97 protein-coding genes, 1 tRNA gene and 4 pseudogenes (1 of these 102 cut by a window edge) are annotated in these 108,526 nt (G+C 71.7%); 52 read left to right on the top strand and 50 right to left on the bottom strand.

Translation table 11 applies throughout. The features are described 5' to 3' along the window. Window positions 1–138: 138 nt before the first annotated feature. A complete protein-coding gene (locus FHU36_RS31615; protein WP_185087387.1) occupies window positions 139–1,110 on the bottom strand; it encodes a hypothetical protein in 972 nt (323 codons plus the stop codon). Between the two features lie 478 nt (window positions 1,111–1,588). On the opposite strand from FHU36_RS31615, the gene FHU36_RS31610 reads away from it, so the two are divergent. From FHU36_RS31610 to FHU36_RS47060, 3 genes and pseudogenes are all read left to right on the top strand, one after another. Beyond that, complete coding sequence (locus FHU36_RS31610) at window positions 1,589–1,795, top strand: cold-shock protein (protein WP_090769787.1); 207 nt, start codon at window positions 1,589–1,591, stop codon at window positions 1,793–1,795. A gap of 357 nt (window positions 1,796–2,152) precedes the next feature. Next, a complete protein-coding gene (locus FHU36_RS31605; protein WP_185087386.1) occupies window positions 2,153–3,586 on the top strand; it encodes a DEAD/DEAH box helicase in 1,434 nt (477 codons plus the stop codon). Between the two features lie 8 nt (window positions 3,587–3,594). After that, a pseudogene (locus FHU36_RS47060) lies at window positions 3,595–4,091 on the top strand (IS1634 family transposase); the annotation flags it as partial. Between the two features lie 352 nt (window positions 4,092–4,443). Here FHU36_RS47060 and FHU36_RS31595 read toward each other — a convergent pair. After that, window positions 4,444–4,722, bottom strand: a complete 279-nt coding sequence (locus tag FHU36_RS31595) for a hypothetical protein (protein ID WP_185087385.1) — start codon at window positions 4,720–4,722, stop codon at window positions 4,444–4,446. Window positions 4,723–4,958: 236 nt separating this feature from the next. On the opposite strand from FHU36_RS31595, the gene FHU36_RS31590 reads away from it, so the two are divergent. The 4 genes from FHU36_RS31590 to FHU36_RS31575 all read left to right on the top strand — a co-directional run bounded on the left by FHU36_RS31590 (window position 4,959) and on the right by FHU36_RS31575 (window position 8,137). After that, window positions 4,959–5,471 carry a TlpA family protein disulfide reductase gene (locus FHU36_RS31590; RefSeq protein ID WP_185087384.1) on the top strand — a complete coding sequence of 171 codons (513 nt, stop codon included), beginning with the start codon at window positions 4,959–4,961 and terminating at the stop codon, window positions 5,469–5,471. After that, a complete protein-coding gene (locus FHU36_RS31585) occupies window positions 5,468–5,899 on the top strand; it encodes a S26 family signal peptidase (protein ID WP_185087383.1) in 432 nt (143 codons plus the stop codon). Before FHU36_RS31590 ends, FHU36_RS31585 begins: the two co-directional genes overlap by 4 nt. Then, the gene (locus FHU36_RS31580; RefSeq protein WP_185087382.1) at window positions 5,889–7,793 is read left to right on the top strand and encodes an ABC transporter ATP-binding protein; all 1,905 of its coding nucleotides are present in this window, start codon (window positions 5,889–5,891) and stop codon (window positions 7,791–7,793) included. Before FHU36_RS31585 ends, FHU36_RS31580 begins: the two co-directional genes overlap by 11 nt. A 158-nt stretch (window positions 7,794–7,951) precedes the next feature. Further along, window positions 7,952–8,137 carry a hypothetical protein gene (locus FHU36_RS31575; RefSeq protein ID WP_185087381.1) on the top strand — a complete coding sequence of 62 codons (186 nt, stop codon included), beginning with the start codon at window positions 7,952–7,954 and terminating at the stop codon, window positions 8,135–8,137. A 245-nt stretch (window positions 8,138–8,382) separates the two neighbouring features. Here FHU36_RS31575 and FHU36_RS31570 read toward each other — a convergent pair whose 3' ends face one another. From FHU36_RS31570 to FHU36_RS31545, 6 genes are all read right to left on the bottom strand, one after another. Further along, complete coding sequence (locus FHU36_RS31570; RefSeq protein ID WP_185087380.1) at window positions 8,383–9,129, bottom strand: AfsR/SARP family transcriptional regulator; 747 nt, start codon at window positions 9,127–9,129, stop codon at window positions 8,383–8,385. A gap of 655 nt (window positions 9,130–9,784) precedes the next feature. After that, complete coding sequence (locus FHU36_RS31565) at window positions 9,785–10,015, bottom strand: hypothetical protein (protein WP_185087379.1); 231 nt, start codon at window positions 10,013–10,015, stop codon at window positions 9,785–9,787. Between the two features lie 49 nt (window positions 10,016–10,064). After that, window positions 10,065–10,499: a S26 family signal peptidase gene (locus tag FHU36_RS31560; RefSeq protein WP_312891950.1), complete on the bottom strand. Its 435-nt coding sequence runs from the start codon at window positions 10,497–10,499 to the stop codon at window positions 10,065–10,067. A 5-nt stretch (window positions 10,500–10,504) separates the two neighbouring features. Beyond that, window positions 10,505–12,316: an ABC transporter ATP-binding protein gene (locus FHU36_RS31555; protein ID WP_185087377.1), complete on the bottom strand. Its 1,812-nt coding sequence runs from the start codon at window positions 12,314–12,316 to the stop codon at window positions 10,505–10,507. After that, a complete protein-coding gene (locus FHU36_RS31550; RefSeq protein WP_185087376.1) occupies window positions 12,313–12,831 on the bottom strand; it encodes a TlpA family protein disulfide reductase in 519 nt (172 codons plus the stop codon). Before FHU36_RS31550 ends, FHU36_RS31555 begins: the two co-directional genes overlap by 4 nt. Beyond that, complete coding sequence (locus FHU36_RS31545) at window positions 12,831–13,349, bottom strand: MauE/DoxX family redox-associated membrane protein (protein WP_185087375.1); 519 nt, start codon at window positions 13,347–13,349, stop codon at window positions 12,831–12,833. The genes FHU36_RS31550 and FHU36_RS31545 overlap by 1 nt, the downstream gene beginning before the upstream one ends. Window positions 13,350–13,541: 192 nt before the next feature. On the opposite strand from FHU36_RS31545, the pseudogene FHU36_RS31540 reads away from it, so the two are divergent. Then, window positions 13,542–14,784, top strand: a pseudogene (locus FHU36_RS31540) (IS256 family transposase). Window positions 14,785–15,077: 293 nt separating this feature from the next. Here FHU36_RS31540 and FHU36_RS31535 read toward each other — a convergent pair. Together FHU36_RS31535 and FHU36_RS31530 are read right to left on the bottom strand one after the other, a co-directional pair. After that, window positions 15,078–15,416 carry a beta/gamma crystallin domain-containing protein gene (locus FHU36_RS31535; RefSeq protein ID WP_185087374.1) on the bottom strand — a complete coding sequence of 113 codons (339 nt, stop codon included), beginning with the start codon at window positions 15,414–15,416 and terminating at the stop codon, window positions 15,078–15,080. A 195-nt stretch (window positions 15,417–15,611) separates the two neighbouring features. Next, complete coding sequence (locus FHU36_RS31530) at window positions 15,612–16,229, bottom strand: transposase (RefSeq protein ID WP_185087373.1); 618 nt, start codon at window positions 16,227–16,229, stop codon at window positions 15,612–15,614. 197 nt (window positions 16,230–16,426) lie between these two features. Here FHU36_RS31530 and FHU36_RS43830 point away from each other — a divergent pair. Beyond that, window positions 16,427–16,648, top strand: a pseudogene (locus FHU36_RS43830) (ADP-ribosylglycohydrolase family protein); the annotation flags it as partial. 257 nt (window positions 16,649–16,905) lie between these two features. Here the strand turns inward: FHU36_RS43830 and FHU36_RS31525 are convergent. The 3 genes from FHU36_RS31525 to FHU36_RS31515 all read right to left on the bottom strand — a co-directional run bounded on the left by FHU36_RS31525 (window position 16,906) and on the right by FHU36_RS31515 (window position 20,009). Beyond that, window positions 16,906–17,793: a LysR family transcriptional regulator gene (locus FHU36_RS31525; protein WP_185087372.1), complete on the bottom strand. Its 888-nt coding sequence runs from the start codon at window positions 17,791–17,793 to the stop codon at window positions 16,906–16,908. A 195-nt stretch (window positions 17,794–17,988) separates the two neighbouring features. After that, on the bottom strand, window positions 17,989–19,275 hold the full coding sequence (locus FHU36_RS31520) for an MFS transporter (RefSeq protein ID WP_281394482.1): 1,287 nt from the start codon (window positions 19,273–19,275) through the stop codon (window positions 17,989–17,991). 272 nt (window positions 19,276–19,547) lie between these two features. Further along, on the bottom strand, window positions 19,548–20,009 hold the full coding sequence (locus FHU36_RS31515) for a type 2 periplasmic-binding domain-containing protein (RefSeq protein WP_185087371.1): 462 nt from the start codon (window positions 20,007–20,009) through the stop codon (window positions 19,548–19,550). Window positions 20,010–20,111: 102 nt separating this feature from the next. Between FHU36_RS31515 and FHU36_RS31510 the strand changes: the two genes are divergently transcribed. The 4 genes from FHU36_RS31510 to FHU36_RS31495 all read left to right on the top strand — a co-directional run bounded on the left by FHU36_RS31510 (window position 20,112) and on the right by FHU36_RS31495 (window position 24,111). Then, complete coding sequence (locus tag FHU36_RS31510) at window positions 20,112–20,486, top strand: VOC family protein (protein WP_185087370.1); 375 nt, start codon at window positions 20,112–20,114, stop codon at window positions 20,484–20,486. Window positions 20,487–20,600: 114 nt separating this feature from the next. Beyond that, window positions 20,601–22,046 carry an MFS transporter gene (locus tag FHU36_RS31505; protein WP_312891949.1) on the top strand — a complete coding sequence of 482 codons (1,446 nt, stop codon included), beginning with the start codon at window positions 20,601–20,603 and terminating at the stop codon, window positions 22,044–22,046. A gap of 428 nt (window positions 22,047–22,474) precedes the next feature. Continuing rightward, the gene (locus FHU36_RS31500; RefSeq protein ID WP_185087368.1) at window positions 22,475–22,879 is read left to right on the top strand and encodes a hypothetical protein; all 405 of its coding nucleotides are present in this window, start codon (window positions 22,475–22,477) and stop codon (window positions 22,877–22,879) included. Window positions 22,880–22,926: 47 nt separating this feature from the next. Continuing rightward, window positions 22,927–24,111, top strand: a complete 1,185-nt coding sequence (locus FHU36_RS31495) for a serine hydrolase domain-containing protein (protein ID WP_185087367.1) — start codon at window positions 22,927–22,929, stop codon at window positions 24,109–24,111. A gap of 200 nt (window positions 24,112–24,311) precedes the next feature. Here FHU36_RS31495 and FHU36_RS31490 read toward each other — a convergent pair whose 3' ends face one another. Further along, a complete protein-coding gene (locus tag FHU36_RS31490) occupies window positions 24,312–24,461 on the bottom strand; it encodes a recombinase family protein (RefSeq protein ID WP_185087366.1) in 150 nt (49 codons plus the stop codon). Between the two features lie 110 nt (window positions 24,462–24,571). Here FHU36_RS31490 and FHU36_RS46960 point away from each other — a divergent pair. Further along, a pseudogene (locus FHU36_RS46960) lies at window positions 24,572–24,733 on the top strand (Tn3 family transposase); the annotation flags it as partial. Between the two features lie 79 nt (window positions 24,734–24,812). Further along, complete coding sequence (locus FHU36_RS45065) at window positions 24,813–25,241, top strand: site-specific integrase (RefSeq protein WP_246503018.1); 429 nt, start codon at window positions 24,813–24,815, stop codon at window positions 25,239–25,241. Window positions 25,242–25,520: 279 nt separating this feature from the next. Here the strand turns inward: FHU36_RS45065 and FHU36_RS31480 are convergent. After that, window positions 25,521–25,594: transfer RNA gene (locus FHU36_RS31480), tRNA-Arg, on the bottom strand. Window positions 25,595–25,747: 153 nt separating this feature from the next. Between FHU36_RS31480 and FHU36_RS31475 the strand changes: the two genes are divergently transcribed. Both FHU36_RS31475 and FHU36_RS31470 read left to right on the top strand, forming a co-directional pair. After that, window positions 25,748–26,530, top strand: coding sequence for a phosphotransferase (locus FHU36_RS31475; protein WP_185087364.1), 783 nt, complete (start codon window positions 25,748–25,750; stop codon window positions 26,528–26,530). Further along, window positions 26,514–27,455, top strand: a complete 942-nt coding sequence (locus FHU36_RS31470; protein ID WP_376774166.1) for a cobalamin biosynthesis protein — start codon at window positions 26,514–26,516, stop codon at window positions 27,453–27,455. Before FHU36_RS31475 ends, FHU36_RS31470 begins: the two co-directional genes overlap by 17 nt. Before the next feature lie 78 nt (window positions 27,456–27,533). Here FHU36_RS31470 and FHU36_RS31465 read toward each other — a convergent pair whose 3' ends face one another. Continuing rightward, the gene (locus FHU36_RS31465; protein WP_221497037.1) at window positions 27,534–28,208 is read right to left on the bottom strand and encodes a hypothetical protein; all 675 of its coding nucleotides are present in this window, start codon (window positions 28,206–28,208) and stop codon (window positions 27,534–27,536) included. A gap of 21 nt (window positions 28,209–28,229) precedes the next feature. On the opposite strand from FHU36_RS31465, the gene FHU36_RS31460 reads away from it, so the two are divergent. After that, complete coding sequence (locus FHU36_RS31460; RefSeq protein ID WP_185087362.1) at window positions 28,230–28,397, top strand: hypothetical protein; 168 nt, start codon at window positions 28,230–28,232, stop codon at window positions 28,395–28,397. On the opposite strand, the gene FHU36_RS31455 is transcribed toward FHU36_RS31460, so the two are convergent. Continuing rightward, window positions 28,373–29,935, bottom strand: coding sequence for an ABC transporter substrate-binding protein (locus tag FHU36_RS31455; RefSeq protein WP_185087361.1), 1,563 nt, complete (start codon window positions 29,933–29,935; stop codon window positions 28,373–28,375). The two genes, FHU36_RS31460 and FHU36_RS31455, sit on opposite strands and share 25 nt — an antisense overlap. A gap of 163 nt (window positions 29,936–30,098) precedes the next feature. Between FHU36_RS31455 and FHU36_RS45940 the strand changes: the two genes are divergently transcribed. Beyond that, window positions 30,099–31,997 (top strand): sensor histidine kinase, encoded by a 1,899-nt coding sequence (locus tag FHU36_RS45940; RefSeq protein WP_281394363.1) that lies wholly within the window; start codon window positions 30,099–30,101, stop codon window positions 31,995–31,997. After that, complete coding sequence (locus FHU36_RS31445; RefSeq protein ID WP_101787211.1) at window positions 31,990–32,346, top strand: DUF742 domain-containing protein; 357 nt, start codon at window positions 31,990–31,992, stop codon at window positions 32,344–32,346. Before FHU36_RS45940 ends, FHU36_RS31445 begins: the two co-directional genes overlap by 8 nt. A 53-nt stretch (window positions 32,347–32,399) precedes the next feature. Here the strand turns inward: FHU36_RS31445 and FHU36_RS31440 are convergent, their stop codons facing one another. Genes FHU36_RS31440 through FHU36_RS31410 form a run of 7 tightly spaced genes read right to left on the bottom strand, consistent with a single transcriptional unit; the run spans window position 32,400 to window position 40,138 of the window. Then, window positions 32,400–33,272, bottom strand: a complete 873-nt coding sequence (locus tag FHU36_RS31440) for an ABC transporter ATP-binding protein (protein WP_185087360.1) — start codon at window positions 33,270–33,272, stop codon at window positions 32,400–32,402. Next, complete coding sequence (locus tag FHU36_RS31435) at window positions 33,269–34,018, bottom strand: ATP-binding cassette domain-containing protein (RefSeq protein WP_185087359.1); 750 nt, start codon at window positions 34,016–34,018, stop codon at window positions 33,269–33,271. Before FHU36_RS31435 ends, FHU36_RS31440 begins: the two co-directional genes overlap by 4 nt. Next, on the bottom strand, window positions 34,015–34,827 hold the full coding sequence (locus FHU36_RS31430) for an ABC transporter permease (protein WP_185087358.1): 813 nt from the start codon (window positions 34,825–34,827) through the stop codon (window positions 34,015–34,017). The genes FHU36_RS31435 and FHU36_RS31430 overlap by 4 nt, the downstream gene beginning before the upstream one ends. After that, a complete protein-coding gene (locus FHU36_RS31425) occupies window positions 34,824–35,852 on the bottom strand; it encodes an ABC transporter permease (protein ID WP_185087357.1) in 1,029 nt (342 codons plus the stop codon). Before FHU36_RS31425 ends, FHU36_RS31430 begins: the two co-directional genes overlap by 4 nt. A gap of 12 nt (window positions 35,853–35,864) precedes the next feature. After that, window positions 35,865–37,481, bottom strand: a complete 1,617-nt coding sequence (locus tag FHU36_RS31420; RefSeq protein WP_185087356.1) for an ABC transporter substrate-binding protein — start codon at window positions 37,479–37,481, stop codon at window positions 35,865–35,867. Window positions 37,482–37,526: 45 nt separating this feature from the next. Continuing rightward, entirely contained in the window at window positions 37,527–39,077 is a 1,551-nt protein-coding gene (locus FHU36_RS31415) for a hydantoinase/oxoprolinase N-terminal domain-containing protein (protein WP_185087355.1), read from the bottom strand. Continuing rightward, window positions 39,074–40,138, bottom strand: a complete 1,065-nt coding sequence (locus FHU36_RS31410; protein WP_185087354.1) for an S-methyl thiohydantoin desulfurase family protein — start codon at window positions 40,136–40,138, stop codon at window positions 39,074–39,076. Before FHU36_RS31410 ends, FHU36_RS31415 begins: the two co-directional genes overlap by 4 nt. Window positions 40,139–40,467: 329 nt before the next feature. Here FHU36_RS31410 and FHU36_RS31405 point away from each other — a divergent pair, with 329 nt between their 5' ends. After that, window positions 40,468–42,990, top strand: coding sequence for a Tex family protein (locus FHU36_RS31405; RefSeq protein WP_185087353.1), 2,523 nt, complete (start codon window positions 40,468–40,470; stop codon window positions 42,988–42,990). Between the two features lie 203 nt (window positions 42,991–43,193). Here the strand turns inward: FHU36_RS31405 and FHU36_RS31400 are convergent, their stop codons facing one another. Continuing rightward, entirely contained in the window at window positions 43,194–46,436 is a 3,243-nt protein-coding gene (locus FHU36_RS31400) for an ATP-binding protein (protein WP_185087352.1), read from the bottom strand. 133 nt (window positions 46,437–46,569) lie between these two features. Here FHU36_RS31400 and FHU36_RS31395 point away from each other — a divergent pair, with 133 nt between their 5' ends. Beyond that, on the top strand, window positions 46,570–47,877 hold the full coding sequence (locus FHU36_RS31395) for an FAD-binding oxidoreductase (RefSeq protein WP_185087351.1): 1,308 nt from the start codon (window positions 46,570–46,572) through the stop codon (window positions 47,875–47,877). Between the two features lie 168 nt (window positions 47,878–48,045). Next, on the top strand, window positions 48,046–48,885 hold the full coding sequence (locus FHU36_RS31390) for a PhzF family protein (RefSeq protein WP_185087350.1): 840 nt from the start codon (window positions 48,046–48,048) through the stop codon (window positions 48,883–48,885). A 214-nt stretch (window positions 48,886–49,099) separates the two neighbouring features. On the opposite strand, the gene FHU36_RS31385 is transcribed toward FHU36_RS31390, so the two are convergent. The 5 genes from FHU36_RS31385 to FHU36_RS31365 form a co-directional block, all read right to left on the bottom strand. Then, entirely contained in the window at window positions 49,100–50,386 is a 1,287-nt protein-coding gene (locus tag FHU36_RS31385) for a serine/threonine-protein kinase (RefSeq protein WP_312891946.1), read from the bottom strand. Between the two features lie 233 nt (window positions 50,387–50,619). Continuing rightward, window positions 50,620–51,921, bottom strand: a complete 1,302-nt coding sequence (locus tag FHU36_RS31380; protein WP_185087349.1) for a hypothetical protein — start codon at window positions 51,919–51,921, stop codon at window positions 50,620–50,622. After that, complete coding sequence (locus FHU36_RS31375) at window positions 51,918–52,601, bottom strand: hypothetical protein (RefSeq protein ID WP_185087348.1); 684 nt, start codon at window positions 52,599–52,601, stop codon at window positions 51,918–51,920. The genes FHU36_RS31380 and FHU36_RS31375 overlap by 4 nt, the downstream gene beginning before the upstream one ends. A 55-nt stretch (window positions 52,602–52,656) precedes the next feature. Continuing rightward, a complete protein-coding gene (locus FHU36_RS31370; RefSeq protein WP_185087347.1) occupies window positions 52,657–53,160 on the bottom strand; it encodes a hypothetical protein in 504 nt (167 codons plus the stop codon). A gap of 22 nt (window positions 53,161–53,182) precedes the next feature. Next, a complete protein-coding gene (locus FHU36_RS31365) occupies window positions 53,183–53,722 on the bottom strand; it encodes a MauE/DoxX family redox-associated membrane protein (protein WP_185087346.1) in 540 nt (179 codons plus the stop codon). 188 nt (window positions 53,723–53,910) lie between these two features. Between FHU36_RS31365 and FHU36_RS31360 the strand changes: the two genes are divergently transcribed. Next, window positions 53,911–55,404: a cobyric acid synthase gene (locus FHU36_RS31360; RefSeq protein ID WP_312891945.1), complete on the top strand. Its 1,494-nt coding sequence runs from the start codon at window positions 53,911–53,913 to the stop codon at window positions 55,402–55,404. On the opposite strand, the gene FHU36_RS31355 is transcribed toward FHU36_RS31360, so the two are convergent. The 7 genes from FHU36_RS31355 to FHU36_RS31325 all read right to left on the bottom strand — a co-directional run bounded on the left by FHU36_RS31355 (window position 55,343) and on the right by FHU36_RS31325 (window position 62,245). Further along, window positions 55,343–56,317: a DNA-3-methyladenine glycosylase family protein gene (locus FHU36_RS31355; protein WP_221496638.1), complete on the bottom strand. Its 975-nt coding sequence runs from the start codon at window positions 56,315–56,317 to the stop codon at window positions 55,343–55,345. The genes FHU36_RS31360 and FHU36_RS31355 overlap by 62 nt on opposite strands. Then, entirely contained in the window at window positions 56,314–56,808 is a 495-nt protein-coding gene (locus FHU36_RS46595; protein WP_185087344.1) for an ArsR/SmtB family transcription factor, read from the bottom strand. The genes FHU36_RS31355 and FHU36_RS46595 overlap by 4 nt, the downstream gene beginning before the upstream one ends. A gap of 234 nt (window positions 56,809–57,042) precedes the next feature. Further along, window positions 57,043–57,504, bottom strand: coding sequence for a hypothetical protein (locus FHU36_RS31345; RefSeq protein WP_185087343.1), 462 nt, complete (start codon window positions 57,502–57,504; stop codon window positions 57,043–57,045). 397 nt (window positions 57,505–57,901) lie between these two features. Then, window positions 57,902–58,531 carry a LysE family translocator gene (locus FHU36_RS31340; protein ID WP_185087342.1) on the bottom strand — a complete coding sequence of 210 codons (630 nt, stop codon included), beginning with the start codon at window positions 58,529–58,531 and terminating at the stop codon, window positions 57,902–57,904. 85 nt (window positions 58,532–58,616) lie between these two features. Further along, entirely contained in the window at window positions 58,617–59,564 is a 948-nt protein-coding gene (locus FHU36_RS31335) for a quinone oxidoreductase family protein (RefSeq protein ID WP_185087341.1), read from the bottom strand. 78 nt (window positions 59,565–59,642) lie between these two features. Continuing rightward, window positions 59,643–60,545, bottom strand: coding sequence for a Vgb family protein (locus FHU36_RS31330; protein ID WP_185087340.1), 903 nt, complete (start codon window positions 60,543–60,545; stop codon window positions 59,643–59,645). 2 nt (window positions 60,546–60,547) lie between these two features. Next, entirely contained in the window at window positions 60,548–62,245 is a 1,698-nt protein-coding gene (locus FHU36_RS31325) for an ABC-F family ATP-binding cassette domain-containing protein (RefSeq protein ID WP_376774180.1), read from the bottom strand. A 64-nt stretch (window positions 62,246–62,309) separates the two neighbouring features. On the opposite strand from FHU36_RS31325, the gene FHU36_RS31320 reads away from it, so the two are divergent. After that, complete coding sequence (locus FHU36_RS31320; RefSeq protein WP_221496637.1) at window positions 62,310–62,903, top strand: TetR/AcrR family transcriptional regulator; 594 nt, start codon at window positions 62,310–62,312, stop codon at window positions 62,901–62,903. A 19-nt stretch (window positions 62,904–62,922) separates the two neighbouring features. On the opposite strand, the gene FHU36_RS31315 is transcribed toward FHU36_RS31320, so the two are convergent. Then, complete coding sequence (locus FHU36_RS31315) at window positions 62,923–64,548, bottom strand: serine/threonine-protein kinase (RefSeq protein WP_312891942.1); 1,626 nt, start codon at window positions 64,546–64,548, stop codon at window positions 62,923–62,925. Window positions 64,549–64,867: 319 nt separating this feature from the next. Between FHU36_RS31315 and FHU36_RS31310 the strand changes: the two genes are divergently transcribed. Beyond that, window positions 64,868–65,134: a DUF6504 family protein gene (locus FHU36_RS31310; protein ID WP_185087339.1), complete on the top strand. Its 267-nt coding sequence runs from the start codon at window positions 64,868–64,870 to the stop codon at window positions 65,132–65,134. Beyond that, window positions 65,134–69,006: a DNA polymerase III subunit alpha gene (locus FHU36_RS31305; protein WP_185087758.1), complete on the top strand. Its 3,873-nt coding sequence runs from the start codon at window positions 65,134–65,136 to the stop codon at window positions 69,004–69,006. Before FHU36_RS31310 ends, FHU36_RS31305 begins: the two co-directional genes overlap by 1 nt. Before the next feature lie 140 nt (window positions 69,007–69,146). Here FHU36_RS31305 and FHU36_RS31300 read toward each other — a convergent pair whose 3' ends face one another. Then, a complete protein-coding gene (locus tag FHU36_RS31300) occupies window positions 69,147–69,830 on the bottom strand; it encodes a DUF4328 domain-containing protein (protein WP_185087338.1) in 684 nt (227 codons plus the stop codon). A 67-nt stretch (window positions 69,831–69,897) separates the two neighbouring features. Next, a complete protein-coding gene (locus tag FHU36_RS31295) occupies window positions 69,898–70,545 on the bottom strand; it encodes a response regulator (protein WP_185087337.1) in 648 nt (215 codons plus the stop codon). Window positions 70,546–70,636: 91 nt separating this feature from the next. Between FHU36_RS31295 and FHU36_RS31290 the strand changes: the two genes are divergently transcribed. Next, on the top strand, window positions 70,637–71,314 hold the full coding sequence (locus FHU36_RS31290) for an ABC transporter ATP-binding protein (RefSeq protein ID WP_185087336.1): 678 nt from the start codon (window positions 70,637–70,639) through the stop codon (window positions 71,312–71,314). After that, complete coding sequence (locus tag FHU36_RS31285; protein WP_185087335.1) at window positions 71,311–73,275, top strand: FtsX-like permease family protein; 1,965 nt, start codon at window positions 71,311–71,313, stop codon at window positions 73,273–73,275. The genes FHU36_RS31290 and FHU36_RS31285 overlap by 4 nt, the downstream gene beginning before the upstream one ends. Before the next feature lie 6 nt (window positions 73,276–73,281). Here the strand turns inward: FHU36_RS31285 and FHU36_RS31280 are convergent, their stop codons facing one another. Continuing rightward, entirely contained in the window at window positions 73,282–74,283 is a 1,002-nt protein-coding gene (locus FHU36_RS31280; RefSeq protein ID WP_185087334.1) for an LLM class F420-dependent oxidoreductase, read from the bottom strand. Window positions 74,284–74,397: 114 nt separating this feature from the next. Between FHU36_RS31280 and FHU36_RS31275 the strand changes: the two genes are divergently transcribed. Next, window positions 74,398–75,807, top strand: coding sequence for a sulfatase family protein (locus FHU36_RS31275; protein WP_312891940.1), 1,410 nt, complete (start codon window positions 74,398–74,400; stop codon window positions 75,805–75,807). A 63-nt stretch (window positions 75,808–75,870) separates the two neighbouring features. Here the strand turns inward: FHU36_RS31275 and FHU36_RS31270 are convergent, their stop codons facing one another. Continuing rightward, window positions 75,871–76,575 carry a FadR/GntR family transcriptional regulator gene (locus tag FHU36_RS31270; RefSeq protein ID WP_185087332.1) on the bottom strand — a complete coding sequence of 235 codons (705 nt, stop codon included), beginning with the start codon at window positions 76,573–76,575 and terminating at the stop codon, window positions 75,871–75,873. 81 nt (window positions 76,576–76,656) lie between these two features. Here FHU36_RS31270 and FHU36_RS31265 point away from each other — a divergent pair, with 81 nt between their 5' ends. From FHU36_RS31265 to FHU36_RS31255, 3 genes are read left to right on the top strand one after another with little or no spacing between them, the layout of a single operon-like run. Beyond that, window positions 76,657–77,394 (top strand): (Fe-S)-binding protein, encoded by a 738-nt coding sequence (locus FHU36_RS31265; protein WP_185087331.1) that lies wholly within the window; start codon window positions 76,657–76,659, stop codon window positions 77,392–77,394. Next, the gene (locus tag FHU36_RS31260) at window positions 77,391–78,776 is read left to right on the top strand and encodes a lactate utilization protein B (RefSeq protein WP_185087330.1); all 1,386 of its coding nucleotides are present in this window, start codon (window positions 77,391–77,393) and stop codon (window positions 78,774–78,776) included. Before FHU36_RS31265 ends, FHU36_RS31260 begins: the two co-directional genes overlap by 4 nt. After that, a complete protein-coding gene (locus FHU36_RS31255) occupies window positions 78,773–79,357 on the top strand; it encodes a LutC/YkgG family protein (protein ID WP_185087329.1) in 585 nt (194 codons plus the stop codon). Before FHU36_RS31260 ends, FHU36_RS31255 begins: the two co-directional genes overlap by 4 nt. Here FHU36_RS31255 and FHU36_RS31250 read toward each other — a convergent pair. Together FHU36_RS31250 and FHU36_RS31245 are read right to left on the bottom strand one after the other, a co-directional pair. Then, window positions 79,347–80,363, bottom strand: coding sequence for a baeRF2 domain-containing protein (locus FHU36_RS31250; protein ID WP_185087328.1), 1,017 nt, complete (start codon window positions 80,361–80,363; stop codon window positions 79,347–79,349). The two genes, FHU36_RS31255 and FHU36_RS31250, sit on opposite strands and share 11 nt — an antisense overlap. 3 nt (window positions 80,364–80,366) lie before the next feature. Then, entirely contained in the window at window positions 80,367–80,777 is a 411-nt protein-coding gene (locus tag FHU36_RS31245; protein WP_185087327.1) for a DUF2795 domain-containing protein, read from the bottom strand. A 74-nt stretch (window positions 80,778–80,851) separates the two neighbouring features. Here FHU36_RS31245 and FHU36_RS31240 point away from each other — a divergent pair, with 74 nt between their 5' ends. The 5 genes from FHU36_RS31240 (at window position 80,852) to cobA (ending at window position 86,939) form a co-directional block, all read left to right on the top strand. Then, window positions 80,852–81,931 carry a GNAT family N-acetyltransferase gene (locus tag FHU36_RS31240; RefSeq protein ID WP_185087326.1) on the top strand — a complete coding sequence of 360 codons (1,080 nt, stop codon included), beginning with the start codon at window positions 80,852–80,854 and terminating at the stop codon, window positions 81,929–81,931. Between the two features lie 65 nt (window positions 81,932–81,996). Continuing rightward, a complete protein-coding gene (locus FHU36_RS31235) occupies window positions 81,997–83,172 on the top strand; it encodes a bifunctional cobalt-precorrin-7 (C(5))-methyltransferase/cobalt-precorrin-6B (C(15))-methyltransferase (RefSeq protein ID WP_185087325.1) in 1,176 nt (391 codons plus the stop codon). Between the two features lie 66 nt (window positions 83,173–83,238). Beyond that, entirely contained in the window at window positions 83,239–84,084 is an 846-nt protein-coding gene (locus FHU36_RS31230; protein ID WP_185087324.1) for a sirohydrochlorin chelatase, read from the top strand. Window positions 84,085–84,241: 157 nt separating this feature from the next. After that, window positions 84,242–85,336 carry a nicotinate-nucleotide--dimethylbenzimidazole phosphoribosyltransferase gene (gene cobT / locus FHU36_RS31225; protein WP_312891938.1) on the top strand — a complete coding sequence of 365 codons (1,095 nt, stop codon included), beginning with the start codon at window positions 84,242–84,244 and terminating at the stop codon, window positions 85,334–85,336. Window positions 85,337–85,706: 370 nt separating this feature from the next. Beyond that, the gene (cobA, locus tag FHU36_RS31220) at window positions 85,707–86,939 is read left to right on the top strand and encodes a uroporphyrinogen-III C-methyltransferase (RefSeq protein ID WP_185087323.1); all 1,233 of its coding nucleotides are present in this window, start codon (window positions 85,707–85,709) and stop codon (window positions 86,937–86,939) included. A gap of 131 nt (window positions 86,940–87,070) precedes the next feature. Here cobA and FHU36_RS45045 read toward each other — a convergent pair whose 3' ends face one another. Then, the gene (locus tag FHU36_RS45045) at window positions 87,071–87,550 is read right to left on the bottom strand and encodes a hypothetical protein (protein WP_246502616.1); all 480 of its coding nucleotides are present in this window, start codon (window positions 87,548–87,550) and stop codon (window positions 87,071–87,073) included. Here FHU36_RS45045 and FHU36_RS31215 point away from each other — a divergent pair. From FHU36_RS31215 to FHU36_RS46955, 4 genes are all read left to right on the top strand, one after another. After that, the gene (locus FHU36_RS31215; RefSeq protein WP_312891937.1) at window positions 87,542–89,803 is read left to right on the top strand and encodes a dynamin family protein; all 2,262 of its coding nucleotides are present in this window, start codon (window positions 87,542–87,544) and stop codon (window positions 89,801–89,803) included. The two genes, FHU36_RS45045 and FHU36_RS31215, sit on opposite strands and share 9 nt — an antisense overlap. After that, on the top strand, window positions 89,800–91,422 hold the full coding sequence (locus FHU36_RS31210; RefSeq protein WP_185087322.1) for a GTP-binding protein: 1,623 nt from the start codon (window positions 89,800–89,802) through the stop codon (window positions 91,420–91,422). Before FHU36_RS31215 ends, FHU36_RS31210 begins: the two co-directional genes overlap by 4 nt. Window positions 91,423–91,846: 424 nt before the next feature. Continuing rightward, on the top strand, window positions 91,847–92,884 hold the full coding sequence (locus FHU36_RS31205) for a single-stranded DNA-binding protein (RefSeq protein WP_281394362.1): 1,038 nt from the start codon (window positions 91,847–91,849) through the stop codon (window positions 92,882–92,884). 99 nt (window positions 92,885–92,983) lie between these two features. Continuing rightward, complete coding sequence (locus FHU36_RS46955) at window positions 92,984–93,268, top strand: GNAT family N-acetyltransferase (RefSeq protein WP_221496634.1); 285 nt, start codon at window positions 92,984–92,986, stop codon at window positions 93,266–93,268. A gap of 347 nt (window positions 93,269–93,615) precedes the next feature. Here the strand turns inward: FHU36_RS46955 and FHU36_RS31195 are convergent, their stop codons facing one another. Then, a complete protein-coding gene (locus FHU36_RS31195) occupies window positions 93,616–94,308 on the bottom strand; it encodes a DUF8817 family protein (protein ID WP_512699251.1) in 693 nt (230 codons plus the stop codon). Between the two features lie 485 nt (window positions 94,309–94,793). After that, window positions 94,794–95,453: a TetR/AcrR family transcriptional regulator gene (locus tag FHU36_RS31190; protein WP_185087319.1), complete on the bottom strand. Its 660-nt coding sequence runs from the start codon at window positions 95,451–95,453 to the stop codon at window positions 94,794–94,796. A 140-nt stretch (window positions 95,454–95,593) separates the two neighbouring features. On the opposite strand from FHU36_RS31190, the gene FHU36_RS45040 reads away from it, so the two are divergent. The 3 genes from FHU36_RS45040 to FHU36_RS31170 are packed head-to-tail and all read left to right on the top strand — an operon-like array spanning window position 95,594 to window position 98,680. Beyond that, on the top strand, window positions 95,594–97,180 hold the full coding sequence (locus FHU36_RS45040; protein ID WP_312891935.1) for an NAD(P)/FAD-dependent oxidoreductase: 1,587 nt from the start codon (window positions 95,594–95,596) through the stop codon (window positions 97,178–97,180). A 47-nt stretch (window positions 97,181–97,227) separates the two neighbouring features. Continuing rightward, window positions 97,228–98,439 (top strand): cytochrome P450, encoded by a 1,212-nt coding sequence (locus tag FHU36_RS31175; protein ID WP_185087318.1) that lies wholly within the window; start codon window positions 97,228–97,230, stop codon window positions 98,437–98,439. A gap of 40 nt (window positions 98,440–98,479) precedes the next feature. Continuing rightward, window positions 98,480–98,680: a ferredoxin gene (locus FHU36_RS31170; RefSeq protein ID WP_185087317.1), complete on the top strand. Its 201-nt coding sequence runs from the start codon at window positions 98,480–98,482 to the stop codon at window positions 98,678–98,680. Between the two features lie 215 nt (window positions 98,681–98,895). On the opposite strand, the gene FHU36_RS31165 is transcribed toward FHU36_RS31170, so the two are convergent. Then, a complete protein-coding gene (locus tag FHU36_RS31165) occupies window positions 98,896–99,363 on the bottom strand; it encodes a MarR family winged helix-turn-helix transcriptional regulator (RefSeq protein ID WP_185087316.1) in 468 nt (155 codons plus the stop codon). Window positions 99,364–99,556: 193 nt separating this feature from the next. Between FHU36_RS31165 and FHU36_RS31160 the strand changes: the two genes are divergently transcribed. The 4 genes from FHU36_RS31160 (at window position 99,557) to ettA (ending at window position 105,367) form a co-directional block, all read left to right on the top strand. Then, window positions 99,557–100,525, top strand: coding sequence for an alpha/beta hydrolase (locus FHU36_RS31160; RefSeq protein ID WP_185087315.1), 969 nt, complete (start codon window positions 99,557–99,559; stop codon window positions 100,523–100,525). Between the two features lie 150 nt (window positions 100,526–100,675). After that, window positions 100,676–101,530, top strand: a complete 855-nt coding sequence (locus tag FHU36_RS31155) for an alpha/beta fold hydrolase (protein ID WP_185087314.1) — start codon at window positions 100,676–100,678, stop codon at window positions 101,528–101,530. 657 nt (window positions 101,531–102,187) lie between these two features. Then, a complete protein-coding gene (locus FHU36_RS31150; RefSeq protein ID WP_246502615.1) occupies window positions 102,188–103,441 on the top strand; it encodes a GGDEF domain-containing protein in 1,254 nt (417 codons plus the stop codon). A gap of 261 nt (window positions 103,442–103,702) precedes the next feature. Next, window positions 103,703–105,367: an energy-dependent translational throttle protein EttA gene (ettA, locus tag FHU36_RS31145; protein WP_185087312.1), complete on the top strand. Its 1,665-nt coding sequence runs from the start codon at window positions 103,703–103,705 to the stop codon at window positions 105,365–105,367. Between the two features lie 162 nt (window positions 105,368–105,529). Here the strand turns inward: ettA and FHU36_RS31140 are convergent, their stop codons facing one another. Then, window positions 105,530–106,534, bottom strand: coding sequence for a zinc-dependent alcohol dehydrogenase family protein (locus tag FHU36_RS31140; protein WP_185087311.1), 1,005 nt, complete (start codon window positions 106,532–106,534; stop codon window positions 105,530–105,532). Window positions 106,535–106,599: 65 nt separating this feature from the next. Next, window positions 106,600–107,001, bottom strand: a complete 402-nt coding sequence (locus tag FHU36_RS31135) for a nuclear transport factor 2 family protein (protein ID WP_185087310.1) — start codon at window positions 106,999–107,001, stop codon at window positions 106,600–106,602. Between the two features lie 85 nt (window positions 107,002–107,086). On the opposite strand from FHU36_RS31135, the gene FHU36_RS31130 reads away from it, so the two are divergent. The 3 genes from FHU36_RS31130 to FHU36_RS31120 form a co-directional block, all read left to right on the top strand. Continuing rightward, window positions 107,087–107,671 carry a TetR/AcrR family transcriptional regulator gene (locus tag FHU36_RS31130; protein ID WP_185087309.1) on the top strand — a complete coding sequence of 195 codons (585 nt, stop codon included), beginning with the start codon at window positions 107,087–107,089 and terminating at the stop codon, window positions 107,669–107,671. A 266-nt stretch (window positions 107,672–107,937) separates the two neighbouring features. Next, the gene (locus tag FHU36_RS31125) at window positions 107,938–108,399 is read left to right on the top strand and encodes an acyl-CoA thioesterase (protein WP_185087308.1); all 462 of its coding nucleotides are present in this window, start codon (window positions 107,938–107,940) and stop codon (window positions 108,397–108,399) included. Window positions 108,400–108,409: 10 nt separating this feature from the next. Continuing rightward, a protein-coding gene (locus FHU36_RS31120; RefSeq protein ID WP_185087307.1) for an MFS transporter crosses the window boundary here: on the top strand, window positions 108,410–108,526 show its 5' end (the start). It continues 1,053 nt past the right edge of the window; only the first 117 of its 1,170 coding nucleotides appear in the window; the start codon lies at window positions 108,410–108,412; its stop codon lies beyond the right edge, outside the window.

The following is a 108,526-nucleotide window of genomic DNA, read 5'->3' as shown; positions in this document are numbered from 1 at the left end:
GGAGCAGGCCGAACGAGACCAGGCCGAGGGGCAGGGCGAGCAGGACGGCGAGCACGGCGTCGCCGCTCACCTGATGCCGGCCGAGAAACGTGTCCACCGCGGCGCCGGCCGGAGGCGGGGACTCTTCCACGTCCACCATTATGGTCGGCGTGCGTGGTACCGGCGGCGGGTGAGGTACGCCAGGGCGGCCACCGCCAGGGCCGCACCCCACAGCGGCCACAACATCTCCGGCAACCAGGCGCCCAGCTCGTCGGCGGCCCCGGCCGGGCCGACCTGCTCGCCGCTGAGCTTCTGGCGGACGTACATCAGTCCGGCGGACGTGATGGGAAGGGAGACGGCCAGCGCCGAGTAGGCAGGGAGGCGTGCCGGAATCGGTCGTCCGCGCAGGAACGGCACCCAGCGCGGCCAGATCTCACCCCACGGCCGGACCAGGCCGACGGTCAGGACCGCGCCGAGGAGACCGAGGGCGCCGAGACCGGCGCCGATCGGGGTGATCTCGGCGATGTAGGCCAGGAACTCGTCACTGATGCCGACGGGAATGCCCAGGAGCCAGCCGAAGCGGGTGACGGCGTAGACGACGGGGACGGCGACCGCGACGGCGGTCGCGTACCGCCCGACCCGGAACGCGCGGGCGGCGCTGCCGGGCCGCCCGGGCTCTCCGAGCAACGCGCGCGTCCCCAGGACCATCAGACTGACGCCGACCGCCATCAGGATCAGCAGGTTGACGCTCGGCCAGGTCAGCATGGACGCGATCATCGAGAACTCGGCCTGGCCGGCGAGCGCGGCGGCGAGCATCACCGGCAGGTACCCGGCGGTCATCATGATGCGTACGTCGGGCAGAAGCACCGCCAGGCCGACGCCGGCCACGACGGCCACGACGGCGGTGGCCCGGTTGAGCGGGCCCCTGGCGGCGAGCACGGCGACGACGCCGGCCACCAGCGCCGACACCGCCAGCACGCTCCCGCCGACCGCCGCCGGAAGAGGGTCGAGAAGGGTGTTGCCCGCGCCCGCACGGCCGGCGTCGAACGGATATCCGGGCGCTCCGAGAGCCCAGAGAAGGCCGAGCACCAGATAGCTCACCGACCAGACAGCGATGATCAGGACCGGCACGACCGTACGGTGATTTGTTGGACGAGAGGTGTTCACCCGGCTCAATCTGCCGCCGCGGCGGTGCCCCGCACATCGTCACCAGGTCTCGGCCGGGTCCTCCGGAGGTCGCGACGGCATGTGTGACGAGGCCGGCTTCACCCGCTACGTCTCCCTCGTCAGCTTCGCCTCGGTCTCGTAGGCGACGCACCCGACCGGCTCGCCCAGGTCGAGACCGGATCCAGGACCCCTCAATCGCGGCGAATTCCCGCCCCTGGACGTTCGGGCGCGACGGTGGCGGGGCACGCGCAGCACGACTGAAGGTGTGCTAGGTTAGATCCAGTTGCAGTTTTGGTACCCATAAAAACTTGTGTGCACCTGACGGTATGTAGCCTCAGGTGCATTTTTGTTTGCCGGTCTTCTCCGGGTGTGGACCTATCGCGGCGACGCGAAATTCGTCCGATGCGGATTTCGGCTTTGCACCTATCAAGAGGAGATCAACATGGCTTCTGGCACCGTGAAGTGGTTCAACGCGGAAAAGGGCTTCGGCTTCATCGAGCAGGACGGCGGCGGCGCCGACGTCTTCGCCCACTACTCCAACATCGTCTCTCAGGGCGGCTACCGCGAGCTGCACGAGGGCCAGAAGGTGGCCTTCGATGTCACCCAGGGCCAGAAGGGCCCGCAGGCCGAGAACATCGTTCCCGCCTGACACTGACGTAACACGCAGCTGGGGCCCGCGCCGTAGGGTGTGGGCCCCGCCGCTTTGCTTCTGTGGTACCCAATGTGCCGTGACGGCCTCACAACCCGCGAGGAAGAGCATGTCTGTTCTTCCGCCGCACACCGGATGGACCACTCATGGCTCCGGTTCGGGCATAAGTCCGCTCCAGCCCACTGGCCGGCATCGCGGCCGCCGTTCTCTCCGGCGGATGCCGACCATTTCGACGCCCGAGGCAAGGCTGTTTTCCGCCGGCTCGGCTCGTCTTTTCTTCGGCTCGTGCTCGCATTCTTTGTGCCGCTCATCGCGCCGAGAATCGCATGACACGTGCCGCATTGAGGAAGGTTCTGCATGAACCAGGCAACTCGTACGCACGACCGCTACTCTCCCGCCCGCTCGGGCGGCTCCGCCAACTCCGGCAGGGGTGACCGATTCGGCTCGCCGGCTCGGGGCCGTTCAGGAACCCCCAGCCGTTCCGGTGGTTACGGGCGGCGTCCCGCCGCGCCGCAGGGGGAGTTCGCACTGCCCGTCACCGTCACCCCGGCCCTGCCCGCAGCCGCGACATTCGCTGAACTGAACATGCCGCCCGCGCTGATGAAGACGCTCACCAGCCTGGGTATGAATGAACCGTTCCCGATCCAGGCGGCCACGCTGCCGAACTCCCTGGCCGGCCGGGATGTCCTTGGGCGGGGGCGCACCGGGTCGGGCAAGACGCTCGCCTTCGGTCTGGCCCTGCTCGTCCGCACCTCCGGACAGCGTGCCGAATCGCGGCAGCCGCTGGCCCTGATCCTCGTTCCCACTCGGGAGCTGGCCCAACAGGTCACCGACGCGCTCACCCCGTACGCCCGGTCACTGAAGCTGCGGCTGACCACCGTCGTCGGCGGTATGTCGATCGGCAAGCAGGCCAATGCGCTGCGCGCTGGTGCCGAGGTCGTCGTCGCGACCCCGGGACGGCTCCGGGATCTCATTGAGCGCGGCGACTGCCGCCTGGACCAGGTCGGCATCACCGTGCTGGACGAGGCCGACCAGATGGCCGACATGGGCTTCATGCCGCAGATCACCCACCTGCTCGACCAGGTGCGCCCCGGGGGCCAGCGGATGCTGTTCTCCGCCACTCTGGACCGCAACGTCGACCTGCTGGTCCGCCGCTACCTGACCGACCCGGTGGTCCATTCGGTCGACCCCTCGGCGGGCGCGGTCACCACGATGGAGCACCACGTGCTGCATATCCAGGGCGCCGACAAGCAGGCCACCACTGTGGAGATCGCTGCCCGCGACGGCCGGGTGATCATGTTCCTGGACACCAAGCACGCCGTGGATCGGCTCACCGAAAAGCTGCTCAACAGCGGCGTACGCGCCGCCGCGCTACACGGGGGCAAGTCCCAGCCCCAGCGCACCCGCACCCTTGCCCAGTTCAAGACCGGCCACGTCACGGTGCTGGTGGCGACCAACGTCGCGGCCCGCGGCATCCACGTCGACAACCTCGACCTCGTCGTCAACGTCGACCCGCCGAGCGACCACAAGGACTACCTGCACCGCGGCGGCCGCACCGCCCGCGCCGGCGAGTCCGGCAGCGTCGTCACCCTCGTCCTGCCCAACCAGCGCCGTGACATGAACCGCCTGATGGCCGACGCCGGTATCGTCCCGCAGACCAGCCAGGTCCGTTCGGGCGAGGCCGAACTACGACGTATCACGGGCGCCCAGGCTCCCTCGGGGATTCCCGTGACCATCACCACACCGGTTGCGAATCGTCGGACCGGACGGAACGGCCGACGATTCGGGTAGCGGCGGATGACCGCCCGGCGGAACAGGTCGCCCGCGACGAGCACGGCGACCGGCTTGCCGACGGCCACGACAGCGAGCCGACCGGGTTTCGGACCTACGGCAAGTCGAAGGACTCCCTGACGATCTACCGCAGATCGTGATCGGGATGGCCGTCACCAGGGACGGCATCCCGGTCCGCTGCTGGCGCCGGCCCGGCAACGCCTCCGACCAGCGCCTGATCCGCCGGGCAAGGACGCCATGCGGGACTGGGCCCTGGGCGAAATCGTGTGGGTGACCGGCCGCGGCCGCTCCTCGGCGGAAGACCGCCGTCACCCGGCCAAGACCACTCCTACGTCATCGGCGAGAACTCCGCTCCGGGTCGCCGGAGGTGATAGCCGCCCTGTCACGGCAGGGCCGCTACACCGAGATCTCGGGCAACATGCGGATCAAGGAAGTACGGATCAGCGGCACCGACCGGTTCGTCATCTGCCACCACCCCGAAGCGGCCGAGCGCGACGCGCACATGTAGACACGCCTGTACGCCCTGATCATGCTCGGACACGGTGGCCGCCGGGCGCACCTGCTCGGCGTCACCGCCAACCCCACGGGCCCGTGGACCGCCCAGGCCGCCGGCAACTCCTTCACCGACACGACGGACAGTTGTCCCCAGCGCGAGCCGAGACCGGACCGCCATCCCCTGTCGAGCCGGCGAACCACCGAGTCCACCGCAGAGCCATCCTCGGCGGCCTCATCAACGGGTACCAGATCGCCAGCCGGAACCACAGAGAACCGGCAGGTCAGACACCGAATTCCTGGTATTGAGCCCCGCAGGCCTGATCCGGCCGGGCTAGCGGCGCGCTAGGGCCGGGCTAGCGGGATCATGAAATATCCGGATCGTGGATCTCCTGCTTGTCGCGTGCCAGGTCCTGATCGGGACAGGGTTCGCCGTCGCCGCGTTCACCAGGCTGCGCAACAGCGCTGACCTGCGCCCGTTCGTGTCCATCCGGGTGATGGTGCCGGAAAGGCTGCGCCTTCCGGCCGCTGGCGTGGTCGCGAAGAGTGAGGCGGCTGACGGCTGCGCTCCCGGCGATCCCGGAACCAGGGCTGGTCCTCAGCCGGATCATGCTCGGCGCATTCAGTCTGATGATCGCTGTCACCGCCCGGCGGGGCAGGCGAGTGTCCCGCCGCTGCTTCGGCCCGTCCGTGGCCTCGCTCGGCTGGGTGCACCTGATGCCAGACGCCCTGCTGTTGCTCGTGGTGGCGCTGGGCGAGATGGCGCCGACCTTCACGAGGTGGCTGCCGGCGGCGATACCGGCTGGGCCGGCGGGGCGGCCGTGCTCATCGATGGTGACGACATCGCCGAGTTGTTCATGGACAGAACGGGGAGGGCGTGATGCAGTACCTGGTTGCCGCGGTCGTGCTGGTCGGCCTGCTGGGCATGGCGAACCTGCTGCTGACCGTCGGCGTGATCCGCCGCCTGCGCAGCCAGAGCTCGCCGCCGTCGATGCCGGTGGAAGGCCTCACGCCCAGTGCGAGGGTCCCGCAGTTCGCCGCCACGAGCACGAGCGGCGAGCCGATCTCCGACGAGCTCCTGAGCGGACCGGCGCTGGTCGGATTCTTCTCCCGGGGCTGCCAGCCCTGCAAGGACCTGCTCCCGCTCTTCGTGGAGCGGGCACGCGCCACGTCGGACGCCGTGCTCGCCGTGGTCGTCGCCGGCCCCGGCGAGGACTCCGCAGCCGACATCGAACGGCTCGCGGAGGTAGCACGTGTCGTCACGGAGGCGCCCCAGGGTCCCCTTCAGACGGCGTTCAAGGTCAACGCGTACCCGACGGTCATCACGATCGACGCCGGGGGCACGGTCGTCAGCAGCGGCCACACCCTGCCCGCCGAGGTCAAGGCGTCGTGAGGCGGACGTTCCTCGCCGCGGCGTGCGGGCTCGCGGGTCTGGCCCTGCTGGCCGTGCGGCTGCGCGCGACGTATCTGGTGATCCGCGTCAGCGGCAACAGCATGGCCCCGGCCCTGACCCATGGGGATCGGCTCCTGGCCCGGCGCACGGACCTGGCGGCGCTGCGCAAGGGGCAGATCGCCGTCGTCTCGAGCCCGCACCCGACCGGCAGCGAGTTCCTGATCAAACGTGTTGCCGCCCTGCCCGGCGATCCGGTCCCGGAGCGGGTGCGGAGGGTCGTCGCCGACGACGTCGTCCCGGCCGGCAGGTTCGTCCTGATCGGTGACAACACCGAGGTCAGCTTCGACTCCCGCGAGCACGGATTCTTCCACGCCGACGACCTCCGTGCCGTCACCGTCAGGAAGCTGGAGCCGCACCATGGCCGTTGACGGGGTGCGCCTGAGCGCTTCCGCGCGTGAGGCGGCGGCCACCGGCTGGAGCGGCGCTGCCGCTCCCATGATCGGGTACGCGCTCACCCTGCTGGGCACGGCCACGGCGCCGGTCGCGGTGGCCTGGCTGACCAAGCTGGTCATCGACGGCCTCACCGGGGCGGCCTCCCTGTCGGAGCTGCTGGGCCTCGCCGCGGGGCTGGCCGGTACCGGCGTCGCCGCCGCGATCCTGCCACACGCCTCGCGGTACCTCGGCAGCCAGATCGGCCGCGCCATGGCGGCCACCACGACGGATCGGCTCTTCGCGGCCACGGCACGATTTCCCGGGCTCCGGCCTTTCGAGGATCCGCGCTTCCTCGACCGGCTGCGCTTGGCCCAGGAGGGGACGTCCAGGGCAGATGGCATCGTCACCGAGGCGTTCGGCCTGGTCCGCTCCGCTGTCACCGTGATCGGCTTCGTCGGGTCCTTACTGGTGATCAGTCCTGCCATGACGCTGATCGTGCTGTGCGCCGCCGTGCCGGCACTGGTCGCGCAGCTGAAGCTGTCCCGCCGGCGCACGACCTTGATGTGGGAGATCGGCCCCGCGGAACGACGGCAGCTCTTCTACAGCACCCTGCTCAGCACGATCGAGGCGGCCAAGGAGATCAGGCTCTTCAACCTGGGCGGATTCCTGCGCGGCCGCCTCATGGCCGAGCTGTCAACGGCTCAGGCGGGCAAGCGGCGGATGGACCGCAAGGAGCTGTCGGCGGAGGGAGCCCTCGCCCTGCTGTCCGCCGTGGTGGCCGGAGGGGGGCTCGTCTGGGCCATAGCCGCGGCCCGGACCGGCACGCTCACCGTCGGGGACGTGTCGATGTTCACCGTCGCCGTCGTCGCCGTCCAGGGCGGGCTCGACACCCTGGTCAACGGCATCGCGATCACCGATCACAACCTGCGGCTCTTCGGCCACTACGTGGCAGTGCTCAGGGCCGAGCCCGACCTCGTCGTGCCGGCCGACCCCGCGCCGCTGCCGCCGCTGCCGCCGCTGCGCCGGGGGATCGAGCTGCGCGACGTCTGGTTCCGTTACAGCGACGACCATCCCTGGATCCTGCGCGGCGTCGACCTGTTCATCCCGTACGGCGCGGCCGTGGCACTGGTCGGGCTCAACGGCGCGGGCAAGAGCACGCTCGTCAAACTGCTCTGCCGGTTCTACGACCCGAGCCGGGGAGCGATCCTCTGGGACGGAGCCGACCTGCGCGATGTCCGGCCGGAGGCGCTGCGGGAGCGGATCAGCGGCGTCTTCCAGGACCACATGGCCTACGACTTCTCCGCCCGCGACAACATCGGCGTGGGAGACGTCGATGCCCGTGACGACCTGGACCGGATCCGCGCCGCCGCGCGAATGGCCGGCGTGGACGAGCTGCTGGCGGCCCTTCCCCGCGGCTACGACACGCTGCTCACCCGGATGTTCGCCAGCGAGGAGGACCGCGAGGACTCCTCGACCGGCGTCGTGCTCTCCGGCGGCCAGTGGCAGCGAACCGCCCTGGCCAGAGCCTTCCTCCGTGACGGACGGGACCTGATGATCCTCGACGAGCCGAGCTCGGGTCTCGATCCCGAAGCCGAGGCCGACGTGCACGCCCGGATGCGCCACCACCGCGCGGGCCAGACCAGCCTGCTCATCTCCCACCGGCTGAACACGGTGCGGGACGCCGACCTGATCGTCGTCCTGAAGGACGGGGCCGTCGCCGAGCGGGGAAGCCACGACGAACTCATGGCGGTGGACGGCACCTACGCCCGTCTCTTCCGTCTACAAGCCCGCGGATATCACGAGACGGCCCCCAGTGATACCGCGCCCAGTGAACCCGAGGCAAGAAAGGAGGTGAAAACAGAATGCTGGACAAGCTCATCGACCGGTTGATTCCCACGGTCAAGGCTGACGCGGCGTGCACCCCGAGGTGCGTGCAGATCAGCTACGACCCGAACACCGGGTGCTACAAGATGAAGTGCTATTACGCCAACTGCACTTATCGCACGATCACCATGTGCGAGTAGCCCGGCGGAGAGAAGGTGGGAAAGATGAAATCCATCACCGCCTTGGCGGACCGGATCGTCGCCTTGGTCGTACCGGCCGGCGATGCGCAGGCCGCCTGCACCGCACGCTGCATTCTCGACCACACGACCTGCGCCGGCAGCATTTGTTGTGCTTACTTCAAGTGCTGGAGGAGCGACTGCTCGGTCTACCGGAGAAAGCAGTGCGCCTAGGTAAGTGAAGGGCGCTCCCTGGCAGGCTCTGGCCAGGGAGCGCCCCCTTGGAACGCGAGATCGAGGACCATGAGAAACGCGATAGAAAAGCTCAGCGACCGGATTCTGGCGATGGTCGTCCCGCAGCACAGCGCTGCCGCCGTCGAATGCTACTACATCTACAAATGCATCGGCGGAACGAAACTTCGGGCGCACTGCTGTGACGGAAGCTGTGGAAAGTACGTGATTGTGTGCAACACCTGTTGCTAGAGCGGCGCACCTCGGAGTATCTCCTGGTGCTGCCGGCGCAGGGAGTCGGCCGGTTCGATGCCGAGTTCCGTACTGAGGATGTCTCGCATGCGCCGGTAGGCGGCGAGCGCTTCGGCGCGGCGGCCACGCCCGGCCAGAGCCCGCAGCAGCATCTCCCATAGGGATTCACGGAAAGGGTGGGCCTCGACGAGGCGCTCCAGTTCCGGGATGACCCCGGTGTGGAGGCCGAGCCGCAGCTCGGCCTCCACCCAGAGCTCGGACGCGGTCAGGTGCATCGCGTCCAGGCGGCGGCGCTCGCGGCGGACGGTTTCGACGTCGATCTCCGGCGCCAGCGGGCCGTGCCACATGTCCAGCGCCTCCCGCAGCAGCCCGGCCGCCGCCGCCGGACTGCCCGCGGTCAGAGCCTCAGATCCCCGGGTGAAGCGCTGCTCGAACGCCCTGATGTCCACCGCTCGATCCGGGACGACCAGGGTGTAGCCGTTCCCGAGGGTGGTCAGGTCGACACCGTGGGCGGCCAGCGGTGCCAGAGTGCGTCGCAGGCGGTAGACATACGTTTGCAGACTCGCTCTGGCCGTCGCCGGCGGCTCGTCCGGCCAGAGCTCCGTCATCAGCCGATCCACGCTGACCACTCCGCCCGGACGCAGCATGAGAACGGCGAGGATCGCCTGCTGTTTCGCGGCCCGGACGTTGATCGCGCGGCCCCCGCCGTCGACCACCGCCAAGCGTCCCAACAGTTGGAACATCGTGCACCTCCGATCGGCATTGTGCTGATGGCGGGTATGTTCCCGGTATGGCAGGCGCGTGCCGTACCGGGGCTCAGCGGTGGGCCACCATGGTGTGGAGCGCACGTGGCCGGAGCGACCGCGGACCCGACCGGAATTCCGTGGTCCGGTTCGTCAGTCATCCGAGGGTTCACGCGACTGCCGGTAGCGGGGCAGGCTGATGGTCGCTGCCGGGAGTGGCGCTCCTTCTGCTCGTGTCGCTCGATCCGGGCCATCAGGTCCTCGAGGTCGGCCGGGGCGAACTTCCATCCGAAGGGGCGGGTGGTCTCGTTGTGACGACGCTCGAAGGCGATCAGCCGGTCTTCGTCCTGGTCAAGACCGGCGAAGTCGTTGGGTGTGATGACCTTGCGCTGCACGATGGAGAAGAAGATCTCGACCTGGTCGAGCCAGGACACGTGCACGGGGGGCGTGGACCATCACCGCGTCGGGGAACTGGGAGGTGAGCCGGTCCCTCCAGCGGGTGAGGCTTGCCCGGGTGAGCAAGGTGTCAGGATGCTCGCCGCCGAGCGCCCGCTCCACCCTCGGCAGCAGGCCGTCTCGGGTCTGGACGCACCAGAGGGGGCCGGGCGTTGCCCCGTTACGGCAACTGCCCGGCCCCGGAGTGGTCGCTACGCGGCTAGCAACATCTGCGCTCGAGAGTGGTCCGCACCCCGAAGGTGCTGCCCGGCCCCCAGTTGCACGCGTACTTGTCCTTCATCGACTTGCTGCCGCAGGCGGGGTTGTAATAGCACCGCCCCCACCAGTAGCCGCCAATGGGTCGGTTGTAGCACTTGATGACGGCGCCGGCAGAGTCCTCGGGCAGGACCAGGGACAGGGCGCGGTCCGCGAGCCCGGTTATGATCTTCACGCTTTTCTTCCATTTCTTCGTTTACGGTCTCAGAACTCGGTCAGTTGATCTATGCCGTCTCCTTTACTGACAGCCCCGCATATCCAGGGGACAGCCTTCGGCGAGTGATGGCATGAATGTCGGCGAGCGGAAAGTAGCCGTGGTCCCGCGAGTCGTAGCTGCCCTCGCTGTTGTCGCCGAGCAGGACGACATTGCCGACGGGGACACGATCTTCGGCCACCACCGGTGCCACCGAGGGCGGAACAGGATCGCCCGGCAATCCGGCGATCCGCTTGACGAGGAAGGTCGAGCCGACGAATCGAGGTGCGCGGACCACCGCGATCTGACCGCGTCGGAGAGCCGACGCGGTCACGCGCCGGGCAAGCAGCCGATCTCCGTCGGTCAAGGTGGGGGCCATGCTGTCGCCATCGACCCGGATCACGGAATACGTCGCGCGCAGCCGTACGATCAACAAGGCCGACGCGCAGCTCACGAGTAGGAGCACCCACCTCACAGGGCCACCGCCTCTTCCGGCTCGCGGTACCCGGTCGCCTGGAGGTTGAAGAGCCGTGCGTAGGGGCCGCGGGCGGCCATGAGGGCGTCGTGCTTTCCGGCTTCCCGGATGGCGCCGTCCTCCAGAACGACGATGAGGTCGGCGTCGCGCACGGTGTTGAGCCGGTGAGAGATGAGCAGGCTGGTGGCGCCGTGGCGGCGGCGTCGGGTCCGAGCGTGCACGTCGGCCTCGGCCTCAGGGTCCAGCCCGGCGGAGGGCTCGTCGAGGATCACGAGGTCGCGGTGGCCGCGGAACATTGCGCGGGCCAGGGCCGTGCGCTGCCATTGCCCGCCGCTGAGCACGACACCCGTGTCGGGGTCGTCCTTGTCGTCCTCGCTGAAGAACGTCCGCGTGAGCAGGGTGTCGTACCCTCGGGGAAGGGAGGAGAGCGTGTCGTCGATCCCGGCCTCGTGAGCGGCCCCACGGATTCGGGTTTCGTCCTCACGGGCGGGGACGAAGCCGATGGAGACGTTGTCGGCTGCGGACATGTCGTAGGCCATATGGTCCTGGAACACTCCGCTGATACGGTGCCGCAGATCATCGGGGTGCACGTCACGGATGTCGACGCCATCCCAGGTGATGCTTCCGTGCTGCGGGTCGTAGAACCGGCACAGGAGCTTGACGAGGGTGGACTTGCCGGCCCCGTTCAGACCGACGATGGCGACCGACGCGGCGGCCGGGATGAACAGGTTCAGGCCGCGCAGGATCCAAGGGTGATCCTCGCTGTAGCGGAACCACACGTTGGTCAGCTGGATGCCGTGGCTCAGCCGGGGCAGCGGCGCGGGCTCGGCGGGAATGGGCAGGTCGGGTTCGGCCGAGGTCACGGCCACGTAATGGCCGAACATGAGCAGATCCTGGTGGAGAGCGGCGATACCGATGATCAGCCCGTTGAGGGCGGCCTGAACCGCGCCGATGGCGGCGATCAGCAGGGACACGTCGCCAATGCTCAACGCGCCGGAGCCGGCGGAGACGACGGCCCAGATCAGCCCGCCGCCCGCGACCACGGCGCCCGACAGCGTCAGCAGGCCCTCGACGGACAGTTCCCTGATGTCCATCCGGCGGCGTGCGGCGTTGGACGTGCGCAACTCGGTCATCATGCGGCCTCGCAGGAAACGGCCGCTGTTGAACAGCCGGATCTCCTTCGCCGCCGCGATCGTGGTGAGCAGGTCGCCGTAGAACATCTGGCGTCGTTCGGCCGGGCCGATGTCCCACATCATCGCGGCGCGACGATGCGACAGCCGCAACTGCGCCACCAGCGCGGGAACCCCGGTCGCCAGGACGATCCCCGTGAGGAGCGGACTGACCATCAGGAGGGAGCCGACCATTCCGGCCAGCGTGATCACCGCGCTCGCCACCGCCAGGCATCCGGTGACGACCTCCTGTCCCGTCGACAGGCTGTTCTTCGCCAACCGCAGCTGGTCGTGGAAGTCGGGGTCCTCGAACCGTCGCAACCCGGCGAACCGCAGCGTCGCCGAGAACAGCTGTGTGGTGGTCTGGGAGGTGAACAACCTGCCCATCTCGCTGTTCAGGTACTGCATGAGCTGGGGCAGCACCGTCATCAGGATGCCCGCGGCGGCCAGCCCCACCGCGAGGGTGCTCAGCTCGGCCGCCGATACCTGTCCTGCCAGGGAGTCGACCACCAGCTTGGTCAGCCACGCCACCGCGATCGGCGCGATCGCCTCAACGATCATTACCAGGACGTAGACCGCCATCAGTCCCGGGGCCGCGCGCAGGGCGACCCCCGCGGCGGCCTTCGCCGTTCCGATCATGCGCTGACGGTGGCGGGCAACACGGGATTGTTGTCGGTGACCCTGCCGTCCGCACCGATTTCGAAGACGGTCGGATAGCCGGCGACCTGGAAGGCGTTCTGAATGGCGGCATGAGGTGCCTCGACCACGACACGTGCCACCTCAGCGAGGCGTTCCACGTCGGCGACGGCCTCCTCGGCGCTGTCGGTGACGACGACGGCGAGCACGGCAGCCGGGGTTCGGCGGGCATGGTCGATGAAGCGCGGCATCAGTTCCCTGCAGGGCTGGCAGGACGGGGAGAAGAAGCCGATCAGGGAGGGCCCTTCGATCAGCTCATCGGAGATCGGCTCGCCATCGGTGGTGGTGGCGGCGAACTGCGGGATCTTCTCCCCGATGGCGAGCCCTTCCTCCATGTGCGGCAAGGATGCCGCTGACGCGGCCTGCTTGCGCATCCGGCGGATCACTCCGACCGTCAGCAGGAGATTCAGCAGGCACAGCACGCCGACCAGGGCGACGGCAACGATCAGATACGGCATCACGCACTCCCCGAGACTTCCATGAACAAATCGGCGATATCGTCGAAGACGATCAAGAGGATGGCGCCCGCCAACCCAACCGGCACTGCCAGGGCGAGGCCGACCACGGTTACCGGGCCGCCGGGAAACATCAGCGCCACCGAACCCAGCGCGACAACGAGCAGCAGAAGCCCGTTGCGGACCAGATGCACCGGGCCGAGCGGGGTCGCGGACGCGCCGAAGCACTGGCATGGCTCGCGCTGTCCCCAGCGAAGAGAAACAGCGATCCACGTGGAGAACGCGATCAACAGCATCCCGCCGGCGGCCAGCCCCGCGTGTGGAAGCACGATCAAGGTGGCCACAGCGACAAGTTCCATGGCCACCGTCGCCATGGCAGCCGGGAAGCGGGCCGGGCCGGGCAGCAATCGCAGGGTGGCGGCGAAAGACTGCAGTGCGGCACGGCTGCGCAGTTTCGAGTACGCGGAGACAACGAAGACCGTGGCGAGCAGGACCTGACTCGCCACCAGCACGTGAACCATGACCCCAGATGCTCTTCCGGCCCATTAGCCCGGCGCTAGCGCGCCGGTAGCGCGGTCGGCGGCATGGGCTGGCTGGGCTGCGTCCATGGGAGTGGTGTAAGAGTTTGGCCTGGTGACAGGCGCGGCGTCGTGAAATGAAGACGGCCATCGCGTGATCCTTCGAGTGTTTGACCTGGACCGAAGGAGTAAGCGATGGCCGTGGACAACAGTGTGACGCCTGAGCAGTGGCTGGCGCGGCAGATCGAGACAAGCAACCCCGACGTGTTGCGGTCCATGGTGAAGACCATGGCCGAGGCGTTGATGTCGGCCGAGGCCGACACCCTGTGCGGGGCCGACTACGGCCGGCGCAGCAGCGAGCGGACCAACAGCCGCAACGGCTACCGCGCCCGGGAGTGGGACACCCGCGCCGGCACGATCGAGCTGGCCATCCCCAAGCTGCGTCAGGGCTCCTACTTCCCGGACTGGCTGCTGGAACGCCGCCGCCGGGCCGAGCAAGCACTGATCAGCGTCGTGGCCACCTCCTATCTGCTCGGCGTCTCGACCCGGCGCGTCGACAAGCTCATCGAGCAACTCGGCATCAAGAACATCTCCAAAAGCCAGGTCTCACAGATGGCCAAGACCCTGGATGAGCAGGTCGAAGCCTTCCGCACCCGCACGCTCGATGCCGGCCCCTACACGTTCGTGTGGCTGGACGCCCTCACCCAGAAGGTGCGCGAGGCCGGGCGGATCACCAACGTCCACGTGCTGGTCGCCACCGCTGTCAACGCCGACGGCCGCCGCGAGATCCTCGGCCTGGACGTGACGAGCACCGAAGACGGCGCCGGATGGCTGGCCTTCCTGCGCGGCCTGACAGCGCGCGGCCTGTCCCGGCGTCCAACTGGTCATCTCCGATGCCCACACCGGCCTGGTGGCCGCCATCGGCGCCACCCTGCCCGGCGCGTCCTGGCAGCGCTGCCGCACCCACTACCTGCGCAACCTGCTCACCGTCGTCCCCAAAAGCGCGCAGCCGTTCGTCGCCACGCTGGTGCGCACCATCTTCGACCAGCCCGACGCCGCCTCCGTGCGCGCCCAGCACGCCTGGGTCGTCCAAACGCTCGAGGCCAAGCATCCCGCCGCAGCCGAACACCTGGACGCCGCCCGCGACGACCTGATCGCCTTCGCCGCCTTCCCGCGAGAGATCTGGACGCAGATCTGGTCCAACAACCCGCAGGAACGGCTGAACAAGGAGATCCGCCGCCGCACCGACGTGGTTGGCATCTTCCCCGACCGTCCCGCCATCATCCGCCTCGTCGGCGCGGTGCTGGCCGAGCAGACCGACGAGTGGGTCGAAGGACGCCGCTACATGGGCCTGGAAGCACTGGCCAAGGCACGCCTGCGTGTTCTTCCCGGCGACACACCCACGCAGAACCCACTCCCACAGACACTTACCGCTTAACCTGCAGAAACAGGATCACGCGAAGATCGACTCATACACCACGTCTGTGGACGTGACCCGGCGGAACCGCTATCACTATTAGGCACCCGCCTCATCGGCGGCCAGGCCCCGTTCCCCGCCCTCTCTCCCTGTCACGGCATGTGCGAACCGCGAACGCATCTCCCGTCTTGAGCGCTGGGAAGTCCAGCCGGCCGGGCGAAATACAGAGAAGCCCCAGCTGGAACTGGGGCCTAGGGCTTCTCTTCTTAACCTATTCAGCTAGTGGCGGCAGTGATCAGTGTGCCTTGCCCCTGTCATTTGATGATGACATCCTGGACAAAGATGCGTGGGTTGAACGTTTCCTCGCCCCACTTGTTGATCTGTATGCTCTTGAAATTATGGTTCTGGTTGGGGTATTCCCCGTAAATGATGGTGATGTTGTTGTTCCCGGCATTGATCTTGTAGACGTCTGCGATGTACACGTCTGCCGAGCCTGCGTTGGCGAAGCAGTGCCGCTTTTCGTTGTGGATCTCCGTGAACCCGGCCCCGTCTCTACAGACGACATTGTCGATGGCCAGTGCCGGTGTCGCCGTGAGGCCCGTGAATCCGAGGGCGAATGCTGCTGCCGCGAGAGTTGCTGATCGTTTACGCATGGAAAACTCCAGTCGTAGACCATTGGACGCATGTGCGATGGCTGAGAAGATATCAGCTGGCACTCGAACGATGCGTTGCCGACTCTCCAATATTGCATCACTCGCCCTGCTTTCTTATAGAAATAAAAGCGCCAGGCATCGCCACATTTGTGCCAATCTGCGTTCCACTGAAGGGTTACCTCCCCAACGCGTGCTTCAACGCTCCCGCCTCATCGGCGAACAGGTCCCGCTCCTCCACCGCTCACGTGATTGCCGCACGCCCGCACACGAAATATCCCACCCGCACACGAAATACCCCACCCGCGCATCCCAGCGCAGTGACCGCTCACCACATCGCAGCAGCGCCCGGCCCCGGGTCACGTCCATGGACGACGTGGTGTATGAGTCGATCTTCGCGTGGGGGACTGTACGGTCTTCGGCCCTGGGCACGAATGAGGTGGTGACAGTGCGTGCTTGGGAGAGCAGGATCCGTCGTCGCAGCAGGGCGAAGCTGGCGCCCCCGTACATCTGGCGTTTCAGCAGCTTGACCTTGGTGTTGGCACCTTCCATGGGGCCGTTGCTGTAGGGCAGGGTCAGCCCGGCGATGACGGCCTGTTTGTCCTTCTCCAGACCAGGGGCAAAGCTGCGCAGGGCGGGTAGGTCATCGGCGCGCACTGCGCTGATCCACTCGTCGAGGTCGTGACCGCGACGCCGGGTGAGGATGGCGGCGAACTCCCGCACCCGCGAGGCCAGGGCTGTCAGGTGCGGGCAGGCGGGAATCAGCTCCTCCAGGTGCCGACGGTGGTGAGCAGGCAGATCGTCGGGGCGGCTCATGAGCCAGGAGACCGGCCGGCGTGGTGAGGGCGGAGTCCGATCGGGGTCGGCTCGACTTTGGCTACATCGAAGGGTTCTCCAACCCGCGCCGCCGCCACTCCGCCAACGGCTACTTCAGCCCCGCCGAATACGAGCGCCGACACGCGCTCAGGAACGCCCAAGATCTCGACTGTGCTGCCGCGTAGTCGCAAGCCCTGATGTGTCTACTGAACCGGGGCAACTTCAGCCCAGCCACGAACCGGATGCTCCGACTGGTCCGGGAAGGAGGCGACTGGCGGACGCGTTCGGCCGAACTGTTCGATGGCAAGGGCTCCTGGGGCAACGGCGCCGCGATGCGCGTAGCTCCGCTCGGCGCCTGGTTCGCCGACGACCTAACACACGTCGTCCAGGAGGCGACCCTGTCGGCACAGGTGACCCACACCCACCCAGCCGAGGCGCGCCGGCCAGGCGATCAAGAAGCAGGTACGCAACGTCGGCGCCCCCTCTTCGAGTGCACCAGCCGAGCCGTACGGCTCACACCGGTTGGCGAACACCTTCGCCAGGACCTCCGGCCGGTCTACGAAGGGCTTCCCATCAGCATGGATCGGGCCCGATCAGCCGCTCAGGGGAAGACCGACGTGCTGCGCATCGGCATGGTCGGCAACATCACGACAGTTGACGAGGGCTGTGGACGGTCTCAGCCGGGCAGCGGTCCCAGGTCGCGGACGACGCGGGCGAAGGCGCGGATCATGTCGTTCTCCGCGGCGCTGAGCCACACCGGCCCGTACGGCAGCGCGTCCATGTCCTTGACGGGCAGGTAGGCGATGTCGGGGCGGGGGAAGTACCGGGTCATGTGGACCGGGAAGAGGGTGACGGTCTCTCCCAGGACCGTTTGTATGAAGATGTCCTCGAGGTTGCAAAAGGTGGCGGTGCGGTCGATCGACCGGCCCTTGGGGGTGAGCTCCGGGACGTAGTGGTCTGTCCAGTAGCCGGGCGCAGGATCGATGGCCACGTGCTGGAAGTCGCTGACCGCCTCCAGGGAGACCGAGGACCATCGGGTGAGCGCATGGTCGTCAGCCACGGCCAGCGCCCTCGGCTCGGCGAACAGCAGCGGACCCACGGTGAGGTCGGGCTCCTCGATGGGCAGCCAGGTGACCAGGATGTCGGCCTCTCCGTTTCGGAGCTGGGCGAACGGGTCCTGGAAGACCGACATCCGCAGGCGCAGCTCCCACTGCGGGTGCCGGGCGCGGAAGGTCTCCCAGTAGCGGCGCAGCTCCTGGACGTTGAGGGGGAACAGGCTCACCCGGAGCGTGCCGGTCTTGCCGCGTGCGGCCAGCCGAGCCCGTTCCAAGGTCTGCGTCAGGCCCTGGTGCAGCTGGCGCAGGTCATCGCGGAGCTGCTCACCCAGCCGCGTGAGCCGGACGCTGTGGCTGTTCCTCGCGAAAAGCTCGGCACCGATGGCGCGTTCCTGCTTCTTGATCGCCTGGCTGACCCGGGCCACAGAGACGTGCAGTCGCTCGGCGGCACGGCCGAAGTGCAGTTCCTCAGCCAAGGTCAGGAAGATCTCGATGTCCCGTAGCTCCACAATTCCCATTTCGCCTATCTGTGCCACATGTGGGTGGAAGTCTGGCATATCGGGCCAAGGGGGGCGCAGGCGAGTAAACGGACCTCTCTTGCGGTCGCCCCTCATCTGCGTAGAGTTCTCATCGCCCGTTGCAGGAATACCGAAACGCGGCTTGACCTGGCCGGACGATTGATCGGCACCCGCACGGTCGGCGGCTCATCGGTGGGCGCTCGAAGATCTCTGACCGGCGTGCGGCACGTGCGCCGCGGCGGTCTCTTTCGGTGCCGTCGGCAGGGCGTGCAGCCTGCTGACCGGGGAGACGATGAGTCCGATCACGACGCTGGCGGAGCCGATCGCGGCCGCGGTCAGTGCGCCCTTGGCTCCGAGTTGGCCGGCGAGGAGGCCTGCGGACAGGCCGCCGAGGGCGCCGCCGCCGAACAGCAGCGTGCGGAACACCGCGGTCATCCGCCCCATCATCGACTGCGGAGTGCTGGTCTGGCGCAGGCTGACGATGATGACCCCGGCGACGCCCAGGCCCAGGGAGGTCGTGAAGAAGGACAGGACGAACATGCCGATCATCACCGGCTGGGGTCCGGCGGCCGTGACGATCAGTGTCGGGCCCAGGAGCAGCGCCGACTGGGCCACCAGGTAGACGCGTCCGAGCGGGAACCGTTTGATGACCCGTCTGGAGATCACCGCGCCGATCAGGCCGCCCACGGAGGCCGTCGCGAAAATGCCGCCGAGGGTTGCCGAGGGGAGGTGGAGATCTTGCGTGCCGTACAGCAGGAACATGGTCCATACGGTGACCATGGAGAAGTTGCAGCAGAACCCGATCAGTGCCAGTGCCCGGAGAATTCTGTCCCGCAGCACCCAGCGAAGCCCGTCGCGCAGCTCCGTCAGGGCATGCCGCTTCGCGGCGGGTTGAGGGCGTGGCTCGGGCGTGCGGATTAGCAGCAACGAGGTCACGGACACCGCATAGGAGACGGCGTCTACGATAAGCGCCACCGGCGCGGTCAACGCCGCCACCATCACACCGGCGGCCCCCGGGCCGGCCACCTCCGCGGCGGAGGTGCTGATGCCCATCTTGGCGCTGGCTTCGACGTAGTGAGCTGGGCTCTTCACCACGGTGGGCACGTAGGACATCCAGCTCAGGTCGAACAGGACCGACGCAACGCCGACGACGCACGCGATGATCAGCAGCGTGACCAGATTCAGCGCGTCCCACCAGTACAGGGCCGGAATGAGAGCGAGCAGAGACATCCTGATGAGGTTGGCGGCGAGCATGACGGGTTTGCGCCGGACCCGGTCGGTCCATACTCCGATCAGCAGTGCGAGCCCGAGATAGGGAGCGAGCTGCAGGAACCGCAGCACCCCGACCTGCTCGTCGGTGGCGTTGAAGGCGTGGATGGCGGTCAGGGGCAGCGCCAGGTGGGTCACCTGGGCTCCGAGCAGTGACATGCTCTCGCCGAACCAGAACTTGAGGAAGTCGCCGTTACGCCACAGGCTCTTCTCCGGCAGTACGGTCGGCGTGTCCGATGGGGGTGTGCGGCTGGCCGCGACCTCGAGAAGCGGTTCTGGGCTGCTCTCGGAAGCGCTATTCTCATCTCTCACAAATCAGAGTAGCAGTGCTGAACTGCTTCTCGCCTTTCGTCGACTACCCGATAGCCCTCAGGGGCGACCGAAGAGGTCCGGTTACTCGCCTGTGTCCCTCTTGGCCCGATATGCCAGACCTCCCCCCACATGTGGCACAGATGGGCGAAATGGGAATTATGGAGCTACGGGACATCGAGATCTTCCTGACCTTGGCTGAGGAGCTGCAGTCCAGCCGTATCGCCGCCCGTGTCACCCAGGCGATCCAGAAGCAACCGTCCATGGCCCTCGTCAACTGTCGTGATGTTGCCGACCATGCCGATGCGCAGCACGTCGGTCTTCCCCTGAGCGGCTGATCGGGCCCGATCCATGCTGATGGGAAGCCCTTCGTAGACCGGCCGGAGGTCCTGGCGAAGGTGTTCGCCGACCGGTGTGAGCCGTACGGCTCGGCTGGTGCACTCGAAGAGGGGGCGCCGACGTTGCGTACCTGCTTCTTGATCGCCTGGCCGGCGCGCCACGGACACATGCAGCCGCTCCGCCGTACGGCCGACATGCAGCTCCTCGGCCGGCGTCAGGAAGATCTCGATGTCGCGGATCTCCCGCGTGTCCTGCCCGGCGTGAAGTCCGCGGTTAACGCGGCGTTGCACGATCCGGCATTGCCCCGGCTAGGCCATACCGGCAACCTTGATCTAGGACGAAACACCACATAGAAGGGAAATCATGGATAGCGGCCGCATACGAGCAGAAACATGAACATCGTCGCCTCAACAGTCGTCTTCACCGTCGATGATCTGGCAGGCTCCCGCCACTTCTTCACCACCCATCTGGGCTTCCGCGAGGTGCTCGACACCCCGGATTTCACCTGGCTGAGCCGCGACGATGCAGCCGCCGACATCCTGCTGCACCAGCGCGACCTCGAACTACCGCAAGAGCGGATCGCTCAGCCGGTGGTGACGTTCGCGGTCACCGATCTGGCCAAGGAATACACGCGCCTGGGCGCCGAGGACGCACCCATCACCAGGCGGCTGGAGCGCAACCCGTGGGGTGAGCGGCTGATGCGCATGACCGACCCCAACGGCATCGTCGTCGAGCTGACCGAATGGATCGCACCCAGCGGCGCCTGATCCACCCCCTTTGGGATGGCGCTAGGACGCCGCCGCCCACGGTCGATCACTCTCTGTATATGAATAGAGGCTAAAAGTATGCAACCGCATCCTCGTCGATGGCTGATCCTGATCGTGCTCTGTCTGAGCACCCTGGTGGTGGTCATCGACAACATGGCACTCACCGTCGCCGTACCCGCCCTGGCCGCCGATCTGGGCGCCAGCTCGCAGGACATCCAGTGGATCCTGGAGTCCTACATGCTGGTCTTCGCCGGCCTGCTGCTCACCGCCGGATCGCTGTCCGACCGGTACGGCCGGCGCAAGCTCATGGTCATCGGCCTGACGCTGTTCGGCGCCGCCTCCGCGGCCGCCACCCTCGCCACCGACCCCGGCCAGCTGATCGCCGCCCGCGTCGCGATGGGCGTCGGGGGCGCGATGATCATGCCCAACACCCTGTCGATCCTGATGGTCGTCTTCCCCGACGAGGCCGAACGGCGCAAGGCCATGGCCGCCGGGGCCGCCTTCGCCGTGCTCGGCCTGGTCGGCGGCCCCGTCGCCGGCGGCGCCCTGATCTCCTCCCTCGGCTGGGAAGCGGTCTTCTGGATCAACGTCCCGATCGCGCTCCTGGCCATCCTGGCCGCCTTGACCCTGATGCCCGAATCCAAGGGCTCGGCGACCAAGCCCGACCCCGTCGGCGCCGTCCTGTCCATGATCGGCATGTCCGCCCTTGTGTGGACGATCAACGAACTCGCGCACGGTATCGCCTGGACCCCGCTGGCCGTCGCCGTCATCGCCCTCGGCGCCTTCGTCGGCTGGGAGCTGCGCACCGAGCACCCGATGGTGCCGCTCCAGCTCTTCCGCGACCGCGACTTCGCCGGCGGCAGCCTGTCGCTCACCCTCGTCCAGATCGGCAGCGGCGGCATGCTGCTGGTGCTGACCCAGTACATGCAGTTCGTCCTCGGCTACACCCCCACCCAGGCCGGGCTCGCCTTCATCCCCATGTTCATCGCCTCGATCGTCTTCAACGGCATCGGCGCCGGCCTGGGCAGCAAGCTCGGCAACCGCGCCACCGCAGTCCTCGGCATGATCGTGATGGCCGCCGGCTTCGCCCTGCTCGGCTTCTCCTCCCCCGACAGCTTCACGATGCTGGCCATCGCCCAGGTCGTGGCGGGCGCTGGCAGCGGCCTGGCCGGGCCCACGGCGATCGCCGCGCTGATGAGCGCTGTTCCGACCGAGCAGGCCGGTGTCGGTTCGGCTTTGAACGACACCATCCAGCAGGCCGGCGCCGCCCTCGGCGTGGCCATCCTGGGCAGCCTGGCCACCAGCAGCTACACCTCGGCCATGCCGGCCACCGCACCGGATGAGGCCCGCCGCTCCGTAGCCGCCGCCGTGGCCGACCCGTCTCTGGCCGCAGCCGCACGCCAGGCCTACGACGCCGCCATGTCCACCGCCTTCCTCGGCGCTGCGGCCGGGGTGCTCGGCGCCGCCGTACTGGCTCTGCTCCTGTTGCGCGGCCGCAAGATCGGCGCCCACGCCGCCTCCTTGATCCAGCAGCAGACCCCGGTCAGTGTCACTCACTGAAGCCGCTCACTGGAGCAGATCGCCGGAGTAGACCTGGTGCCGATGCGCGGCCGAGCAGACCAGGTCGCCACAGACGTGGCTGAGGAGCTGGCTCATGTTCCAGCCGCAGCATCCACTCCTGCCGCTCATCCCGCCCGCCACTGAACCCTCACGGACGTCCTCGACCTAGCTGACCGGCCCTCGCGCCCGCGGTCGACCATGCGGTGTCGTGTCAGCGGCCGCGTCAGGACGGCAACCGCCCCATATCAGAGCGGTCGGCGATCGTGGATGCCATGAACGGTTCAGCGATTGCGGCCTCAAGGCTGGGTGAGATCCATTCGGGCGACCCGACCTGAGCAACCCAGATACCTCGGTCACCAAGAGGACCACAGTCCACCATCCGTCCGTTCAATTTGAATTTCGTAACAGATGTATAGGAGCTCACCATCATGTCCATCACCCTTACCGACCAGGACAAGCTCACCCTCCGCCTCGCCGCGTGGGGCGCCGTCTCGCTGATGTCCGCCGCCGGCATCGCCGAGTCGGCCCACAAGGTCGCCACCCACGGCTCCATCGCGTTGACCTCCGCCACCGGCCCGGTCGGGCATGTGCTCAGCAAGGCGCCCAAGGGCGTGAAGTACGGCAAGACCGTCGCCGAACTCGCCGACCAGGTGCTGCCCGCCCTGACCGCGAGCGTGAGCCTGCTCAAGCAGCAGGACCCGGCCGAGGCCGACAACTTCCGCGGCACCGTCACCGTCGCCATCGAAGCCGCCGCCCGCACCCACCAGGGCCAGCCCAGCCCCACCATGGCCGAGATGATCCGCAAGATCACCGAGGCCCTGGACGCCGCTTGACCGCAAACCCCTTTGCCCCCTGAGCGTGACACTAGAGAAGAGGAAGCATGACAACCCAACCCCCATCCGCGATCAAGGTCCTGCGGCGCGTGGCTGTGCCGACGCTGGCAGCCGCGCTGCTGACCGGAGCAGGCGCCCCCGCGGCATCGGCTGCCGGGCCGGATCGTCCGGAGTTGCAGAAGGCCATGCAGGCGTTCGTCGATGCCGGTTTCTCCGGGATGCAGCTGCGGGTGCACGATGAGCAGGGCGACTGGGCCGGCAGCGCCGGGGTGCGCAAGCTGGGCCAGAGCGCCAAGCCGCCGACGAACGGGCGGTTCTGGACGGGCAGCGTCATCAAGCCCTTCACCGCGACGCTGGTGTTGCAGCTGGTGGCCGAGGGCAAGATCGGGCTGGACGTTCCAGTGGCCGACTACCTGCCCGAGTTCGGGCTGGACCGGCGCATCACGGTGCGGATGCTGCTGCAGCACACCAGCGGGCTGTTCAACTACACCGGCGATTCCGACCCTGACGGGAAGTGGGTGCCGGGCATCACCGCCAACGGCGACGCCTGGCTGGCCGACCGCTTCCGCAGCTACCAACCCGAGGAACTGATCCGGCTGGCGCTGTCCAAGACGCCGCGGTTCGAGCCGGGCACGGACCAGAAGTACACCAACACCAACTACACACTGGCCCTGCTGCTGATCGAGAAGGTCAGCGGCCGCTCCTACGCCGAGGAGATGAAGCGGCGGATCCTGCGGCCGCTCGGGATGACGGCCACCGTGGTGCCGGGCGACCGGACGCAACTCCCCGGGCCGCACGCCCACGGCTACTACCGCATCAAGGACGCCGCCGGTAAGTGGAAGACGGTCGACATCTCCCGCCAGAACCTGTCCCTGCTGGCCGGCGCCGGAGACCTGATCTCCACCACGCAGGATCTCCACACGTTCATCTCCGCGCTGAACAGCGGCAAGCTCCTGCCGGCCCCGCTGCTGACCGAGATGCGCAAGCCGCACCCGAAGATGGGCTACGGCCTCGGACTGTTCGTGCAGGACCTGGGCCCGAACTGCGGCACCGTCTACCAGCACAACGGCAGCCCCCCGCACGGCTACGGCACGCTGATGTACAGCTCGCCCGACGGCAAGACGACCCTGACCGCCTCAGTGACCTGGGTCGACGAGGCGACCAGAGGCCCGGCCAAGGACTTCCAGAAGCTCACGGACACGCTCGTCAAGCAGGCGTTCTGCGACGGGTAGGCCGGTTCGGCTGACCAGGCCGAGCCGGCTCAGTAGACGGGTCCGGGCACCCCGGACCGTACGCCTTGAGGGTGGACTCCTTCCGGTTGTGCGTCAGGTAGCGCGCGAACCGGGCCACGCCGAGCTCGCTGAGCTCGGCGTGGCCGGTCCACAGGCGCGGACGCCGGGCCGAGAAGGTTGAGGAACGTCCCGATAGGCAATCAAGCGGAGACGGTGTAAGCCGCAGGACGGCGAGCAATCCGATCAAGTTCGGGGCGGACGGTGGCGCGGGTGGAGATCTTCTCGGTGAAGATGCGGGTGATGCCTGCGGCCTTGAGCGCGTCGGTCCGGGTGTCGAGTGACTGGCGCACGGTGGAGGCGCGGGCACCGGCGGCCGTAAGCAGGCCCGGTCGGTCGATCTCAAGCGCAACATCCTCACGGTGCTCAGCGCCAACGCCACGAATTTGGCGTTGTCCAGGATGTGGAGGCCTGCCGCATCCCGTATGACGTGCCGCGCTGGACGCAGGAGTGGTGCGTGCCGGAGGAGACGCTGCGCGAGGCCAACACCTGCATCGTCAACCACGACCACGGGCTGGATCTGTCGAAGGTGTTCGGCGGCGGCACCATGTCAAGCTCGGACGGGCAGCGTTTCCCGGAGTTGACCCGGTTTGGTGGACACCTGATCTCTGGGGAACCCTGGTTCCCGGAAGAAGGAGTCTGCTGTGCCGAACAACTATCCGCCGGAGTTTCGTCGGCAGATGGTGGAGCTGGTGCGCGCGGGACGGACGCCGGAGGAACCGGCCAAGGAGTTCCGGCCCTCCGCGCAGTCGATCCGTATGGTGTGGACGCCGGAGCAGACCCGGCTGTTTCTGGAGGAGGCCAGGAGGCATCGGCTGTTCGCCTTGTATCGGCTGATCACGCTTCGAGGGCTACGACGCGGGGAGGCGTGCGGGCTGCGTTGGAAGGACGTCGATCTCGACGAGGGATCCGCGCGTATCGCCTGGCAGTTGGTGCAGTTGGCGGGGCAGATTCACGAGGGCAGGCCCAAGACCGATGCCTCGATGCGCACCATCGCGCTGCCGACACCTACACGTCGGTTTTCCCGCAGGTGGCGATGGCGGCGGCGGAGAAGACCGCGGCGTTGTTGCTAGGCGATGGCGAGGAGGGCCGCGGCGTTCTGCGGCAGCTTCGCGTGTAGCGAGAGGGAGAGGCTCGGCCGGGGAGATGACGGCTTCGCTCCGCTGGAATCGCGGCGGAACGGGGCCGTTCGTCATGTGGCAGGGGTGATGAGCGCGGTGATGAACTGCATGGTGATCATGGTGTGTACAGGGTTGGTACGGACGAGCACGGTAGGAGCACGGATGGGCCAGAACAATGTTCTGCAAGAATGTCGTGGCATGCGTTTTCGCAGGTCAAGACCATGATCAAAGCGCGCCCTGCAGGATTCGAACCTGCGACCGTCGGATTAGAAGTCCGGTGCTCTATCCAGCTGAGCTAAGGGCGCTCCCGCCTTATTGTGCATGATCCGGCGACGTGTCACGCACACGTTTTCACCGGGACAGCGTGCCACGCGCGCGGAGCCGGTCGGTGTACGGGGGGTTACGGTCGGCGGAAACGCCAGGCGAGGGCCGTACATATGGGGCTAAGGTGTCTTGGCATGGTCGCGACGCTCCTCCATGAGATCCCTCTTCAGGGCGGGGACGTGACAGACGGGGTGGTGCGTGTCGGTGACACCGTGCGCAGGCCCGTCGGCCCGTTCACCCCTGCCGTGCACGCCCTGCTCCGCCATCTCGAAGCCGCTGGTTTCGAGGGGGCGCCGCGTGTGGTGGGTGTGGACGAGCTGGGGCGGGAGATTCTCACGTACCTGCCGGGGACGACGGGGTTGCGGGCGGCGGTCGTCACGGACGACGCGCTGGCGGGCGTGGCGGGGCTGCTGCGGGACTTCCACGGCGCGACCGCCGGGTTCCCGCTGGCGCGGGGCGGGTGGCAGGCCGGGTCGAACGACGACGCGCCGCCGGAGGTCGTCGGGCACTGCGACGTGACGCCGGACAACGTGGTGTTCCGGGACGGCCGGGCCGCCGCGCTGATCGACTTCGACCTGGCGCGGCCGACGACGCGGCTGTTCGACGTGGTCACCGCGCTGCGCCACTGGGCGCCCATCGCCGACCCGGTCGACCGTCATCCGCTGTTGCGCGGGCTGGACGTGGGCGCGCGGCTGCGGTTGTTCTGCGACGCGTACGGCGTGCCGCCCCGCGACCGGCGGCGGCTGCTGGAGCTGGCCCGGCTGCGCTTCCACCGTTCGTACGACGTGATGCGCACCCGGGCGGCGACCGGCGGCGGCTGGGCCAGGATGTGGGCGCAGGGCGCCGGGCAGCGCATCCGCCGGGCCGCCGCGTGGCTGGACACGCACGAGGAGGAGCTCCGTGTCCATCTGGTCTGAGCGGGCCCGCTCGCGGGCCGCGGGCGTCGCGGCCGGGGTGCTGCTCGACGCGCTCATCGCCGATCCCCGCGCCGGGCATCCCGTCGCGTTGTTCGGCCGGGCGGCCGCCGGGGTCGAGCGGCGCCTGTACGGTGACGCGCGCCCGAACGGCGTGCTCCACGTGCTCGTGTGCGTGGGCGGCGCCACCGGGATAGGCCTGGCGGCCGAGCGCGTACGGCATCCCGTGGCGCACGCCGCGCTGACCGCCGCGGCCACCTGGGCGGTGCTGGGCGGCACCACCCTCGCCCGGGAGGGCGCGTACCTGGCCGGAGCGCTGGAGGGCGGCGACCTGGCCCGGGCCCGGGCCAGGCTGCCTCACCTGTGCGGGCGTGACCCGTCGGCGCTGGAGGCGCCCGAGCTGGCCCGCGCCACCGTGGAGTCGCTGGCCGAGAACACCTCCGACGCCGTCGTGGCGCCGCTCTTCTGGGGGGCGCTGGCCGGTGTCCCGGGCCTGCTGGCCTACCGGGCGATCAACACGCTGGACGCGATGGTGGGGCACCGTTCGCCCCGGTACGAGAGATTCGGCTGGGCGGCGGCGCGGCTGGACGACGTGGCGAACTTCGTCCCGGCCCAGATCACGGGCCTGCTGACCGTGGCCGCCGCCCCCGACCGGCGCCGGGCGCTGGCCGTGCTCGCCAGGGACGGCCACCGGCACCCCAGCCCGAACGCGGGCCGGTGCGAGGCGGCGTTCGCCGGAGCGCTGGACGTCACGCTGGGCGGCGTGAACGTCTACGCGGGCCGCACCGAGCACCGTCCCGAGATGGGCGACGGCCGCAAGCCGGAGGTGCGGGACATCCGTCGGGCGGTGCGGCTCACCCGGGTGGTGAGCCTGGCCGCGGCCGGCCTCGCGGTGGCCGCCGCCTGGTCTCTCGGCAGGCGCCGGTAGGCGGGGTCGTCCGGGCGGCACGGGACGCAGGCCGCCGGGAAGGGTCAGGAAGCGGTGGGGGAGCGGGAGTGAACGACGTCATGCCGCCGGGCCGGAGCGCTCCACTCCCACGGTGATCTCGTTGCCGAGCTTGTGGCCGCCCAGCAGGTCGAGGGAGTCGCCGCTCCAGAACCTGCCCGGGTCGTACCAGTTGGGCCGGCGACCGGCGGGCAGCAGGCCCATCTCCTCGTAGGTGAGGGCGACGACCTCGGCGCAGTAGGCGCTCTCCAGGGCGCGCTCCTCCGCCTGGCGACGCGCCAGGGGAAGCCGCAGCGGAAGCCGCAGCGGGAGACGCACCTTGGGGACGCGGCCGCGCGCCCAGCGGGCGGCCAGGCGGGCCGTGCTGGGGAACGGGGTGCCGTCCAGCCGGGCGACCGTGCGCAGCGCGGCGTCCTCCATCTCGGGCGTGGCCTGGGGTTCGAGCTGGCGCAGCCAGCCGCGCTGGCCGTAGCGGTTGGCCCACACCGTCACCGCGTCGCGCAGGTCGTGCAGTTGCACGCCGCGCCGGTGGGTGCCCGACCACAGGTCGAGCAGCGACTTGCCGAGCTCTGCGTGCCACATCATCGGCGGCAGGTCCTCGACGACGATGGCCATGCCCACGTGGTTGACCGGGCTGTTGGTCATCGTCTGGATCGCGCGGTCGGGCACGGAGCGGCCCCGGAACACCCACAGGTCTCCGGTCCGGGTCAGCTCGACGGCCTCATCGAGAGTCAGCACGCTCGCTAGCCTAGGCACATGCGTTGGTGGAAGATACTCGGGCTGGCCGGGGTGGCGGGGGTCGCGGCGACGGGCGTGGCGATCGCGCGGGCGGAGCGGCGCCGTCGCGCCTACACCCCCGAGGAGATCAGGGTACGGCTGCGCGAGCGCCTGGAGGAGCGTCAGCCCGAGGGCCGCAACCCGTAGACGAAGACCACGTCCGGATAGGCCGGGTTGTCGTCGTAGCCCTGGACCCCGCCGAGGTAGGCCCGCTGGTAGTTGACCACCCAGGGCAGCGCCGCGGCGGCGTGCCGGTCGAGCACGCGGTCGGTGGCCTCGGCGAAGGCGCGCTCGGCGGCGGTCCGGTCGCTGACGGTGAGCTGGGGCAGCGTGTCGATGAGCGTGTCGGTGGCCGGGTCCTTGAGGTAGGTCAGGTTGAAGACGGTCGGGTTCTGGCTGCGGAAGACGTTGCCGAACCACGAGTAGCCGTCGGCGTAGTCGGGCCACCAGTACATGACGAAGACGTCCTGGCCGCGCTTCTTGCCGCGGTCCCACTGGGCGGTCCACGGCATGGCCTGGATCTCCAGTGTGACGTTGAGCGGCTTGAGCGCAATGGCCAGCCGGTTGACGAGCAGCCGCTGGTCGGTGTCGCCCTCGGCGTAGGTGACGCTCAGCCGCAGCGGCCTGCCGCCGGGGCCGTACCCCGCGCGCCGGAGCAGCCGCTCGGCGCCCGCGAGGTCCTGCCTCGGCACCCGGTCGGGGACGTGCCCGATCAGGCCCTCGGGCACGATGCCGCTGGCGGGTGAGACGGCGCCCCTGAGCATCTTGACGATGCCGCGGTAGTCGACGGCCTTCTGCACCGCGCGCCGTACCCGCACGTCGGCCATCGGCCCGCTCGCGGTGTTGAACAGCAGCATCGCGGTCTGGAACGACGGCCGCTGCGAGGTGCGCACGCCCGGCGTCCTCGTGGCCCGGGCGTACAGGCGGGGGTTGAGGCGTTCGACGAACCCGGCCTCGCCGCGCAGCAGCATCCGCCAGGCGCGGTCCGGGTCGGGCACGACGCGGTACTTGACCGTCCGGTAGTGCGGGCCGGCCCACCCGCCCCAGTAGCCGTCGTAGGCCCGCAGGGTGAGCTCGTCCTCCTTGCCCTTGCTCCAGGACGCCACGGTGTACGGCCCGGAGCCGGCGTCCCTGCCGCCCCGGAGCCAGCCGCGCAGGTCGCCGGCGGCCCGGGTGTCGTAGACGTAGGCGGCGTAGCCGGCGGAGGCGACCAGGTCGAGCGGTACGGCGTACTTCAGCGAGAAGGTGACGGTGACCGGGTCCTCGGCCCTGATGCCGGAGACGGCGTCCCAGATGTAGGCGGCGCCGCCGCCGAGCTTCATCGTGCGCTCGATCGACGCCTTGACGGCCGACGCGTCGAGGGGTCTGCCGGTGTGGAAGGTGACGCCGGGGCGGAGGGTGAACGTCCACGACCGGCCGTCGGCCGACGACCGCCAGGACGTGGCGAGCCGGGGGGCGGCCTTGCCGGTCACCGGGTTCCAGAAGGTGAGGGTCTCGTAGACGTTCTGGAAGGCGATGATCTCGTTGGAGTAGGAGGTGGCGGGGTCCCAGTCGGTGACGACGTCCAGGTTCTGCACGATGACGAACGCCGACTCGCCGCGGGGGGCCTGCTGTACCTGGGCGGGGGCCGAACACGCCGCGAGGGAGAGCAGCAAGGCGGCGGCCGCTGCGAGTCGACGGCGCAACGCTCTCTCCCTCTGTGATGGACGTACGCCGGAAACCTACTAGATGATCAACGCCACAAGCTCAAAAGTCCCGAAAAATTAGGACTTCCAGAGATCGAATTGCTATTCTCGTGCGTTGTCCCGTCCGGGGTTCACCAGCAGGGGACCGACCGGAAGAGGTGCCATGGGTCGCAGCCGCACGATCCGCCTGAAGATCATCGGCCTGCTGCTGGTTCCGCTCGCCTCGATGGTGGTGTTGTGGGGTGTCATCACCGCCGTCACGGCGAGCGAGAGCTTGGAGTTGCGGCAGTACAAGACGCTCTGGACGAACCTCCGTCACCCCGCCGACCAGCTCACCACCGAGCTCCAGCGCGAGCGACTGGTCTCGGTGAAACTGCTGCGCGACAAGAGCACCACCGTCGTGCAGAACCTCGCCGCCCAGCGCGCCCGCACCGACGCGGCCGACGAGCGGTTCAGGCAACTGTCCGCCCGTTCGATGCACACCTCGGAGGCGATCCGCACGCAGGTCGACGTGGTGCTGACGCAGGTGCACAGGCTGGATGCCATCAGGGGTGACATCGACACGGGCCTGTCCGGCCGGCTGCAGGTGATCGAGGCGTACAACGCGATCACCGACGCGCTGTTCGGCCTGCACAAGCGTGTCGCGTTCATCGACGACATCCCCCTGTACGAGCAGTCGCGTGTCGTCATCGACCTCGGGTACGCCCGGGAGCTGCTGAGCCGCGAGCAGGCCATCGCCGCCGGGCCGACCACGGCCCCCGAGCGCCGCCTGTTCACTCAGCTCGTCGGCAACCGGCGCTTCCTCGTCGACCAGGCGCTGGGCGAGCTGGACCCGGGACTGCGCGAGGCCCAGGTCTCGCTGATCACCTCGCCCGGTTACCAGCGGCTGCGGCTGATGGAGGACCAGATCATCGCCGGCGGCGCGCCACGGTCGTGGCTGCCGGCGAGCGAGGCGTTCAACACCTCGTTCCAGGAGGCGCAGGCGCAGGCCGGCGCGCTGCTCACCGAGCGGGCGGAGCCGGTGGCCGACGCGGTGCTGTGGCGGGCGTTCGTGCTGGCCGGCACCTGTTTCGTGCTGGTGATCGTGTCGATCGTGTTCTCGCTGCGGATGGGCACCCGGTTGTCGAAGGAACTGGGGGCGCTGCGCGAGGCCGCGCTGGAGGTGGCCACCAAGCGGCTGCCGCAGGTCGTGGAGAAGCTGCGCCGGGGGGAGACGGTCGAGGTGCCCGAGCTGTCGGTGGCCACCACCACCGCCGAGATCGGCGACGTGGGGCAGGCCTTCTCGACCGTCCAGCAGACGGCCGTGGAGGCGGCGGTCGGCCAGGCGCAGCTGCGCGAGGGCGTCGGCCACGTCTTCCGCAACCTGGCGCGGCGCAGCCAGACCCTGCTGCACCGCCAGCGCATCCAACTGGAGGACATGCAGCACCGGGCCACCGACCCGGAGGCCCTGGACGACCTGTTCCGGCTGGACCACCTGACCACCCGCATGCGGCGCCACGCGGAGGGCCTGATCATCCTGTCGGGCGCGACGCCGGGCCGCGGCTGGAGCAAGCCCGTGCCGATGCTCGACGTGGCCCGGGGCGCGTCGGCCGAGGTCGAGGACTACCAGCGGGTCATCGTCGAGCCGATGCCCGGCCAGCGCCTGGCCGGCCCGGTCGTCGGTGACGTGATACACCTGATAGCCGAGTTGATCGAGAACGCCACCGTCTACTCGCCGCCGCACACCCCGGTCCAGGTGCGCGGCGAGGAGACGGCCCGCGGCTTCGCCTTCGAGGTGGAGGACCGCGGTCTCGGGATAGGCGCCGAGGAACTGGCCGGCCTCAACGAGCGGCTGGCCAGCCCGCCGGAGTTCGACCTGGCCGACAGCGATCGGCTCGGCCTCTTCGTCGTCTCCCGCCTGGCCGCCAGGCATGACATCCGCGTGACACTGCGCGGTTCACCATATGGAGGGACCACTGCCATCGTGCTGATCCCGGCAGAACACGTGAGCGATCCGCCGGCCGAGCCGGAGGACCGTCCGAAGGAACCCGTCCGTCCGATGCGGGTGGTGCAGGGTGAGTGACGAGCGCTGGCTGGACGAGGACGCCGGTCCGATCGTCCCGGCCTATCTGCTGACCAAGGGCCGGACCGTGCCCGCGAGCGAGGCCATCGACCTCATCGCGGTGATCATCACGGCCGGCGGCCTCACCCCGCCCGTCGGGCTCGGCCCCGAACACCTGATCATCCTGCAGAAGTGCACCACGCCGACCCGGCTCGTCGATGTGGCGGCCGAGCTCAACCTGCCCATCGGCGTGGTCCGGGTGCTGGTCGGCGACCTGCACCAGCAGCAGCTCGTCCAGGTGGAGCTGCCGCCGCCCGCGCCGTCCGCCAGCGTGCTGCTGGAGGTGATCAGCGGCCTCAAGGCCCTGTGACCCCGGCTGTGACCCGGTGGCGGCCCGCCCGCCGCCGGGCCCCGGCCAGGCGGTCAGGCGGTCAGGTCCGCCGCGCGGTGGCAGGCCACCCGGCGCTCATCTCCCAGGTCGCGCAGCTCGGGCGCCCGCTCGCACTCCGGTACGGCCATCGGGCAGCGCGACCGGAACGGGCACCCGGTCCCCGCCGCCCGCGCCTCGGTGCGGCCGCGGGCCCGAGGCGGCTCCCCTCCCAGCTTCGGCACGGCGTCGCGCAGCGCGAGCGTGTACGGGTGGGCCGGCCGCGCGAGCAACTCGGCGGTGGGACCCGACTCCACGACACGTCCGGCGAACAGCACGTGCGCGGTGCGGCAGAGCCGGCCCACCACGGCCAGGTCGTGCGTGATGAGCAGCCGCTCGGTGCCGAGCCCGGCCAGCAGGTCGAGGATCCTGGCCTGCACGGTCACGTCGAGGGCGCTGGTGGGCTCGTCCAGGATCAGCAGCCGGGGTTCCACCGCCAGCGCGCGGGCGATCACCACGCGCTGGCGCTGCCCGCCGGAGAGCTCGTGCGGCCTCCTGCCGGCCAGGCCGGCCGCCAGCCCGACCCGTTCCAGCAGCTGCGGGACGCGGTCGCGGGCGCCTCTGGGCAGGCCCTCGGCGATCGACGCGCCGACGCGCATCCGCGGGTCGAGCGACTCGGCCTGGAAGACGGGCTGCACCTCCCTGCGGAAGCGCCTCATGTCAGCTTTTCTCAGGTTCTGGTCGCCGTACCAGATGTTTCCTGACACGGGGGTGAGGAGGCCGAGGAACGCCCGCGCCAGCGTGGTCTTGCCCGACCCGCTCTCGCCGATCAGGCCGACCCCGCCTCCGGTGATGTCGAGGGTGACGTCGCGGACGACGGGCGTGCGGCCGTACCCGAGCGTCACCTCCTCGGCCCTGAGCAGGGTCACGGCAGCGCCTCCAGCAGTTCGCGCGTGTACGGGTGGGACGGCCGCGCCAGCACCTCGGCGGCCGGGCCGGCCTCCACGACCTCGCCCTCCCTCATGACGAGCACCCGGTCGGCGATCGTGGAGACCAGGGCGAGGTCGTGCGAGACCAGCAGCAGCGCCAGCCCCCGCTCCTCGCGCAGCCGCCGCAGCACCCCGACCACCTCGGCCTGCACGGTCACGTCGAGGGCGCTGGTGGGCTCGTCGGCCAGGATCACCTGCGCGCCGAGTGCGATGGCCAGCGCGATCGCGAACCGCTGCGCCTGCCCGCCCGAGATCTCGTGCGGGTAGCGGCGCAGGATCGCCGGGTCCAGCATGACCGCCTCGGCGGCCCGCGCGCAGACCGCCGCCAGGGCCCGCTCGCCCGCCGCCACGCCGTGCAGCCTGAGCGCGCGCCGCATGAGCACGCCGAGGCGGGTGGTGGGGTTGAGTGCGGCCTGCGGCGACTGCATGACCAGCGCCACCCGCGCGCCCCGCAGCTCACGCAGCCGCCGCTCGGGGGCCCGCAGCACGTCCACGCCGCAGACGCGCACGCTGCCCGAGACGCGGGCGCCCTCGGTCAGGCCCAGCAGCGACAGCAGGGTGGTCGACTTGCCCGACCCGCTTTCCCCCACGATCGCCACGCATTCCCCCGCCCGCACGTCCAGCTCGGGGACGCGGGCGACGGTCCGCTCGCCGTAGCTCACCTGAAGGTCGCGCACCTCGATCACCTGACCACCACCCTGCGCGGATCGAGCGCGTCGCGCAGTCCCTCGCCGAGGAGGTTGAACGCGAACGCCGTCACCATGATCGCCAGCCCGGGGAAGGTGACGACCCACCAGTTCGTCGTGAACAAGGTCTGGCTCTGCTGCACCATCAGCCCCCACTCCGCGGTCGGCTCCTGCGCGCCCAGCCCCAGGTACGACAGCGCCGCCGCGGTCAGGATCACCCCGCCCGCGTCCATGGAGAGCTGGACCAGCACGGGGGTGAGGGAGTTCGGCAGGACGTGCCGCAGCACGATCAGCGGCGCCGGGACGCCCAGGCAGCGGGCGGCGTCCACGTAGGGACGGGTGGCGACCGAGGCGGCGACGGAGGCCGCCAGGCGCGCGTACCAGGGCCACCAGGTGACCGCGATGGCCACGATCACGGTGGTCACGCCCGGCTGCAGCACCACGGCCAGCGCCAGCGACAGCAGCAGCGCCGGGAACGCCAGGAACACGTCCGTCACCCGCATGATCACGTCCCTGACCCAGCCCCCGGCGTACCCGGCGACCACGCCGAGCAGGACGCCGGCGGTGGCCGCCACGCCGAGCACGGCAGCGGCGATGAACAGCGACGTCCGCCCGCCGTACAGGACCCGCGTGAGCACGTCGCGGCCCGCCGTGTCGGTGCCGAACCAGTGCGCGGGGCTGGGCGGCAGCAGCGCGTTGACCGGGTCCGGCTCGTCGGGCGGGTACGGCGCCAGCCAGGGCGCGAAGACGGCGGCCAGCACGACGACCACGATGAGCGCCGCGCCGAGCACGGCCAGCCGGTCTCTCACCGCGGCCTCGCCCTCGGGTCCGCCCGGGGGTCCACGACCCCCTGGAGCAGGTCCACCACCAGGTTGGCGAGCACGTACACGAGCGCCACCAGCAGCGTGACGCCCGCGATGGCCGGCGTGTCCAGGTGGCGGATCGACTCGACGGCGTACCTGCCGAGGCCCGGCCAGTTGAAGACCGCCTCCACCAGGAAGCCGTTCACGATCGCGTAGGCGAAGACCAGGGCGATGAGCGACAGCACGGGGTTGAGCGCCGGGCGCAGCGCGAACCTGGTCAGGATGGCCGTCTCGCCGAAGCCGAGCGCCCGCTCCATGCGCGCGTGGTCCTGTCCCGACTCCTCGATCAGCGCCGCCCGGGTCATCTGCGCGATCACTCCGGTCGGGTACGCGGCCACGACGAGGGCGGGCAGCACCAGGTGCTCCAGGGTGCTGGTGAAGATGGGCCAGTTGCCGGTGATGAGGGCGTCCACGACGGTGATGTTGGTCCAGAGCGTGAGCGGGCTCGTGGTGTCGAGCGCGGGGTCGTACTCACCGGCGACCGGCAGCAGGTCGAGGTGGCCGGCGAAGACCGTCTGCAAGGCCAGGGCCAGCCAGAACACCGGAACGGAGACGGCCAGCATGCTCGTCACCCGCACCCCAATATCTGGAAATTTCCCCTTGTAGCGGGCGGCCAGGACTCCGACCGGGATGCCCACCACCACGGCGCCGAGCAGCGCCGTGCCGACCAGCTCCAGCGAGGCCGGGAACGCCACGTACAGGTCGTCGAGCACGGCCTGCCGGGTGCGCAGGCTGGTGCCCCAGTCGCCGGTCACCAGGTCCCTGAGGTAGTTCCAGAGCTGGGCCGGCAGCGGGTCGTCCAGCCCGAACCGCTCCCGTGCCTGCGCGAGCTGCTCGGGCGTGGCCTTGGGCCCGGCGAACGCCACCGCCGGATCGCCCGGCACCATCCGCGTGACGACGAAGGTGAGGCCGACCACGCCGGCCACGACCAGGAGAGCCTGGCCGAGCCGGCGGGCCACGTGACGCGGCATGACCTGCCCGCCTCAGCCGGCGGGCTTGAGGTCGTGGAAGAAGACCACGTTGGGATAGGCGGGGTTGTCGGCGTACCCCTCGACGCCCGCCGACAGCGCGCGCTGGTAGGTCTGCACGTACGGCACCGCCACGGCCGCCTCATCCTGCAGGATCTTCTTCTGCAGGTCGGCGTAGGCCCGGTCGGCGGCGAGCACGTCGGTGGCCGTGAGCTGCGGCAGCGCGTCGATGGCCCGGTCGATGCCGGGGTTCTTCAGGTACGACAGGTTGAACTGCGGCTTGTCCGCGCTCCTGAAGACGTTGAGGAACCACGAGTAGGCGTCCGGATAGTCCGGATACCAGTACATGACGAAGATGTCCTGGCCCTGCTTCTTGCCGAGGTCCCACTGGGCGTTCCAGGCCATCGGCTTGGCCTGCAGCGTCACGTTGAGCTTCTTGAGCGTCGAGCTGAGCAGCGTGACCAGCAGCTTCTGGTCCTCGTCGCCCTGGGCGTAGGTGAGCGTGAGCTTGAGCTCCTCCAGGTCGGGACCGTAACCGGCGGCGTTCAGCAGTTCCTGCGCCCTGGCGAGGTCCTGCTTGGGCTCCATCCCCGAGACGTGGCCGAGCAGACCCTGGGGCACCAGACCGGAGGCTTTGCTCCCGGCGCCCTTCAGGGCCGCGACCAGGCCGTCGTAGTCGATGGCGAGCTGGAGCGCCTGCCGGATCTTGACGTCCTTCATGGGACCGGAGGCGGTGTTGGGCAGCAGCAGGAGGTTCTGGAAGGACGGCTTCTGCGAGATGCGCACGCCCTCGGTCGTGCCGGCCTGCTCGAACAGCTGCGGGTTGAGCCGGGGGACGAAGGTGACCTCGCCCTTCTGCAGGAGCTGCCAGGCGGTGGTGATCTCCGGCGTGACCCGGAAGCTCACCTTCCGGTACTGCTCGGGCTTCCAGCCGCCCCAGTAGTCGTCGAACGCCTTCAGCGTGAGCTCGGTCTCCTTGCCCTTCTGCCAGGTGTCGATCGTGTACGGGCCGGTGCCGGCGTCCTTCGTGCCGTCCTTGAGCTCGTCGGCGACGGACGTGTCGTAGATGTGGGCCGCGTACCCGGAGGAGGCGACGAGGTCGAGCGGGGCGGCGTACTTGAGGGTGAACTTCAGCGTCGCGGCGTCCACGGCCTCGATCGTCTGGACCGAGCCCCAGATGTAGGCGGCCCCGGCGTTGACCTTGATGGTGCGCTCGATGGCCTTCTTGGCGGCCTCGGCGTCCATCGGCGCCCCGGTGTGGAACTTCACGCCCTGGCGGAGCTTGAACGTCCACTCCTTGCCGCCGGCCGCCGAGGTCCACTCGGTGGCCAGGCGCGGCTCCGGCTTGCCGGCCTCGGCGTTGTAGCGCGTCAGCCCCTCGTAGATGTTGGCCATGGCGATGATCTCGTTGGAGTACGAGCTCGCCGGGTCCCAGTCGGTGACCACGTCCAGGTTGGGCGCGTAGACGAAGGTGGCGTCGTTGGCCTGGGCCGCCGCCGGTGACTGGCTGGTCGTGGTGCTCGGCGGGGGAGTCCCGCCGGCGCCGCGCACCTGGCCGCCCGCGCACGCGGACGCGGCCATGGCAACGGCGCCGACGGCTCCGGCGACGAGCAGTCGCTTGTGCCAGCGCATGGTTGAGGGTCCTTTCGATGTCGTCTCTATGTCGTCTCTATGTCGTCACCGGGCAAGAGGTCCGGCGGCCTTGACGTGTACCCGCACGGCGGGCTCGGCGAGGTAGCTCAGGGGCACCTCGGCCAGGTCGACGATCTCGACCTGCGCAGCGTCGGCACCCGCGGCGACGGCTCGCGCCGCGGCCTCTTCCTTGGCCCTTTCGATCGCCTTTGACCGGCTTTCGCCCGCAGGCAAGATCGTATCCACTCTGCCGCTCGCCAGTGCGATCGCGGCGCCCACGGCGTTGGCGACCTCGGCGTGGTCCGGGCGTACGACGCCGCTCACGCCGGGGATCTGCGGCGCGAGCAGGAACGCCCCGCCGCCGACCGCCACCAGCGGCCGGTCGCCGCGGCCCAGCGCCATCCGGTCCACCGCGTCGGCCACCATCGCATCGGCCCGCGACACGGCGGCGCGCATGAGGTCGCGCGTCAGGTCGTCCGCCGCGGGTGCGCCGTCCCAGCCCGCCGCCCCGGGAGGCGTGCGGCCGGCGGCCACCGCCGCGTCCGTCATGGTCACCGTGGCGCCGCCGAACACCAGCGCCTCCTCGGTGATCCGGTATCCCACCGAGTCGGGTCCGACGCCGTGCTCGCGGACCACGCTGCCGCCGCCCAGCGCGATGGCCAGGATGTCCGGCATGCGGAAGTTGGTGAGCACGCCGCCGATCTCCACGGCCGCCGCCGACTCCCTGGGGAATCCGCCGGCCAGCACGCCGAGGTCCGTGGACGTCCCGCCCACGTCGGCCACGATCGCGTCGGCCACGCCGGACAGGAACGCCGCGCCGCGCAGGGAGTTCGCCGGGCCGGAGCCGATGGTCGCCACCGGCAGCCGCGCCGCGTGCTCCACCGTCATGAGCGTGCCGTCGTTCTGGGCGAGGTACGGCCTGGCGGCCAGCCCGCGCTCGGCCAGCGCCGTGACCAGCGCCTCGGTCACGTGGGCCGCCACGCCGTACAGGGCGGCGTTGAGCACGGTCGCGTTCTCTCGTTCGAGCAGCCCGAGCGAGCCGATCTCGTGGCTGAGCGAGACGGGCAGCCCGTACTCCCGCCCCACCAGCTCCGCGACCGCCCGCTCGTGCCCGCCGTCCGCAGGGCTGAACACGCCGGTCACCGCCACGGCGTCGGCCGTCACGCCGTCCAGGAAGCGGCGGATCGCGTCCCGGTCGAGCGGGCCGATCTCGCGCCCGTCCACGTAGTGGCCGCCGGGCAGCACGGCCTCCCCGGCGGAGACCGCCCTGCGCAGGTCGGCGGGCCAGCCGGACAGCGGCGGCACCGACGTGGTCGCGGGCGCGCCGAGCCGGAGCACGGCGACCCGGCCGAGGTTGCGGCGTTCCAGGACGGCGTTGGTCGCGTGGGTGGTGCCGAGCATGACCCGCGTCACCCGGCCGGCGGCGGTTCCCACCTCGGCGAGGACGGCGTCCAGCGCGGCCCGCAGCCCTTCGGTCACGTCGGGGGTGGTGGGCCGCTTGGCCTTGGCGACCACCCGGTCGGCCGCGTCGAGCACGACGGCGTCGGTGTTCGTGCCGCCGACGTCGACGCCGACGCGCAGCGCTCCCTCGGTCACGTCGTCAGCTCCTCGACGGGGGTGTAGTCCAGGTCGTAGCCGAACGCCCGCGGGCCCGCGGTCTCCAGCCCCTTGGGGGTGCGCCAGAGGGGGCCGCACGGCCAGGCGAGCACCGTGACCCGCTGGCCGTAGCGCAGCGCCTCGGTCTGGATCGCGGCGGCGGTCTCGGTGTCGACCACGGTGATCAGGTCCGGCACCATGGCCCTGACCCGGCCGTCCTCGACGGCCACCAGGTTCTCGTTCTGGAGCTCCAGGGTGAGCCGCCGGCCGCGGTCGCCGCCGGTGCCCTCGATCGTGGCCGTGCCCCTGACGAACCCGCCGGTGGTGCGCCGTTCCACGTCGGTCAGCTTGCCGCTGATCAGCCGGGCGGCGCCCAGCTCTTCCCGCAACGCCCGGAGCGGGTCCGGGGCGGCGTCGGTGGACCGGCCGATGGCCAGCGCCCGCGACACCGTGCCCTCGATCAGCGCGCCCCTCGCCCGTTCGGCCGTGAGGACGTAGTCGGCCATCAGCGCGTGCGAGCCGGCCGCCACGCACACCGCCCGGGCCAGCCGTTCCGACCACAGGCCGTCCACGGGGCGGATGGTCACCACGTTCCCGGCCACGTCCGCCATGATCACCAGGTCGGCCGGCAGCCCCGCCACGTACATCGAGACCATCTGCACCTCGGGGAAGGCCCGCCCCATGCCGTCGGCGTCCAGCAGCGGCAGCCCGAGCTGCGCGGCCCAGGCGACGGGCGCCACGCCGTTCGCGCCGCCGATCTCCGACGACATGACCGCGTCCGGCGGCCGGCCGAAGACCCGCTCGACCTCCTCGGCGATCCGCCGCGGCTCGTCCTCGCCGTGGATCATCTCGTGGCTGACGGTGGGGGCCCCGATGCCGGACAGCGGCACGACCAGCGCGTCCCCGGCCAGGTCCGCGGGGCGGACGAGCGGCACCGCCCCGTACTCCTCGATCGCCCGGCGCGCCGCCAGCGCTCCGGTACGCACGTCTCCGCCGCCTCCGGTGCCCAATACGGCACATCCCCGGGCAAGAGCGGCAACATCCCCTAAATCAATCTTCATATGGCGACACAACCAAGCACATGCCACGCGGTTACGCCAGTCCGGCATCGGCGCCGGAGCTTCTATGGGCATAGCGGGACATCGGCCCCGTACCGTTGCCAGGAGCTCCCCGCCGCGCGAAGACACCCGCGGCCCCGCCCGGTCACGGGCCCGAAACGTCGGTGCCGGGCTCTAGGGTTGCCGGCATGACCGACGTACGCGTCCGCCGCCGGGGTCCGTCCGCGGCCCCGGCCCGCCCCGCGGAGCGTGTTCACCCGTCGCGGACTCTGGTCATGAAGAACGGCTCGGTCCTGCACAATTGACCGGCGGGACCATCGAAAGGCAGGCAAGTGCTCTCTATTCACCAGCGGATCGCCGCAGAGCTCGGCGTACGCGACGGGCAGGTGCTCGCGGCCATCGAGCTGCTCGACGGCGGCGCCACGGTGCCGTTCATCGCCCGATACCGCAAGGAGGCCACCGGGGCTCTCGACGACGCGCAGCTGCGCACGCTCGAGGAGAGGCTGCGCTACCTTCGCGAGCTCGAGGAGCGCCGGTCGGCGATCCTGGAGTCGATCGAGTCCCAGGGCAAGCTCGACGACGAGCTGCGCACCCAGATCATGGCGGCCGAGACCAAGGCCCGTCTTGAGGACATCTACCTGCCGTACAAACCCAAGCGGCGCACCAAGGCGCAGATCGCGCGCGAGCTCGGCCTGGAGCCGCTCGCCGACCGGCTGCTCGCCGACCCGTCGCTGGACCCCGCGGCGGTGGCGGAGGGGTTCGTCACCGAGGGGGTGGCCGACTCCGGGGCGGCGCTGGAGGGGGCCAGGGCGATCCTCATCGAGCGGTTCGCCGAGGACGCCGACCTGATCGGCGGGCTGCGCGAGCAGTTGTGGGAGCGCGGGCGGCTGGTGGCCAGGGTCCGCGAGGGCAAGGAGGAGGCGGGGGCGAAGTTCTCCGACTACTTCGACTTCGCCGAGCCGTTCACGAAGCTGCCCTCGCACCGCATCCTGGCGATGTTCCGGGGGGAGAAGGAAGAGATCCTCAGCGTCACCCTGGAGCCGGACGACAGCCCCGACTACGAGATGCGCATCGCCTCCCGGTTCGGCGTCTCCGACCAGGGCCGGCCCGCCGACCGCTGGCTGAGCGAGACGGTCCGCTGGGCCTGGCGCACGCGCATCCTCGTGCACCTGGGCATCGACCTGCGGATGCGGCTGTGGCAGGCGGCCGAGGACGAGGCGGTGCGGGTGTTCGCCGCCAACCTGCGCGACCTGCTGCTGGCCGCCCCGGCGGGCACGCGCGTCACCATGGGGCTCGACCCCGGTCTGCGCACCGGCGTGAAGGTGGCGGTGGTCGACGCCACGGGCAAGGTGGTCGACACGGCCACCATCTACCCGCACGAGCCCAAGCGGCAGTGGGACCAGTCGCTGGCCGTGCTCGGCGCGCTGGCCCAGAAGCACGGCGTCGAGCTGATCGCGATCGGCAACGGCACCGCCTCCCGCGAGACCGACAAGCTGGCGGGCGAGCTGGTCAAGCACATGCCGTCCCTCACCAAGATCGTGGTGTCGGAGGCCGGCGCGTCGGTCTACTCCGCCTCCGCCTACGCCTCTCAGGAGCTCCCCGAGCTCGACGTGTCCCTGCGCGGCGCGGTCTCGATCGCCCGCCGGCTCCAGGACCCGCTGGCCGAGCTGGTCAAGATCGATCCCAAGTCCATCGGGGTCGGCCAGTACCAGCACGACCTGGCCGAGACCAAGCTGTCCCGCTCGCTCGACGCGGTGGTGGAAGACTGCGTCAACGCCGTCGGCGTCGACGTCAACACCGCCTCCGCGCCCCTGCTCACGCGCGTGTCCGGCATCGGCGCCACGCTGGCGGAGAGCATCGTGCGACACCGCGACACCAACGGCCCGTTCCGCACCCGCACCGCGCTCAAGGAGGTGTCCCGGCTCGGGCCGAAGGCGTTCGAGCAGTGCGCCGGATTCCTGCGCATCCGCGAGGGTGACGACCCGCTCGACGCGTCCAGCGTGCACCCCGAGGCCTATCCGGTGGTCCGGCGCATCCTCGGCTCGGCCCGGACCGATCTCAAGCTGCTGATCGGCAACACGGCGGTGCTGCGCTCGATCAAGCCGCAGGAGTTCACCGACGACACCTTCGGCCTGCCGACGGTCACCGACATCCTCCGCGAGCTCGAGAAGCCCGGCCGTGACCCGCGGCCCGCGTTCAAGACGGCCACCTTCAAGGAGGGCGTCGAGAAGATCTCGGACCTGGTGTCCGGGATGATCCTGGAGGGCGTGGTCACCAACGTCGCGGCGTTCGGCGCGTTCGTGGACATCGGGGTCCACCAGGACGGCCTGGTCCACGTCTCCGCCATGTCGCGCACCTTCGTCAAGGACCCGCGTGACGTGGTGAAGCCGGGTGACATCGTCCGGGTCAAGGTGCTCGACGTGGACATCCCGCGCAAGCGCATCTCCCTGACCCTGCGCCTGGACGACGAGGCGGCCCAGACCTCGCCGGACGGGCGCGGCCAGCGCGGCGGCCCCCGCCAGAGCCGCGACACCAACGGCCAGCGCGGCCGGGGCGACGGCTCCCGGGGCGACGGCGTCCGAGGCGAGGGCGGCTCAGGGCAGGGCGGCTCAGGGCAGGGTGGCTCAGGGCAGGGCGGTCAGCGCGGTCGCGGCGAGGGGGGTCAGCGGGGTCGCGGCGACGGCGGCCGGCGCGGCGGCGACAACGACCAGCGGGGCCGCGGCAACGGCGGCCAGCGCGGCACCGGCCAGGGCGGCCAGCGCGGCGGCCAGCGCCAGGACCGGCCCGCTCCGTCGGGCGCCATGGCAGAAGCCCTCCGCAAGGCGGGTCTCACCGACCCCGGCAACGGCCGCTGACCTCCTGCCGACCACCCGCACGGGCCATGGGCCGCCCACCCTGGGCAGCCCATGGACCCACGGTCGTGGCAACCTGACGGCGGCGGCAGCCGCGCGCCGGCCAGAAGATCAGCTCGTCCCATCGGCGACCGTCGGCTTCCGAAACCCGTCCCTCATGGCTCCGACGGAGACCGTCTGGGAGCGAGCCGGGGTCGGGTTGCGGCTCAGGCCGGCAAGGTGCTCCGCGACTCCCCGTAGGTCGGCCCGTGCCGCCGGTGCGCGTCCAGGGCGGCGCGGGCGTGAGCGCGGGCCGCGTCCTCGTCGTCCAGGCGGCGGGCCAGCTCCGCCAGGACCAGATGGGTGGAGCCCCAGCACGCGGTGCCCATACCGGCCACGACGAACTGGTCGGCGTGGGGGAGGAGACGGTCGTAGAGGTCGCGCGGGCCGGGGGTGCCGAGACGGGCGGCGACCAGGCCCCAGACCGGCAGGAGGAAGTCGGCGACCCAGTCGTCGGGGATGACGGTTCCCCAGCGCTCGATCAGTTCGCGGGCCAGGGGATGACGGTCCGCCTCCACGGCCGCGAGGACGGCGACCGGCCGCAGGGGGACCAGGTGCGGTTCGCCTGCGGCGGCCACCAGCTCGTCCAGGATCTCGGGGATGCGCCCCTGGGCGCGGCGGCAGGTGAACGTGGTCACCAGGCGCCTGAACGGCCTGCCCCACAGCGTCGAGCCGAACCTCATGTCGCCGTACGTGGCGAGCAGTTCCTCGGCTTCGTCCCACCTGCCCTCGAGGGTGCTGCGAGCGGTCTGGGCGATGCGGACCATGGATTCCAGTCCCGGACGCGGCGCCGCGTCCAGCAACGCCTCGCAGCGGGCCAGCTCGCGGTCCCAGCCGGGCAGGTCACCGTCACGCAGCAGGCAGGACATCAGGAAGACCCGCGCCATCACCTCGCCGCTGACGGGCAGGCCCGGCAGGCTCGCCAGCTCCGCGGCCACCGCGCGCCGTTCGGCGTTGCGTCCTGGGCGGAAGGCGGCGAGCAGATAGTTGTTCATCGTCCGGGCGAGGAGCGGCGTGTCCCCGAGCCTCCTGGCGATGTCGACGGCCTCGGCGGCGTGGCGTTCGCCCTCGGCGCTGCGCGGGCCGTAGTGGAGCTCCAGGGCGAGGGAGCCCAGGAGCTCGGCGCGGTCGGCGTCGCCGAGCGGGCCGTTCAGCAGGTCCTCGATCAGGGTGACCATGTCGGCGTCGACGACGCCGTAGGGGCGCCAGTTCCACAGGGACGGTCCGCCGATGGCGGTGACGGCGCGGATCAGTGCCTCCCTGTCGCCGATCGTCCGGGCGAGGCGGATCGCCTCCTCCCAGTCGCGGCGCGCGTCCTGCGGCCGTCCGGCAGCGCGGTGGGTCTGCCCCCGATCGGTGAGGAGGCGAGCCCGTTCGCCGTCCTGGCCGGGCGGGAGCGCCGACAGGGCCAGCGTCCAGAGGTCGACGGCCTCGGTGAGCGCCAGATGGCCGGCCGCGTGTCCGGCCGCGCGGGCGGCGTGCTTCACCGTCTTGTCCGCCCCGCCCAACCGGCCCGCCTGCGCGAAGTGGTGCGCCAGCGTGGCCGACTCCGACTCCGGCAGAACGGGTTCCAGGGCCTCTCCCACCCTCAGATGCAGGCGAGATCGTTCCAGTCGGCTGAGCCCGGCATAGAGCGTCTCCTGGACGAGGGCGTGCGAGAACCGGTAGTCGGCTCCGGTCGGCGGCTCGACCAGCAGCCCGGTCGCGACGGCGGGCTCCAGCGCCGCCATCACGTGTTCGGCGCCGGCGTCGGTGACGGTCTCCAGCAGGTCGATGCCGATGTCGCGTCCGGCGACCGCGGCAGCCCTGAGCAGGGCGCGCGTCTCCTCCGGCAGCCTGGCGACGCGGCGTTCGATCACGTCCCGCACGCCGCTCGGCACCGCCGCTCTCTCGCTGCGGCGCAGGCGCAGGACCTCCCCCAGGTAGAAGGGGTTGCCGCCGGTCCTTTCCACCAGCGTCTCGACCAGGCCCGGCTCTTCGGCGACGTTCTTCGTACGCAGGTAGGACGCCACGTCGCCGGAGGTGAACGGGGGCAGCTCCATCCGTTCGCCGGAGCGCGACAGCGCGGCCAGGGTGTCGCGGAGCGCGTCGGGGGGGTCGCCGGGTTCTGGGCGGCAGGTGGCGAAGACGAGCAGCCGATGGCGCGCGGCCGCCTCCGTGACGAAATCCAGCAGCCGCAGCGAGGACACATCCGCCCAGTGCAGGTCGTCCAGGACGACGGCCAAGGGCGCCTGCGCATCCGTCAGCACGGCTACGACCTGCTCGTACAGGCCGAACAGTGCCGCGTCGGGGTCCTGTCCCGAGACGGGCGCCTGCTCGGACAGCAGCCCGGAGCCGTCACCCGCCTCGCGCAGGATCTGGGCCCACGGCCAGAAGGCCGGTGCGGTGCCGTCCACGCAGCGCCCCCAGGCGACCCGGAAGCCGCGCGCGGCGGCCAGATCGGCGGCGGCGCGGACGAGCCGGGTCTTGCCGATTCCCGCCTCTCCCGTCACCAGGACGGCGCCCCCGCGGCCGCGTCTCGCCTCGCCGAGCCTGCGCTCCACCAGTTCGAGCTGGGCCGACCGTGCGATGAGCCCGTCCTCGTCCGGCTCCGAGGCGGGCTGGACGGCGGGGGCGGCCGGCTGGGGTGCGGGAAGGCGAAGCCCGGGTGCCTGGTCGAACACCGCTCGTTCCAGTTCCTGCAGGTCGGGGCCGGGGCTCAGCCCGAGATCGGCCGCCAGTCGCGCCCGCACCCTGCGCAGCGCGGCCAGCGCGTCGGCCTGCCGGCCGGCCCGGTAGAGCGCGAGCACGAGCAGCGACCAGGCCCGCTCTCGGTAGGGCCCGTCCTCGACCAGCGCCTCCAGACCGGGGACGAGGGACGCGTCCTCGCCCAGGGCCAGCCGGGCCTCGAAACGGTGCTCCAGGGCCATGACGCGCAGCTCGGCCAGCCGGGTGATGACGGGCTGGGCGAACTCCTGGTCGGCGAACTCTCCCAGAGGATCGCCTCGCCACAGGTCAAGCGCCCTGTCGAGGAGCTCGACGGCCTTCCCGGGCGCACCGAGGGCCAGTGCCTCGCGGCCCTGCTCCGTCCAGACGGCGAACCGCGACAGATCGACCTGCCCCGGCGCGACGGCCAGCAGGTAGCCCGGTTCGCGGGTCAGCAGGACGCTCGGCGGTGTTCGCGGCGGCCGCCCCGGCTCCAGAATCCTGCGCAGATGCGCGATGTACGCCTGCAGGGTCCGGGTCGCTCCCGCCGGCGGCTCCCCTGCCCACAACTCCTCGATCAGCCGGTCCAGCGACACCACCCTGCCGGGTTCCAGCGCCAGCATCACCACCAGAGCACGCTGCTTGCGCGTGCCGAGATCCAGCACACCCCGCTCGCCGGCGGTCACCTCGAGAGGGCCGAACAGCCGGAACTCCAACCCTGCCATAACCCCCCCGCACAAGGCCCGAAACCCCACCTTAGGGCACCCCTGTTCGGCCCCAGCTCGACCCCAGCCCGATCCCAGCCCCGGCCGGGCACGGTGGAGCCATCCACCAACCGGCGGCGAGAGGCAAGAAGTCATGAAGATCGGCGATGAACTGCGCGGCGTGCTCCGTGGCACGGTGCTCACGGCGGGCGAGGAGGGTTTCGAGCAGGCGCGCAAGCCCTGGAACCGCGCGGTCGACCAGCCCGTCCGGGCCGTGGTCGAGGCCGCGGACGCCGACGACGTGGCCGCCCTCGTCCGGCACGCCCGCCTGGCAGGGCTGACCATCACGACCCAGCCCAGCGGCCACGGCGCCACCGGCAACACCGGTGAGGTGATCCTGCTGCGCACCGCCCGCCTGGACGAACTGGACATCGACCCCGGCGAGCGAACCGCCCGCGTGGGCGCCGGCGTCAAGTGGGGCCGCGTGCTGGAAGCCGCGAGCCCGTACGGCCTCACCGGTCTGGCAGGCAGCAGCCCCGCGGTCACCGTCACGGGCTACACCCTCGGCGGCGGCCTCAGCTGGTTCGGCCGCGCACACGGCTTCGCCTCCCAGAGCGTCCGCGCCTTCGACGTCGTCGACGCCACCGGCAGCCGCGCCCGCGTGACCGCCGAGACCGACCCCGACCTGTTCTGGGCGCTGCGCGGCGGCGGCGGCGACTTCGCCATCGTCACCGCGATCGAGTTCGACCTGCACCCGGCGCCCCGCCTGTACGGCGGGCGGATGCTGTGGACCGCCGACCGGGCGCCTGCCGTCCTGGACGCCTACCGCCAGATCACCGCCACCGCGCCGGACGAGCTGACCGTCTGGTACGACCTGCTGCAGTTCCCCGGCGCCGCCCCCCTGGTGGCCGTGGACGCCGCCTTCCTCGGCGACGGCGGCGACGCCCAGACCCTGCTGCGCCCGCTGGACAAGATCTCGGGGCCGCTCTCCGACTCCCGCGCCATGATGCCGGTCGCCCAGCTCGGCTCCATCACCGCCGAACCCACCGATCCCGGCCCCGGCCGGTCCCGCGCCGAACTTCTGACGGGCCTGACCGACGACGTCGTGGCGGCACTGCTGGAGCGCCCGATCGATCCGCTGCTCAGCGTCCAGCTCCGCCACCTCGGCGGCGCCTTCGCGCGCCCGTCCGACACGTCCGCGGGACATGTGGCGGAGCCGTTCGCCCTGTACATGTTCGGCATCCCCGGCCAGGACGGCGGCGCCGCCGTGCGCGACCGCCAGCACCAGATCGCCGACGCCCTCATCCCGCACACCAGCGGCCGCAAACCGTTCACCTTCCTGGCGCCGGGCGAGCGCGCGGCCAACGCCTTCACCCCGCAGACCTTGGCCCGGCTCCGCGCCCTCAAGCGGGCCCGCGACCCCCGAGGCACCTTCCGCAGCAACTTCCCCGTCCTCGGTTGACCGAAGCCCCCGCCACGTCGATCCCGCTCCATCACGAGGCCGCCCGCGCCGCCCCGCGGCGAACCGCGGCGAACCGCGGCGTCCGTCGGTGCCCTGACCCGCTGCTCCCGCTCCTGACCGGCTCGCTCATACGGAGTCCTCAGAACCCGCATGCGCCATGATGACGACATGACCGAAATCTTGAGGTATGCCGCGTTCACCTCCACTCCCGCCGGCGGGAACCCCGCCGGCGTGGTCCTGGATGCCCGAGAGCTTTCCGACGCGGACATGCTCGCCATCGCCGCTGAACTCGGCTACTCCGAGACGGCCTTCCTGCACCCCACGGGCGATCGCCAGTACCGGATCCAGTACTTCAGCCCGCTGGCCGAGGTCGCCTTCTGCGGCCACGCGACGATCGCGGCCTCGGTCGCGCTCGGCGAACGGATCGGTCCCGGAACCGTGAACCTCACCACGCAGGCGGGGCCGGTCCCGGTGGAGATCGCCGTGGGTTCGACCGGTGGGATCATCGCCATCTTGACCAGCCCTCCCTCCTCCACCCGTCCTGCCTCCGAGGAGGAGGTACGGCCGGTGCTGGACGCACTGGGCTGGTCGGCCGACGACGTGGACACCGCCTACCCGGCGCACGTCGCCAACGCCGGCAACGACCATCTCGTCCTGGCCGCGGCCAGCCGGGACCGTCTTGCCGATCTCGACTACGACTTCGATGCGCTCGGCAAGATCATGACAGAGAGGGGCTGGACCACCGTCCACCTCTTCTGGGCCGAGTCTCCCTCGGTCTTCCACGCCCGCGACCCGTTCCCGCCCGGCGGCGTCGTCGAGGACCCGGCGACCGGCGCCGCGGCGGCGGCCTTCACCGGGTACCTGCGTGCGCTGGGACGCCTCGCGGACGACACCGTCCTCACCCTTCATCAGGGTGTCGACATGGGCCGCCCCAGCCTCCTGACGTGCACCACCATTCCCGGCGACTCCCGTGTCAAGGTCTCCGGCACAGCGGTTCCCATCGACTAGCCGAAGGCCGGGGCCCGCTGTCGCCGGCCCTCCTTCGTCCGGCGCCACACCGAACTGCGGCGCGCACGGCGCCTGGCGTTGTCGGACAGGTAGGTCAGGCGCACCGGTCCGGGAGCGAGCAGGACACCCGTCAGGCCACTGACCCGGATCGGCTCGTCCGATGGGCCCGAACCCTCCCTCCCGCGATGGCGGCCTGTACGCCGATCCATCGGCGTCAGCACACCGAGGGGATGCAGGTCCAGGTGTTGAAGGGCCCGGTGGGCCAGTCCGCCGGGGGCCACCCCGGAGGGGCGGTGGTGGTGGGCGGGGCGGCCGGTTCCTTGGTGGGGCTCGGCTCCGGGTCGGGGGCCGAGGTCGTCCTGCGGTGTTCCTGGGCCGTCGGCGGGCTCACCGGGCTCTGGGAGCGGGCCGGTCGGGTGGTCGCCGCCGGAGTCCTGGCATGGGACGACGGCCTGGGCGCCGGGGCCGACGTCCCCCGTTCGGCCTGCCGGGTCTGTGGCGACAGGCTGGCGGGGGCCGTGGCGGGAGCTGTGGTGGGGACCGGCGGCCGGGAGGTCGAGTGGCCCTCGGGGGATGATCCGGCCGGGCGGTCGCGCGTGTTGAGCAGCACGCCGCCCGTGACGAGCAGGGCCGCCGCCGTGCTGCCGGCGATCGCCATGATCATCGTACGGCGGCGCCCGCGTGCCGGGCGGCGGGCGGGGAGCGAGGTCAACCTGGCGACCAGGTCGTCGGCGCTGGGCCGCTTGGCCGGGTCCTTGGACAGGCTGGCGGTGACGAGTTCGAGCAGGAGCCCGTCCAGCCCGGAGATCACCGGCTTCTGGTTGAGGATGCGGTTGATCACCGCGGGGGTGGAGTCCATGCCGAACGCGGGCCGGCCCGAGGCGGCGAACACCATGGTCACGCCCCACGCGAAGATGTCGGCCGCCTCCGTCACCGGCGCCCCGCCGAGCTGCTCGGGCGCGAGGTAGGACGGTGTCCCCATCAGCGGCCCGCTCGAGGCGGTGCCCGGCGCGTCCAGGGCGCGGGCGATGCCGAAGTCGATGACGACGGGACCTTCGGGTCCCATCAGGATGTTGGCGGGCTTGAAGTCGCGGTGCAGGACCCCGGCGCGGTGGATGGCGGCCAGCGCGGTGGCGGTGCTGATCGCCAGCCGGTCGAGCGCGGCGCCGCGCCGCGGCCCCTCGACCCTGACGAGGTCGCGCAGGGAGGGGCCGGGCACGTACTCGCTGACGATGTACGGGCGTTGGCCGGCGAGGTCGGCGTGCAGCACGGGCGCGGTGGAGAACCTGGCCACGCGCCGGGCGATCTCCGCCTCGCGCAGGAACATGGCGCGCGCGTCGGAGTCGGTCAGCAGGCCGTGATGCAGCAGCTTGACGGCGACCTGCCCGCCGGACGCCGTCCGCCCCAGGTAGACGACGCCCTGGCCACCCTCGCCGAGGCGGCCGACGATGTCGTACGGGCCCAGCCGCCGCGGATCGTCCTCCACCAACGGCTGGCTCACCCTGGACCCCCCGGACGCATCAACAGACAGGTGCAAGTTATCAGCGTGTCGGTTGAGATGTCCGGCACTCGCGATCAAGGACGAGATAATTCGTAGTCTCGCTCATGTTCGTCATGGCGCGAGATAGGGGCCTATCGGCCATCTTGTCGGTGGGCGACAGGCGCTCCACCGTCGTCCAGGTTTCGGGTAAGGCGCGGGTCACCGTGCCCCGGGCGAAAGGGCTCCCTCGACTGTCAGTGCGCCTGGGCTTCGGCCACGCCCGCCATGGACGCGGACACCTGTGCCGCCCACGTCGAGCCCTGGGCGTCGAGGTCGGCCGCGAGGGCGCGCCAGCGGGCCGGGTCGGCGGCGTCGGCCACGACCGCCTGCCGGAGCGTCAGCCGGTCGAGCAGTCCGGGCGGTCGCGGCAGGAGCGTGGCCGTGTGGCAGCCGGGCTCCCGCCACGCGTCCGTGAGGGGGGCGTGCTCGTCCAGGAGCGCGCGCGGGATGAGGAGGGCTTCGCGGGCGAAGCGGTCACCGGTCGTGTCGCCGGCGGCGTGGAACGCCGCCGCCATGGTCCGCGCGTGGCGGACGGGGCCGCTCATGAGAGGCGGGCGGGCGACGCGGAACCCGGCCACCAGGGCGCTGTAGTGGGCGTCCAGCTCGCACAACTGCCCGTAGACCGGGGCGAGGCCGAGGGGCAGCCGGGGCGCGACCCAGCGCAGCACGTAGGTGACGCACTGGATCAGGCTCGCCGCCCTGGTCAGCGCCATGAACCAGGGGTCGGCGCCGTCGGTCCGCCGGGCGTCGTCGAGCAGGCCGAACGAGCGCTCCACCAGCATCCTCACCGTCGGCCCGGCCCGGCGCGGCAGCGCGGCGGACGCCGGCTCGGTCAGCGGAACGGTGGTCCACGCGTGGAGGCTGTCCGGCAGGCGCCCGCCGAAGAAGGCGCGGACCAGCGTTTCGGCCGTGTCCGCCCCGGCGAGCGCCCACAGCAGCAGCGTGACGGCCCGCGCGGCGCCCCTGACGTCGCGGCACAGCCCTGTGGTCACCACGTCCACGAGGTAGCCGACCGCGGACGTGGGCTCGCCCGTCCGCGCCGCGTGGTGCAGGGCCGCTCTGAGCAGCCGCGCGGACTCCAGCACGCGGCTGTTGGCGTCGGCGTCGTCGCCGGAGGCCCGCCAGGACTCCGTGAGGGTCTCCTGGACGTCCCAGCGGACCAGCAGATCGGTGGCCCATGCGGACGGAAGGTAGTCGGACCGGCGGGTGAGATAGCCGCTCAGCTCTCCCTCGCCCTCCCGCGCGAACCGCAGGAAGGGCACGTCCATCGAGCCGTCGAAGCGCAGGCCGATCGTCTGCTCCAGCCCCTCGGCCAAGCGGACGAGCACCGCGTGCCGGGTCCGCCGGTCCTCGAAGCGGACCCCGAAGCGGTGCAGGCCGAGGGTGGCGGCGCAGGCTCCGGCGAGCAGCGCCTCCTTCGTCAGGCCGGCGAGCACCTCGACGAGCACCTCGGCCCCGGCGGGCGCCTGCCGCACCCGCCACGCCGTGGGGATCACCCGAACAGCCCGATCGTCCCGACGAGGTCGCCGTAGTTCTCGCGCGCCGTGCGGAAGCCCTCGATCAGCCATTCGCGCATGGGCCGCCGGTCGGTCCGCTCGTAGGCCAGGCCGCGACGGGTCCACTGCACCCCGAGGTCGTCGAGGAGTTTCGCCGGTCTGCCCGTCGCCGCCAGGTGGTCCATCTCGGCGAACACCTCGCGCAGGTGGAGACGCACCTCGCGCTCGGACTCCAGGTGCCCGAGCGGCAGGTAGACCCCGTCGGTGTCCTCGGCGAGGTCGCGGAAGACGACGAGGCCCGGCAGGGGCGGGACCCGCGAGCCGCTGAACAGCGTGCGCACCATCCGGTGGGCCGGGTCCACCCCCACGCCGATCTCCGCCCAGTGGCCGAAGGCGCCCGTGCCGACGGGCACCGCGATGGGCGCGGGCCGGTCCAGGACGAACAGGACGAGCACGTTGGGCCCGCTGTCGTCGGCCATGGTGCCGGAGCGCACGTACTCGACGATCGGCGGATCGCCGGCCGGGTGAAATGCCAGAAAACAGCAGACGGACGAGTATTCCCGTAATTTACGCAGATTGTCGGGGCGAAGAAGGTGGGACAAATCCTTGACCTGCCCGACGTTGAACCGTGCTTCCGCGGTCGCCTCTTCCAGAATGGCCTGCAGCGAGATGACCAGCATGCCGAGCACTTTAACGCGCCGGCGCTCTTTCAGCCGGGAAGACCGGGCGTCTCGCTCACACGGGAAGCGACTCGGTCATGCCCTCCGGGCTGCCCGAGCCCGCCCACACGATCGTGCCGTCGCCGCCCACCCGCAGGTAGGTCGGGAACCCCGTCACGCCGAGGATGTAGGCCAGCCCGCCGGCCTCCTCGCCCACGAGGACGCGGGGCACCTCCCGCAGCAGTCCCACCAGGGCCTCGGCCTCGGGCCCGGTGCCGGTCACGACGGCCAGAGCCGCCCGGCCGCGGACGGCGGTGGCGAACTCGGGCGCGTGCTTGTGACATCCCGAGCACTGGGCGTCGAAGACGCCGACCAGCTCGGGGCGTTCCGGCTCCAGATCGGGGAACGTCTGCCCGACCAGCCGCGCGGGGTCGTAGCCGCCGCCGAGGGCGGGACCCGCGGCGAGGCGGGCCAGCTCCGCGGTGTGCTCACGCAGCCGGCGCAGCACCGCGAAGGTCAGCAGCATGTTGAGGACGCACAGAACCCCGACCAGCACGACCGCGGCCACCACGAACGCCATAGTTGATCCTCATCTCAGTCGGTCATGAGTCGCCGCCGGCCGGGGTGGAGGGCGCGAACAGCGACACCAGGTCGTCGAAACGCACCACCGGCACCACGGCCACGGCTCCGGCCACGGCGGCGACGGCCACGCCCGCGACCTCGGCGGGGCCGCCGGCGAACGCCGCCACCAGGCCCAGCCCGCTGCCGGCCAGCAGGACGAGATTGCGGTACACGTGGGCCCTGCCCAGCGGCGTCGTCGAGGCGCCGAAGCAGCGGCACGGCGCCCGCCGGCCCCGGCGCAGCGCTGAGACGATCCCGGCGGCGAACGCGCCGAGCAGCACCGCCGACAGCCCGAATCCGAGGGCCGCCGTGGCCGGCCACGCCAGGAGGACGACCGCCACGGCCTCCCCGGCCGTGATGGCGGCCGCCGCGGCCTTCGCCGGCGTCCGCGGCAGCACCCCCAGCGCCACGATGGAGGCGGCGAACTCCTGGTACGCGGATCGGCCGCGCAGCTTGCCCGCCAGCGCGGCGGCGAACACGCCGGCCAGCAGGACCCGGCATGCGATCTCCACGTACACCATGCGCGCCTCGCAACCGGTCCTCAGGGGCGATGCCGCCGGTGTCCCTCACGGGCCCGCACCGCGAGCAGCCCTGCTCGTCGGTGACGAGCCTACGAGAGCGGGATACAGCGGCCATACAACGGACCTACAGCGCGGCACCCGCGGGCCGGAGTCCGTTCGGAACGCGGGGGTATGGGAGGATCCGGCGGGTGCGAACCAGAGGCGGATTGCTCGTGGCGGGGACGACGTCCGACGCGGGCAAGAGCGTGGTGACGGCCGGGATCTGCCGGTGGCTGGCCCGCCGGGGCGTCCGCGTGGCGCCGTTCAAGGCGCAGAACATGTCGCTGAACTCCTACGTCACCGCCGGCGGGGCCGAGATCGGCCGCGCCCAGGCCGTGCAGGCGCAGGCGGCCGGTCTCGAACCGGTCGCCGACATGAACCCGATCCTGCTCAAGCCCGGCAGCGACCGCCGCAGCCAGGTGGTGCTGCTCGGGCAGCCGGTCGCCGACGTGGACGCCATGGAGTACGGCCGGCTCAAGGACCTGCTGAGGCGGACGGCGCTGGAGTCGCTCGGCCGGTTGCGCGACCAGTACGACGTGGTGGTCTGCGAGGGCGCCGGCAGCCCGGCCGAGATCAACCTGCGCCGGGGCGACATCGCCAACATGGGCCTCGCGCGGGCCGCGCACCTGCCGGTCGTCGTGGTGGGCGACATCGACAGGGGAGGGGTGTTCGCCGCCTTCTACGGCACGGTCGGGCTGCTGGACGCCGCTGACCAATCGCTTGTTTCGGGATTCGTGGTGAACAAGTTCCGCGGCGCCAGGGAGCTCCTCGAACCCGGCCTCGACATGCTGCGCGCCGTGACGGGCCGGCGGGTGTACGGCGTGCTGCCGTGGCTCGACGGGTTGTGGCTGGACGTCGAGGACTCCCTCGCCCTGGACGGCCGCTCCGTCGCCGTCGGCGAGCCGCACGGCGCTCAGACGCTGCGCGTGGCCGTGGTGCGGCTGCCGCGCATCTCCAACTTCACCGACCTCGACGCCCTGGCGGCCGAGCCGGGAGTGGTGGTGCGGTTCGTGCGGGGGCCGGGCGAGCTGGACGACGCCGACCTGGTCGTGCTGCCCGGGTCACGGGCCACGGTGGACGACCTCGCGTGGCTGCGGCGCAGCGGGCTGGCCACGGCGCTGGCCTCCCGGCGGAAGCCGATCCTGGGGATCTGCGGCGGCTTCCAGATGCTCGGCCGGGAGATCGTGGACGAGGTCGAGTCGGGGGCGGGCCGGGTCGAGGGGCTGGGACTGCTGCCGGTGCGGGTGGCGTTCGCCCCGGCCAAGACGCTCGCCAGGCCGTCCGGGCACGCCTACGGGCATCCGGTCACCGCGTACGAGATCCACCACGGGGTCGCGACCGTCGAGGGCGGCGAGCCGTTCCTGGACGGCTGCCGCGTCGCGAACGTCTGGGGCACCACCTGGCACGGCGCGCTGGAGAACGACGCCTTCCGCCGCGCCTTCCTGACCGACGTGGCGGGGCGGGCCGGACGGGACTTCGTGCCCGCCCCGGACACCGACTTCGCCCGGCTGCGCGAGGAACGCCTCGACGCCCTCGGCGACCTGGTGGAACAGCACCTCGACACCGACGCCCTGCTGCGCCTCATCGAACAGGGCCCACCGGACGTGCCCGTCCTGCCGCCCGGCCCGCCCGCGCTGGGGTAGCGCCGCCCGGCACGGACTTCGCCGGGGTCGCCTCGTCGTCCACGACGCCGTAGGAGGCCGCCCGGAACAGGAACGACGCCCAGGAACGGTAGGGGCGCCACGCCTCGGCCAGCCGCCGGTACGCGGCCGGCGGCGTGTCCTGCGGCAGCCCGTACACCTCGCGCAGGATCGCGAACAGGCGCGGCTCGTCACCCGGGAACGCGTCCGGCGCCCCCGCGCCCCGGATCAGGATCAGCCCGGCCGAGAACGGCCCCACGCCGGGCAGAGCGCGCAGCTCGGCCAGCGCCTCCTCCGGGGCGAGCGCGCGCAGGTGCTCGGCGGTGAGCACGCCGTCGAGCGCGGCGCGGGCCAGCCCGCGCAGCCACTCCTCCTTCTGCGCGGGCAGGCCGAGGCCGCCGGCCTCCAGCAGCGTCACGGGCGGGGGGAAGGCGGCGTACTCCCGCCCGTCCACCTCGACCTGCGCGCCGTACCGCTCCGCGATGCGCTGCTTGAGCCGGGCGGCGACGAGCATGGACGAGCGCTGCACGATCACCGCCCAGCACGCCGCCTCCCACGGACTCCAGAAGCACGCCGGCCGCAGGCCGGGGCTGCGCCGCTGCAGGTCGCCGAGCACCGGGTCGGCCTCGCCGAGCGCGGCGAAGCCGGTGCCGTCCACGTCGAGGGACAGGACGCGCGCCACCTCGCCCCGGATCCCCGGCCCCACCGGCCGCGTCGTGGCGACGGCGACGCCGCCCGGTGCCGCGGTCACGGTCACGCCGATCGGCAGCCAGTCGGACTCCGGGCAGAAGGCGAAGCGCAGCGCCCGCCCGTCGGAGGGCAGCGCGCTGGTGGCCGGCCAGTCCTGCACGAAACGCAAAGAGGCGGCGAAGTCGAACGGGCCCCGGGCGGTGATCGTGAATCCGTGCGTGGTCATGCGTGCGCGCCCGCCACGTCCACGGCGGCGGCGGTGAGCGTGAGCACCGGGAACACCGCCCTGGCCGGGACCCGGTAGACGCCCCGCTCGGGCTGCTCGACCAAGCCGGCCGACGTCAGCGTCTTGAGATGGTGGTAGAGCTGGCCCTGGGAGGCGAGGTTCAGCTCGCTCTGGAGCTCGGCGATGGGCCGCGGGCCGACGACGAGAAGCTGCAGGATGCGCAGCCGGGCCGGGTGCCCGGCCGCCGCCAGGACCGCCGCCAGCGGCCCGGCCGGCCGCTCGACCAGCCAGCCGGGGGAGCGCACCACCTGCCACGACCAGGTGCGGCCGCCCAGGCCGGCCTCGCCGCCGTACGCCAGGTGGCCGGTGCCGTCGCCCGCCGTCCGCGCCGGCCCCTCCTCGCCGCGCGCCCCGCCCGGCCCGTCCCGCTCGCTCTCCAGCGCGGCGACCCGGGCCTCCAGGTCGGCCAGACGCTCCTCGATGCTGCTCACGCCACGCACGTTACCCGCCGAACCGGAATTCCGGAGTGACGGCTCCGGCGAGGGTCGCCGGAAGCCGGAAGCGAAACCGCGCCGACGCTGCCGGGCCGCCTCCCTGACAGGACGCCCGGCGGCCGTCACCCTGACGGCATGACAGCAGCGGTGCAGGCCGAAGGGCTGACCAAGTACGGCGGCAGGCGACGGGGGCTGGACGACCTCACGCCATGAGAACGCTTCAGCCCGGGATCAGGGGTAGAGCGTGTAGGTCTTGGTGTTGTTGCACACGATCGTGCTCGGGAGGCAGCGCTTGGCCCTGATCGTGATCCGGTCGAGGTTGGTGCGGCTCGTGGACCACTTGAAGCTCTTCTGGCCCTTCTTCCGGCCGGCCTCCTTGTACTCGCCGTAAATTTCGTCGCCGTTGCTCTTCTTGAAGGAGACCTCGACCACGGTCGTCCAGGCGTCGCTCTTGGTGTCCGTCACGCTACCGCGCGCCTCGCCGTAGCCGTTGCTGCAGAGCTTCAGGACGTAGCTGACGAAGCCGTCCTTCGTGTTCAGCTTGCTCCACTTGTCCTTGCAGCCGGACGAAGAGACGCTCGAGGAGGCGGTGGTGGTGGAGGCCGTGGCGGTCGCGGCCGGCGTCAGTACGGCGAAGGCCGCAGAGACCCCGACAACAGTGGCGAGCATCTTCGAGGGGGAGAGCTTCCGCATGAGATTCGATCCTTGTCAGTCAACGAGAACTTCGCGGTGCTCCGCCCGTGATCAGAGCACCGCGAAGAACGCTAAACACCGGCGGTATAGCAGTGGTATGTCCACAGCCTGTCGTGGGCCGAACCCCCTGCCCTGGTCCAATGCCGTTCAGTTGATGATCACCCTCTGGGTCGAACCTGTCGGGGCAGGAGCGCGAGGGTGGGTGGTCCTGCGTGCCGGATGCCCTTGCCGAAGGGGCGGCGTTAGATCAGGGTGGCCGGGGCACAGTGGGTGAGCAGGACCGCATCGAACGCGACCTGGACGCGGCGCTTCACCTGCAGACCGCCGTCCTGGGCGCCCGCCTGCTCGACTGGCCGTGGTCCTGGCCGTCACACGGACCGTTGCGAGGTTGTGACCGTTACGCCGCCCTGCCGCCGTCCAGCGCCAGCCGCAGGCCGAACCCGACGATCACGACGCCGGTGACGCGATCCAGCGCCCGCCGTACCCGGGCGGTGCGCAGCACCCCGCTCATCAGCGTGGCGAACCCGATGAGCACCGCGCTCCACACCAGGCCCTCGCCCACGTGCACCCCCGCCAGCAGCAACCCCATGGCCGCGTGCGGCGCGTCCTGCGGGATGAACTGCGGCAGCATCGCCACGTAGAACGCGCCGACCTTGGGGTTGAGCAGGTTCGTCACCAGCCCGCGCCGGAACCCGGCGCGGAACCCGGCCTCCTGCCCGCCGCCGGCATCGTCGTGCTGCTCCTTGGCGAGCAGCATCCGCGCCCCCATCCACACAAGGTACGCCGCCCCCGCCCAGCGCAGGACGTCGTAGGCGAGCTGGGAGGCGGCCAGCAGCGTGGACAGGCCCACGGCGGCCAGCAGGCCCCACAGGAGCGTGCCCGCCTGGATGCCCAGGACCACGCCCCAGGCGGGCCGCCTCCCGGCCAGCAGCGACGTGCGCAGGATGAGCGCCGTGTCCAGGCCCGGGGTGAGTGTCAGCAATGCCACGACAGCGGCGAACGACCCGACCGATGCTGCTATGTCCATGGCGCCGGAGCCTAGCGGGCTGCCGGTCGCCCGGTCAGGTCGCCGGAACCCGCGCGGGGCCGGGCCGCCGGTCGGGCACCGGTCGTCACGGGACGAGCAGCAGCTTGCCGGTGGTGCGGCGGGCGGCCAGGTCCGCGTGGGCCTGCGCGGCCTCCGCCATCGGGTAGCGGCGCGACACGTTGATGCGCAACCGCCCCGAGGCGATCCAGCCGAAGAGGTCGGCCGCCCGCTGCAGCAGCTCTCCCCGGTCGGCGATGTAGTGCGCCAGGGTCGGCCGGGTCAGGAACAGCGAGCCCTCCTTGTTGAGCCGCTGCGGGTCGACGGGCGGCACCGGCCCGCTGGCCGCGCCGTACAGCGCCATGAGGCCGCGTGGCCGCAACGCCTCCAGCCCGCCGTCGAACGTGGCGGCGCCCACGCCGTCGTAGACGACGTGCATCCGCCCGCGCAGCGCCTCGGCGAAGTCGTCGTAGCGCAGCACCTCGTCCGCCCCGGCCTCGCGTGCCAGCTTCTCCTTCTCGCTGCTCGACACCGTGGTGTACACCTTGGCGCCCCTGAGCTTGGCGAGCTGGACGAGCAACTGGCCCATGCCGCCGGCGCCTGCGTGCACGAGCACGTTGTCGCCCTCCCGCACCGCGTAGGTGGAGTGGGTCAGGTAGTGGGCCGTCATGCCCTGGAGCATCGTGGCGGCTGCCAGCTCGGCCGGAACGTCGCCGGGCACGGGCACCAGCCGGTCGGCGGGGACGACCGCCTTCTCGGCGTAGCTGCCGAGCACGCCGGCCCACGCCACGGTGTCGCCCACGGCCACCCCGTCCACCCCCGGCCCCACGGCGGACACGACACCCGCGCCTTCGGACCCGATGGGGCTGGGCAGGGCGAGCGGGTACGCCCCGGAACGGTGATAGATGTCGATGAAGTTGACGCCGCTCGCCGCGACGTCGACCACCACCTCCCCGTCACCCGGTACCGGGTCGGGATGCTCGGCGTATTCGAGGACCTCTGGACCGCCCTGGGCGGTGATGACTATGGCACGCATGCCTCTAGTCAACTCCCGCCCGCTGGCCCGGATTCCACCGGGATGCCCCGCGGGCGGGATCAGCCCGTGGGTGTCCCGTCAGGGGGTGCGCCGGGGGACCTCGATCCGGGCGAGGGCGCCCGCCTCCAGGGCCACCCAGACAGCGCCGTCCGGCCCGGTCGTGAGACCGTGCGGCTCGGCGGCGGACGATCCGGGCACGGTGGGCAGGCCGAACTCCTCGACGGCGCCGTCCGGCGTGATGCGGCCGAGCCGGTCGGCGCCCCACTCGGTGAACCAGAGGGCGTCGTCGGGCCCGGCCACGATGGCGTGCGGCCGGCACGAGCGGTCGGGAAGGGGATACTCGGTGATCTCGCCCGCGGTGTCGATCCGGCCGATCTGGCCGGCGCCGATCTCGACGAACCACAGCGCGCCGTCGGGTCCGGCCGTGATGCCCACCGGGGCGGCGGCCTGCGTGGGCAGCGGATGGAGGGTCACCTCACCGTGCGGTGTGACGCGGCCGACGGCGTTGGCCTGGTTGAGCGTGAACCACATCGCGCCGTCGGATCCGGCCGCGATGATCGAGGGCATGCCCCCCGGCGCCGGCACCTGGTATTCCGTGATCGCGCCGTCGGGGGTGATCCGCCCGACCTTGTCGGTGTTCAGCCCGGTGAACCACATCGCCCCGTCAGGACCGGCGGCGAGTCCGTACGGCGCCGCCACCTCGAACACCTCCACCTCGAACGCCGTCACCTCGAACGCCGTGGCGTCCGGGGCGGGCACCGTGATGCGCCCGATGCGGCCCCCCTTGAACTCGGTGAACCACACCGCCCCGTCGGCCCCGGCCACGATGACGGTCGGGCCGCCGTCGGCCGGGCTGAGCTGGTGGACGACCGGATCGCGGCCTGGCACCAGCCTGCCGACGCGGCCCTGGTGGACGAGGGTGAACCACAGGGCGCCGTCGGGCCCGGTCGTGACGCCGTACGGCGCTCCGTCGGGAATCATCGTCAGCAAAGGTGTCCTCCAGACACTTCGATCTCCGTGCCCCTGAAGCGCTGCCGCAGGGCGCGGTCGTGCGTGACGACGACGAGCGCGCCCGCGAACCGGTCGAGCGCCTGCTCCAGCTCCTCGGCGAGGTCAGGGGAGAGGTGGTTGGTCGGCTCGTCGAGCAGCAGCAGGTCGCACGGGGTGGCGAGCAGCCGGGCCAGCGCGAGCCTTCGTCGCTGGCCCTCGGACAGCGCCCCCACGCGCAGGTCGAGCGTCTCCGGGCGGAACAGGCCGGTGCCGAGCAGCGCGGCCCGCCGCTCGTCGGGATGGCCCCGGCCGTAGGCGTCGAGAACCGTCAGGGCGGGGTCGAAGGCGCTCTCCTGCCGCAGGTGGCCCACCCGGCAGCGGGCGTGCCGGGCGATGGCGTGCAGCAGCGTGGACTTGCCGGCACCGTTGGCCCCGTGGACGAGCAGCCGCTCGCCCGCCGTGATCGTGAGCGACTCCACCCGGAGCCGGTCGCCGACCCGGACGTCGCGCAGCTCCGCCAGCACCCGGCCGGCCGGCACACCGACGTACGGCCCGTCGTGGCGCGGGGCGGCGGCGGGGGCTGCCGGGCGCCGGTCGCCCGCCGGATCGCCCGGGGCGTGGCCGGTCACCAGCGCGGTGCGGCCGTGAGCGGTCGCGGGGGCGTGGCCGAAGGCGCCGTGGAACCGGAGCGGCCGGGGCGGCGGGAGGACCGGGTCGGCCTCCAGGCGCCGCAGGCGCTCCTGGGCGTTGCGGACCCGGCTTGCGATCGAGCTCTGCACCCGGCCCGCGTTGCGGTCGTAGGCCATCTTGTTGTTGTCGCGCATCGCCCGCCCGGCCGCGACCCGGTGGGCCGTCGTCGCGGCGCGCTCGCGAACCTGACGCACCTCCTCGCACCAGTCGGCGTACGCCTGCTCCCACCGGGCCCGGGCCGCCGCCTTGGCGGCCAGGAAGCCGGAGTAGCCCCCGCCGAACCGGGTGACCGTGCCGTCCTCGACCTCGATCACCGCCGTGACCACCCGGTCGAGGAAGATCCGGTCGTGCGACACGACGACCACCGAGCCGCGGTGCTCGCGCAGCCGCTCCTCCAGCCACGTGACGGCGGACCCGTCGAGGTGGTTGGTCGGCTCGTCGAGCAGCAGCGTCTCCGGCGAGGCGGCCAGCAGGCACGCCAGGCCCAGCCGGGCCCGCTCGCCGCCCGACAGGCCGGCCAGCGTCCGGTCGCGTCGGACGTGGGCCAGGCCGAGGCCGTGCAGCGACCTGTCGACCCGGGCGTCGGCCTCGTAGCCCCCGCGCGCCTCGTAGGCGGTGAGCAACTCGCCGTACTCCTCCAGGAGATCGGCCGGGAGGCCGCCGGAGGCGTCCGCGCCGGGGGCGGCCATGACGGCCTCCAGGTCGCGCATGCGCCGCTCCATCGCCCGCAGACCGGCCAGAGCGGCGTCGACCGCCTGCTGGACTGTGTGATCCGGCGGCAGGTCGAGGGTCTGGCCGAGGTGGCCCACGTCGTCGCCCACGACGGCCTGGCCCTCGTCGGGCCGCTCGATACCGGCGAGCAGCCGGAGCAGGGTGGACTTGCCCGAGCCGTTCTCGCCCACGATGCCGAGGCGCTCGCCCGGCCGGACGGACAGTGACACACCGGACAGGACGCGGCGGTGGTCGTAGGAATGGGAAACGCTTCGCAGGATGGTCAGGATGGAACTCCAATCGCAACTGATGTAGCTTTAGTGTGCCATGAGGGGAACTTAAACGCAACAGGAGTTGTCTTTGGAGACGGTGAAGCGACCCGGCGGGCGCAGCGCGCGGGTGCGTGACGCGGTGCGGCAGGCCACGCTGGCCGAGCTGGCGGAGCACGGGTTCCGCGGTCTGACCGTCGAGAACGTCGCCGAGCGGTCGGGCGTGCACAAGACCACGGTCTACCGGCGCTGGGGCAGCGTCGAAGGGCTGATCTCGGACGCGCTGGAGCTGGCCCGGGAGGAGCCGTGGCCGGTTCCCGACACCGGCTCGATCGACGGCGATCTGCGCGACATCGTGCGGCTCGTGCGGACGGGGTTCGACGATCCGGAGACCGGGCCGGTGGCGTCGGCGTTCGTGGCGGCGGCCATGCAGAGCCCGGACGCGGCGCGGGCGCTGCACGCGTTCTTCCTCGCCCGGCACGAGCAGTCGGCCGAGGTGGTGCGCAGGGCCGTCGCGCGGGGCGAGCTGCCCGCGGCTGTCGACGCGCACGAGGTGATCCGGGTGGCGATCGCGCCCGTCTACTACCGGCTGTTCGTCGCCCACGAGCCGGTGACGGAGCGCGACGCCGACCGCGCGGCCGCCGCCGCCCTGGCCGCCGCCCGCGCAGGAGTGCTCTGAGCCCGTCGACGGGGGCGGGTCACGGCTCCAGCGTGCCGCGGAGCTCGAAGTCGTCGAACGTGGTCTTCATCCGCGACTCGCTGTCCTTGGGCGCGCGGGCGAACAGCCCGAGCGTGCCGTTGCGGATGCCGTTCGGGTCCTCCACCTGGTGCACCCGCTTGCCGTTGACCCACATCGTCAGCCGCACCATGGTGCCCACCTGCTCGCACGACGCCTCGATGCGGGCCGTGCCCGGCAGGCCGTCCACCTGGACCGGCTGGGCCAGCGTGCCGCCCGACCCGTCGACGATGCGCCGGATGCGCGCCTTGCCGGTGGTGTCGACGCCGAACTCGTAGTACGAGTCGTCCTCGGCGGCATGGCAGTAGACGCCGTACTCGCCGCTGCCGGTCACCTGCTCGACCTCGGCCGTGACGGCGACGAGCACGGTCTCGGGCAGCATGGGCGTGGGCGTGGCCGACGGGTCGGGCGAGGTCGTGGGCGTGGCGGTGAGATAGGGCAGCGGGGCCCTGGCCCAGCGCTCCTCGCTGTGCTCCTCGACGTCGAGCCCGTACGTGCCGTCGGTCCGGTAGCCGTAGCTGGCGTCCTCGTCGGCGTCGTAGGTGCCGGGCCAGCCGCCGGTGGTCTGCGTGAAGTCCTCCTGGTAGAGGACCGGGAGCTCGGGCGGACCGCCGGGCGTGAGCAGCGCCCACGCGCCCACGCCGAGCGCCGCGAGGCCGAGCGCGCCGGCGGCCAGGCCCGCGACGAGGCGGCCCCGCGTCCCGCGGGTGGTCCCGAACGGCGGCGTGCCGGTGAACGGCGTCGTCGCCTGCTGCCAGGCCACCTGGACGGTGTGGGCCGCGTGCTCGGGCTGGGCGGAGCGGCCCACCAGGTGGTCGAGCAACTGCTGCGCGGTGGGCCGCGTGGCCGGGTCCTTGCGCAGGGCGGAGGCGACCAGCTCCCGAAGGCCCGGCTCGACCGCGCTGAGGTCGGGCTCGGTGTTGAGCACCTGGTAGACGATCGCGGGCAGCGTGCCGCCGCCGAACGGGGCCTGCCCGCTGGCGGCGAACGCGACCAGGCACCCCCACGAGAACACGTCGCACGCGGGCGAGACCGGCTCCCCGCGCAGCACCTCGGGCGCCATGTACCGGGGCGTGCCGATGAGCTCACCGGTGCCGGTCACCCCGCCGAGCGTGTCGAGTGCCCGGGCGATGCCGAAGTCGATCACCCGCGGGCCGACGGGCGACAGCAGCACGTTGGACGGTTTGAGGTCGCGGTGCACCACCCCGGCGGCGTGGATCGCGGTGAGCGCGGTGGCCACGCTGACGGCCAGGGCGTCCAGGCTGGACCCGGTCAACGGCCCCGACTGCTCGACGGCCTGCTCCAGGTTGGGTCCGGGCACGTACTCCGTGACGACGTAGAGCTGGTCGCCGTCGAGGGCGGCCTCCAGCACCGCGGCGGTGCAGAACCTGCGCACCCGCTGGGCGGCGTCCGCCTCCCGGCGGAAGCGCATGCGGAACTGCTCGTGCTGGCTGAGCTCCGGGTTGATCACCTTGACGGCGACACGTTGCCCGGCGGGGTCCTCGGCGAGATGGACCGTGCCCATCCCGCCTCGCCCCAGCACGCTCAGTAGCCGGTAGCGCCCGATGTGCGAGGATTCACCGCTCACGGCGGGTTAGCTTACCGACATCGCGTCGGGTCCGGGCGGGCCCGACACGGGAACGGCGGCGATGACTCCGCCGCCGGTCACGATCGCGGCGGTGACGCCGGCGGCGCATCACCCCGGCGGGCGAGGGTAGTGCGGTGGGACGGCCCGGCGAACGCCACCGGCGTGGGCGCCCTCGTCCGCGGCCCGACCGGCGCCGATCCCGCCGGCGGGGCGGGCGATCGACTTGCGTTTCGGGCCCTGAGAACATATGTTCGATACGTAGCGCCCGCCTTCCCCCGGGCGGCTCAGCACAGGCACGAGAGCCGCGGGGAGAAGCATCTTGAGCAGACTCTATGGCGACCCGATCGAGGTGTGGACCAGGGACGGGGAGCCCACCCAGTTCGTCTGGCGCGACCGCCTCTACCTCGTGCGCCGCGTCCTCGACCACTGGGTGGTGGCGCGCGAGTGGTGGAAGACGGGGGAGGGCGATCCCGGCGAGCGCCGGTTCTGGCGGGTCGAGGCCGCTCCCGGGCGGATGGTCGGTTCGTACGAGCTGAGGTTCGACACCGCCAGCGGCGGCTGGCTGCTCATGAGGGCGTGGGACTGATGGCGCCCCCGTTCCCCCACCTCAACGTGTGCTCCGCCTACTCGATGCGCTACGGCACGGCCTTCCCGCAGGCGCTGGCGCGACGGGCGGCCGACGACGGGATGGACATCCTGGCCCTCACCGACCGCGACGGCCTGTACGGGGCGGTCAAGCACGCCCAGGCGTGCGCGGACGCCGGGATCGCCCCGGTCTTCGGCGTCGACCTGGCGCTCGCCGGCACGGGCCCCGGCGCCTGGCCCGACCCGCTGCCCGGAATGGGCGCGGGGAGCCTTCCGGGCACGGGGGGCCTCCCCGGGATGGACGGCGTCGGCCACGACGTCCTGCCGCCCCGGCCGGGCGGCCGCCGGCCCAGGCCGCGGACCGGGCCCGGCGCCGAGGACCGCGTCACGGTGCTGGCCCGTTCGCACGGCTGGTCCCGCCTGGCGCGGCTGGTCACGGCCGCCCACCACGCGGGTGAGCGCGGCGAGCCGCGGGTCACCCGCGAGCTGGTGGCCGCGTGCGACGCTCCCGGCTCCGGCGGGCTGGCGGTGCTGCTCGGCCCGCGGTCCGACGTGGGCCGAGCGGTGGCCGAACGCCGCGACGAGCACGCCCGGGCGCTGCTCACCCGGTGGCGTGACGCGGTGCCCGGCGTGGTGGTCGAACTGGTCGACCAGTACGGCTACCGCGACGCCACCAACGCCGCCCGCATGCTCGGCCTGGCCGAGTCGCTCGGCGTGCCCGCCGTGCTCACCAACGCCGTCCGCTACCTCGACCCGGCCGACCACCAGGTGGGCGACGTGCTCGACGCGGCCCGCCAGCTCGTCCCGCTGCACCCGCGCCACCTGGACCGCCCCACCTCCCACGCCCATCTCAAGAGCTCCAAGGACATGCTGCAGGTGGCCGCCAGGATCTGCGGCTCCGACGACGACCGGATCGCGCGCCTGCTGCGCACCACCCGGCGGATCGCCGAGCAGTGCGTGATCGACCCGCTGGAACTGCTCGCGCTGCGGGGCGACCCGCCCGCCCTGCACCTGCCCGAGATCGGCGGCGACCCGGTGCCGCTGCTGCGCCACCGCGTCGAGGACGGGCTGGCCGCCCGCGGCCTCACCCGGTCCCGCGCCGCCCGCGAACGGTTGCGGGCGGAGATGGACATCATCGAGCGCAAGCGCCTGTCCGGCTACTTCGTCGCCGTGTCCGGCATCACCGACATGATCCGCGGCATGGGCATCCGGTGCGCGGTCCGCGGCTCCGGGGCGGGCAGCCTGGTCACCTACCTTCTCGGCATCGGCGAGGTGAACCCCCTCCACCACGGCCTGCTCATGGAGCGCTTCCTGTCGGAGGGCCGCGTCGGCCTGCCCGACATCGACGTCGACGTGGAGTCCGCGCGCCGGCTCGACTGCTACAAGGCCATCTTCGGCCGCTACGGCGAGGAGCGCGTGGCCTGTGTGTCCATGATGGAGACCTACCGGGCGCGCAGCGCCATCCGCGACGTGGCCGGCGCCATGGGGCTGCCGCCGCACGAGATCGACGCCATCGCCAAGGCGTTCCCGCACATCAGGGCCCGGCAGATCACCGCGTCGCTGAGCGACCTGCCGGAGCTGCGCGACAGCCGGCTCGGCGAGGCGGGGCTCGACCGGGTGTTCCGGCTGGCCGAGAAGCTCGACGGGCTGCCCCGGCACATCGCGCTCCACCCGTGCGGGGTGCTCATCGGCAACGCCACCCTGCGCGACCGCACGCCGGTGGAGCGCAGCCTGCTGGAGTTCCCGATGTCGCAGTTCGACAAGGACGACGTGGAGGAGGCCGGGCTGCTCAAGCTCGACGTGCTCGGCGTGCGGATGCAGTCGGCCATGGCCTACACGCTGAGCGAGATCAGGCGGGTGGACGACGTCGAGGTCGCGCTGGACGAGCAGGGCGGTGACGACCCGGCCGTCCAGTACGTGCCCCGCGACGACCAGGAGACCTACGACATGATCTGCGCCGGCCGTACGCTCGGTTGCTTCCAGATCGAGTCGCCCGGCCAGCGCGAGCTCGTCGCCAAGCTGGAGCCCCGCACCATGCACGACCTCATCGTGGACATCTCCCTGTTCCGGCCCGGCCCGGTCAACTCCGACATGGTCACCCCCTACCTGGAGGCCAGGCACGGCTGGCGCGAGCCGCGTTACCCGCACGAACGGCTGCACGGCGCGCTGAAGGAGACCCACGGCGTCGTGGTCTTCCACGAGCAGGTCCTCAAGATCATCGAGGTGATGACGGGCCGCGACCTGTCGTTCGCCGAGATGCTGCGGCGTTCTCTCGGCACGCCCCAGGGCCGGGAGCTGGTGCGCAAGACGTTCGTGCCGCTGGCCCGGGCCAACGGGTTCGACGACGCGACCGTGGAGCGGGCCTGGAAGGTGCTCGACGCGTTCGGCGGTTTCGGGTTCTGCAAGGCGCACGCCGCGGCGTTCGCGCTGCCCACCTACCAGTCGGCCTGGCTCAAACGCCACCACGCGGCGGCGTTCTTCGCCGGGGTGCTCACCCACGAGCCCGGCATGTACCCCCAGCGCGTCATCATCGACGAGGCCCGGCAGTGCGGGGTGACCATCCTGCCGCTCGACGTCAACAGGTCGGGCAAGGACTGGCAGGTCGAACGGCTCGGGCCGCGTCCCCCGGTCCGGGTCGGCGTCCCGGCCGCGGCACTGGCGAGCCCGGAGGAGGGGCCGGAGGAGGGGGCGGCCGGCCCGGTGCGGCGGCGTGCGTTCAAGGCCGAGGAGCTGGGCCGGGGATACGCGCTGCGGGTGCCGTTCTCGGCGGTCAAGGGGGTGAGCGAGGCCGAGGTCGAGCGGATGGTCGCGGGCCGGCCGTACACGTCGCTCGCCGACTTCTGGGACCGCGCCCGGCCCTCCCGGCCGACCGCCGAGCGGATCATCCAGGTGGGCGGGCTGGACGCGCTGCACGACCTCCACCCGGGCGGCCCGCGCTGGCGGCCCGGCCGGCTGACCCGCCGCGACCTGGTGGCCCAGGTGGGCGTCCTGGAACGGGCCTCGTCCTCGGGCATCAGCACCGCCAGGCGTTCCCGGCGCTACACCGCGCCACCCGCCCGGCCCGACCCCGCCCGCTCGGACCCCGCCCGGCCCGACCCCGCTCGCTCGGATCCCGCTCGCTCGGTTCCCGCCCCGTCCGATCGGGTCCGGTCCGATCGGGTCCGGTCCGATGGGGTCCGGTCCGGCGCCGTTCCGGAGCCGCCTGCGGTGCAGCTCCCGCTGGGGTTCGGCGAGCACATCCCGCCGGGCGAGCTGCCCGAGATGACCGAGGCCGAGATGGTCGAGGCCGAGCTGGAGATCCTCGGCATCGACGTCAGCCGCCACGTCATCAGCTTCCACGCCGAGCTGCTCGACGCCGTCGGCATCGTCCGCGCCAAGGACCTGCTGGCCCAGCGCAACGGCGCCGAGGTGCTGGTCGCCGGGGTCAAGGTGGCCACCCAGACGCCGGCCGTACGGTCCGGCCAGCGGGTCATCTTCACCACTCTCGACGACTCGACGGGGCCGGTCGACCTGACGTTCTTCGAGTCGGTGCAGGGCAGGTGCGCGGCGACGGTGTTCGGGGCGTGGCTCATGGTGGCCCGGGGCGTGGTGCGGCGTACCGGCGTCCGGGCGGTCTCGCTGCGGGCGGTCGACTGCTGGGACCTGGCCGCGCTCGACGCGCTGTGGCGGTCGGCCGGCATCGAGGCGGTGCGTGAGGTCCTCGCCCGGCCCTCCGGCGAGCAGGCGCCCGGTGGCGTCGGCGGGCGGCCGATCGAGTACGCCAACGGCTACCGGCTCTCGCCCTACTCCGACCTGGGCGGCCCGGCCGTCATCGCACCGCCGCGCAGGCTGTGGCACTCAAGCCCCGGCAGCTCCGGCCCCACAGCCGCCTGACACCCACGGCCGCCTGACCACCCACGGCAGCTTGACCACCCCAAGGCCGCCTGACCGCCCAAGGGCGCATGGGCACCCACGGCCGCATGGGCACCCACGGCCGCATGGCCACCGGCGCTTGCCGGGCGGCCGCCGCGGGCTCAGCCGGCCTGGCCGATCGGCGCCGATTCGGGGGAGGGCGGGAGCTCCGTCGTGCGGGGCACCACACGCAGCCCGGCGCCGTGGGAGCACTGGGCGCGGGTGACGGTCCGTACGGTCGCCGCGCACAGCGCGGCCGACACCACGAACGCGGCCAGCTCCGCCACCCCCGCCCCCGTGAGGCCGCCCGAGGAGTCGAGCGGCAGCCGGACCGTGATCAGCGCCACCATGACCAGCCAGCTCACCCACCAGGCCGCCAGCAACGCGAGCCAGCGCCCCCGGCGGTCGAGCGGCGGCCGGGTGCCGCGCCACACCTCGTCGAGCAGCAGCGCCGGGGCCAGCAGGTTGACGCCGGGCACCATCCAGGCCAGCACGACCGGCCGGGAGGAGGCCGTGCGGTCGTTGGCCTGGCGGGCACGGACGAGCCAGGTGGTGTAGGCGGCCGCGGCGGCGATCGTGGTGCCGGCGAGCAGCATGATGAGCACGGCGAAGAGCGTCACGGCGCCGACGACCGCCTCGGCGTCGGCCCCGCTGGGCCGGCCGCCGAACGCGGCGAGCTGCTCGGCCAGCCGGTCGGCGCGGGTCTGTTCGAACAGCACGAGCGCGCCCAGGGAGAGGACCTGCGCGGTGAGCGTCACGTAGACGGCGGTGGCGGCTTTGGTGGGTGGTGGCTGGGCATAGCGCACGTTCTTCTCCCCCCTGGGCCATGCGCTGGGTACTCCTTAACTTCTATCCCGCCGGCCTCACTGTTAATCAGCTCACCACGCCGGATTCCCACGCCCAAGCTGCGATTTCCACGCGATTGCGGACACCGAGTTTCGCCTGGATGCTCCCGAGGTGCGTCTTCACCGTGGACAGCGAGACGAACAGCTCGGCGGCCACCTCCTGGTTGGTGCGCCCCCTGGCCACCAGGCGCACGACGTCGAGCTCCCGGTCGGTCAGCGGGTCGTTCGCCGGGCCGCTGACGCGCCGCGGCTTGGCCAGGTGCTGCAGCAGCCGCACGGTCACCGACGGCGACACCAGCGCCTCGCCGCCCGCCGCCGCCTTGACCGCCTCGATGAGCAGCGTCGGCCCGCTGTCCTTGAGCAGGAAGCCGGTGGCCCCGGCCCGCAGCGCGCCGTAGACGTACTCGTCGAGGTCGAATGTGGTGACGATGACCACCCGCAGCGGGTTCTCGACGCCCGGGCCGGCCAGCACCCGCGTCACCTCCAGCCCGTCGAGCTTGGGCATCCGGATGTCCAGCAGGCACACGTCCGGGCGCAGCCGCCTGGCCTCGGCCACGGCCTCCGCGCCGTCGGCGACGGCGGCCACGACCTCCATGTCGGGCTGCGCGTCTAAGATCATCTGAAAGCCGGTGCGGACGAGTTCCTGGTCGTCGGCGACGAGCACGCGAATAGTCACGGCCCCAACTCTAGGATCGGCCGTTCGGACGAGGCGCAACCGGACGCACGGCCGATCCGCCGCCGGCTCCCTCGCCGCGAGACTCGTCGGCATGAACGACGTGCTCGCTGGACGGGCTTTGACCAAGAGATTCGGGCAGACGGTCGCCCTGGGCGGCGTGGACATCGCCATACGGGCCGGGGAGGCTGTGGCGATCATGGGGCCGAGCGGATCGGGCAAGTCCACACTGCTCCACTGCCTGGCCGGCATCATGAAGCCCGACTCGGGTGAGGTGCACCTGCTCGGCGCGCGCATCGACGCCATGCGCGAGCGCCAGCGCAGCGCCCTGCGCCGCACCCGGTTCGGCTTCGTCTTCCAGTTCGGCCAGCTCCTGCCGGAGCTGCCCGCCGAGGAGAACGTGGCGCTGCCCCTCATGCTGGGCGGCGTCGCCAGGACCGAGGCGGTGCGGCGGGCCCGCGAGTGGTTCGCCCCGCTCGGCCTCGGCGGAATGGAGGGCAGGCGGCCGGGTGAGCTGTCCGGCGGCCAGGCGCAGCGGGTCGCCATCGCCCGGGCGCTGGTGACCAAGCCCGCCGTGGTCTTCGCCGACGAGCCGACCGGCGCGCTCGACCAGAGCACCGGCCACGACACGATGCGGCTGCTCGTGGAGGCCACCAAGCACAACGGCGCCTCCCTCATCGTGGTCACCCACGACCCGGGTGTGGCCGGCTGGTGCGACCGCATGGTCGAGGTGCGCGACGGCCGGCTGCTCACCGCCGGGATGGCGGCATGAACCTCGGCCTGACCTGGCGGCTGCTGAAGGGCGGCGGGCGCAAGGGCATGCTCGGCGCCTGGCTCACGCTGGGCGCCGTCGCGGTGTCCACGGCGCTGCTGCTGTTCGCGGTCGCCGCGAACTTCGCCTTCGCCGACCGCGCCGACCGCAGCGCGTGGCGCAACCCGGTCGCGGCGCCGGCCCAGCCGGCGGGCGCGGCGGGCGCGGGGGGCAAGGCCGTGGCGGTGGAGGCCAGGCGGCACGACTACGTGCGCGGCGAGCAGATCACGGTCGTCGACCTGGCCGCCCTCGTCCCCGGGGCGCCCGCCCCGCCCGGGATGCCGCGCTTCCCCGCGCCCGGCGAGGTGTGGCTCTCGCCGGCCCTGTCCGAACTGGCCGCGCGGCTGCCCGCCGACCAGCTCGCCCGGCGCTATCCGAAGCCGGCCGGCGTGCTCGGCGACGAGGCGCTGGTCCACCCGGACGAGCTGGTCGCCGTGGTCGGGCACCGGCCGGACGCGCCCGCGATGACGGCCGAGCGCGCGCGTGACTGGATCGTCGGCTCCACCCCGGTCAAGATCGATTCCTTCGCCGGGGAGCCCACCGAGGACTCGGAGGGCTACCAGGTGCTGGCGCTCATCGCCGGCGTGCTCATGGTCGTGCCGCTGCTGGTCTTCGGGGGCGCGGCGGCCCGGCTGACCGTGGCGCGCAGGGACCAGCGGCTGGCCGCGCTGCGGCTGGTCGGCGCGACGCCGGGCCAGGTTGTCGGCATGACCGTGGCGGAGGCGGTGATCGTCGCATTCGCCGGCGCGCTGGCGGGCACGGCCGCGTACGCGCTGGCCGTGCCGCTGCTGGCCCGCATCGAGATCGGGGGCGGCCCGTGGTTCGTCTCCGACCTGTGGCCGCACCCGCTCGTCCTGGCCGGGGCGATCGTGGCCGTGCCGCTGCTGGTGGGCCTGTCGGCCGTGGCGGGGCTGCGCCGGGTCGTGGTCAGCCCGCTCGGGGTGGCCAGGCGGGAGACCCCGCCCGCCCTGCGCGCGGTCAGGGTCGTCGCGCTGCTCGCGGTGCTGGCCGTCGTGCCCACGCTCACCCAGGGCACCAGCGTGGCGATCATCGCGGTGGTGATCGGGCTGGCGTTCCTGTGCATCAACCTGGTCGGGCCGTGGGTGGTCGGCCTCATCGGCCGGATCACCGCCGCCTCGGCGCGCTCGCCGGCCCGGCTGCTGGCCGGCCGGCGGCTGGTGGACGACCCGCGCTCGGCCTGGCGCACGGTGAGCGGCGTCGCCCTGACGGGGTTCGTCGCCGGGTTCCTGGGCCTGCTGACCCCCGGCGCGTTCACCAGCGACGCCGCCGCCGACCAGCTCCGGGTGACCGCGCCGGCGGGTCAGGTGGCCGCCGTGGCGGAGCAGGCGCGGCAGCGGCTGGAGGCGGCGGGCGTGACCGCCACGGTCGAGCCGGTGAAGGACACGGTGGTCGCCGCGCTGGGCGGCGGGGCGGGGGAGGACGTCCTCGACCGGGCGCGCACGGCGCTGGCGGGGCTCGTGCCCGGCCGCACGCCGACGACGGAGGCCGACGAGGAGCGCTTCGGCGTCCAGATCTTCGCCGACATCGGCACGGGCACCATCGTGGTGCTCTCGGTGTCCTTCCTGGTGGCCATCGCCAGCGCGGGCATCACGGCCGCCTCGTCGATCCTCGACCGGCGCCAGACGTACGGGCTGCTGCGCCTGGCGGGAACGCCGCTGGAGGTGCTCGACCGGGCCCGCCGGGCCGAGACGCTCGTCCCGCTGACCGTTATGGGCGGCGGCGCGATCGCCGTCGGCGCGTTCTGCGGGATCCCCTTCATGGTCACGTCGGTGAACGTGTCGGGCCTGGTGACGCTCGGGGCGTGCGTCGTGGCGGGGTTCGCCGGGGTGGTCGGGGCGGGGGCGCTGAGCAGGCCGCTGCTGCGGTCGGTGACCGCCGACCCGGCGCCGCGGCCCGACTAGCGGCCGTCAGCCCAGCACGAGGTCGCGGACGATCGTCAGCGACTCCTCGTCGCGCGGGCCCATGACGAGCAGGGACGTGACGGGGGAGGAGCGCCACAGCTCCAGGCGCTCCTTGATCCGGCCGGGCGGACCGACCAGCGAGATGCCGTCGGCCAGCTCGTCCGGGATGGCGTGGAACGCCTCGTCCCTGCGGCCCTCCAGGTAGAGCGCCTGGATGCGCTCGGCGGCCTCGGCGTAGCCCATCCTGCCGATGATGTCGGCGTGGAAGTTGCGCTGCCGCGCGCCCATGCCGCCGATGTAGAGGGTGAGCATCATCTTGACGCCGTTCAGCGCGGCTTTGACGTCGTCGGAGATGACGACCATGACCATGGCGGCGATGTCGAAGTCCGGCCCCCTGCCGGCGAGCGCGTCGCCGTACATCTCCTCGATCTTGCCGGGGAAGGCGAACAGCGGCAGCCAGCCCTGGGCGATCTCGGCGGCCAGGGCGACGTTCTTCGGGCCCTCCGCGCCGAGGTAGACGGGGATGTCCGGGCGCAGCGGGTGGGTGATCAGCTTCAGCGGCTTGCCCAGTCCGCCGGGCAGGGGGAGCGGGTAGTGCGGGCCGTCGCTGGTCACGGGCTCCTCGCGCCGCCACACCTTCCGCATGATCTCGACGTACTCGCGCGTCCTGGCCAGCGGTCGGGCGAACGGCCGGCCGTACCAGCCCTCGACCACCTGCGGCCCGGAGGCACCCACGCCGAGCAGCAGCCGGCCGCCCGTAAGATGGTCGAGTGTCATCGCGGTCATCGCGGTGGCGGCCGGAGTACGGGCCGAGAGCTGGGCGACCGACGTGCCGAGCTTGATGCGTGAGGTCCGGGCGCCGTACCAGGCGAGCGGCGTGAAGGCGTCGCTGCCGTAGGCTTCGGCGGTCCACACCGAGTCGTAGCCGAGCCGCTCGGCGGCAAGCACCGTCTCGGTGGCGTCGTCGGCGTGCCGCTGCCAATACCCCAGGTTCAGGCCGAGCTTCATGGAAACCTCCGGAATTTAGTTCTATTACGGCTCCGGTGGACCGGGGTGTCAATGCAAGATCCTCCGGGGAGATGAAAACGCGTGGTCAAAAGTCTGTGCCGAATTCTCGGCGTGGTGGCTCTGCTCTTGACGGCGGCCGAGCCCACGGTGGCCGCAGGGGAGGCCCGCGCGGCCAAGCCCAACATCATCATGGTGCTGGCGGACGATCTCGACAGCGGGCACCTCGATCACTTCCCCAACATCACCCAGCACCTGGTGCGCCAGGGCGCCACGTTCGACCGCTTCTTCGTGACGAACTCCTGGTGCTGCCCCTCCCGCGCGTCGATCCTGCGCTCCCAGTACGTGCACAGCCACGGCGTGCTGACCAACACCGCGCCCGAGGGGGGCTTCGACCGCTTCTTCACCCAGGGCCTGGAACGTTCCACGCTGGGAGTGTGGATGCAGCAGGCCGGATACCGCACCGGCCTGATGGGCAAATACCTCAACCACTATCCCGGCACCAGCGCCGCCCCGACCTACGTGCCGCCGGGCTGGAACGACTGGGCCGTGCCCGTGCGCAGGCTCTACCACGAGTACGGCTACCGGCTGAACGAGAACGGCAACCTCGTCGACTACGGCTGGGCGGAGGACGACTACCTCTCCGACGTGCTCGCCCGCAAGGCCTCCGACTTCATCACGACCAGCACCGAGCCGTTCTTCCTCTACCTCGCCCCGATCGGCCCGCACAACCCGGCCAACCCGGCGATCCGCCACATGGACGAGTTCATCCTCGACGAGGCACCCCGGACGCCGTCGTTCAACCAGGCCGACGTCAGCGGGGAGCCCGCCTGGCTGCGAGAGACGCCCCCGCTGACCGACGACCAGATCGCCCGGATCGACGAGCGCTACCGCACCCGGATGCGGTCCATGCTCGGCGTGGACGACCTGGTCGGCACCGTGATCGACACCCTGGCCAGGACCGGCAAGCTGAACGACACCTACGTCGTCTTCGCCTCCGACAACGGCTTCCATCTCGGCACCCACCGGCTCAAGCAGGGCAAGACCACCCCCTTCGAGGAGGCCATCAAGGTGCCGTTCGTGGTGCGCGGGCCGGGCGTGCGGCCGGGCTCGGTCGTCAGCGACATGGCCTCGACGGTCGACATCGCGCCCACGTTCGCCGAACTGGGCGGGGGGCAGGCCGCGCCGTTCGCCGAGGGCCGGTCGCTGGTGCCGCTGCTGCGCGGGCAGCGGCCCGCGCCATGGCGGCAGAACGTGCTCGTCGAGTTCGCCAGGCCGGCCAGCCAGGCGTCGGCCGCGCAGACGCCCGTGCCGCCCTACCAGGCGCTGCGCACCGCGACCCACACCTACGTCAAGTACTCCACGGGCGAGATGCAGCTCTACGACCTGACGAACGACCCCTACCAGCTCCACAACCTGATCCGCATCGCCGATCCCGCGCTGCTGCGCGACCTCGACGCCCGCCTGCAGGCCATGGTCGCCTGCTCGGGCGCCACCTGTCGCGAGGCCGACACCCGCGGCGGCTGACCGGCTGGCGCAAAAAGGGCCGACGCGGGTCCGGCGTTCAGCCCGCCGGCCCGGGGCCGGCTTTCAGTCCGGCAGGTCGGGCAGCAGCGAGGGGTAGGCGCGGCCCAGGTGGGCGGTCACCGCCCGGATCGCGTCGCCGGGGTCCCCATCGCGCACGGCCCGCAGGATGCGCCGGTGGTCCTCCTGCAGGCCGGAGGTGTCGCCCAGGCGCACGACCGCCTCGACGGCGTACCTGCCGAGGGAGTCGCGCAGCGAGCGCATGAACGCGGCCAGCAGCCGGTTGCCCGACGCCTCGGCGAGGGCGCAGTGGAAGGCCGTGTCGTGCTCCACGAACTCCTCGGGGGAGCGCGCCCGGTCCATCGCCGCGATGGCCTCGGCCAGCCCGGAGACGTCGGGGCGGCCGGTGGCCGCCCGCGCCGCCGCCCAGCGTTCGATCATCAGGCGGGTGTCGATCACCTCGCGGGGCTCCAGCGCGGCCAGGCCGAGGTGCAGCCGCAGCAGGTCCGTCAGCGCGCTGTCGGGTCTGGAGACCAGCACCGCGCCGGCGTCCGGACCGCGTCCCACCTGCGATGAGACCACGCCGAGCGTCTCCAGCACGCGCATGGCCTCGCGGACCGACGAGCGGCTCACGCCGAGCTGCTCGGCGAGCTGCCGCTCGGGCGGCAGCCGGTCGCCGGCCGTCAGCCCGTCCTCGCTGATGCGGTGCTCGATCTGAGCCAGGACGTCCTCGAACGTCCGGGTCTTCTTGACGGGCCGCCAGCCGGTCAACAGGGTCCCCCTCTGGTGGTTTGCTATGGTCTGACCATACTGTGGTCAGACCATATGCCAGAACCTCTCGGAAGGAGAGTCGTGCGAGTCGCCCTGTTCATCACGTGCGTGAACGACACGCTCTTCCCCGGCACGGGCAAGGCCGTCGTGTCGCTCCTGCGCAGGCTGGGCTGCGACGTCGACTTCCCGGCCGCCCAGACGTGCTGCGGGCAGATGCACGTCAACACGGGCTACCGCGACGAGGGGGTACGGCTCGCGCGCCACTTCACCGAGGTGTTCGCCGGCTATGACGCCGTCGTGGCCCCGTCGGGATCGTGCGCCGCGATGGTGCGCGAGCAGTACCCCAAGCTGGTCCGGCCCGGGAGCAGGGGCGCGACGGCCATCGCCGAGGTGGCGCCCCGGGTCCACGAGCTGTCGGAGTTCCTGGTGGACGTGCTCAAGGTCGAGGACGTCGGCGCATATTTCCCGCACCGGGTGACATATCACCCCACGTGCCACTCGCTGCGCGGGCTCCACCTCGGCGACCGGCCCACCCGCCTGCTGCAGCAGGTCCGCGGCCTCGAACTCGTCCCCCTGCCCGGGGCGCAAGAGTGCTGCGGCTTCGGCGGCACGTTCGCCGTCAAGAACCCCGCCGTCTCCGCCGCGATGGGCGCCGACAAGGCGCGCAACGTCCTCGACACCGGAGCCGAGGTGCTCTGCGCGGCCGACAACTCCTGCCTCATGCACATCGGCGGCACGCTCAGCAGGCAGCAGACCGGCATCCGGGTCATGCACCTGGCCGAGATCCTGGCCGCCACGGACGGGGGAACCCGGTCATGAGCGCCACCTTCCTCGGCATGCCCGGCGACTTCCCGACGAACGCCGCGCGGGCCGTAAAGGACTCCCAGCTCCGCTACAACCTGCGCAAGGCCACCCACACCATCCGCGGCAAGCGCGCGGCGGTCGTGGACGAGCTGCCCGACTGGCACGAACTACGCGCGGCCGGCAAGGCCGTCAAGGACGAGACCCTCCGCCACCTCGACCGCTACCTCCTCCAACTGGAGGAGGCCGTCACCGCGGCGGGCGGGCACGTCCACTGGGCCAGGGACGCCGCCGAGGCCAACCGCATCGTCGCCGACCTGGTCAAGGCCACCGGCGAGACCGAGGTCGTCAAGGTCAAGTCGATGGCCACCCAGGAGATCGGCCTCAACGAGGCGCTCGCCGCCGAGGGCATCACCGCCTACGAGACGGACCTGGCCGAGCTGATCGTGCAGCTCGGCGACGACTTCCCCAGCCACATCCTGGTGCCCGCCATCCACCGCAACCGGGCCGAGATCCGCGAGATCTTCCTCGACAAGATGGGCGACGCGCCGCCCGGCCTCACCGACGAGCCCGCCGCCCTGGCCGAGGCCGCCCGGCTGCACCTGCGCGAACGGTTCCTGCGCAGCAAGGTCGCCGTCTCGGGCGCCAACTTCATGATCGCCGAAACGGGCACCCTGGTCGTGCTGGAGTCCGAGGGCAACGGCCGCATGTGCCTGACGCTGCCCGAGACCCTGATCAGCGTGGTCGGCATCGAGAAGCTGCTGCCCACCTGGCGCGACCTGGAGGTGTTCCTGCAGTTGCTGCCCAGGAGCTCCACCGGCGAGCGGATGAACCCGTACACGAGCACCTGGACCGGCTCCGCCGAGGGCCAGGACTTCCACCTGGTGCTGCTGGACAACGGCCGCACCGACGTCCTCGCCGACGAGGTGGGCCGCCAGGCGCTGCGTTGCATCCGCTGCTCCGCCTGCCTGAACGTCTGCCCCGTCTACGAGCGGACCGGCGGCCACGCCTACGGCTCGGTCTACCCGGGCCCGATCGGCGCCATCCTGACGCCCCAGCTGCGCGGCATGTCCTCCGAGCTCGACGCCTCCCTGCCGTACGCCTCCAGCCTGTGCGGCGCCTGCTACGAGGTGTGCCCCGTCGCGATCGACATCCCCGAGGTGCTGGTGGACCTGCGCGCCAAGGCGCCCCACGGGGCGGCCGAGCGAGCCGGCATGCGGGTGGCCGGCTGGATACTCAACGACCAGGCCCGGCTGGCCAGGGCCCAGCACGCGGCGATCCGCCTGCGCCGGCTGGTGCCCAAGCGGCTGCCCGGCCCCCTGTCGGCGTGGACCGACACCCGGGACCTGCCCGAGATCCCGGACGAATCCTTCAGAGACTGGTGGGAGCGAGAAGGGTGAGCACGAGACAAGGCGGCGCGCGCGAGGAGATCCTCGGCCGGATCAGGCGCGCCGTCGAGGGCGCCCCCGAGGTGGAGATCCCGCGCGGCTACCGCACCACGACGGACGTGGCCGACCTGGTGGAGCTGTTCGCCGAGCGGGTGCGCGACTACCGGGCCATCGTGCACGTGCTGCCCGCCGCCGGCGTGCCCGCCAAGGTGGCCGAGCTGGTGGCCGGCCGCAGCATGATCGTCCCCGACGGGCTGCCCGCCGAGTGGGCGGCCCCCGCCCCCGGCGTGGACCCGCGCTCGGCGGACGGGGTGCTCACCGGGTGCGCGGTGGCGATCGCCGAGACCGGCACGATCGTCCTCGACACCGGCCCCGGCCAGGGCACCCGCGAGCAGACGCTGGTGCCCGACTACCACCTGTGCGTGGTGCGCGCCGACCAGGTCGTCGGAGGGGTGCCGGAGGCGGTCGCCAGGCTCGACCCGGCCCGTCCCCTCACCTGGATCAGCGGCCCCTCCGCGACCAGCGACATCGAGCTCAACAGGGTCGAGGGCGTCCACGGCCCCCGCACCCTCGAAGTGATCATCAGTACCTGATGACGGCCGCCACGTCCGGGACCTGGCCGGTGAACCACAGCTCCGCGTCGGTCATCGCCGCCGCCCTGGCCAGCGCGGAGTCGGCTTGGTCCTGGACCGGCTCCTCCACGCCCCACCGGCGCAGCTCCTCGGCGTCTGTCGCGAGCTGGGTGCCGCCCTCGCCGATCCACACCGGCTCGGGCAGCTCACCGGGCGAGAGCACGGCGTGCACCCGGCCCTCGCGCAGCGCGTGGAACACCGGCCCCAGCCCGACGGGGCCGGCCGCCTCGCGGTGCCGGTCGAGCAGCTCGGCACGCCGGCCGTCCAGCCACTCGTCGAGCGCGCGTTCCACGTCCCGTTCGAACCCCCCGTGGTCGGAACGGCTGCCGTGCTCCACCATCATCACCCGGTCGGCGGCCTTGGTGCCGAGGTGGTCGCAGAGCAGCGAGCGCGACTTCGGCTCACCGGCCACGATGACCAGCTCGGCGCCGAGCCGCCGCACCTGGTCGTCGATCTCCTCGGCGACGAGGGTGGCGTTCCTCTCCCAGGTCTCCTCCACGGCGCTCTCGTAACGCCGCTGCGACCAGCCGCCCTGCGCGGTCTTCTGCAGCGGCCACGACTCGGCCTGCACCGTGGACGTCCGCGGCGAGCCGCCGCCGAAGACGGTCAGCTCCGCGCCCGCGTGGTCCACGATGACCCGCAGGTGCGGCACGTTCTCCCCGCGCCGCATCAGCATGGGCGTCACGTGCGGCAGCGGCGCCCACACCGCCAGCTCCTCCGCCGGCGGCCCCGGGAACTCCTCCGCGAGCACCACGTCCCCGTGCGTGGCGAACAGCGCCCGGCCCGCCGCCGGCCGCGTGGCCCACTCCCGCAGGGCCTCGACCGTCGCGCGATCGGCGTCGTCGCTCAGCCGGTCACGGATGCTGCGCCAGCGGATCTCCCGGTCCTGGTCGATCAGCGCGCCCAGATAGACCGACGCGTACGGCCCGCGGCGTTCGTACAGCGGCCTGATGAAGTCGAGCCGCACAAGTCACCACCTCCGCCTCTCCTTGCCCAGGCCCAGCGCCTCGGCCACCGCCGCCACGTTGGCGAAGCGCCCGCCGGGCAGCGAACGGACCAGGTCCACGATGGGGTCGGGCGTAGCGGAGCGTTCCACGTGGCGCAGCAGGTCCTGCCCGGAGGCCGGGAAGTCGGCGTCACTGAGCCACTTGGCCAGCTCGCTGCGGCGGTCCACACCCTGCTGGGTGATCCCCTCCGGGGTGCCCGGCTCGTGCCCGGGGGCGTAGGTGCGGGGAGTGTCCTCCTCCCCGGGGACGGGCATGGGTTCCGGCTCCTTCCACTCCTCCACGTGGGTCGGGCCGCCGCCGCGGACCATCCCCTCGGTCTCGTGCTTCTGCTGCTCGTCGACGCGACGGGTGTGCTTGGCGCTTCCTCGATCCATCGTTGTCACTCCTCTCCTTCGCGCACCTACCCCCGCTTTTCCCGGCAAACATCGCCGCTGTGTACGCTGCCGACGTGTTCGATCCCGATGTGACGGTCATCACTGGACGGCTCCTGCTTCGTCCCTTCCGCCCGGATGATGAGGCGCGGGTCAGGTCCATCGTCGGGTCGGGCACCGCCTTCCTGCCCCCCGGCGCCCCCACCCACGTGGCGGGCGTGCCCGCCTGGCTGTCCACCGGCGTCCACGACCTGCAGCGCTCCGGTCAGGGCGTGCACCTGGCGATGACCGACGCCGACGGCCTCATCGTCGGCGCCATCAGCCTCTTCAAGACCTCCTGGGGCGCCGGCACCACCGAGGTCGGCTACGGCGTGCACCCCCTCCACCGCGGCCGCGGCTACGCCACCGAGGCCGTGCGCGGCCTGACCGACTGGGTCTTCGCCGCCACCGACCTGCGCCGGATCGACCTGACCGCCAACCTCGACAACCTCGCCTCCCTCCGCGTCGCCCAGAAGGCCGGCTTCACCTGGGAAGGCGTGCTGCGCCAGGCCAGCCTGGAGGCCGACGGGCCGCACGACCTGGTCATGTTCGGCCTGCTGCGCGGCGACGACCGCGCCCCGGCCGACAGCCTGCCCCCCGTCGAGCTGCGCGGTGACCGGCTGCTGCTGAGGCCCCTCACCGAGCGGGACGTGCCCGACCTGGCCGCCACCGCCGCCGACCCCGTCACGCAGGCCCACACCGGAGTGCCGCGCGGCTACACCGAGGACCACGCCCGGTCCTTCGTCGCCGCCGCCGAGCTGATGCGCGTCCGGGGGCAGGGCATCGCGTGGGCCGGCGTGGAGTGCGCCGGCGGGCGGTTCGCGCTGAACGTGGACCTGCGCGACATCGACTGGGTCAACCGCACCGCCGAGGTCGGCTACATGACCGCGCCGTGGGCGCGCGGCCGCGGCTATGCGGGAGAGGCAGTGCTCGCCGTCGCGCGATGGCTGTTCGGCACGTTGGTGTTCCAGCGCCTGCTGCTGCGGGCCGCCGTCTCCAACCCGGCCTCGCAGCGCGTCGCCGAGAAGGCCGGCTTCACCCGCGAGGGCGTCGCGCGCAACGCCCTGCGCGGAGAGGACCTCGTCGTCTACAGCCTCGTCCCCGGTGACCTGGTGTAGCTCCGGCACGTCTGGTGAAACGCCCCGGAAACGGTCACTCTTGGTGGTGAAGGCGGTGAGGCGTCATGATCACGGTGGTCGGCTGGGACGGATCGGAGCTGTCGGCCGGGGCGATCGACCGGTTGCGCGAGGCGGCGCTCGTCGTGGGACCCGACGCCGTCGTCGGCCGGCTCAGGCTCACCGCAGCGACCACCGGTGACGAGACGCTGCTCGACACCCTCGACCGCCACGCCGAACACGGCGAAGGCCCCGTCGTCGTGGTCGCCGAGGGCGATCCCGGCTTCTTCGGCGTGGTACGCGAGCTGCGCGCCCACGGCCTGCGCCCGGAGGTGCTGCCCGCCACGTCGCTGGTCACCCGCGCCTTCGCCTGCGCCGGGCTCAACTGGGAGGACGCCCTCGTCGTCGCCCCCTCCGGGCCGCACCAGCTCAGCCGGGTCGTCAACGCCTGCCGCGCGCACCCCAAGGTCGCGCTGCTCGTCACCCCCGGGGTCGGGCCGGCCGAGATCGCCCGCGAGCTGGCCCCCACCACCCCGCGCGCGCTCATCGTCTGCGAGGACCTCGGCGGTCCCGACCAGCGCGTCACCCACAGCCGCATGGGCGAGGCGACCACGCGCCCGTGGAAGGACCCCGACGTCGTGCTCGTCGTCGACCCGCTGCACAAGGGCGCGCCGCCGGGCTGGGTCGCGGGTGCGCGACCCGGCCCGGCCGAGTGGGCGCTGCCGTTCGGCGGGCGCATCCCGCCGGAGGTCAGGGCGTACGTCCTGGCCAAGCTCGGGCCGCGGCTCGGCGACCTGGTGTGGGACGTCGGCTCCGGCTCCGGTGAGATCGCCGTCGAGTGCGCCCGCCTCGGCGCCGCCGTCATCGCCGTCGAGCGCGACGCGCACTCCTGCGCCCGGATCCGCGCCGCCGTCCTCGACCACGGCGTCAAGGTCGCGCTCACCCGTGGCCAGGCCCCGCCCGCCCTCGAACCCCTGCCCGACCCCGACGCCGTCTTCGTCGGCGGCGGCGGCCCCGACGTGATCGTGGCCTGCGCCGCCCGCCGTCCCCGCTCGCTGGTCTGCGTGGTCAAGACCCTGGAACGGGTGCCCGCCGTGCTCGACCGGCTGCGCGAGCACGGCTACCGGGCGGAGGGCACCCAGATCCTCGCCTCCCGGCTGACCGTGCGACCCGACGGCTCGCACGGGCTGGCCGCCTCCGACCCCGTCTTCGTCGTCCACGCGGTGCCGGCGCACCCAGCGTGACCTGTCCCTCACCGCCACGCATCGGATATCCTCGCGTGTCTTTGTCTACCACCGGAGTAAGTCTCGATGAAGCCGCCGCTCCTGCTGATCGGGCAGGGCTCGAACGATGACGCGGACTCGGCGGAGTTCGGCAGGTTCGTCCACCGGCTCCGCTGCCGGCTCGACCAGAAGGCCGCCGACGTGTCCGGCGGCTACCTCGAAAGGGCGACGCCGCGGTTGAGCGACTCCGTCGCCTCCCTGGTGGCCCGAGGACACCACCGTCTCGTCGCGCTCCCCCTGAGCCTCAACCGGGTCGGCGAGGAGTACCCCGCCGCCATGGAACGCGAGCAGCAGCGCCACCCCACGCTGATGTACGACTACGGCCGGCACCTCGGGCCGGACCCTCGCGTCCTCGCCCTGCTGGCCGAGCGGCTCAACGACGCCGCCACCGAGATGCCCCGGCTGCGCCCGCTGGAGCTGGTCGGCGGCCGGCCCCGGCTGCGCGCCGTCGAGGCGGGCATCGCCGACCTGCATCCCGGCCACATCGAGCCGGGGGAGACCGCCGTCGTGCTGGTCGGCGAGGGCTCCACCGACCCGTCGGCCAACGCCGAGATCCACCGCGTGTCCCGGCTGTTCTGGGAGACGCACGCGTACGACTTCATGACCGTCGAGACGGCGTTCGTGTCCGTCACCCCGCCCGGGGTGCCCGGCGGGCTCGAACGCTGCCGCCGGCTCGGGGCCAAGCGCGTCATCGTGGTCCCCTACCTGCTGTTCGCGGGAGGCATGCTCGAACGGGTGTGGGCGCAGGCGCTGGCGTACGGCGCCGGGCACCCCGAGCTGGACATCCGGTGCGCCGAGGTGATCGGCGACTGCGAGACCCTGGCCGACGTCGTGATCGACCGTTACGAGGAAGCACTCCAACTGGTCCCCTGAGCCGGTCGCGGCCTGGCATGCTCCCTCCGTGGGCCGTCCCGGCCCACTGCCGACCCGCCCTGTTCTGCCGCGATCCGCCCGTCGCCCGCCCGTGAACCGCCCGTCGCCCGTCCGTTGTCCCGCCCGTGAACGCCCGTCGCCCGTCCGTGATTCGTCCGTGATTCGTCCGTGGAGGTACGCCGTGCTCGCCGAGACGCTCGCCGAGATCCGCCCCGCCGACCCGCGCGCCCTCGCGGACGCCCGCACGCACCAGGACCGCCTCACGAAGCCGCGCGGCTCGCTCGGCGCTCTGGAGGAGGTCGCGATACGGCTCGCGGGCGCGGCCGGCACCAGCCCGCCGCCCATGCCGGCCCCCGCCGCGCTGGCCATCTTCGCGGCCGACCACGGGGTGCACGCCCAGGGCGTCAGCCCGTGGCCCCAGGAGGTCACGGTCCAGATGGTCGCCAACTTTCTGGCGGGCGGGGCCGTGGCCAACGCCTTCGCGGCCCAGTCCGGCGCGTCGGTGACCGTCGTGGACGTCGGCGTCGCCGCCGACCTGCCCGATGCTCCCTCCCTGCTCAAGCACAAGATCGCATACGGCACGGCCGACCTGTCCGTGGGGCCCGCGATGAGCGTCGACCAGGCCGTACAGGCGCTGGAGGCCGGCATCTCGGTGGCCCGCGGCCTGGTCCAGGGCGGCGCCCGGTGCCTGATCACCGGTGACATGGGCATCGCCAACACCACCGCCTCCGCCGCCCTCATCGCGGCCTTCACCGGCCACGACCCGGCCGAGGTGACCGGTCGCGGCACCGGGATCGACGACGAGACCCACGCGCGCAAGGTGGCCGTCGTCCGCCGGGCGATCGAGGTCAACGACGCGGCCACCGTCGGCTCCCAGCCCAGCGACGCGCTGCGCGTCCTGGCCGCCGTCGGCGGCTTCGAGCACGCGGCCATCGCCGGCTTCGTCCTGGGTGGCGCGGCCTGCCGGGTGCCGGTCATCCTCGACGGTGTCATCGCGGGCGCGGCGGCCCTGGTCGCCACCGCGCTCGACCCCGCCGCCGTCGACCACTGCATCGCGGGGCACCGCTCCGCCGAACCAGGTCACGCCGTCGCGCTCGCCGCCCTCGGCCTGCGCCCGCTCGTGGACCTGGAGCTCCGGCTCGGCGAAGGCACCGGCGGCCTGCTCGCCCACCCCCTCGTCTGCGCCGCCGTACGGGTGATGCACGACGTCGCCACCTTCGACTCGGCAGGCGTGTCCGAGAAGCAGGCGTGACCCCGCCCGGAAAGGCACGCGGCCGCACCGGCGTGACCACACCATGGAAGGCACGCGGCCGCACCGGCGTGACCACACCATGGAAGGCATGGGGCCACACCGGCCTGACCCCGCCCCGCCCGCCGCGCAGCGGCCCGGCCGCCTCGGCAGCCGGGCCGGCACCCGCGGCACGTCGGACGGCCCCGCGGCCGGGTTATCCTTGAGGCGCTGTCAGCGCTGGCCAGACGCCCTGAGAATGACGGAGGCGGGCCCGCTGGATCCCTCCGGCCCTTGTCGCCGGGTGTTGACCTGTGCGAAGCAAACGCCCTACGAAGACCCGATAGGTTTACCTCCTGACACACCCAACCTTCGCGAACGGGAGATTCCCACCATGGGCCCCTACCTCCTCGGCCTGCGGCTTTCCGGTCGCCGGGTCCTCGTCGTGGGAGGCGGCCGTGTCGCGCAGCGGCGGGTGCCCGCCCTGCTCGAGGCGGGCGCGATGGTCACCCTGGTGTCGCCGAGCGTCACCCCCGCCCTCGACGATCTGATCGCCGCCGGCCGGATCACCTGGCACTCCAGGCACTACGAGGTGGGCGACTGCGACGGCGCCTGGCTCGTCCAGGCCTGCACCGACGAGCGTTCCGTCAACACCGCCGTCGCCGCCGAGGCCGAGGCCAAGCACATCTGGTGCGTACGCGCCGACGACAAGGACGCCTCCGCCGCCTGGACGCCCGCCTCCGGCAAGGTCGACGAGATCACCGTGGCGGTCACCGCCGGAGGCGATCCGCGCCGGGCGGCCGGCATCAGGGACGCCGTGGTGGGCGCGCTGCGCGACGGCACGGTCGACGCCCGGCGCAGCCGCACCAAGCCGGTCGGCGTGGCCCTCGTCGGTGGGGGCCCCGGCGATCCCGGCCTGATCACCGTGCGCGGCCGACAGCTCCTCGCCCAGGCTGACGTGGTGGTCGCCGACCGGCTCGCACCCCGGGCCCTCCTCGACGAGCTGGCCCCCGACGTCGAGCTCATCGACGCCGCCAAGGTCCCCTACGGCAGGGCGCTGGCCCAGGAGGTCATCAACGAGGTGCTCGTCGACCGGGCCAGGCAGGGCAAGTTCGTGGTCCGGCTCAAGGGCGGCGACCCGTTCGTGTTCGGCCGGGGCGGCGAGGAGATGATCGCCTGCGCCCGTGCCGGCATCCCCGTGCTGGTCGTGCCCGGCATCACCAGCGCCGTGGCGGTGCCCGCCTCGGCCGGTGTCCCCGTCACGCACCGGGGTGTCAGCCAGGAGTTCCACGTGGTTTCGGTCCACGTGGCGCCCGACGACCCGCAGTCCACGGTCGACTGGCCCGCCATGGCCCGCTCGCAGGGCACCCTGGTGCTCCTCATGGGCGTCGAGCGGCTGGCGAAGGTCGCCGAAGCGCTCCTTCGAGACGGACGTCCGCCGGAGACTCCCGTAATGGTCGTCCAGGACGGTACCCTTCCGACCCAGCGGGCGGTCGTCGCTCCGCTTTCCACCGTCGCCGACCGCGTGTCCGCGGCGGGGATACGGCCGCCGGCGATCATCATCGTCGGCGACGTCGTCAGGGTCGGCCAGGAGGTCGAGATGGTTCGAGCGGAGCGCTTGCCATGAACACGGCCATGGACGACGGGCGTCCGGAGTCGCCGGGGGAGCAAACACTCAACTTCCGCGCGATCAGCGACGACAGCCCTGCCGAGCCGCCTCGTCCCGCGTTCGACGCCTTCGCGCCGAGGGTCGCGCCGTCACGCGCGGACGGGCCCGTACCACAGCGCGAACCCGCCGGCGAAGACGCACCGGCTGACGAAGACGTACCCGCACCGACCGACGAGCCCTCCCGGCAGGCCGGACCTGCGCCGCACGACGAGGCCGCACCAGGCGAGGCGCCTCACCTGGACACGTCCAGACAGGCCGCACAGGGTGAGGTGCCTCACCCGGACACGTCCACACAGGCCGAGGCCCCCGGCGACGAAGAGCTCGCTCCCGAGGACGAGGCCGGTCACACGGACGAACCCGTAGCCCGGCAGGCCCCTCTCCATGACGCCGCCGACCAGGCCGAGCCCGCCCCGGATGACTCCGACACCTCCGACCAGCCCGTTTCCGACGGCTTCGCCGGCCCTGAAGAGCCTGCGCCCGGTGACGACCGTGCCCCAGAAGCCTCGGACGAGCCCTCGCCGGACGACGACCGTCCCGAGCCCGCCCATGACGCCGCCCCCGTGCAGCACGATGCCCCGGTCCTGGACGATGCCCCCGTTCCGGACCGTGCTTCCGCACCGGGCGACGCCCTCTCACCGGGCGAGACCGCCGCCGCTCCCGGCCCCGCCGCGGGCGAGGACCGCCCCATCAGCGATCACACCTCGTACGACGAGCCCGCCCACGGAGTGCTCACCCGCGAGGAGCCCAGCGACGAGGAGCCCGGCCGAGCCGAGCCCGGCCGCGCCGAGTCGGTGACGGAGGAGACGCGGAGCGGCCCGACGGCACCCGAGGCGACGGACGCTCCGGAGCCGGACCTCGAAGAGCCCGGCGAGCCCGCCGACCAGGCGCACCACGAGGACCACCCCGAGTCCCGCGACCACGAGGACCAGCCCGAGTCCCGCGACCACGAGGACCAGCCCGAGTCCCGCGACCACGAGGACCAGCCCGAGTCCCGCGACCATGAAGACGGCGCGAACTCCCGTGACCACGGGGACGGCGCGGACTTCCGTGACCACGAGGAGCGAGAGGACGAGGGCGAGCCCGGCGACCAGGTGGCGCCGCTGGGTGACACGTCCGGCGACCACGCCGAATCCCCCCGATCGGAAGCCCCCGCCGAGCCGCCGCGGCGCCGGGGAGGCGAGGGCCTGCCCCCTGAGACCGTCGCCGCGCTCACCGCCGCCCTCGACACCCTCCGCTCCAGCGTGTCCGAGGTGCGGTTCGGTCTCGACCTGCCGGGCGCCGAGGAGGCGCGGCAGGTGCAGGCCGACCTGCTGGCCCAGCTCCAGGACTACGTACTGCCGCGAGTGCGCACCAGCACCGCGCCCGCCCTCATCGTCGTCGCCGGCTCGACCGGCGCGGGCAAGTCCACGCTGGTCAACTCGCTGGCCGAGCGGAACGTCTCCCGCACCGGAGTGCGGCGGCCCACCACGGGCGTCCCGGTCCTGGCCTGCCACCCCGACGACCGCACCTGGTTCGCCGAGGGAGAGTTGCTGTCCGGGCTGCGGCGCATCGACACGCCCCAGCCGGGCGCGGGGCTCGACAGCCTCATCGTGGTCCCGACCGAGAAGCTTCCCCAGGGCGTCGCGTTGCTCGACACCCCCGACATCGACTCGGTCGTCGAGGAGCACCACGAGATCGCCCAGCGCATGCTCGACGCGGCCGACCTGTGGGTGTTCGTCACCACGGCCGCCCGCTACGCCGACGCCCCCGCCTGGAACCTCCTCAGGCTCGCCAAGGAACGCGGCGCCCGGCTCGCCATCGTGCTGTCCCGGGTGCAGCCGAGGGCGCGCGAGGTGGTCCTGAAGCACTTCGTCCGCATGCTCACCGAGTACGGCCTGGGAGAGATCGACCGGTTCGTCATCCACGAGTCCAAGGTCCTCGACGGCCGCCTGCCCGACAACGAGGTCACCGACCTGCGCCTGTGGCTGGCCGAGCTGTCGGTGGACGAGGAACGCCGGGAGCAGGCCGTACGCGAGACACTGAACGGCGTGCTCAACAGCTTCCGCACCCGCGTTCCCGCGCTGGCAAAGCACATGGAGGTGCAGGTCACCTTCCGCGGAGAGCTGCGCGCCGACGTGGAGGCCTCCTATCGCAACGCCCTCTCGGAGATCGACAAGGCGTTCCGCGGCGGCACCCTCATCCACGGCGAGGTGCTTGCCCGCTGGCAGGACTTCGCCGGGTCCGGCGACCTGCTGCGCACCCTTCACCTGCGTAAACGCGGCAGGTCGGCCGGCCAGGCACCCGAGCGGATCATGGCGTTCAGGACGGCGCTGCGCGCCGGGCTGGAGTCGGTGATCGTCGCCGGCGCCAACCGCGCCGCGGAGGAGGTGGCCGCCCGCTGGCGGCACCGCTCACCGCTCGGCGCCAAGCTCGCCGAGGAGCTCGACCGCCCTTCCGACGATCTCGTACGGCACGCGAGCCGGGCCATCGCCGCCTGGCAGGAGCACGTCACCGAGATGGTGCGCACCGACGGCGTGGCCAAGCGGTCGGTGTCGAAGCTGTTGTCGTTCGACGCCGACTCGCTCTCCCTGATCTTCATGGTCGCGATGTTCAGCGGACCCGTGGAGGGTCTCCAGCACCGGCTGGTCACCGCGCTGCTCGGCGCGGAGTCGCTGCGGGGCATCGGCGCCAAGGCGCTCAGCGACCTGCGAGCCAGGATCGGCATGCTGTTCGACGAGGAATCCATGCGTTACGCGCACGTACTCGACTCCGTGGGCATTCCCGACGAGTCCATCGCGACGCGCCTGTACCAGGCCACGTACAACCTTGAGGTGGCTCGATGACCACCGTTGCGGCGAGGCCGAGCCTCGCGACACGGCTCACCGCCCTCACCAAGATCGTGGAACTGGGGCCGGGACGGCTCGAACCCAAGCTCCTCGCCGAGGCGAGCACGCTCCTCACCCGCGCCGGCGAGCGACTCAAGCTGTCGTCCGAACACACCGTGGTCGCCCTCGCGGGTGGCACGGGCAGCGGCAAGTCGTCGCTGTTCAACGCCCTGTCCGGGCTGGAGCTGTCGCCCACGGGCGTGCGCCGGCCCACCACGGCCCGCACCCACGCCTGCGTGTGGGGGCTGGAGGGCGCGACGCCGCTGCTCGACTGGCTGCAGATCCAGTGGCGTCACCGCTTCTCCCGGTCCAGCGCGCTCGACAAGGGCGAGTCCCAGCTCCACGGGTTGATCCTGCTCGACCTGCCCGACCACGACTCGATCCGGGCGCTCACCGACAGCGAGGCCGACCGGCTCATCGGCGTGGCCGACCTGGTGGTGTGGGTGCTCGACCCGCAGAAGTACGCCGACGCCTCCACCCACCGCCGCTACGTCACGGAGCTGGCGGGGCACGACGCGGTGACGGTGTTCGCCCTGAACCAGGCCGACCGGCTGAGCGCCGAGGAGCTCGCCGAGCTGGTCATCGACCTCAACGACCTGCTCCGGCGCGAAGGCGTCGAACACCCGAGCGTGGTGCCCACCTCGGCGATCACGGGGCGGGGCGTCGACAGTCTCAAGAGCGTGATCGCGGCGGCGGTCTCGCGGCGCAGGGCCGCCATCCAGAAGCTGGAGGCCGACCTCCACCGGCTGGAGCAGCGCATCGCCCAGACGATGCCCGTGGGGGAGGCGCTGTCCGCCCCTTCGACGGTCGACGACGCCCGCAGGCTGGGGCTCACCGACGCGCTGTGCGACGCCGTCGGCGTGCCCGCCGTGGGCGAGGCGATGGAGAACGTCTACGCCGAACGGTCCATGAGCTGGGTCGGCTGGCCGTACCCGCGCTGGATCTCCAAACTCCGCCCGAACCCCCTCAAGGCGCTGCGCCTGCAGGACGTCGCCGACGAGATCCGCGGCATCGCCTCGGGCACCGTGAGCGCCCAGTCCGCCGAGGTCGTCAACGCGGTCCAGGCGCTCGCCGACGGCCTGTCGTCCGAGATGCACCCGGTCTGGCGCTCCTCCCTCAACCACGCGGCCCGCTCCCAGGCGGCCAAACTGCCCAAAGCGCTCACCGACGACCTCTCCGAGGTCGCTCCCCGGCTCGACCGGGTCCCGGTGTGGTGGCGACTGCTCAAGATGTGGCAGTACACCCTGGTGGCGGGGTTCGTGCTGGGCGCGGCGTGGCTGGTGACGGGGCTGCTGTCCGCAGGGCAGGCGCCGCTCGGCATCCAGTTGCTCGGCGACACGGCGGCGCTGCCGTGGGTGGGGCTCATGATGGCCTCCGTGCTGGGCCTGGGCGCGTTGTCGGGCATCGCCGCCCGCAACTTCGTCGAACTGGGCGCCTCGAAGGAACGCGAACGCCTCGAGCGGGAGATGCGCCGCCGGGTGTCCGCCATCGCCGAGACGACGGTGGTGGAGCCGGTGGAACGCGAGCTGGTGCGTCACCACACCTTCTACACAGCCATGAGAGCCCTGGCCGGCTGACCCAGCACCCGACCCCGTCCTCCCGGCGAGTCCGGCGAGTCATACGCCCGTCCCCACGCCCGCGACCCACCTCCCACGCTCACAGCGCAACCGAGAGCCCCGCCACAACTCCCCGCCCCGCCACAACCGCCGGCCCTGGCACTGCCGGCATCCTGATCCCGGCACCCCACCGCAATCCACGCCACCAGGCCAGCCCCCAACACCACCTGGGCACCCGGGCACCCCGCGTTCAGGATCCGCGCCTGGGATCCGCGCCTGGGATCCGCGCCTGGGATTCGTACCCGGGTGCGGGACCCGCGTCCGGGACCCGTACCCGGGTACCCCCGTTGCGGGGCACTCGCACGCCAGCGCAAGCACCGCTGCACCATCACCGGCACCCCAGCCATCAGCCGCCGTCCCACCGCAAGCAGTCACAGCACGCCGGTTGAGCCGTGGCTGGCCTGCCCACCCGCCCGCCCTGTCCACAACCCTGCGCCCCCCATCCCCTCCTGTCCACAGAACGCCGTTCGCCCCGCCCGCACCCGCACCCCCTACGGCACCGTGGTCCCAGGTCGCGGGCATCCCGCCCGCCGCGCATGGGAGGCAACGGATGAACGACATCTACATCACGCTCACCGGCAACGTCGCAGCAGAGCCCCGCCAACACACGTTCGAGGACGGCGCGAGGGTGACCTCCCTGCGGGTGTTGACGGCTCACCGCTATTTCGACAGGAAGACAGGGCAGTGGACCGACGGCGAGAAGGTGTGTTTCGCGGTGCGCTGCTGGCGGGCGCTCGGTGACAACGTGGCCCAGTCGATCAAGATGGGCCATCCCGTGGTGGTGTCGGGCAAGCTGCGCATCCGCGAGTTCGGCGCTGAGGGCGACCGGCGCTTCATGCCCGAGGTGGAGGCCAGCGCGGTCGGCCACGACCTGCGCTGGGGCACCGGCGTCTTCGCCAAGCCCGACCGGGGCGGCAACGGGGCGACGGTAAGCAGGGAGATGCGCGACCGGCTCGACGCCGAAACCGAAGACTGGGCCATGGGCGGCAGGCCCTCTGGCTCCCCCCAACCGCTGTCCGAGCGCCCGCCGCTCTCCCCTTCGGCCGCACCCCCGCACGCGTCCGCACCCCCGCACGCGTCCGCACCTCCGCACGCGTCCACACCTCTGCACGAGGCCACACCTATGCACACGGCAACGCCCCCGCACGCGGCCGCACCCCCGTGCGAGGCCACACCTATGCACACGGCGACGCCCCCGCAGGCGGCCACAACCTCACAGGCGGTCATAACGCCGGACGAGGCCACGACTTCGCGCGAGGCCGCGGCCCCAGCCCCCAAGGCGTCCAGCACCCGGCAGAGCACCACCAAGACGAGAAGGGGCGCCTCCGGCAGCGGCGCCGCCGTGCGCATCCTCGGCGCGGACGACAACGAGAGTGAGGCCGAGGACGCCGAATGGCCCACTGAGGAACGCGCAGCCGCCTGACCAGAATCAAGGACACGACCAGCGAAGAACCACGCGGACCTGCGTGCACTCCTCCAAACAGCGCCACCGGCCGGAGCCGACGAGAGCGCGCTGGCCGACGTGCAATCCGAGGCGTTCGTCATCCGTGACGGCGACCAGGTCATCGCCACCGCCGGCTACCGCCTGTGGCCGGGGCCAGCGGCTCACCTGTCCGTCCTCACCGCACTCCGCCGCCGAGGCCACGGCCTGGCCCGAGCTGTGGCCTCGGCGGCGGTGGCGGACGCCCTGACCCACGGACTGCTCCCGCAGTGGCGCGCGAGGCCGGAGCCTTCGCGCCGGAGCCATGGGGGTAAGCCCGGCGCGGAGTGCCCGCCGGGGGGTGACCGGTGGGTGAGCGTGCATTGACGGGAATGGACTGCGGTAGCGCGCCCGGCGCCGGTATGGGGGTCGTGGTCGAACACGTGAGTGATATCCAAGCTTGCGGGGGAGGCCGAGGCAGTTTCTGCTCACCGCCGGGAGGGCGGAGTTCGTGCGGCCCGGACCGGGTGTGCGGGCTGGGGCGTGGAAACCCGTGGGAGCGGGGCCGGAAGGTGAATCGCCAAGCGACAGCGTCGCGACCATGCGCGTGGCCGCACGGTTGGGACGGCTGGAATCCCCCGGATTCATCCGCGGGGAGCGCTTCAAGACTTCACCCTCGGGTTACGGCAGCGCCCAGTGGATCTCCTCGGCGTGCGGATCTGGTACTGCCCGCTTCAGGCAAGCCATTCCTGGAGTCCGGCGAGATGCCCGAGTTCCGATTCGATGCGCTGCCTGTCGTCAGCGGTGAGCTCCAGACCGCGCAAATCGGCGGCCCACGGATCGGTGGGCTCGCCGAGGACCATGGCGAGGTCGATGAGCTGGCACAGGGCAAGGCCCCGCTCGACCACCGGGGCGTCCGCACCGTGCCTGCGCATCGCCGACTTGAGCGCACGGAAAGCCTGCAGATCGTCGTTCTTGAACTCGCGCAGAATCCGGACGTTGTCGAGTGCCCTGGCCAGGCCCGTCAGCTTCTTCGAGCCCCCGTACTCCAGCTCGGCCGGCTCGTCGCGCTGGATGAATATGATCGAGTTCCCGGACGGATCGATCAGCGTGAACCGGGAAGCGCCGGGCCGGTAGCGGGTGATCCGCGGAAGGCCCGAACTCAGCACCTTCCCGTGGACCCGGCGCATCGCCGCGACGAACGCCGCGTGGTACGGCGCGACGGCGTCGACCATGACCAGGCAGCCTCCGGACTCCTCCCGGGTCGGATCCAGCCCCTTGGGCGCCGGGCCGAAGTGCAGGTGGATTCCGCTCCACTGCAGCGCCAGGTAGACATAGGGTCTGCTCTGTTTGTAAGTGGCCTCGAACCCCAGTGACTCATAGAACGCCAAGGTCTGCTCCACTGACGCGCACGGCATCAGTGGCACAGTGGTTTCGTTCGGCCGAACCGCACCCTCACTCACGCCATTCCACCTCCCAGGTCCTCGACGATGCTGGCATCCGCCTGCGAAGCTCGCATATGGATCGTTCCAAGCGGCTGTGCCCGGTCAGCAGTGTGTCCCGGTCTTGACGTGGTTCGGTCGGGTGGTCGGGCGAGGCGGCCTTCGAAGGTGACGGCGAAGGTGTCCGGGGCGGCCTCCCGGTGGGTGATCAAGTGCCGCGGCCCGGTCGCCGCAACAAGGGTACGTTCCGAGCACTGCCTCAAGTGGAGGAACCGACCCCTGAGGAGGGGTTCGACCTTCAGGCGGAGGTTCCTGAGGGGCCCGACCAGGAGGAGAGGGGCTCCACCCCTCAGTGGAGGGCTTGACGCTTCAGGTGTTGGGCCCGCGCCCGAGGAGGGGCCCCGACCCCGGAGGTGGAGGGCTCGACACTTCGGGTGGAGGGCTCGAACCCTGAGGAGCGGCCCGAACTCTCAGGTGGAGGACTCGGCCCCTGAGGTGAAGGGATCGGCGTAGAGCGGGTAGAGCGCGCTGAAGAGGGGCCAGGTCAGAGCGGCCATCTCGGCCGGGGGCCGGGGGCATCCGCGTTGCAGCCAGTCGTTGGCCACACCCAGCAGGGCCCCGGCGGTGAATGCGGCGGGAACGTCGTGCGGCACGTCGAGCGACGAGTCGACATACCTAGTGAGGTCGCCTCCGCCGAAGGCGTGGCGGACGTGGTGGTGGATGGCGGCGGTGCTGCGGCGGCGGATGTGGTCGGCGACGGGGGCGCTTCCCTCCGGCCCCAGCAGGCTGCGGTAGAGCCCGGCGTGCTGGGCGAGGCTGGCGAAGAAGGCCTGGAGCGACATGATCACCTCCTGCGCGAGGTCCGGCGCGTCCAGATCCGGTGCGGGCAGGGACTGGATCAAGCTGTCGATCATCGCGGTACAGGCGTCCTCGGCCAGCTCGTGGACATTGCGGTAGTGGTCGTAGAAGGCCGTGCGGCTCACCTCGGCGCGTTCTGCGACGTCGGAAACGCTGATCCGGGACAGGTCCCGCTCCTCGACGAGCTCGATCAGCGCGCGGGCCAGGGCGGTGCGCGTGCGGCGCACACGCCGGTCGCTCGATGGCGTGTTGCCGCGCTTCGTCGTTGCCACGTCCACAAGTTTACCTTCGACTTACACATGTCAGATATCTTGCAGATGTAAGCTAACGTCGTCGCTGGATGACCGGGAGGATCACCACATATGCGGATATGCCCAGGTCGAGCCGTCGCTCTCCCGTTGGGTGAGGCCTCGTGAGCTCGCCCGAGAGTGTCCTGCTCGTCGGTGCCTCGGCCGCCGGGCTGAGTACGGCGGAGGCGCTGCGGCGGCTCGGGTACCAGAGCCGGCTGACCCTGCTGGACGCCGAACCCCGCCTCCCCTACGACCGGCCGCCGCTGTCGAAGCAGGTCCTGGCCGGCTCCTGGGAGCCGTCGCGCGCCCAGCTCCGTACGCAGGCGCAGTGGGAGGCCCTGGAGGCCGAGTTCGTGCGCGGGGAGCCTGCGGTGGCGCTGAACGTGGCGGAGCGCGCGGTCACCACCGCCTCCGGCCCGGTACTGCACGGCGACGTCCTGGTCATCGCCACCGGCCTGACTCCCCGACAGCTCTCCGGCAATGGCGGTCGTGACGGCCGTGGCGGTCGTGACGGTCGTGGCGGTCGTGACGGTCATGGCGGCCATGGCGGTCATGACGGTCGTGACGGCCAGGGCGGCCAGGGCGGCCAGGGCGGCCGAGGCGGCCAAGGCGGGGTGGCCGGGCTGGTCGGCGTACACGTGCTGCGTACTTTGGACGACGCACTCGCTCTCCGCGCCCATCTGACCACGAGCCCGCACCCCCGCCCGACCGCGTCCCTACGCGTCCATCCGGCCGGGTGCGCTGACCTGGCGGCGTGCGTCCATCCGGCCGCGAGCGCTGACCTGGCGGCGTGCGTCCATCCGGCCGGGTGCGCTGAGCTGGCGGCGAGCGCCCATTCGGCGGCGAGCGTGAGCGGCCATCCGGCCGCGTGCGCACACCCGCCGGCGACCGCGAATACCTACCCGGCCGCGAACACCGAGTCGGCCGCGAACACCGAGCCCGTGGCGGGCATGCGGCTCGTCGTCGTGGGGGAGGGCGTGCTCGGAGCGGAGATCGCCGCCACCGCCCGCACCATGGGGCTGGACGTCACGCTCGCCGGGATGGGGCGCGCCCCGCTGGGAGACCAGCTCGGTGACGTGGTCGGCGCGATGATCGGCCGGATGCACGCCGAGCACGGGGTCCGGCTGCGGCTCGGCACCGCGGTCGAAGGGCTGACCGGCGTGGCCGGGCGTGTCACGGGGGTACGGCTGGCCACCGGCGAACTGCTGCCCGCCGACGCCGTCGTGGTGGCCATCGGCTCGCGTCCCGCGACCGGCTGGCTGGCGGACAGCGGGCTCACCCTGGGCGACGGGGTGGAGTGCGACTCGCGCTGCCGCGCCGCCGAGGGCGTCTACGCCGTCGGGGACGTGGCCTCCTGGTGGCACGAAGGGCTGAGCCGACGGCTGCGCCTGGAGAACCGCACCAACGCCACCGAACAGGCCCAGATCGTGGCGGCCAACATCCTCGGTACCGACCGGCCGTACATGCCGATTCCCTACTTTTGGACCGACCAGTACGACGTCAAGATCCAGGCCCATGGGCTGCCGTCGCCGGCGGCGGAGGTGACCATCGCCGAAGGCGACCCCGAACAGCGCCGCTTCGTCGCCGTCTATCGCGAGGCGGGCGAGGTCACCGGCGTGCTCGGCTGGAACATGCCCAAGCAGGTCCGCCTCCTGCGCCAGCAGTTCCTCCGGTCCTGGCAGACGGCCTCGCCGCTGACGCCCGCGTGATCTTCCCGACCACAGATGAGCGACCGTCCCTTCACAAGGAGATGCCGATGAGTGTCAATGAGCAGGTCCTGAACTACCCGATCGCCGGCGACGCGGCGCTCGACCCGCCCGCGGAGTGGGCCGAGCTGCGCGGCCGGTGCCCGGTGGCCCACGTCAAGCTGCCCAGCGGTGACCAGGCGACGCTGCTGACCCGCTACGAGGACGTCAGGAAGGTGCTCGCCGACCCGCGCTTCACCCGCCAGCTCACCGCACCTGACGCGGCGCGGCTCTCGGCGGAGGGCGGCGGGGTGTTCAGCAGCGAGTTCGCGCAGATCATCCCGGACGGCGGTGAAGAGCACCAGCACTGGCGACGCCTGGTCGGCAAGTGGTTCACCGCCAAGCGGATGGCCGCCCTGCGGCCTCGGATGACGCGGATCGCCGAGGACCTCATCGACGACATGGTCGAGCGCGGCGCACCCGGTGACCTCAAGGCGAGCCTGGGCTTCCCGCTGCCCGTGTACGTGATCTGCGACATGCTCGGCGTGCCCGCCGCCGATCGGGACCGGTTCTCGTACTGGTCGGACACCCTGCTCAACCTCACCCGCTACAGCCAGGCCGAGATCGAGGCGGCGCAGGGCGAGTTCTTCACGTACATGTCCGACCATCTCACGGCCAAGCGGCAGCAGCCGGGCGAGGACCTGCTGAGCGAGCTGATCGCTATAGGCGGCCCCGAGGACGGCGGGCTGTCCGACATCCAGATCCTGGTCACCGGGATGGGCTTGCTGGTCGCCGGACACGAGACCACCGCCAACATGATCGGCAAGATGGTCGCCATGCTGCTCGCCGACCGCTGCCGCTGGGAGAGCCTGCTGGCCGACCCGGCGCTGATCCGCACCGCGGTGGAGGAAACGCTGCGTCTCGACAGCAACGCAGGCTTCGGCCTGCCCCGCTACCTGCGCGAGGAGATCGAGGTCAGCGGCACCGTGCTGCCCCGCGGCACCACCGTGGTGTGCAGCATGGCCGCGGCCAACCGCGACGAGAGCGCCTTCGACGCCGCCGCCGAGATGGACCTGCGTCGCAGCCCGAACCCGCATCTGGCGTTCGGCGCCGGCGCCCACTCCTGCCTCGGTCAGGCCCTGGCCCGTACCGAGCTGCAGGTCGTGCTGGAGGTGCTGCTGCGCAAGCTGCCCTCCCTCGAACTGGCCGTGCCGGTGGAGGAGCTGGAACGCGTGGAAGGGCTGGCCGTCGGCGGCCTGCGCACGGTTCCCGTCCGCTGGTGACCCCGATCGACGAAGCCGATCGACAAGGAGGAGACCTGCGATGAAAGTCACCGTTGACGAGGTGAAGTGCTGCGGCGCCGGCCAGTGCGTGCTGCTCGCCCCGGAGGTGTTCGACCAGCGCGATGACGACGGCATCGTCATCCTGCTGGAGCCCGAACCGCCGGAGGAGCGCCACGCCGTCGTCCGCGAGGCCGCGGCCGTCTGCCCCGGCGCCGCCATCGAGGTGAGCGAGGAGGCATGAGCCCCGGGCGCGCCCGCGCCACGTAGCTGTCGCGGACCGGAGTCCGGCGGACTCTGCCGCCTGCCAGGCTCCGGTGACGCCTCTCACCGACCCGCCGCACGCACGACTGATGGGACGTCAGCCGTCCGGCTGGTCGTTCTGTCAGTCCATCGAGGCGCGCGCCGCCTTCCTGGGCCGGGCGAGGTTCACCCGAGCGGACGCGGAGCGGCCGTGTGTCAGGTGCGCGCGGCGATGTTGCCGGTGAGCCGCCGCAGCAGCGTCTTGAGCTGCTCCATCTCCTCGCCCGTCAGCCCCATGATCTCGTCGAGTGCGGGGACCAGGACCCGGGCGCGCCGGCGGAGGGTCGCGCCCTCCTCGGTGAGTGACACCGTGACCTGCCGTTCGTCGTCGGCGCTGCGCCGGCGCAGCACCAGCCCGTTCGCCTCCAGGCGTTTGAGCAGGGGCGTCAACGTCCCGTAGTCGAGGTGGAGCTTGGCGCCGAGGCCCTTCACCGAGGACGGGCCGTTCTCGTACAGGGCCACCAGCACCAGGTACTGCGGGTAGGTCAGGCCGAGGTCGTCGAGCAACGGACGGTAGGCGTTCGTCACCGCGCGATGCGCGGAGTAGAGGACGAAGCACACGAACTCGTCCAGGCGAAGGAACTCCTCCTCCTGCGCCTCGGCCTCGGCACGGGTGGGTGACATGGGGCCTTCTCTCTACTCACGTCTTCGGTGAGAGGTGCCGTTATCGCTCTCCCCGTCCACGATACCTCTTTCCGTGTCCGCAAGCTGCCATTGCCCGATTTAGTTGTGTACAAGGTAATCGTGCACTAGTGTCTCGGGTGCAAGGAGCGGCGCCGGTCGCTCCCCACGCCCCTGATCAGTAAGGAGCACGAAGATGTCCGAGCAGCCGAGCCCGACCCCTGTCCTGGAGCCCGCAGCGGCCGCGTTCGTCCAGGCCACCGCAACCCCGCCGTTCCTGTTCCACCTGCCGGTGGCCGAAGGGCGCGCCGCGGTGGACGAGGTTCAGTCCGGCGAGATCGTCAAGGCCGAGATCGACGAGGAGTGGATCACCGTCGAAGGCGGCCCGACCGGATCGGTCAAGGCGCGCATCGTCAAGCCGAAGGGGGCCGCCGGCCCCCTCCCCGTCGTCATCTACATCCACGGTGCCGGATGGGTCTTCGGCAACGCCCACACCCACGACCGCCTGGTCAGGGAGCTCGCCGTCGGCGCCGGCGCCGCAGTGGTCTTCCCCGAGTACGACCGCTCGCCGGAGTACCGCTACCCGGTCGCCGTCGAGCAGAACTACGCGGTCGCCCGCTGGGTGGTCACCGAGGGCGCCGGCAAGGGGCTCGACGCCTCCCGCATCGCCGTGGCCGGCGACTCCGTCGGCGGCAACATGGCCATCGCCCTGACGCTGATGGCCAAGGAGCGTGGGGACGTGCCGCTGGTCCAGCAGGTGCTCTTCTACCCGGTCACCGACGCCGCTTTCGACACCGGCTCCTATCACCAGTTCGCCGAGGGCTACTTCCTTCGCCGCGACGGCATGCAGTGGTTCTGGGACCAGTACACCGCCGACGAACGCCAGCGGGCGGAGATCACCGCCTCCCCGCTGCGGGCGACCACGGACCAGCTCGCCGGGCTGCCGCCGGCCCTCGTCATCACGGCGGAGGCCGACGTCCTGCGTGACGAGGGCGAGGCGTACGCCGCCAAACTGCGCGCGGCCGGTGTCCCGGTCGTCGCCACCCGCTACCTCGGCGTCATCCACGACTTCGTGATGCTCAACCCCCTGCGCGAGATGCGGGGCGCCCAGGCCGCCATCGACCAGGCCGTCCACGCCCTGCGCACCGCCCTGCACCAGAGCTGACCGTTCTCCACCCCAACCGGCCGTCCGCGCCGCGGTGTCCGCCGCCGGACCTGACCGTGCTCCACCAGAGCTGACCGTGCTCCGCCGGGCGACCCTGCCCGGCCCGCGAACAAGACCACCTACGACAAGACGCCCCACAAGGAGAACCTCATGTCCCGTTCCTCTCGCACCCGCTCGGCCGTCCGTACCCTCGCCACCGTGGCCCTCGCGCCGATCGTGGCCGGGTCGCTGCTGGCCGCCACCGCGGCGAGCAGCAGCGCCGCGGCCTCACAGGAGGCCGAGACGGGCAAGGCCAAGCCGACCGTCGTGCTCGTCCACGGCGCCTTCGCCGACGCCTCCAGCTGGTCCGACGTCATCCGGCGCCTGCGGCACGACGGCTATCCCGTCGTCTCCGCGGCCAACCCCCTGCGCGGGCTGAGCGAGGACGCCGCCTACGTGCGCAGCGTCCTGGCCACGGTGGCGGGGCCCGTGGTCCTGGTCGGTCACTCCTACGGCGGCTCGGTGATCACCCAGGCCGCCGCCGGTGACCCGGACGTCAAGGCGCTGGTCTACATCGCCGCGTTCATCCCCGAGGCCGGCGAGAGCGCCGGTGAGCTGGCCGGCAAGTTCCCCGGCAGCACCCTGGGCGAGACCCTGAACACCGCCTCCTACCCCCTGCCCGGCGGCGGCACCGGCACCGAACTGACGATCAAGCAGGAAAGGTTCCGCAAGCAGTTCGCCGCCGACGTGCCCGCCACCACCGCCGCGATCATGGCGGCCACCCAGCGACCGGTCTCCACCCTCGCCCTGGAGGAGAAGGCCGCCGAGGCCGCCTGGAAGGACATCCGCTCCTACGCCCTGATCGCCGGCAAGGACAACAACATCCCGCCCAAGGCCCAGCAGTGGATGGCCGAGCGCGCCGACGCCCGCACCGTCACCGTCGAGGGCGCCTCGCACGCGGTGTCGGTCTCCGAGCCCGCGGCGGTCACCGACCTCATCCGCCGCGCCGCCCGCGACATCCGCTGATCGGCCGCGGTACCCACCCGGTCACGCGGGCGGCCTCCCACCAGAGGCCGCCCGCGGCACGTCGCGGGCTCGGCGGGCGCGCCTCGATCTCCAGGGGCGCGCCCGGATGTCGTGGGGGAGGCCGTGCCGGCCGGTGGTGGCCCCGCACACCGTCGCGCGTGAGGGCCGCAGGCGGGGAGCAGCACGTCTCGCGGGGGCCTTGCGCCCGCGCCCGTGGACGCGGAGGGGAAGCTTCTGCGGGCCGGGGACCGGCCAGGGGCCAGCCGGGGATCGGCCGGGGATCGGCCAGGGGCCGGACGGCGCCGGAGAGGAATGCCGGAGGGGAAAGAGAGCAGGAGGGGGCATCGGCCGTTCACGATCACGTGCCAGGCAGGCCGAAGGGACCGGTTCGGCCGATGATGCTTCCGGTGTCAGATGGCTAGATCTCCGTCAGGTCCAGATCACGCCCCGCACCATGGCTGCTCCTTTCCGGCACGGCCTGCTCGCGGAGTGAGCGGCCTCCTACTCGTCGACCACGGACACAGGTGGTCTCGTTGCTCAACGTAGCGGTTCCCATCGCGCGCCGCACACTCCGCAATTATTGTGTTACATATCGTTAGTCAGGGAGGAGACGTGATGGCGGCCTCCGGTCACCCTTCGATCACGCCTCACGACGGTATGTCAACACTGGTCAGCAGATGGCCGCTCCTGGGCCAGCGCCGCTCGCTGGTGGTCTACCTCGTCGGGCTCGTAATCGTCGATCTCGTCGCGATCGTGGCGTTCGCGGCGACCACCGCGTTCCGCTGGGCGGACGTGCTGACGTTCGCCGCCCTCATGGGCTGTGGTGCGGCGTGCATCGAGGCGACCAGGCGGCTGGGGGTACCGGCGGGAGTCTCCCGCGACCTCCTGTCGGCCTGGTGGTTGCCGGTGGCGCTGCTGTTGCCGCCGGTCTACGCGTTGTTCGCGCCGATCGTGCTGCAGGTCCTGGCGCAGTGGCGGGTCCGCGCCACCGTGCTCCACCGCCGTGTCGTCACCGCGGCGGCCATCGGGCTGGCCGGGTGCGCGGCGTCGGTGGTGTTCCACTGGTTCGTCTCCGATCCGGCGGCGCTGTCGAGGGGCGAGTGCGGCGCGATCGCGCTGGCGGCCGGGGCGGCGCTCGTGTTCGCGCTGCTCAACACCGCCCTCATCGCGATCGCCGCGCACACCGCCGACCCCGAGGTCCCGTGGCGCGACGTCCTGTGGGACAGGGAGAGCGTGCTGCTCGACGTCGTCGAGCTGTGCCTCGGCGTCATCGTGGCCGTCGCCACGAGCCTCAGCCTCACCCTGCTGATCATCACCCTGCCGCCGGTGGTGCTGCTCCAGCGCAGCCTCCTGCACGCCCAGTTGCAGGCGGCCGCCCGTACCGACCCCAAGACGGGCCTGCTCAACGCGGCGGCCTGGCAGCGTGAGGCCGACACCGAGATCGTCCGCGCCCGCCGCACCGGCGAGACGCTCGCCCTGCTCATCATCGACATCGACCACTTCAAACGGGTCAACGACCGCCACGGCCATCTCGTCGGCGACCAGGTGCTGGCCGGGGTCGCCACCACCCTGCGCAGCCAGTTGCGCGACTACGACGTCGTGGGCCGGTTCGGGGGAGAGGAGTTCGTGGTCCTGCTGCCGGGCGCCGACCTGCACGAGGCCCGCCAGGTCGCCGAACGCCTGCGCAACCGCATCAGCCGCACGGCCGTCACCGCCGACGAGGCCCTGGTCACTGTGACGATCTCGGCGGGCGTCGCCATCATGAGCGTGCACGGCGACGACCTCATCGAACTCCTGGCCGCCGCCGACCTCGCCCTCTACCGGGCCAAGGAGCTCGGCCGTGACCGCATCTGCGTCCCCGCCGTCCAGCCCCCGCCCCCGCAGATCCCCGAGGCGCCCCCGGCCGCCTGACCGCCCCCAGGCGCATCTCCGGCGCCCGGCCGTCCCCGCTCGAATTCGCCCTGTACGGAACCTCCTCCCGTCTCCTCCGGTCCGCCCGGGGAACACCGCTTCCCCGGAGCCTCCGGGCGCGCGCAGCCATGTGGGGCCCAGGGCCGGTGGCGGCGGGGGCGGCGTACCCGATCGCCACACCTTCGTACCTGGCCACAACCGTCCACCGGCGTCAGGGGCGGAGCGGCGGAAGCCCGCTGGGGAGCCCCTAAGCTAGATGGCATGCCGGAGTACATCTACACGCTGCAGCGCGTGCGCAAGGCGCACGGCGACAAGGTTGTCCTTGACGACGTCACCCTGTCGTTCCTGCCAGGCGCCAAGATCGGCGTTCTGGGGCCGAACGGCACCGGTAAGTCGACGCTGCTCCGGATGATGGCCGGCCTGGAGCAGCCGTCCAACGGCGAGGCGAAGCTCATGCCGGGCTTCACCGTCGGCATGCTCCAGCAGGAGCCCCCGCTCAACGAGGAGAAGACCGTCCTCGGCAACGTGCAGGAGGGTGTCGCCGAGACGATGGCGATGCTCGAGCGCTACAACGCGATCGCCGAGCAGATGGCCACCGACTACAGCGACGAGTTGCTGGCGGAGATGGGCAAGCTGCAGGACCAGCTTGAGCACCGCAACGCGTGGGAGCTCGACAGCCAGCTCGAGCAGGCGATGGACGCGCTGCGCTGCCCGCCGCCCGACGCCGACGTGACCATGCTGTCCGGTGGCGAGCGCCGCCGGGTCGCGCTGTGCAAGCTGCTGCTGGAGGCGCCCGACCTGCTGCTGCTCGACGAGCCCACCAACCACCTCGACGCCGAGAGCGTGCAGTGGCTGGAGCAGCACCTGGAGAAGTACTCCGGCACCGTGCTGGCTGTCACCCACGACCGCTACTTCCTCGACAACGTCGCCGGCTGGATCCTCGAGCTCGACCGCGGGCGCGCCTTCGCCTACGAGGGCAACTACTCGACCTACCTCGAGGCCAAGGCCCAGCGGCTCAAGGTCGAGGGCCAGAAGGACGTCAAGCGCAAGAAGCGCCTGGAGGACGAGCTGGAGTGGGTCCGCTCCAACCCGAAGGCCCGCCAGACCAAGAGCAAGGCCCGTCTGCAGCGCTACGAGGAGATGGCCGCCGAGGCCGACAAGTACCGCAAGCTCGACTTCGAAGAGATCCAGATCCCGCCGGGCCCGCGCCTCGGCACCACGGTGATCAGAGCCGAGGACCTCACCAAGGGCTTCGAGGACCGGCTGCTCATGGAGAAGCTGACGTTCGACCTGCCCCGCAACGGCATCGTCGGCGTGATCGGCCCCAACGGCGTCGGCAAGACCACGCTGTTCCGCATGATCACCGGCAGTGAGACGCCCGACAACGGCTCCATCGTCGTGGGCGACACCGTCAAGATCTCCTACGCCGACCAGTCGCGCGGCGGCATCGACCCCAACAAGAACGTCTGGGAGGTCGTCTCCGACGGGCTCGACCACATCAAGGTCGGCAACGTCGAGATGCCGTCCCGCGCCTACATCGCGGCGTTCGGCTTCAAGGGGCCCGACCAGCAGAAGAAGGCCGGTGTCCTGTCGGGCGGCGAGCGCAACCGGCTCAACCTGGCGCTCACCCTCAAGCAGGGCGGCAACGTCCTGCTCCTCGACGAGCCCACCAACGACCTCGACACCGAGACCCTGTCGTCGCTGGAGAACGCCCTGCTCGACTTCCCGGGCTGCGCGGTCATCACGTCGCACGACCGGTGGTTCCTCGACCGCATCGCCACCCACATCCTGGCGTGGGAAGAGGGCTCCAACTGGTTCTGGTTCGAGGGCAACTTCGCCGACTACGAGAAGAACAAGATCGAGCGGCTGGGTGCCGACGCGGCCCGTCCGCACCGGGTCACCTACCGCAAGCTGCACCGCAACTGACGGTCCCCGGCTGCGGCCGGGCTCGTGAGCGTGACCGCCGTGCGAGGGACGAGGGTTGATCGTCCGTCGCACGGCGGTGGTGCGTCCGGGGGTGGATTCGGGCGCTGTCGGCGGCGGCGGGTGAGTTCGGGCGCCGCGCCGGTGGGTGGCGGTTTCGCAGGGTCAGAGGCGGATGATGACCTTGCCGAAGGCCTGGCCCGACGCGTAGTGGCGGTAGGCGTCGGCGGCGGCGTCGAAGGGGAAGACGCGGTCGACGACGGGCCGGAGGCGGTTGACCTCGATGGCGCGGTTCATCGCGACGAACTGGGCGCGGCTGCCCACGGCCACGGCGCGGACCGTGGCGCCGGAGGCGAAGAGCACGCGCGGGTCGACGGGTGGCGCACTTTCCGAGACGAAACCCACGCAGGCGACGTGGCCGCCCAAGGTCACCGCCCTGAGTGACCGCTCCAGCAGGCCGGCGACGTCGACGACGCGATCGGCGCCCCGGCCGCCGGTCAGCTCGATGACCTGGCCGGGCCAGTCGGGCGTGGACCGGTAGTCGATGACCTCGTCGGCGCCGAGCTCCGCCAGGCGCGCCGCCTTGTCCGGGCTGCTGGTCGTGGCGATCACCCGGGCGCCGAGCGTCTTGGCGAACGCCAGCGCGAACAGCGACACCCCGCCCGACCCCTGGACCACCAGTGTCTGCCCGGGGCGTAGGCCGACGCCGTCACCGGTGAGGGCGTTCCACGCGGTGACCGCCGCGCAGGGGAGAGTCGCGGCCTCCTCGAACGACAGGTGAGAGGGGACGGGCACGAGCGCGTCCTCCCCGAGCACCGCCAGCTCGGTCAGCATCCCGTCCAGGGAGCCGCCCAGCTGCGGCAGGTGCCGGGCCGCGAACGGGCCGTCCTGCCAGCTCGGGAACAGCGTCCCCATGACGCGGTCGCCGGCCCGGGCCGACCGCACCCCGGGGCCCACCGCGACCACCTCTCCGGCGCCGTCCGAGATCGGCACCACGTCGGGCTTGACCGGCAGGACGTACTCGCCGCGCAGCACGAGCAGCTCGCGGAAGCTCAACGAGGTGGCGCGCACGGCGACCAGGACCTGCCCGGGGCCGGGCACCGGGTCCTCGTGCTCCCTGATCGACAGGCCGTCCAGCCCGCCCCCGCTGGTCAGGTGGTAACTGCGCATGGCTTCGGATTCCCTTCCCGTGACCGGTGACCGGTGACCGGTGATCGGTGATCGGTGGCCGGCGTTCAGCGGTCGAGCTCGGCTTCGACGGTGGTCGGCAGGACGTCGGCGCCGGTCTTGCTGTAGCCGAGCGCCTCGACGATCAGGCCGGCACGTACGCGCATGAGGTTCACCCCGCGTACCGAGTCGGCGGGACCCGGGCCGAAGTGGTACCGCCAGCGGATGGTCGCCCGGTCACCGGCGACCACCACCTCCTCGGGCTCGAACCGGACGTCGCGGTCCTCGGCGAGCGCCTGCCAGAACTCCAGGCATGCCGTACGGCCCTGGTAGCGGGCACCGTCGGGCGCCGGTTGGATCGTCTCCATCACGCAGTCGTCGCCGACCAGATCGGTGAGCACGGCGGCGCTGTGTTCGGTGAAGGCGCGGTTGAAACGGTCGATGACCTCGGCGGTCGTCCGGAGCGTCATGGAGTCCCCTTGGAGATAGAACGTTCGGTCTACCCATGTATATCGACCGGTTGATCTACTCGTCAACCGGTGGCACGCTGGGGGTGTGAGCACACGCACCACACCCGGTCCGCGCGAACGCCTCCTCGACGCCGCCCAGCAGCTGACCTACAGCCACGGCATGGGCGTCGGCGTCGACACCATACTCAAGGCGGCGAACGTGGCCCGCCGCTCGCTGTACGAGCACTTCGGCGGGAAGGACGGGCTGATCGCCGAGGTGCTGCGGCGGAGCAGTGACGAGGACGCGGCGCGCTACGAGAAGACCATGACAGCCGCGGGCGAGGATCCACGCGAGCGCCTCCTCGCCGTGTTCGACCGGCTCGCCGAGGTCATCGCCGCGCCGGACTTCCGCGGTTGCCGCTACCTGGCCGCCGATCTCGCCCTGGCCGACCCCGCCCACCCCGGGCACGCCATCACCCGCGCATACCGGCGCCGCGTGCACGGCCTCCTCGAGAACGAGCTCGTCCGGCTCGGACATCCGCGACCCGAGCACGCCGCCGGACAGCTCCAGCTCCTCATCGACGGCACGCTGGCGGTCGGCGCCACCCGGCCGGGCGCGGACCTCGCGGATCCCGCTGCCTCCGCGCGCGAACTCGCCGAGCGGATCCTCGACGTCGGTCACCGCACCTGACGGACGGACGCGCGGGTCCTGGGGAACGGGCACACCGGCGGCGCGGGGACGGGGCGGACGCGGGTCTGGGGGCGGTCCGGAGGTGGGGTGAGAGGCTGGGGGTGGCAGGCGAGGGGCGGCGGACAGGGCGAAGGCGGGTCCGGCAGGTGGGTCTGGGGGTGGTCCGGAGGTGGGGTGAGAGGTTGGGGGTGGCAGGCGGGGAGTGGCGGACAGGGCGAAGGCGGGTCCGGCAGGCGGGTCCGGGGGCGGTGGGGAGGGACCTGCCGATGGGGCAGGGCGTGGGGGCGGGTAGCGTGGCGCACGTGGTGCAGAACTCCCTCGCTCAACGGCACGTCTTCCCCCGCATGGTGCGGTTCGCGGACATCGACTCCCTCGGGCACGTGAACAACGTCCGCTTCTTCGACTACCTGGAGGACGCGCGCCTCGGGATGCTCCATATCGACCCCTACAAGGCCGGTGACGACCCCTTCAAGGGCCTCGTCATCGCCCGGCACGAGATCGACTACCGGCGCCCGCTGGGCTTTCGCGCCGATCCGGTGCGGGTGGAGACGTGGGTGACCGAGGTGCGCCCCGTCCGGTTCACGCTGCGGTACGAGATCCGTGACGACGACGAGGTGTTCGTGACCGCCACCTCGATCGTCGTGGCGTACGACGTGGAACGCGGCGCCCCGCGCAGGCTGACCGGGGACGAGGTCGCCTACCTCAAGCGTTTCCTCGCCCCCGCCTGACCCGGCCCGCATGAAGCGCTGGGTGATGCTCGGCCTGGGGGTCAACGCGCACGCCGGCGTCACGCTCGGGCTGTTCGGGCTGCCGCTCGTCATGCCCGACGTCCAGCGGTTCTTCGGGGTGTCGCTC

It is taken from the genome of Nonomuraea muscovyensis, assembly GCF_014207745.1.
In the GTDB taxonomy this organism is placed as follows: domain Bacteria; phylum Actinomycetota; class Actinomycetes; order Streptosporangiales; family Streptosporangiaceae; genus Nonomuraea; species Nonomuraea muscovyensis.
This window is presented reverse-complemented; position numbering and strand designations above follow the sequence as displayed.

Excerpts from the sequence above, each read along its gene's own strand:
- FHU36_RS31610 (WP_090769787.1), top strand. The coding sequence starts at position 1,589 with ATGGCTTCTGGCACCGTGAAGTGGTTCAACGCGGAAAAGGGCTTCGGC.
- FHU36_RS31605 (WP_185087386.1), top strand. The coding sequence starts at position 2,153 with ATGAACCAGGCAACTCGTACGCACGACCGCTACTCTCCCGCCCGCTCG.
- FHU36_RS31590 (WP_185087384.1), top strand. The coding sequence starts at position 4,959 with ATGCAGTACCTGGTTGCCGCGGTCGTGCTGGTCGGCCTGCTGGGCATG.
- FHU36_RS31580 (WP_185087382.1), top strand. The coding sequence starts at position 5,889 with ATGGCCGTTGACGGGGTGCGCCTGAGCGCTTCCGCGCGTGAGGCGGCG.
- FHU36_RS31575 (WP_185087381.1), top strand. The coding sequence starts at position 7,952 with ATGAAATCCATCACCGCCTTGGCGGACCGGATCGTCGCCTTGGTCGTA.
- FHU36_RS31570 (WP_185087380.1), bottom strand. The coding sequence starts at position 9,129 with ATGTTCCAACTGTTGGGACGCTTGGCGGTGGTCGACGGCGGGGGCCGC.
- FHU36_RS31555 (WP_185087377.1), bottom strand. The coding sequence starts at position 12,316 with ATGATCGGAACGGCGAAGGCCGCCGCGGGGGTCGCCCTGCGCGCGGCC.
- FHU36_RS31550 (WP_185087376.1), bottom strand. The coding sequence starts at position 12,831 with ATGCCGTATCTGATCGTTGCCGTCGCCCTGGTCGGCGTGCTGTGCCTG.
- FHU36_RS31545 (WP_185087375.1), bottom strand. The coding sequence starts at position 13,349 with ATGGTTCACGTGCTGGTGGCGAGTCAGGTCCTGCTCGCCACGGTCTTC.
- FHU36_RS31535 (WP_185087374.1), bottom strand. The coding sequence starts at position 15,416 with ATGCGTAAACGATCAGCAACTCTCGCGGCAGCAGCATTCGCCCTCGGA.
- FHU36_RS31530 (WP_185087373.1), bottom strand. The coding sequence starts at position 16,229 with ATGAGCCGCCCCGACGATCTGCCTGCTCACCACCGTCGGCACCTGGAG.
- FHU36_RS31510 (WP_185087370.1), top strand. The coding sequence starts at position 20,112 with ATGAACATCGTCGCCTCAACAGTCGTCTTCACCGTCGATGATCTGGCA.
- FHU36_RS31500 (WP_185087368.1), top strand. The coding sequence starts at position 22,475 with ATGTCCATCACCCTTACCGACCAGGACAAGCTCACCCTCCGCCTCGCC.
- FHU36_RS31495 (WP_185087367.1), top strand. The coding sequence starts at position 22,927 with ATGACAACCCAACCCCCATCCGCGATCAAGGTCCTGCGGCGCGTGGCT.
- FHU36_RS31475 (WP_185087364.1), top strand. The coding sequence starts at position 25,748 with ATGGTCGCGACGCTCCTCCATGAGATCCCTCTTCAGGGCGGGGACGTG.
- FHU36_RS31460 (WP_185087362.1), top strand. The coding sequence starts at position 28,230 with ATGCGTTGGTGGAAGATACTCGGGCTGGCCGGGGTGGCGGGGGTCGCG.
- FHU36_RS45940 (WP_281394363.1), top strand. The coding sequence starts at position 30,099 with ATGGGTCGCAGCCGCACGATCCGCCTGAAGATCATCGGCCTGCTGCTG.
- FHU36_RS31425 (WP_185087357.1), bottom strand. The coding sequence starts at position 35,852 with ATGCCGCGTCACGTGGCCCGCCGGCTCGGCCAGGCTCTCCTGGTCGTG.
- FHU36_RS31420 (WP_185087356.1), bottom strand. The coding sequence starts at position 37,481 with ATGCGCTGGCACAAGCGACTGCTCGTCGCCGGAGCCGTCGGCGCCGTT.
- FHU36_RS31410 (WP_185087354.1), bottom strand. The coding sequence starts at position 40,138 with ATGAAGATTGATTTAGGGGATGTTGCCGCTCTTGCCCGGGGATGTGCC.
- FHU36_RS31400 (WP_185087352.1), bottom strand. The coding sequence starts at position 46,436 with ATGGCAGGGTTGGAGTTCCGGCTGTTCGGCCCTCTCGAGGTGACCGCC.
- FHU36_RS31395 (WP_185087351.1), top strand. The coding sequence starts at position 46,570 with ATGAAGATCGGCGATGAACTGCGCGGCGTGCTCCGTGGCACGGTGCTC.
- FHU36_RS31390 (WP_185087350.1), top strand. The coding sequence starts at position 48,046 with ATGACCGAAATCTTGAGGTATGCCGCGTTCACCTCCACTCCCGCCGGC.
- FHU36_RS31375 (WP_185087348.1), bottom strand. The coding sequence starts at position 52,601 with ATGCTGGTCATCTCGCTGCAGGCCATTCTGGAAGAGGCGACCGCGGAA.
- FHU36_RS31370 (WP_185087347.1), bottom strand. The coding sequence starts at position 53,160 with ATGGCGTTCGTGGTGGCCGCGGTCGTGCTGGTCGGGGTTCTGTGCGTC.
- FHU36_RS31365 (WP_185087346.1), bottom strand. The coding sequence starts at position 53,722 with ATGGTGTACGTGGAGATCGCATGCCGGGTCCTGCTGGCCGGCGTGTTC.
- FHU36_RS31355 (WP_221496638.1), bottom strand. The coding sequence starts at position 56,317 with ATGACCACGCACGGATTCACGATCACCGCCCGGGGCCCGTTCGACTTC.
- FHU36_RS31345 (WP_185087343.1), bottom strand. The coding sequence starts at position 57,504 with ATGCGGAAGCTCTCCCCCTCGAAGATGCTCGCCACTGTTGTCGGGGTC.
- FHU36_RS31340 (WP_185087342.1), bottom strand. The coding sequence starts at position 58,531 with ATGGACATAGCAGCATCGGTCGGGTCGTTCGCCGCTGTCGTGGCATTG.
- FHU36_RS31335 (WP_185087341.1), bottom strand. The coding sequence starts at position 59,564 with ATGCGTGCCATAGTCATCACCGCCCAGGGCGGTCCAGAGGTCCTCGAA.
- FHU36_RS31330 (WP_185087340.1), bottom strand. The coding sequence starts at position 60,545 with ATGATTCCCGACGGAGCGCCGTACGGCGTCACGACCGGGCCCGACGGC.
- FHU36_RS31305 (WP_185087758.1), top strand. The coding sequence starts at position 65,134 with ATGGCGCCCCCGTTCCCCCACCTCAACGTGTGCTCCGCCTACTCGATG.
- FHU36_RS31290 (WP_185087336.1), top strand. The coding sequence starts at position 70,637 with ATGAACGACGTGCTCGCTGGACGGGCTTTGACCAAGAGATTCGGGCAG.
- FHU36_RS31285 (WP_185087335.1), top strand. The coding sequence starts at position 71,311 with ATGAACCTCGGCCTGACCTGGCGGCTGCTGAAGGGCGGCGGGCGCAAG.
- FHU36_RS31280 (WP_185087334.1), bottom strand. The coding sequence starts at position 74,283 with ATGAAGCTCGGCCTGAACCTGGGGTATTGGCAGCGGCACGCCGACGAC.
- FHU36_RS31260 (WP_185087330.1), top strand. The coding sequence starts at position 77,391 with ATGAGCGCCACCTTCCTCGGCATGCCCGGCGACTTCCCGACGAACGCC.
- FHU36_RS31245 (WP_185087327.1), bottom strand. The coding sequence starts at position 80,777 with ATGGATCGAGGAAGCGCCAAGCACACCCGTCGCGTCGACGAGCAGCAG.
- FHU36_RS31235 (WP_185087325.1), top strand. The coding sequence starts at position 81,997 with ATGATCACGGTGGTCGGCTGGGACGGATCGGAGCTGTCGGCCGGGGCG.
- FHU36_RS31230 (WP_185087324.1), top strand. The coding sequence starts at position 83,239 with ATGAAGCCGCCGCTCCTGCTGATCGGGCAGGGCTCGAACGATGACGCG.
- cobA (WP_185087323.1), top strand. The coding sequence starts at position 85,707 with ATGGGCCCCTACCTCCTCGGCCTGCGGCTTTCCGGTCGCCGGGTCCTC.
- FHU36_RS31210 (WP_185087322.1), top strand. The coding sequence starts at position 89,800 with ATGACCACCGTTGCGGCGAGGCCGAGCCTCGCGACACGGCTCACCGCC.
- FHU36_RS31175 (WP_185087318.1), top strand. The coding sequence starts at position 97,228 with ATGAGTGTCAATGAGCAGGTCCTGAACTACCCGATCGCCGGCGACGCG.
- FHU36_RS31170 (WP_185087317.1), top strand. The coding sequence starts at position 98,480 with ATGAAAGTCACCGTTGACGAGGTGAAGTGCTGCGGCGCCGGCCAGTGC.
- FHU36_RS31165 (WP_185087316.1), bottom strand. The coding sequence starts at position 99,363 with ATGTCACCCACCCGTGCCGAGGCCGAGGCGCAGGAGGAGGAGTTCCTT.
- FHU36_RS31160 (WP_185087315.1), top strand. The coding sequence starts at position 99,557 with ATGTCCGAGCAGCCGAGCCCGACCCCTGTCCTGGAGCCCGCAGCGGCC.
- FHU36_RS31155 (WP_185087314.1), top strand. The coding sequence starts at position 100,676 with ATGTCCCGTTCCTCTCGCACCCGCTCGGCCGTCCGTACCCTCGCCACC.
- FHU36_RS31150 (WP_246502615.1), top strand. The coding sequence starts at position 102,188 with ATGTCAACACTGGTCAGCAGATGGCCGCTCCTGGGCCAGCGCCGCTCG.
- ettA (WP_185087312.1), top strand. The coding sequence starts at position 103,703 with ATGCCGGAGTACATCTACACGCTGCAGCGCGTGCGCAAGGCGCACGGC.
- FHU36_RS31140 (WP_185087311.1), bottom strand. The coding sequence starts at position 106,534 with ATGCGCAGTTACCACCTGACCAGCGGGGGCGGGCTGGACGGCCTGTCG.
- FHU36_RS31135 (WP_185087310.1), bottom strand. The coding sequence starts at position 107,001 with ATGACGCTCCGGACGACCGCCGAGGTCATCGACCGTTTCAACCGCGCC.
- FHU36_RS31125 (WP_185087308.1), top strand. The coding sequence starts at position 107,938 with ATGGGGCAGGGCGTGGGGGCGGGTAGCGTGGCGCACGTGGTGCAGAAC.